Origin of the sequence: Pseudomonas sp. KU43P, from assembly GCF_033095865.1 — a bacterium.
Taxonomy (GTDB): domain Bacteria; phylum Pseudomonadota; class Gammaproteobacteria; order Pseudomonadales; family Pseudomonadaceae; genus Aquipseudomonas.
On record NZ_AP019365.1, the window covers coordinates 3,613,078 to 3,723,766 of the forward strand.

At 62.1% G+C, this 110,689-nt stretch carries 118 protein-coding genes, 1 tRNA gene, 3 pseudogenes and 2 riboswitches (2 of these 124 running past the window's edge); of the genes and pseudogenes, 59 read left to right on the top strand and 63 right to left on the bottom strand.

What is annotated here, in order from left to right:
* Both KU43P_RS16415 and KU43P_RS16420 read right to left on the bottom strand, forming a co-directional pair.
* Nucleotides 1-2,060 carry the 5' portion of an NEL-type E3 ubiquitin ligase domain-containing protein gene (locus tag KU43P_RS16415; RefSeq protein WP_317658420.1) on the bottom strand. The gene continues 2,377 nt to the left of window position 1, outside the view, so only the first 2,060 of its 4,437 coding nucleotides appear in the window; the start codon lies at nt 2,058-2,060; its stop codon lies beyond the left edge, outside the window.
* A gap of 77 nt (nt 2,061-2,137) precedes the next feature.
* Nucleotides 2,138-4,498: a DNA polymerase II gene (locus tag KU43P_RS16420; protein ID WP_317658421.1), complete on the bottom strand. Its 2,361-nt coding sequence runs from the start codon at nt 4,496-4,498 to the stop codon at nt 2,138-2,140.
* Between the two features lie 502 nt (nt 4,499-5,000).
* Here KU43P_RS16420 and KU43P_RS16425 point away from each other — a divergent pair.
* Nucleotides 5,001-6,434, top strand: a complete 1,434-nt coding sequence (locus KU43P_RS16425) for a PLP-dependent aminotransferase family protein (protein ID WP_317658422.1) — start codon at nt 5,001-5,003, stop codon at nt 6,432-6,434.
* On the opposite strand, the gene KU43P_RS16430 is transcribed toward KU43P_RS16425, so the two are convergent.
* Entirely contained in the window at nt 6,427-7,623 is a 1,197-nt protein-coding gene (locus tag KU43P_RS16430; protein WP_317658423.1) for a CynX/NimT family MFS transporter, read from the bottom strand. The two genes, KU43P_RS16425 and KU43P_RS16430, sit on opposite strands and share 8 nt — an antisense overlap.
* 274 nt (nt 7,624-7,897) lie before the next feature.
* On the opposite strand from KU43P_RS16430, the gene KU43P_RS16435 reads away from it, so the two are divergent.
* Nucleotides 7,898-8,335 (top strand): carboxymuconolactone decarboxylase family protein, encoded by a 438-nt coding sequence (locus tag KU43P_RS16435; protein ID WP_317663847.1) that lies wholly within the window; start codon nt 7,898-7,900, stop codon nt 8,333-8,335.
* Nucleotides 8,336-8,456: 121 nt separating this feature from the next.
* On the opposite strand, the gene KU43P_RS16440 is transcribed toward KU43P_RS16435, so the two are convergent.
* Nucleotides 8,457-9,467: an AraC family transcriptional regulator gene (locus KU43P_RS16440; protein ID WP_317658424.1), complete on the bottom strand. Its 1,011-nt coding sequence runs from the start codon at nt 9,465-9,467 to the stop codon at nt 8,457-8,459.
* Between the two features lie 168 nt (nt 9,468-9,635).
* On the opposite strand from KU43P_RS16440, the gene KU43P_RS16445 reads away from it, so the two are divergent.
* Genes KU43P_RS16445 through KU43P_RS16455 form a run of 3 tightly spaced genes read left to right on the top strand, consistent with a single transcriptional unit; the run spans nt 9,636 to nt 12,275 of the window.
* Entirely contained in the window at nt 9,636-10,820 is a 1,185-nt protein-coding gene (locus KU43P_RS16445; RefSeq protein WP_317658425.1) for an acetyl-CoA C-acyltransferase family protein, read from the top strand.
* Between the two features lie 12 nt (nt 10,821-10,832).
* The gene (locus tag KU43P_RS16450) at nt 10,833-11,681 is read left to right on the top strand and encodes a 3-hydroxybutyryl-CoA dehydrogenase (RefSeq protein WP_317658426.1); all 849 of its coding nucleotides are present in this window, start codon (nt 10,833-10,835) and stop codon (nt 11,679-11,681) included.
* A gap of 12 nt (nt 11,682-11,693) precedes the next feature.
* Complete coding sequence (locus tag KU43P_RS16455; RefSeq protein ID WP_317658427.1) at nt 11,694-12,275, top strand: TetR/AcrR family transcriptional regulator; 582 nt, start codon at nt 11,694-11,696, stop codon at nt 12,273-12,275.
* 78 nt (nt 12,276-12,353) lie between these two features.
* Here KU43P_RS16455 and KU43P_RS16460 read toward each other — a convergent pair whose 3' ends face one another.
* From KU43P_RS16460 to KU43P_RS16480, 5 genes are read right to left on the bottom strand one after another with little or no spacing between them, the layout of a single operon-like run.
* Nucleotides 12,354-12,731 carry a response regulator gene (locus KU43P_RS16460; RefSeq protein ID WP_317658428.1) on the bottom strand — a complete coding sequence of 126 codons (378 nt, stop codon included), beginning with the start codon at nt 12,729-12,731 and terminating at the stop codon, nt 12,354-12,356.
* Between the two features lie 47 nt (nt 12,732-12,778).
* A complete protein-coding gene (locus tag KU43P_RS16465; protein ID WP_317658429.1) occupies nt 12,779-14,005 on the bottom strand; it encodes a hybrid sensor histidine kinase/response regulator in 1,227 nt (408 codons plus the stop codon).
* Complete coding sequence (locus KU43P_RS16470) at nt 13,999-14,574, bottom strand: chemotaxis protein CheB (protein WP_317658430.1); 576 nt, start codon at nt 14,572-14,574, stop codon at nt 13,999-14,001. The genes KU43P_RS16465 and KU43P_RS16470 overlap by 7 nt, the downstream gene beginning before the upstream one ends.
* Complete coding sequence (locus tag KU43P_RS16475; RefSeq protein ID WP_317658431.1) at nt 14,571-15,392, bottom strand: CheR family methyltransferase; 822 nt, start codon at nt 15,390-15,392, stop codon at nt 14,571-14,573. The genes KU43P_RS16470 and KU43P_RS16475 overlap by 4 nt, the downstream gene beginning before the upstream one ends.
* On the bottom strand, nt 15,389-18,856 hold the full coding sequence (locus KU43P_RS16480) for a response regulator (protein ID WP_317658432.1): 3,468 nt from the start codon (nt 18,854-18,856) through the stop codon (nt 15,389-15,391). Before KU43P_RS16480 ends, KU43P_RS16475 begins: the two co-directional genes overlap by 4 nt.
* Nucleotides 18,857-19,108: 252 nt before the next feature.
* Between KU43P_RS16480 and KU43P_RS16485 the strand changes: the two genes are divergently transcribed.
* Nucleotides 19,109-19,459 (top strand): response regulator, encoded by a 351-nt coding sequence (locus KU43P_RS16485; protein ID WP_317658433.1) that lies wholly within the window; start codon nt 19,109-19,111, stop codon nt 19,457-19,459.
* A 112-nt stretch (nt 19,460-19,571) separates the two neighbouring features.
* Here KU43P_RS16485 and cobF read toward each other — a convergent pair whose 3' ends face one another.
* On the bottom strand, nt 19,572-20,321 hold the full coding sequence (gene cobF / locus KU43P_RS16490) for a precorrin-6A synthase (deacetylating) (protein ID WP_317658434.1): 750 nt from the start codon (nt 20,319-20,321) through the stop codon (nt 19,572-19,574).
* Nucleotides 20,322-20,386: 65 nt separating this feature from the next.
* Nucleotides 20,387-21,676 carry an OprD family porin gene (locus KU43P_RS16495; protein ID WP_317658435.1) on the bottom strand — a complete coding sequence of 430 codons (1,290 nt, stop codon included), beginning with the start codon at nt 21,674-21,676 and terminating at the stop codon, nt 20,387-20,389.
* Between the two features lie 358 nt (nt 21,677-22,034).
* On the opposite strand from KU43P_RS16495, the gene KU43P_RS16500 reads away from it, so the two are divergent.
* From KU43P_RS16500 to KU43P_RS16510, 3 genes are all read left to right on the top strand, one after another.
* Nucleotides 22,035-22,394: a histone-like nucleoid-structuring protein, MvaT/MvaU family gene (locus KU43P_RS16500; protein ID WP_317658436.1), complete on the top strand. Its 360-nt coding sequence runs from the start codon at nt 22,035-22,037 to the stop codon at nt 22,392-22,394.
* A 221-nt stretch (nt 22,395-22,615) separates the two neighbouring features.
* Nucleotides 22,616-23,143, top strand: a complete 528-nt coding sequence (gloA, locus tag KU43P_RS16505) for a lactoylglutathione lyase (protein ID WP_317658437.1) — start codon at nt 22,616-22,618, stop codon at nt 23,141-23,143.
* Between the two features lie 96 nt (nt 23,144-23,239).
* Nucleotides 23,240-23,482: a hypothetical protein gene (locus tag KU43P_RS16510; protein ID WP_317658438.1), complete on the top strand. Its 243-nt coding sequence runs from the start codon at nt 23,240-23,242 to the stop codon at nt 23,480-23,482.
* 74 nt (nt 23,483-23,556) lie between these two features.
* Here KU43P_RS16510 and KU43P_RS16515 read toward each other — a convergent pair whose 3' ends face one another.
* Nucleotides 23,557-24,378: a shikimate 5-dehydrogenase gene (locus KU43P_RS16515; RefSeq protein ID WP_317658439.1), complete on the bottom strand. Its 822-nt coding sequence runs from the start codon at nt 24,376-24,378 to the stop codon at nt 23,557-23,559.
* A 160-nt stretch (nt 24,379-24,538) separates the two neighbouring features.
* On the opposite strand from KU43P_RS16515, the gene KU43P_RS16520 reads away from it, so the two are divergent.
* The 3 genes from KU43P_RS16520 to pbpG all read left to right on the top strand — a co-directional run bounded on the left by KU43P_RS16520 (nt 24,539) and on the right by pbpG (nt 26,324).
* Nucleotides 24,539-24,877, top strand: coding sequence for a hypothetical protein (locus KU43P_RS16520; RefSeq protein ID WP_317658440.1), 339 nt, complete (start codon nt 24,539-24,541; stop codon nt 24,875-24,877).
* Nucleotides 24,878-24,971: 94 nt separating this feature from the next.
* The gene (locus KU43P_RS16525) at nt 24,972-25,154 is read left to right on the top strand and encodes a hypothetical protein (protein WP_317658441.1); all 183 of its coding nucleotides are present in this window, start codon (nt 24,972-24,974) and stop codon (nt 25,152-25,154) included.
* Between the two features lie 243 nt (nt 25,155-25,397).
* Complete coding sequence (pbpG, locus tag KU43P_RS16530) at nt 25,398-26,324, top strand: D-alanyl-D-alanine endopeptidase (RefSeq protein ID WP_317658442.1); 927 nt, start codon at nt 25,398-25,400, stop codon at nt 26,322-26,324.
* A gap of 119 nt (nt 26,325-26,443) precedes the next feature.
* On the opposite strand, the gene KU43P_RS16535 is transcribed toward pbpG, so the two are convergent.
* Nucleotides 26,444-26,869 (bottom strand): hypothetical protein, encoded by a 426-nt coding sequence (locus KU43P_RS16535; protein WP_317658443.1) that lies wholly within the window; start codon nt 26,867-26,869, stop codon nt 26,444-26,446.
* Between the two features lie 199 nt (nt 26,870-27,068).
* Between KU43P_RS16535 and KU43P_RS16540 the strand changes: the two genes are divergently transcribed.
* The 9 genes from KU43P_RS16540 to KU43P_RS16580 all read left to right on the top strand — a co-directional run bounded on the left by KU43P_RS16540 (nt 27,069) and on the right by KU43P_RS16580 (nt 34,625).
* Nucleotides 27,069-28,403, top strand: a complete 1,335-nt coding sequence (locus KU43P_RS16540) for a lysine N(6)-hydroxylase/L-ornithine N(5)-oxygenase family protein (protein ID WP_317658444.1) — start codon at nt 27,069-27,071, stop codon at nt 28,401-28,403.
* 166 nt (nt 28,404-28,569) lie between these two features.
* Nucleotides 28,570-29,763 (top strand): PepSY-associated TM helix domain-containing protein, encoded by a 1,194-nt coding sequence (locus KU43P_RS16545; RefSeq protein WP_317658445.1) that lies wholly within the window; start codon nt 28,570-28,572, stop codon nt 29,761-29,763.
* Nucleotides 29,760-30,299 carry a thiamine pyrophosphate-binding protein gene (locus KU43P_RS16550; protein WP_317658446.1) on the top strand — a complete coding sequence of 180 codons (540 nt, stop codon included), beginning with the start codon at nt 29,760-29,762 and terminating at the stop codon, nt 30,297-30,299. The genes KU43P_RS16545 and KU43P_RS16550 overlap by 4 nt, the downstream gene beginning before the upstream one ends.
* Entirely contained in the window at nt 30,296-30,616 is a 321-nt protein-coding gene (locus tag KU43P_RS16555) for a hypothetical protein (RefSeq protein WP_317658447.1), read from the top strand. The genes KU43P_RS16550 and KU43P_RS16555 overlap by 4 nt, the downstream gene beginning before the upstream one ends.
* A gap of 11 nt (nt 30,617-30,627) precedes the next feature.
* Nucleotides 30,628-31,197, top strand: coding sequence for a DUF6162 family protein (locus tag KU43P_RS16560; RefSeq protein ID WP_317663848.1), 570 nt, complete (start codon nt 30,628-30,630; stop codon nt 31,195-31,197).
* 17 nt (nt 31,198-31,214) lie between these two features.
* Complete coding sequence (locus KU43P_RS16565) at nt 31,215-32,117, top strand: metal ABC transporter substrate-binding protein (protein ID WP_317658448.1); 903 nt, start codon at nt 31,215-31,217, stop codon at nt 32,115-32,117.
* Nucleotides 32,114-32,860: a metal ABC transporter ATP-binding protein gene (locus KU43P_RS16570; RefSeq protein WP_317658449.1), complete on the top strand. Its 747-nt coding sequence runs from the start codon at nt 32,114-32,116 to the stop codon at nt 32,858-32,860. Before KU43P_RS16565 ends, KU43P_RS16570 begins: the two co-directional genes overlap by 4 nt.
* Nucleotides 32,860-33,759 (top strand): metal ABC transporter permease, encoded by a 900-nt coding sequence (locus tag KU43P_RS16575; RefSeq protein ID WP_317658451.1) that lies wholly within the window; start codon nt 32,860-32,862, stop codon nt 33,757-33,759. The genes KU43P_RS16570 and KU43P_RS16575 overlap by 1 nt, the downstream gene beginning before the upstream one ends.
* Nucleotides 33,756-34,625 (top strand): metal ABC transporter solute-binding protein, Zn/Mn family, encoded by an 870-nt coding sequence (locus tag KU43P_RS16580; protein ID WP_317658452.1) that lies wholly within the window; start codon nt 33,756-33,758, stop codon nt 34,623-34,625. The genes KU43P_RS16575 and KU43P_RS16580 overlap by 4 nt, the downstream gene beginning before the upstream one ends.
* Nucleotides 34,626-34,745: 120 nt before the next feature.
* Here the strand turns inward: KU43P_RS16580 and KU43P_RS16585 are convergent, their stop codons facing one another.
* The 9 genes from KU43P_RS16585 to KU43P_RS16625 form a co-directional block, all read right to left on the bottom strand.
* Nucleotides 34,746-35,798 (bottom strand): DUF1615 domain-containing protein, encoded by a 1,053-nt coding sequence (locus KU43P_RS16585; protein WP_317658453.1) that lies wholly within the window; start codon nt 35,796-35,798, stop codon nt 34,746-34,748.
* Nucleotides 35,799-35,824: 26 nt separating this feature from the next.
* A complete protein-coding gene (locus KU43P_RS16590; protein WP_317658454.1) occupies nt 35,825-36,376 on the bottom strand; it encodes a hydrolase in 552 nt (183 codons plus the stop codon).
* 53 nt (nt 36,377-36,429) lie between these two features.
* Nucleotides 36,430-37,722 (bottom strand): endonuclease/exonuclease/phosphatase family protein, encoded by a 1,293-nt coding sequence (locus KU43P_RS16595; RefSeq protein ID WP_317658456.1) that lies wholly within the window; start codon nt 37,720-37,722, stop codon nt 36,430-36,432.
* 71 nt (nt 37,723-37,793) lie between these two features.
* Nucleotides 37,794-38,723: a hypothetical protein gene (locus tag KU43P_RS16600; protein WP_317658457.1), complete on the bottom strand. Its 930-nt coding sequence runs from the start codon at nt 38,721-38,723 to the stop codon at nt 37,794-37,796.
* Between the two features lie 76 nt (nt 38,724-38,799).
* Complete coding sequence (locus KU43P_RS16605) at nt 38,800-39,537, bottom strand: thioesterase II family protein (protein WP_317658458.1); 738 nt, start codon at nt 39,535-39,537, stop codon at nt 38,800-38,802.
* Nucleotides 39,534-39,755 carry an MbtH family protein gene (locus KU43P_RS16610; RefSeq protein WP_003256222.1) on the bottom strand — a complete coding sequence of 74 codons (222 nt, stop codon included), beginning with the start codon at nt 39,753-39,755 and terminating at the stop codon, nt 39,534-39,536. The genes KU43P_RS16605 and KU43P_RS16610 overlap by 4 nt, the downstream gene beginning before the upstream one ends.
* A gap of 161 nt (nt 39,756-39,916) precedes the next feature.
* Complete coding sequence (locus KU43P_RS16615) at nt 39,917-40,318, bottom strand: hypothetical protein (RefSeq protein ID WP_317658459.1); 402 nt, start codon at nt 40,316-40,318, stop codon at nt 39,917-39,919.
* A 224-nt stretch (nt 40,319-40,542) separates the two neighbouring features.
* Nucleotides 40,543-40,812, bottom strand: a complete 270-nt coding sequence (locus KU43P_RS16620; RefSeq protein ID WP_317658460.1) for a hypothetical protein — start codon at nt 40,810-40,812, stop codon at nt 40,543-40,545.
* Between the two features lie 329 nt (nt 40,813-41,141).
* A complete protein-coding gene (locus KU43P_RS16625; protein ID WP_317658461.1) occupies nt 41,142-42,026 on the bottom strand; it encodes a LysR family transcriptional regulator in 885 nt (294 codons plus the stop codon).
* 145 nt (nt 42,027-42,171) lie between these two features.
* Between KU43P_RS16625 and KU43P_RS16630 the strand changes: the two genes are divergently transcribed.
* Nucleotides 42,172-43,191, top strand: coding sequence for an alpha/beta hydrolase (locus KU43P_RS16630; RefSeq protein ID WP_317658463.1), 1,020 nt, complete (start codon nt 42,172-42,174; stop codon nt 43,189-43,191).
* A 43-nt stretch (nt 43,192-43,234) separates the two neighbouring features.
* Here the strand turns inward: KU43P_RS16630 and KU43P_RS16635 are convergent, their stop codons facing one another.
* From KU43P_RS16635 to KU43P_RS16645, 3 genes and pseudogenes are all read right to left on the bottom strand, one after another.
* Complete coding sequence (locus tag KU43P_RS16635) at nt 43,235-43,624, bottom strand: hypothetical protein (protein ID WP_317658465.1); 390 nt, start codon at nt 43,622-43,624, stop codon at nt 43,235-43,237.
* Nucleotides 43,605-44,669 (bottom strand): polymorphic toxin type 44 domain-containing protein, encoded by a 1,065-nt coding sequence (locus KU43P_RS16640; RefSeq protein ID WP_317658466.1) that lies wholly within the window; start codon nt 44,667-44,669, stop codon nt 43,605-43,607. The genes KU43P_RS16635 and KU43P_RS16640 overlap by 20 nt, the downstream gene beginning before the upstream one ends.
* A gap of 271 nt (nt 44,670-44,940) precedes the next feature.
* Nucleotides 44,941-45,027 (bottom strand): annotated as a pseudogene (locus KU43P_RS16645) (DUF1330 domain-containing protein); the annotation flags it as partial.
* Here KU43P_RS16645 and KU43P_RS16650 point away from each other — a divergent pair.
* Nucleotides 45,010-45,437 (top strand): annotated as a pseudogene (locus tag KU43P_RS16650) (alpha/beta hydrolase); the annotation flags it as partial. The pseudogenes KU43P_RS16645 and KU43P_RS16650 sit on opposite strands and share 18 nt — an antisense overlap.
* Before the next feature lie 86 nt (nt 45,438-45,523).
* Here KU43P_RS16650 and KU43P_RS16655 read toward each other — a convergent pair.
* Complete coding sequence (locus tag KU43P_RS16655) at nt 45,524-45,817, bottom strand: DUF1330 domain-containing protein (RefSeq protein ID WP_317658467.1); 294 nt, start codon at nt 45,815-45,817, stop codon at nt 45,524-45,526.
* Nucleotides 45,818-45,894: 77 nt separating this feature from the next.
* Here KU43P_RS16655 and ribBA point away from each other — a divergent pair, with 77 nt between their 5' ends.
* From ribBA to KU43P_RS16705, 10 genes are all read left to right on the top strand, one after another.
* Nucleotides 45,895-47,016 carry a bifunctional 3,4-dihydroxy-2-butanone-4-phosphate synthase/GTP cyclohydrolase II gene (gene ribBA / locus KU43P_RS16660; RefSeq protein ID WP_317658468.1) on the top strand — a complete coding sequence of 374 codons (1,122 nt, stop codon included), beginning with the start codon at nt 45,895-45,897 and terminating at the stop codon, nt 47,014-47,016.
* A 345-nt stretch (nt 47,017-47,361) separates the two neighbouring features.
* A complete protein-coding gene (locus tag KU43P_RS16665; protein WP_317658469.1) occupies nt 47,362-48,387 on the top strand; it encodes a polyamine ABC transporter substrate-binding protein in 1,026 nt (341 codons plus the stop codon).
* Entirely contained in the window at nt 48,384-49,301 is a 918-nt protein-coding gene (locus KU43P_RS16670; RefSeq protein WP_317658470.1) for an ABC transporter permease, read from the top strand. Before KU43P_RS16665 ends, KU43P_RS16670 begins: the two co-directional genes overlap by 4 nt.
* 6 nt (nt 49,302-49,307) lie before the next feature.
* Nucleotides 49,308-50,117: an ABC transporter permease gene (locus tag KU43P_RS16675; RefSeq protein WP_317658471.1), complete on the top strand. Its 810-nt coding sequence runs from the start codon at nt 49,308-49,310 to the stop codon at nt 50,115-50,117.
* A gap of 19 nt (nt 50,118-50,136) precedes the next feature.
* Entirely contained in the window at nt 50,137-51,285 is a 1,149-nt protein-coding gene (locus KU43P_RS16680) for an ABC transporter ATP-binding protein (RefSeq protein WP_317658472.1), read from the top strand.
* A gap of 46 nt (nt 51,286-51,331) precedes the next feature.
* Nucleotides 51,332-51,539: riboswitch (cobalamin riboswitch) on the top strand.
* 108 nt (nt 51,540-51,647) lie between these two features.
* Nucleotides 51,648-53,774 (top strand): TonB-dependent receptor, encoded by a 2,127-nt coding sequence (locus KU43P_RS16685; RefSeq protein WP_317658473.1) that lies wholly within the window; start codon nt 51,648-51,650, stop codon nt 53,772-53,774.
* A gap of 187 nt (nt 53,775-53,961) precedes the next feature.
* Nucleotides 53,962-55,128 carry a DUF1624 domain-containing protein gene (locus tag KU43P_RS16690; RefSeq protein WP_317658474.1) on the top strand — a complete coding sequence of 389 codons (1,167 nt, stop codon included), beginning with the start codon at nt 53,962-53,964 and terminating at the stop codon, nt 55,126-55,128.
* 28 nt (nt 55,129-55,156) lie between these two features.
* A riboswitch (cobalamin riboswitch) is annotated at nt 55,157-55,356 on the top strand.
* 109 nt (nt 55,357-55,465) lie between these two features.
* On the top strand, nt 55,466-56,488 hold the full coding sequence (locus KU43P_RS16695) for a FecCD family ABC transporter permease (RefSeq protein WP_317658475.1): 1,023 nt from the start codon (nt 55,466-55,468) through the stop codon (nt 56,486-56,488).
* The gene (locus tag KU43P_RS16700) at nt 56,485-57,273 is read left to right on the top strand and encodes an ABC transporter ATP-binding protein (protein WP_317658476.1); all 789 of its coding nucleotides are present in this window, start codon (nt 56,485-56,487) and stop codon (nt 57,271-57,273) included. Before KU43P_RS16695 ends, KU43P_RS16700 begins: the two co-directional genes overlap by 4 nt.
* A gap of 16 nt (nt 57,274-57,289) precedes the next feature.
* Entirely contained in the window at nt 57,290-58,633 is a 1,344-nt protein-coding gene (locus KU43P_RS16705) for an OprD family porin (protein ID WP_317658477.1), read from the top strand.
* Between the two features lie 173 nt (nt 58,634-58,806).
* On the opposite strand, the gene adhP is transcribed toward KU43P_RS16705, so the two are convergent.
* From adhP to KU43P_RS16720, 3 genes are all read right to left on the bottom strand, one after another.
* Nucleotides 58,807-59,817, bottom strand: a complete 1,011-nt coding sequence (gene adhP, locus KU43P_RS16710; protein ID WP_317658478.1) for an alcohol dehydrogenase AdhP — start codon at nt 59,815-59,817, stop codon at nt 58,807-58,809.
* Nucleotides 59,818-59,913: 96 nt separating this feature from the next.
* Complete coding sequence (locus tag KU43P_RS16715; protein WP_317658479.1) at nt 59,914-60,792, bottom strand: WYL domain-containing protein; 879 nt, start codon at nt 60,790-60,792, stop codon at nt 59,914-59,916.
* A gap of 54 nt (nt 60,793-60,846) precedes the next feature.
* A complete protein-coding gene (locus KU43P_RS16720) occupies nt 60,847-61,035 on the bottom strand; it encodes a hypothetical protein (RefSeq protein WP_317658480.1) in 189 nt (62 codons plus the stop codon).
* Between the two features lie 97 nt (nt 61,036-61,132).
* On the opposite strand from KU43P_RS16720, the gene KU43P_RS16725 reads away from it, so the two are divergent.
* The 4 genes and pseudogenes from KU43P_RS16725 to KU43P_RS16740 all read left to right on the top strand — a co-directional run bounded on the left by KU43P_RS16725 (nt 61,133) and on the right by KU43P_RS16740 (nt 64,414).
* Nucleotides 61,133-61,378 (top strand): hypothetical protein, encoded by a 246-nt coding sequence (locus KU43P_RS16725; RefSeq protein ID WP_317658481.1) that lies wholly within the window; start codon nt 61,133-61,135, stop codon nt 61,376-61,378.
* A gap of 78 nt (nt 61,379-61,456) precedes the next feature.
* Nucleotides 61,457-62,445 (top strand): annotated as a pseudogene (locus tag KU43P_RS16730) (5'-nucleotidase).
* 83 nt (nt 62,446-62,528) lie between these two features.
* Nucleotides 62,529-63,059: a hypothetical protein gene (locus tag KU43P_RS16735; protein ID WP_317658482.1), complete on the top strand. Its 531-nt coding sequence runs from the start codon at nt 62,529-62,531 to the stop codon at nt 63,057-63,059.
* On the top strand, nt 63,056-64,414 hold the full coding sequence (locus KU43P_RS16740) for a hypothetical protein (protein ID WP_317658483.1): 1,359 nt from the start codon (nt 63,056-63,058) through the stop codon (nt 64,412-64,414). Before KU43P_RS16735 ends, KU43P_RS16740 begins: the two co-directional genes overlap by 4 nt.
* Before the next feature lie 64 nt (nt 64,415-64,478).
* Here KU43P_RS16740 and KU43P_RS16745 read toward each other — a convergent pair whose 3' ends face one another.
* Together KU43P_RS16745 and KU43P_RS16750 are read right to left on the bottom strand one after the other, a co-directional pair.
* The gene (locus tag KU43P_RS16745; protein ID WP_317658485.1) at nt 64,479-65,234 is read right to left on the bottom strand and encodes a DUF3944 domain-containing protein; all 756 of its coding nucleotides are present in this window, start codon (nt 65,232-65,234) and stop codon (nt 64,479-64,481) included.
* 115 nt (nt 65,235-65,349) lie between these two features.
* Entirely contained in the window at nt 65,350-66,066 is a 717-nt protein-coding gene (locus tag KU43P_RS16750) for a hypothetical protein (protein ID WP_317658486.1), read from the bottom strand.
* Nucleotides 66,067-66,148: 82 nt separating this feature from the next.
* Here KU43P_RS16750 and KU43P_RS16755 point away from each other — a divergent pair, with 82 nt between their 5' ends.
* From KU43P_RS16755 to KU43P_RS16775, 5 genes are all read left to right on the top strand, one after another.
* Nucleotides 66,149-66,682: an AAA family ATPase gene (locus tag KU43P_RS16755; protein WP_317658487.1), complete on the top strand. Its 534-nt coding sequence runs from the start codon at nt 66,149-66,151 to the stop codon at nt 66,680-66,682.
* Nucleotides 66,683-66,741: 59 nt separating this feature from the next.
* Entirely contained in the window at nt 66,742-67,512 is a 771-nt protein-coding gene (locus tag KU43P_RS16760) for an SDR family NAD(P)-dependent oxidoreductase (RefSeq protein ID WP_317658489.1), read from the top strand.
* 378 nt (nt 67,513-67,890) lie between these two features.
* The gene (locus tag KU43P_RS16765) at nt 67,891-69,132 is read left to right on the top strand and encodes a molybdopterin-dependent oxidoreductase (protein WP_317658491.1); all 1,242 of its coding nucleotides are present in this window, start codon (nt 67,891-67,893) and stop codon (nt 69,130-69,132) included.
* 10 nt (nt 69,133-69,142) lie between these two features.
* On the top strand, nt 69,143-69,784 hold the full coding sequence (locus KU43P_RS16770) for a c-type cytochrome (protein WP_317658492.1): 642 nt from the start codon (nt 69,143-69,145) through the stop codon (nt 69,782-69,784).
* Between the two features lie 52 nt (nt 69,785-69,836).
* A complete protein-coding gene (locus tag KU43P_RS16775; RefSeq protein WP_317658494.1) occupies nt 69,837-69,968 on the top strand; it encodes a DUF6434 domain-containing protein in 132 nt (43 codons plus the stop codon).
* Nucleotides 69,969-70,069: 101 nt separating this feature from the next.
* Here KU43P_RS16775 and KU43P_RS16780 read toward each other — a convergent pair whose 3' ends face one another.
* Nucleotides 70,070-70,822 carry a TerC family protein gene (locus tag KU43P_RS16780; RefSeq protein ID WP_054903585.1) on the bottom strand — a complete coding sequence of 251 codons (753 nt, stop codon included), beginning with the start codon at nt 70,820-70,822 and terminating at the stop codon, nt 70,070-70,072.
* A gap of 26 nt (nt 70,823-70,848) precedes the next feature.
* A complete protein-coding gene (locus tag KU43P_RS16785; RefSeq protein ID WP_317658496.1) occupies nt 70,849-71,088 on the bottom strand; it encodes a hypothetical protein in 240 nt (79 codons plus the stop codon).
* A gap of 131 nt (nt 71,089-71,219) precedes the next feature.
* On the opposite strand from KU43P_RS16785, the gene nhaR reads away from it, so the two are divergent.
* From nhaR to KU43P_RS16800, 3 genes are all read left to right on the top strand, one after another.
* Nucleotides 71,220-72,113: a transcriptional activator NhaR gene (nhaR, locus tag KU43P_RS16790; protein ID WP_317658497.1), complete on the top strand. Its 894-nt coding sequence runs from the start codon at nt 71,220-71,222 to the stop codon at nt 72,111-72,113.
* Between the two features lie 105 nt (nt 72,114-72,218).
* Entirely contained in the window at nt 72,219-73,430 is a 1,212-nt protein-coding gene (gene sstT / locus KU43P_RS16795) for a serine/threonine transporter SstT (RefSeq protein ID WP_317658498.1), read from the top strand.
* Nucleotides 73,431-73,547: 117 nt separating this feature from the next.
* Complete coding sequence (locus KU43P_RS16800; protein ID WP_317658499.1) at nt 73,548-74,195, top strand: YceH family protein; 648 nt, start codon at nt 73,548-73,550, stop codon at nt 74,193-74,195.
* A 5-nt stretch (nt 74,196-74,200) separates the two neighbouring features.
* On the opposite strand, the gene KU43P_RS16805 is transcribed toward KU43P_RS16800, so the two are convergent.
* The 11 genes from KU43P_RS16805 to KU43P_RS16855 all read right to left on the bottom strand — a co-directional run bounded on the left by KU43P_RS16805 (nt 74,201) and on the right by KU43P_RS16855 (nt 85,522).
* A complete protein-coding gene (locus KU43P_RS16805) occupies nt 74,201-74,389 on the bottom strand; it encodes a hypothetical protein (protein WP_317658500.1) in 189 nt (62 codons plus the stop codon).
* Nucleotides 74,390-74,545: 156 nt separating this feature from the next.
* A complete protein-coding gene (ahpF, locus tag KU43P_RS16810; protein WP_317658501.1) occupies nt 74,546-76,108 on the bottom strand; it encodes an alkyl hydroperoxide reductase subunit F in 1,563 nt (520 codons plus the stop codon).
* Between the two features lie 124 nt (nt 76,109-76,232).
* Nucleotides 76,233-76,796, bottom strand: coding sequence for an alkyl hydroperoxide reductase subunit C (gene ahpC / locus KU43P_RS16815; RefSeq protein ID WP_008090543.1), 564 nt, complete (start codon nt 76,794-76,796; stop codon nt 76,233-76,235).
* 140 nt (nt 76,797-76,936) lie between these two features.
* Nucleotides 76,937-79,357, bottom strand: a complete 2,421-nt coding sequence (locus KU43P_RS16820) for a fimbria/pilus outer membrane usher protein (RefSeq protein WP_317658502.1) — start codon at nt 79,355-79,357, stop codon at nt 76,937-76,939.
* Between the two features lie 58 nt (nt 79,358-79,415).
* On the bottom strand, nt 79,416-80,153 hold the full coding sequence (locus tag KU43P_RS16825) for a molecular chaperone (protein WP_317658503.1): 738 nt from the start codon (nt 80,151-80,153) through the stop codon (nt 79,416-79,418).
* Nucleotides 80,154-80,215: 62 nt separating this feature from the next.
* Complete coding sequence (locus KU43P_RS16830; RefSeq protein ID WP_317658504.1) at nt 80,216-80,746, bottom strand: fimbrial protein; 531 nt, start codon at nt 80,744-80,746, stop codon at nt 80,216-80,218.
* Nucleotides 80,747-80,941: 195 nt separating this feature from the next.
* The gene (gene gorA, locus KU43P_RS16835) at nt 80,942-82,297 is read right to left on the bottom strand and encodes a glutathione-disulfide reductase (protein ID WP_317658505.1); all 1,356 of its coding nucleotides are present in this window, start codon (nt 82,295-82,297) and stop codon (nt 80,942-80,944) included.
* Nucleotides 82,298-82,396: 99 nt separating this feature from the next.
* Entirely contained in the window at nt 82,397-83,236 is an 840-nt protein-coding gene (gene galU / locus KU43P_RS16840) for a UTP--glucose-1-phosphate uridylyltransferase GalU (RefSeq protein ID WP_317658507.1), read from the bottom strand.
* Nucleotides 83,237-83,455: 219 nt separating this feature from the next.
* Nucleotides 83,456-84,370 carry a c-type cytochrome gene (locus KU43P_RS16845; protein ID WP_317658508.1) on the bottom strand — a complete coding sequence of 305 codons (915 nt, stop codon included), beginning with the start codon at nt 84,368-84,370 and terminating at the stop codon, nt 83,456-83,458.
* Entirely contained in the window at nt 84,367-85,017 is a 651-nt protein-coding gene (locus KU43P_RS16850) for a c-type cytochrome (protein ID WP_317658509.1), read from the bottom strand. The genes KU43P_RS16845 and KU43P_RS16850 overlap by 4 nt, the downstream gene beginning before the upstream one ends.
* A gap of 145 nt (nt 85,018-85,162) precedes the next feature.
* Nucleotides 85,163-85,522 (bottom strand): hypothetical protein, encoded by a 360-nt coding sequence (locus KU43P_RS16855; RefSeq protein ID WP_317658511.1) that lies wholly within the window; start codon nt 85,520-85,522, stop codon nt 85,163-85,165.
* Nucleotides 85,523-85,683: 161 nt separating this feature from the next.
* Here KU43P_RS16855 and KU43P_RS16860 point away from each other — a divergent pair, with 161 nt between their 5' ends.
* The 8 genes from KU43P_RS16860 to csrA all read left to right on the top strand — a co-directional run bounded on the left by KU43P_RS16860 (nt 85,684) and on the right by csrA (nt 91,465).
* Nucleotides 85,684-85,986, top strand: a complete 303-nt coding sequence (locus KU43P_RS16860) for a DUF1883 domain-containing protein (RefSeq protein ID WP_008090281.1) — start codon at nt 85,684-85,686, stop codon at nt 85,984-85,986.
* A gap of 8 nt (nt 85,987-85,994) precedes the next feature.
* Nucleotides 85,995-86,162, top strand: a complete 168-nt coding sequence (locus KU43P_RS16865; protein ID WP_317658513.1) for a hypothetical protein — start codon at nt 85,995-85,997, stop codon at nt 86,160-86,162.
* A 28-nt stretch (nt 86,163-86,190) separates the two neighbouring features.
* On the top strand, nt 86,191-87,267 hold the full coding sequence (locus KU43P_RS16870) for an NAD(P)H-dependent flavin oxidoreductase (RefSeq protein ID WP_317658514.1): 1,077 nt from the start codon (nt 86,191-86,193) through the stop codon (nt 87,265-87,267).
* 136 nt (nt 87,268-87,403) lie between these two features.
* A complete protein-coding gene (modA, locus tag KU43P_RS16875; RefSeq protein WP_317658516.1) occupies nt 87,404-88,162 on the top strand; it encodes a molybdate ABC transporter substrate-binding protein in 759 nt (252 codons plus the stop codon).
* On the top strand, nt 88,162-88,842 hold the full coding sequence (gene modB / locus KU43P_RS16880) for a molybdate ABC transporter permease subunit (protein WP_317658517.1): 681 nt from the start codon (nt 88,162-88,164) through the stop codon (nt 88,840-88,842). The genes modA and modB overlap by 1 nt, the downstream gene beginning before the upstream one ends.
* Before the next feature lies 1 nt (nt 88,843).
* On the top strand, nt 88,844-89,935 hold the full coding sequence (modC, locus tag KU43P_RS16885) for a molybdenum ABC transporter ATP-binding protein (protein ID WP_317658519.1): 1,092 nt from the start codon (nt 88,844-88,846) through the stop codon (nt 89,933-89,935).
* A gap of 57 nt (nt 89,936-89,992) precedes the next feature.
* Nucleotides 89,993-91,015, top strand: coding sequence for a DNA topoisomerase IB (locus tag KU43P_RS16890; RefSeq protein WP_317658521.1), 1,023 nt, complete (start codon nt 89,993-89,995; stop codon nt 91,013-91,015).
* Nucleotides 91,016-91,267: 252 nt separating this feature from the next.
* Complete coding sequence (csrA, locus tag KU43P_RS16895; protein WP_008089330.1) at nt 91,268-91,465, top strand: carbon storage regulator CsrA; 198 nt, start codon at nt 91,268-91,270, stop codon at nt 91,463-91,465.
* Nucleotides 91,466-91,535: 70 nt separating this feature from the next.
* Here csrA and KU43P_RS16900 read toward each other — a convergent pair whose 3' ends face one another.
* From KU43P_RS16900 to KU43P_RS16915, 4 genes are all read right to left on the bottom strand, one after another.
* Nucleotides 91,536-91,889, bottom strand: coding sequence for a response regulator (locus KU43P_RS16900; RefSeq protein ID WP_317658524.1), 354 nt, complete (start codon nt 91,887-91,889; stop codon nt 91,536-91,538).
* Between the two features lie 12 nt (nt 91,890-91,901).
* Nucleotides 91,902-93,347 carry an ATPase domain-containing protein gene (locus KU43P_RS16905; protein WP_317658525.1) on the bottom strand — a complete coding sequence of 482 codons (1,446 nt, stop codon included), beginning with the start codon at nt 93,345-93,347 and terminating at the stop codon, nt 91,902-91,904.
* A 5-nt stretch (nt 93,348-93,352) separates the two neighbouring features.
* On the bottom strand, nt 93,353-94,513 hold the full coding sequence (locus KU43P_RS16910) for a two-component system sensor histidine kinase NtrB (protein WP_317658526.1): 1,161 nt from the start codon (nt 94,511-94,513) through the stop codon (nt 93,353-93,355).
* A gap of 82 nt (nt 94,514-94,595) precedes the next feature.
* A complete protein-coding gene (locus KU43P_RS16915) occupies nt 94,596-94,883 on the bottom strand; it encodes a hypothetical protein (protein ID WP_317658528.1) in 288 nt (95 codons plus the stop codon).
* 204 nt (nt 94,884-95,087) lie between these two features.
* Here KU43P_RS16915 and KU43P_RS16920 point away from each other — a divergent pair.
* Together KU43P_RS16920 and KU43P_RS16925 are read left to right on the top strand one after the other, a co-directional pair.
* A tRNA-Leu gene (locus KU43P_RS16920) sits at nt 95,088-95,172 on the top strand.
* Between the two features lie 102 nt (nt 95,173-95,274).
* The gene (locus tag KU43P_RS16925) at nt 95,275-95,688 is read left to right on the top strand and encodes a DoxX family protein (RefSeq protein WP_317658530.1); all 414 of its coding nucleotides are present in this window, start codon (nt 95,275-95,277) and stop codon (nt 95,686-95,688) included.
* A gap of 1 nt (nt 95,689) precedes the next feature.
* Here the strand turns inward: KU43P_RS16925 and KU43P_RS16930 are convergent, their stop codons facing one another.
* From KU43P_RS16930 to KU43P_RS16950, 4 genes are all read right to left on the bottom strand, one after another.
* Complete coding sequence (locus KU43P_RS16930; protein ID WP_317658531.1) at nt 95,690-95,881, bottom strand: hypothetical protein; 192 nt, start codon at nt 95,879-95,881, stop codon at nt 95,690-95,692.
* Between the two features lie 473 nt (nt 95,882-96,354).
* Nucleotides 96,355-96,561: a hypothetical protein gene (locus tag KU43P_RS16940; RefSeq protein ID WP_411567221.1), complete on the bottom strand. Its 207-nt coding sequence runs from the start codon at nt 96,559-96,561 to the stop codon at nt 96,355-96,357.
* Between the two features lie 176 nt (nt 96,562-96,737).
* Nucleotides 96,738-97,109 carry a Rho termination factor N-terminal domain-containing protein gene (locus KU43P_RS16945; protein ID WP_317658533.1) on the bottom strand — a complete coding sequence of 124 codons (372 nt, stop codon included), beginning with the start codon at nt 97,107-97,109 and terminating at the stop codon, nt 96,738-96,740.
* Nucleotides 97,110-97,186: 77 nt separating this feature from the next.
* Nucleotides 97,187-97,534 (bottom strand): hypothetical protein, encoded by a 348-nt coding sequence (locus KU43P_RS16950; RefSeq protein WP_317658535.1) that lies wholly within the window; start codon nt 97,532-97,534, stop codon nt 97,187-97,189.
* Nucleotides 97,535-97,806: 272 nt separating this feature from the next.
* Here KU43P_RS16950 and KU43P_RS16955 point away from each other — a divergent pair, with 272 nt between their 5' ends.
* The 4 genes from KU43P_RS16955 to KU43P_RS16970 all read left to right on the top strand — a co-directional run bounded on the left by KU43P_RS16955 (nt 97,807) and on the right by KU43P_RS16970 (nt 101,736).
* Nucleotides 97,807-98,013 carry a hypothetical protein gene (locus tag KU43P_RS16955; RefSeq protein ID WP_317658537.1) on the top strand — a complete coding sequence of 69 codons (207 nt, stop codon included), beginning with the start codon at nt 97,807-97,809 and terminating at the stop codon, nt 98,011-98,013.
* Between the two features lie 50 nt (nt 98,014-98,063).
* On the top strand, nt 98,064-98,738 hold the full coding sequence (locus tag KU43P_RS16960; RefSeq protein WP_317658539.1) for a polysaccharide lyase family 7 protein: 675 nt from the start codon (nt 98,064-98,066) through the stop codon (nt 98,736-98,738).
* 983 nt (nt 98,739-99,721) lie between these two features.
* A complete protein-coding gene (locus KU43P_RS16965; protein WP_317658541.1) occupies nt 99,722-100,999 on the top strand; it encodes a hypothetical protein in 1,278 nt (425 codons plus the stop codon).
* A 266-nt stretch (nt 101,000-101,265) separates the two neighbouring features.
* Nucleotides 101,266-101,736, top strand: a complete 471-nt coding sequence (locus KU43P_RS16970) for a hypothetical protein (protein ID WP_317658543.1) — start codon at nt 101,266-101,268, stop codon at nt 101,734-101,736.
* Between the two features lie 185 nt (nt 101,737-101,921).
* Here the strand turns inward: KU43P_RS16970 and KU43P_RS16975 are convergent, their stop codons facing one another.
* From KU43P_RS16975 to KU43P_RS17025, 11 genes are all read right to left on the bottom strand, one after another.
* On the bottom strand, nt 101,922-102,224 hold the full coding sequence (locus KU43P_RS16975) for a hypothetical protein (protein WP_317658545.1): 303 nt from the start codon (nt 102,222-102,224) through the stop codon (nt 101,922-101,924).
* Nucleotides 102,221-102,514 (bottom strand): hypothetical protein, encoded by a 294-nt coding sequence (locus KU43P_RS16980; protein WP_317658547.1) that lies wholly within the window; start codon nt 102,512-102,514, stop codon nt 102,221-102,223. The genes KU43P_RS16975 and KU43P_RS16980 overlap by 4 nt, the downstream gene beginning before the upstream one ends.
* 74 nt (nt 102,515-102,588) lie before the next feature.
* Entirely contained in the window at nt 102,589-102,813 is a 225-nt protein-coding gene (locus KU43P_RS16985) for a hypothetical protein (RefSeq protein ID WP_317658549.1), read from the bottom strand.
* Between the two features lie 13 nt (nt 102,814-102,826).
* Nucleotides 102,827-103,342 (bottom strand): DUF2514 domain-containing protein, encoded by a 516-nt coding sequence (locus tag KU43P_RS16990; RefSeq protein ID WP_317658551.1) that lies wholly within the window; start codon nt 103,340-103,342, stop codon nt 102,827-102,829.
* Complete coding sequence (locus KU43P_RS16995; RefSeq protein WP_317658553.1) at nt 103,327-103,644, bottom strand: DUF6527 family protein; 318 nt, start codon at nt 103,642-103,644, stop codon at nt 103,327-103,329. Before KU43P_RS16995 ends, KU43P_RS16990 begins: the two co-directional genes overlap by 16 nt.
* On the bottom strand, nt 103,641-104,084 hold the full coding sequence (locus KU43P_RS17000) for a structural protein P5 (protein WP_317658554.1): 444 nt from the start codon (nt 104,082-104,084) through the stop codon (nt 103,641-103,643). Before KU43P_RS17000 ends, KU43P_RS16995 begins: the two co-directional genes overlap by 4 nt.
* A gap of 57 nt (nt 104,085-104,141) precedes the next feature.
* Nucleotides 104,142-104,735, bottom strand: a complete 594-nt coding sequence (locus KU43P_RS17005) for a tail fiber assembly protein (RefSeq protein ID WP_317658555.1) — start codon at nt 104,733-104,735, stop codon at nt 104,142-104,144.
* Nucleotides 104,735-105,523, bottom strand: a complete 789-nt coding sequence (locus KU43P_RS17010; RefSeq protein ID WP_317658556.1) for a phage tail protein — start codon at nt 105,521-105,523, stop codon at nt 104,735-104,737. Before KU43P_RS17010 ends, KU43P_RS17005 begins: the two co-directional genes overlap by 1 nt.
* Nucleotides 105,524-105,535: 12 nt before the next feature.
* Nucleotides 105,536-106,408, bottom strand: coding sequence for a hypothetical protein (locus tag KU43P_RS17015; RefSeq protein WP_317658558.1), 873 nt, complete (start codon nt 106,406-106,408; stop codon nt 105,536-105,538).
* A complete protein-coding gene (locus KU43P_RS17020) occupies nt 106,408-106,722 on the bottom strand; it encodes a hypothetical protein (RefSeq protein ID WP_317658559.1) in 315 nt (104 codons plus the stop codon). Before KU43P_RS17020 ends, KU43P_RS17015 begins: the two co-directional genes overlap by 1 nt.
* Nucleotides 106,719-110,689, bottom strand: partial view of a phage tail protein gene (locus tag KU43P_RS17025; RefSeq protein WP_317658560.1) — the 3' portion only. The gene runs 34 nt beyond the window's last position; the window shows 3,971 of its 4,005 coding nt (coding positions 35-4,005); its start codon lies beyond the right edge, outside the window; its stop codon occupies nt 106,719-106,721. The genes KU43P_RS17020 and KU43P_RS17025 overlap by 4 nt, the downstream gene beginning before the upstream one ends.

A 110,689-nucleotide genomic window follows, 5' to 3' on the forward strand; every position in this document is an offset into this window, starting at 1 on the left:
TCGTCATAGAGCTGTTGCAACAGGGCCCGACGCTGGGCCCAAACCACCTCGGCCAGCGCCTGCCCCTCCTTGCCGGCGGCGCCGGTCAGCCCCCTGGCCTGTGCCAACAGCGCCGTGTCGGCAACGGCCTGGCTGCTGCGCAACTGCCGGCCCAGGGTCTGGATGCGAGCTGCCAGCAACGTACGGTTCACCGTGTCGGCGACCCCGGCTTCGGCACGCCGGCCATACACGTGCCAGGCCCGCAGGTGATCGGCCTCCAGGCCATGAATGGCCATGACCTGCTCGATCTGCTGGTCATCGAGTTCACTGTAGGGCCTGCCCAGGCGGCGGAACATCGTGTAGGTGTCGGCCCACTGCGCAGGTTGCTCGTGCCACAGCCGCCATGCACCGGCACCGTTATGGCGCAGCTGTGGCCCGTGCCCCCGGTAGGGGATCAATTGCCAGGGCTCATCGATGGCTGATTGGCGAACCGGATACCAGGCGCCTTGCATCTCGATCCAGCAACGCTCGCCGAGGCGGTGCACGCCCTGTTCGTCTCTCACGGCAGCGCCGGGCGGGGCCTCGCTGCTATAGGGTTGCAGGTCGCCGTTCCACAACTTTTCACTGCCGTCTTCAAGACGCGCCGCGATCAGGCTGTCCACCTGGCTCCAGGCGCGACGCGCCACGGTAACCGTGGCGGCGGTGGCGCCGAGCATGGCCAGTGACTTGCCAACGTTGAGCAAATGCTCGAAGGCTGCATCGCGCTCGTCGTTACGCCAATCGGCGATCGCCTGATAGCATTCCTCAAGAAGCTCGTAGGCCATTACCGCGGCTAGCACCGCGCCTATCGCCGGCACGTACAGCCCGGCCACCATCAGCAGCGTCCAGCCCTCGGCGCGCAGGCGCTTGTCGTGTTCCTGCTGGGTCTGGCGATCCAGTTCAGCCACGGGCGGAGCAATCATTGCGGCATCGTCCTTGATCTGTGCGACCCAATTGGCAGCCAGGTGGTCGAACAAAGCGCGCGAATAGCCCGAGGTCTGTTCATCAAGGTTACGGGTTGCCCAGTCGGCCACACCATCGAGGCGCTCGCCGATGGCGGCGAACAGCCGCTGGCTGTCGCGACGGCGCACAAAACCGCTGAAAAATCGCCGGTAGCTCGGCTCCCGCAGGCGCTTACCAAGCACATGGCGCACGTAATCGTCCAGATCGTCGCAGGCGCTCCAGGCGCCCAGCGGATCGCCCGGGACATACACCAGTACCCGCTGGGTGCCGTTGTACAGCACGCCCACATCGACCGCTTCCAGCACCACGATGCGCTGCAATGCGCAACCGAATAGCTTGAGTTGCTGGGCGTATACCGGCGCCCCATGGAGCCAGCCCAGCCGGTTGTCGCGGCAGAGCTGCGTCACCACCTGCAACTCTGCGCTGCTCAGCTCCCCTTCTGCCCTGGCCTTCACGGCGTCTGCCAGCATGCCGTAGCGCTGGAACTGGGCGAGTAACGCCTTGACGCCCTGCTCACTGTTGTCTTCATCCAGTACAGCGTCCAGGTGACGCTGGTACTGCTGCCCCAGGTCCAGGTCCCGGCACAACCCGGCGAATGCCAGCGCGCTAAGGCCAGCCTGGCTTACACCGCCGGTATCGACCAGCGTGTTGCGCCGGGGCTGCTCATGGCGCTCCTGCTCTGGGAAGTTGTACAGCGCCGCCTCCAGTGACGGCAGCTCGAAGTAGTCGCTGTCCTGAACTGGCACGCGCCCGGCCACGTAAGTGACAGTGGGAGAGATGAAGGTATACCAGCGGCGAAAATACAACTGATCGACCTGAAGACCGCCATGGCGGTCAAGCGCCTCCTGCAGCAGGGGTCTGGCAAAATCATCAAGCCGGCGGACACGTGCGAAGGCGACAGCCAGGCCGCGGTGGGTTTGCATCAGCTTGCGTAACGCCTCGCGCAGCACTTTGAATTCGCCTTCGTCTAGCGAGGCCATCCAGTTCGGCAGGCGATTGGCAATCAACTGGTCCTGATACGCTTGGGCGACAGCAAGGGTGTCGACTTCAGCCAACGGTTCAAGGGTACTGTCCTGCATGGCTACCTCCTGGAGTGCGGATCGGCCCGAGGCTAAGCAATGCAGGGAAACGCTGGGGCTAGGTATCTAGCACCCGGTCAGAACAGCAAAAGCTGGCGGTCGATCAGACGCCCGAAGTCATCGTTGACGAAGGGCAGGATCGCATCCGCCACCGGTTGCAATTGGCGGCTGAGGTAGTGCTGGTAATCGATCTGCGCCTGCAGGTTCTCCAGCGGCTGCGGACCGGCCGTGGTGATCAGGTAGCTGATCCAGCCGCCACGCTGGTATTGCAGCGGGCGTCCCAGGCGCCGGTTGAACTCATCGGCCAGGCGCGCGGCACGCACATGGGGCGGCACGTTGCGCTGATAGTCGGCCAGCGGCCGACGCAGGCGCTTGCGGTACACCATCAGTTCGTCCTGCTCGCCGGCCAGGGTACGCCGCACGTACTCGCGCACGTAGTCGCGGTAGGGTTCGCCACGAAATACCCGGCCATATAGCTCCTGCTGAAACTGACGGGCCAGTGGCGACCAGTCGGTGCGCACCGATTCCAGGCCTTTGTAGACCATTTCTTCGGTACCATCGGCCCGCTGTACCAGGCCCGCGTAACGTTTCTTGCTGCCCTCTTCGGTACCGCGGATGGTCGGCATCAGAAACCGCCGGTAGTGCACCTCGTACTGCAGCTCCAGGGCACTGTCCAGGCCCATGCTGTCGCGCAGGTGCTGGCGCCACCACTGATTGACCTCGGCCACCAGCGAACGCCCGATGACGGCAGCGGCCTTTTCATCATGGGCGCCCTTGAGCCAGACGAAGGTGGAGTCGGTATCGCCGTAGATCACATCGAAGCCACGCGCTTCGATCAGGGCGCGGGTCTGGCGCATGATCTGGTGCCCGCGCATGGTGATCGACGACGCCAGGCGCGGGTCAAAGAAGCGGCAACCACTGGAACCCAGTACGCCATAGAAGGCGTTCATGATGATCTTCAGCGCTTGTGACAACGCCGCATTGCCGTCGCGCTTGGCGGCTTCCCTGCCCTGCCACACGCGCTCGACGATGGCCGGCAGGCAATGTTGGCTGCGCGAGAAGCGCCCGCCTCTGAAGCCATCGACCGAATGTTCGTCATCGGGCTGGCGCAGGCCTTCGACCAGGCCCACCGGATCGATCAGGAAGGTACGGATGATCGACGGGTACAGGCTCTTGTAGTCCAGCACCAGTACCGAGTCATACAACCCTGGGCGCGAGTCCATGACAAAACCACCGGGGCTGGCTTCGTCGGGGCGGCTGCCCAGGTTGGGAGCGACGAAGCCCATCCGGTGCATGTGCGGGATGTACAGGTGACAGAACGCCGCCACCGAACCGCCGCTGCGGTCCACCGCCAGCCCGGTGACGGCGGCGCGTTCGAGCAGGAACTCCAACAGGCGGGTGTGGGCGAAGATGCGGGTGACCAGCTCGCAGTCCTTGAGGTTGTAGCGGGCCAGCGCCGGCTTGTCCTCGGCGAACAGGCGGTTGATCTCGTCCATGCGCTGGTAAGGCGTATCGATGGCCTTGCCCTCGCCAAGCAGGGTCTGCGCGACGCTTTCGAGGCTGAACGAGGGGAAGCTCCAGGTGGCCGAGCGCAGTGCTTCGATGCCGTCGATCAGCAGGCGGCCTGGAGCATCGGCGAACACGTGGCCGCCGTTGGCATGGGTGCGCAGGGTCATGGCCTCGCCGGCACGCCCCAGGGCCAACGGTACCTGCAACTGGCGGGCGTGTTCGTGCAGCAGGCGCAGGTCGAACTGCACCAGGTTCCAGCCGATGATTGCATCCGGGTCGTGCTGGGCCAGCCACTGGTTGAGGCAGGTCAGCAGTGCGGCGCGGTCATCGCAATAGTGCAGGTCGAAATCGAGGTCGTCGGCGGTGCCATTGGCCGGGCCGAGCATGTACACCTGGCGTTGGCCGCAGCCTTCGAGGGCGATGCTGTACAGCTCGCCACGTTCGCTGGTTTCGATGTCGAGCGAGACCAGGCGCAGGGGTGGGCGGTAGTCGTTGGCGGGCTTGAGCTGGGCATCGCAGAGTACGCCGTGGGCGTCGGGCTTGCCGGTGAACTGCACGCCGGCGGTGATGAAGCGCTCCATGAGGTAGCGCTCGGGGGGGCGAATGTCGGCTTCGAAGACGTCGATGCCGGCGTTGCGCAGGCGTTGTTCGAGTTGCATTAGCTGGCGGTGCTGGCGGGTGTAGAGGCCGAGCATCGGGCGTTGCTCGAAGTCGCGCAGGCGCAGGGGTTTGAGCTGGGTGCCGGGTTCGCTGGCGAGCAGCAGACGCGCGTGGTCGGCCTGGGCCTGGGGGAGGAAGGCAACGGACTCCTGGGGGGCCAGGCGTATGCGTTGGGGGCCGTGGTCGGTGGCCAGCCAGAACTCCACGCGGGTGCCTTCGGGCGTGTCATGCCAGTGACGGGTCAGGACAAAGCCCTGCTGCAATTCCACGGTTACCTCAAATCATCATTTCGCAATTAAAAAGGATTCTACCGCCCAGGCCTGCTTTTAGCTTCGCCTTTCCCAACCCCACCGACCTTTGATCGGGCTTTGGCTCTTGCTCTTGCTCTTGCTTTGGCTTTGGCTTTGGCTTTTGCTTTTGCTTCTTGTGCGCGCAAGTTCAGACGCAGCAGATTGCGACTTCAGGAGGCCGAGCGAAGGCCTTGCGGAGGGAGGCGACGGGCATGGATGCCCGTCGAGCGCTGAGGCCCCATGGATGGGGCCTGCAGCGCGTACTCCCGGGAGCAAGACCTCCGTTCGGCCTCCTGAAGTCGCAATCTGCTGCGTCTGAACTTGCGCGCACTAGAAGCAAGAGCAAAAGCCAACACAAGAGCAAGAGCAAGAGCAAGAGCAAGAGCAAGAGCGCAGAGTGAAGAAAGAGACGGGCTTGAGGGGCGTGATGGAATTCAACAGAATTCCGCTATCCTCTGCTCTTCTGCGCCCGGACCCGATCATGGAACTGCACATTCGCCTGGAAGGCCGCAAAGGCCTGGCCGACCAGCTCTACCAGCAACTGCGCGCCGGCATCGACAGCGGCCACCTGGCCGCCGGCACCCAGCTTCCCCCCACCCGCCTGCTGGCCGAGCAACTGGGCGTGTCACGCAAGACCGTCGCCGAAGCCTATTCCCGCCTCACCTACGACAACCTCCTCAGCGGCGTGGTAGGCCGCGGCACCTTCATCACCCCACGCCAATCCACCCGCACCAGCGACGCCCAGACCGTCCCCCTGGCTGCAGCTGCCTCGCTGGACCGCTGGCAACAACGCGCCACCGTCCTCGCAAGACGCACCCACGAAGCCCCATCACGCTACGACTTCGTCGGCGGTGCCTCGATCAAGTCGCAGTTCCCCTTCGACCACTGGCGCAGTTGCCTCAACTATGCCTTGCGCCGCAGCCAGCGCCACCCCGAACGCCAGTTCACCGCCCAAGGCCTGCCCGAACTGCGCGAAGCCATCGCCCACCACGTCGCCTACACCCGAGGCGTGCATTGCAGCGCAACCGACATACTGGTGTGCAATGGCGCCCAGCAGGCCCTGGACCTCATCGCCCGCGTGCTGATCGAACCCGGGTGCAAAGTCGCCATGGAAGACCCCGGCTACCCACCCGCCCGCCAGCTTTTCCTGGCACTGGGCGCAAACCTGCAATCGGTGCCCGTGGATGACCAGGGCCTGTGCGTCGAGCAGATCGCCGACGGCACCCAACTGATCTACGTGACCCCTTCCCACCAGTTCCCCCTCGGCATGCCCATGCCACTGCAGCGTCGCCAGGCCCTGCTGGCCAGGGCCGCCGAGCTCGGCGCGCTGATCATCGAAGACGATTACGACTGCGAGTTCCGCTACCAGGGCCCGGCCGCGGATGCCCTGCAACGCCTCGATAGCCAGGGGCTGGTGGCCTACGTCGGCACATTCTCGAAAACCCTGCTGGCGGAACTGCGCCTGGGTTATGCCGTACTGCCAGCGCAGGTGCTCGAAGCGGCCTGCGTGGCCAAGCACCTGAGCGACTGGCACAGCCCCACCCTGTTGCAATGGGCACTCGCACGCTTCATCGGCGAAGGCCATCTGAACAAGCACATCCGCCGCTGCCATGACATCTACAGCGCCAGGCGCGAGCGCATCCTCAGCCGGCTGGAGGGTGACCTGGCCCCCTGGCTCACCGCCATACCTGCAAGCGCCGGCTTCCACCTCAGCGCGCTGGCGCAACCTGGGGTGGATGTCGAGCTGCTGGCCAACCTTGCACGCAAGGTGGAGGTCGGCCTTTATTCGCTGGCGCCATTCTTCGATGAAGCGCCCGTACGCCCGGGGTTGCTCATGGGCTTTGGCGCCATCGAACTGTTGGACATCGACCCAGCGCTGGACCGGGTCCGCGATACCCTGCAGCGCCTCAGCTGACGGCAGCCACCTGGCCGCCGTGACCGCGCCGGGCAATGGCGGCGGCGTAACCACGTGGGGCGAAGCAGGTGGTGACCAGCAGCATGGCCAGCACCGTGACGGTCAACAGCGTCCACGAGGCTTGGAAATCACCGCTCACATCCCGCAGCCAACCGGTGATGTACGGCACGATACCGGTGATGATGAAACCTACCCCCTGCACGAACGCCGCAAGGCTTCCCGCCTCTGCTGGCGTCTTCAGATGCTCCAGGGTCAAGGTCAGGCTCAGGCTGAAGCAGGCACCCAGGCCAAAGCCGATCATCGCCACCCACACGCCCATGGCCCAACCCGGCGCGAGCAGCAAGCCAAGAAAGCCCGCCAACTGGATCGACAGCGCCAGCCACAGCCCTGGCCGGCGATCCACCCAACCGCGCAACAACAACGGCAGGCCCAAGGCACCGGCCACCTGGAAAATGGTCATCAGGCCAACCAGGTCACCCCCGCCCTGGGCGGTGCCGCCGTGCTCCAGGTGATAGGCCGGCAACCAGGCGACCATGCTGGTGTAGCCACCGTTGATCAAGCCGAAGTACAACGCCAGCAGCCACGCCCTGCGCGTGCCGAACCAGTGCCCACCGCCAGCGCCCGCCAGCTTCGGCGCAGCGTGACGCGGGCGCAGCACGGCCCAGGCCAGTATCGCCAGCAGCGCCGGAATCGCCCACAGACCAAGGCCTGCCTGCCAATGTCCGAAATGGCCGCTGATATGCGGCCCCAGTACGGCCGCCATCCCGCCACCACTCATCAGCGCCGCCGAATACAGGCCCATGGCGGCGGCCAGGCGGTTGGGGAACCAGCGATTGACCAACCCCGGCATCATGCCCTGCACCACCGCTACACCCAGGCCGGCCAGTACCGCGCTGGCCAGAAGCGCCCAGGCGCTGTCCAGTTGCAAGCGCCACAGGCAAGCCAGGGCAATGGCGCCAAGCCCGCCGAGCATGCCGCCGTGTTCGCTGATCCAGCGCCGCAACCAGGGTTGCAGCAACGGCACCAGGCCCATGCACAGCACCGGTAGTGCGGTCAGCAATGCGGCTTGTTGATAACCGAGGCCGGTGCTCACGCGCATCGGCTCGAGCAGCGGGCCGATGCTGGTCAGGATCGGCCGCAGGTTCAGTGCCAGCAGTACCACCAGCAGCAGGTTCAATCCCCCCCTCATTGTGCGTTCGCCTTGATCTCGTTGAGAGCGAGGGCCAGTTCGGCGGCTTCGCCCATGTAGCGTTCTGCAGACATAAATCGGTGCTCCTGAAGCAAGAGCCGGTCATTATCCTGCCTCTCCGGTCAAGGCTGAAATGAAGAGATTGGATGCCTGTCAGTGGCCACCTTAATGGGCCCAATTGGCCTCCTGGCAAAGGGCACGATTGGCTATCGGGCGGGCGGCCAGGCGGCGGTAAGGTAGCGCCATGTCCACCCCGAATCCCTTGGAGATCACCATGCACAACCGTATCGAATGGCCCAAACACTCGCCGGAAGCGTACAAGGCCATGGTCGGCCTGGAGCAGGCACTGGCCAAGAGTGGCCTGGAAAACTCGCTGTTGGAACTGGTGCGTCTGCGCGCTTCGCAGATCAACGGCTGCGCCTACTGCGTGAACATGCACGCCAATGACGCGCGCAAGGCCGGTGAAACCGAAGCGCGCCTGCAGACGCTGACCGTGTGGCAGGAAACCAACTACTTCACTCCTCGTGAGCGTGCGGCGCTGGCTTGGGTCGAGTGCCTTACCCGCCTGCCCGAGCGCGGTGCGCCGCAGCCGGAGTATGAAGCGCTGCAGGCGCATTTCGAGCCGGCCGAGGTGGTCAACCTGACCTTGGCCATTGCCACCATCAATGCCTGGAACCGCTTTGGTGTGGGCTTTGCGATGGTGCCGGCCTGATAGGTTGCATCGGCCCTGATCGCCGGCCAACCGGCGCCCACAAGTACGCCACTGTACTCAGGCCCAGCGCGGTACCTGTGGGAGCCGGCTGGCCGGCGATAGGGCCACTGCAGGCACCACACTACCGAGCCGTCAACCTGGCCCGATAACTCCCCGGGCTCTGCCCCGTCCACTTCTTGAACGCCCGGTGAAACGCGCTGGGCTCCTGGAACCCGGTCTGCTCAGCGATCTCGGCAATGCTCAGCACCCCTTCACGCAGGCGCTCGAAGGCCATGGCACGACGCACTTCGTCCTTGATCTGCTGATACGACCGCCCTTCACGCTCCAACTGCCGCCGAAACGTACTCGGGCTGATGCCCTGCACCCTGGCCAAGGCCTCCAGCGTCGGCCACTGGCCATAACGCCGGGCCCGCAAATGCCGGTACACCTCGGCCACCACGCCATTCTGGTTGCGAAAACGGATCACCAGCCCCTGCGGCGCGCTGCGCAAGAAGCTCTTCAGCCCCGCCAGGTCTTGCACCACCGGCAGCCGCAGGTAGGCACTGTCGAACTCCACTTCGGTGCGCCCGCTGCCCAGGCGCAGGTCCGGCCCCCACAGCAGCAGGTCGTCATCCTGGGCCGGGCGCGCCACCGCAAGCTCCGTACGGTCGATGGCGATGCGCCGCCCGGCGAGCCAGCACAGCAGCCCCATCATCAGCACCAGGTAGGTCTCTTCGGCGTAGACTCGGGTCAAGGGGTCGGCGATCTGCGATTGCACGCTGATCACCGCGCGCCCGCCACGCACCGTCAAGTTGCCACGCAGGTCACGCAGGAACAGGCCGAAATTGCCCATGCACTGGCGCAGGGCCTTTTCCAGGTTCGGCTCCTGGATAAGCCCGCGGCAGATCAGGGCAAAGCTGCCCAACGGCATGCCATGGCTGTCGAGGCGGAAGAACTCATCGCCAAACTGGTGAATCAGCGCCAGCCACAACTGGGCGAATGCCTTGGCTGGCACCCGAGCCTGCGGCTGGTCGAGCAGGCTCGGCGCGATACCCACCGCGTGCAGGTGGGCATCACGCGCCTCGGGCTGCTCGCGCAAGCCGTGCAGCATGGCATTGAGAAAATACACGGCGACCGTATCGCTATCGCGCATGGCGGAATTCGCTGTCTATGCTGAGTGGCAAAAAGTGCCAGGTTGACTGAACAGAATCGGCATAGGCTGCAACAGAGCCTTTGCCTAGACTCGGACCCCATCCGGGATCGCCGGCCATTCTCGCAGAGCCTGGCCCGCTCCCGCCATGCCTAAGCTAACGGAGCCTCTATGAGCAGCCCAGAAATCTACGTCGTCAGTGCCGTGCGTTCCGCCATCGGCGGTTTCGGTGGTTCCCTCAAGGACCTGCCCCTGGCCGACCTGGCCACCACCATCACCCGTGCCGCCATCGAGCGTTCGGGTGTGGCCGCCGAGCAGATCGGCCACATGGTCATGGGCACCGTGATCCCTACCGAACCGCGTGACGCCTACCTTTCGCGGGTCGCCGCGATGAACGCCGGCATCCCCAAGGAAACCCCGGCCTTCAACGTCAACCGCCTGTGCGGTTCGGGCCTGCAGGCCATCGTTTCGGCCACCCAGTGCCTGCTGCTCGGTGATGCCGACGTGGCCGTGGCTGCCGGCGCCGAGTCCATGAGCCGTGGCCCGTACCTGCTGCCGCAAGCCCGCTGGGGCGCTCGCATGGGCGACCTGCAAGGCATCGACTACACCGTCGGCGTGCTGCAGGACCCCTTCGAACACTTCCACATGGGCATCACCGCAGAGAACGTCGCGGCCAAGCACGGCATCACCCGCCAGATGCAGGATGAGCTGGCCCTGACCAGCCAGCGCCGCGCCGCCCGCGCCATCGCCGAAGGCCGCTTCGACAGCCAGATCGTGCCGGTGGAGCTGAAAACCCGCAAAGGCACCGTGCAGTTCGCCGTGGACGAACACGTGCGTGGCGATGTGACCGCCGAGCAACTGGCCGGCATGAAGACCGTGTTCAAGAAAGACGGCACCGTGACCGCCGGCAACGCCAGCGGCATCAACGATGGCGCTGCCGGCCTGGTGCTGGCCAGCGGTGACGCCGTGCGCCGCCTGGGCCTCAAGCCGCTGGCGCGCCTGGTGGCCTATGCCCACGCCGGCGTCGAGCCGGAGCTGATGGGCCTGGGCCCGATCCCGGCCACCCGCAAGGTGCTGGAAAAGGCCGGCCTGAACATCAGCGACCTGGACGTGATCGAGTCCAACGAAGCCTTCGCCGCCCAGGCCTGCGCCGTCGCCCGCGCCCTGGACTTCGACCCGGAGAAGGTCAACCCGAACGGTTCGGGCATCTCGCTCGGCCACCCGGTCGGCGCCACCGGCGCGATCATCGCCACCAAGGCCATCCATGAGCTGCAGCGCATCCAGGGCCGCTACGCGCTGGCCACCATGTGCATCGGTGGCGGCCAGGGCATCGCCGTGCTGTTCGAGCGCGTTTGAGGGAGTTGAAGCATGAGCATTGAACAGATCGCCGTGATCGGCGCCGGCACCATGGGCAATGGCATTGCCCAGGTGTGCGCGGTCGCCGGCTACTCGGTACTGCTGGTGGACGTTTCCGATGCCGCGCTGGAGCGCGGTGTGGCCACCTTGAGCAAGAACCTGGAGCGCCAGGTCAACAAGGGCACCCTCGACGCCGAGCGCGCCGAGGCGGCCAAATCGCGCATCCGTACCAGCACCGACTATGCCCAGCTCAAGACTGCGCAACTGGTAATCGAGGCGGCTACCGAGAACCTGCAGCTCAAGCAGCGCATCCTCCAGCAGGTGGCCGAAAACGTGACAACCGACTGCCTGATCGCCACCAACACTTCATCGCTGTCGGTTACCCAGCTGGCCGCCAGCATCGAGCACCCCGAGCGCTTCATCGGCGTGCATTTCTTCAACCCGGTGCCGATGATGGCGCTGGTGGAGATCATCCGCGGTCTGCAGACCAGCGACAGCACCTACGCGCAAGCCCTGGTGGTCACCGAGAAGCTGGGCAAGACGCCGATCACCGCCGGCAACCGCCCAGGCTTTGTGGTCAACCGCATCCTGGTGCCGATGATCAACGAAGCGATCCTGGTGCGCCAGGAAGGCCTGGCCAGCGCCGAAGACATCGACACCGGCATGCGCCTGGGCTGCAACCAGCCGATTGGCCCGCTGGCCCTGGCCGACCTGATCGGCCTGGACACCTTGCTGGCGATCATGGAGGCCTTCCACGAGGGCTTCTGCGACAGCAAGTACCGCCCTGCCCCGCTGCTCAAGGAAATGGTCGCGGCCGGCTGGCTGGGACGCAAGACCGGCCGCGGCTTCTACAGCTACTGAGGAGCGAGCCCCATGGCCCCGGTCAATGCCGCAATGCGCTGCACCAGCTTCGAAGAGCGACGAGACCGGGCCATGGCGCTGTTTGCCGAGAAAGGCTTCGGCCAGGTGAGCATGCGCGAACTGGCTGCGCACGTGGGGTTGACGCCGGGTTCGCTGTATCACCACTTTCCCAGCAAGCAGGACCTGCTGTTCGACCTGATCGAGGAGCTGTACGAAGAGCTGCAAGCGACCTTGGAGCTTGGCCGGCGGGCCATGGCCAGGGGTGGTTCTGCACTTTCCTGCCTGATTGCGGCACATTGGCAACTGCATGCCGAGCGGCCCTTGCAGTTTCGCTTGGCCGAGCGGGATTTCTGCTGCTTGAGCGAGGCGCAGCAGGAGCGCCTGGCAGCGTTGCGCAAACGCTATGAGACGGGTTTGCTGCGCTTGATCGCGCCTCAGGCGAAATTGCCGGGGGATGCGCTGGCGGCTACCGCCCAGGTGGTGGCGACCTTGCTCAACCAGTTGCCGGGGATGCTCAAGGCATTGCCCGAGGCGCAAGGGCTGGGGCTGATGGAGAACCTGCTGGTCGGGGGGATCGAGCGCACGCTGGGTTGATCGGTTCCGGCCCTATTGCCGGCAAGCCGGCTCCCACAGCCTGTGAGAACCGGCTTGCCGGCAATAGGGCCGGTGAATTCAGCGCAGCAGGGCCTGGATCTGTTGGTGCAAGGTATCCAGATCAAACGGCTTGGCCAGGATCGGTGCCTTACGCGCGATCGCACTGCCGGACTCGAGGATCTCCGCCGGGTAGCCGCTGATGAAGATCACCTTCAAATCCGGCCTCAGCTTCACCGCAGGCTCTGCAATCTCGACCCCGGAAATCCCACCCGGCAAGCGAAAATCGGTCACCATCAGGTCCAGGTGCGGCTTGCTGGCCAGGATCGCGAACGCCTGCTCACCGTCTTCGGCCACCAGCACGTGGTAGCCCTCGCCGGCCAGGTAGTCGCGCAGGATCATGCGGATCGCCGGCTCATCCTCGACCACCAATACCACGTCTTGTGCATCTTCACTCATGACTACAACGCCTTGAAATTCATACAGTTGGCCATCTGACCCCAGGCTTACGCAGAGGTTGCCCGCGCCTGGTCGTTTTGTGCTGCTGATGTCGACAGCGGCAAGATGAGGCTGAAGGTGGCACCCTTGCCCTCCTCGCTCTCGACCAGAATGCGCCCGCCATGGGCTTGGACGATCTGCTCGGAGATATACAGCCCCAAGCCCAGACCGCAGCTGGCCTGGTGTGCGGCGACCCGCTCGAACTGCTGGAAGATCCGCTGCTGGTTGGCAGCACTGATGCCGATGCCCTGGTCCTGTACCTGCACCCAGGCCATGCCTTCCTGAGCGAACACCCTTACATGAACCGGGCGCCGGTCGCCGTAGCGCAACGCATTGGACAACAGGTTGGCCAGTACTTGTTCAATACGAAACTCGTCCCACTCACCCTGCAACGGCTCGCAGCGCTGCAACTCGATGTAGGTTTCCAGCGCCGTCGCCTGGGCCGTGAAATTCTCCACCAGGCCACGGGCCAGATGGCCGAGGTCGAACAGCTTGGGCCGCAGCGACAGCTTGCCAGTGCGAATGCGCGACACATCGAGCATGTCTTCGATCAAACGGATCAGGCTGTTGATCTGCCGTTCGTCGCGCTCGACCATCGCCTGCAGCTTGTCGGCGCTGAACGCGTCGAGGTTGCCACGCGCCAGGTGCATCTTGCGCAACTGGGTTTCCAGAATCAGGCCGTTCAGCGGAGTGCGCACCTCATGGGAGACGATCGACATGAAGTCGTCGCGCATGCGCACCGCGCGCTCCAGCTCACCCTGCGCCACCTGCAACTGGGCCAGCAGCTGCTCCTGCTGCTCGCGGCTGTGCTCCAGGGCCTGCAACTGGCGATCGAGCACCTTGCGCTGGCGGTACAGGTCGACGAACACCGACACCTTGCTCTTCACTGCCATGGTGTCGAGCGGCTTGTACAGAAAATCCACCGCGCCGCTCTCGTAGCCCTTGAAGGCGTAGTTCATCTCGCGGCCGGCCGCGGTAACGAAGACGATCGGGATATTGCGAGTCTTTTCCGTGCCGCGCATCAGCTCGGCCAGCTCGAAACCGTTCATGCCCGGCATCTGCACGTCGAGAATGGCCAGGGCAAACTCGTGCTCGAGCAGCAGCGACAACGCCGCTTCGGCCGAATGGGCCTGGTGCACCTCGCAGCCTTCCCCTTGGATCAGGGCGTCAAGGGCCAGCAGGTTTTCCGGCAGGTCGTCGACGATCAGCAGTTTGGCAGTGATGGGGCTTAGCATGCGCTGGATTCCAGGTTTGCGAGCAACTGCTCGATGCCGCTCAGAGAAAGTATATGGTCTGGCTGATGCAGGGCCAGTGCGGCCTCCGGCATCAACGCCACCTGAGCATCGCGGGGGTCCTGGACCACGGTCCGGCCGCCGCTGTTCTTGATGTAGGCAAGGCCGGCGGCGCCGTCCTCATTGGCCCCGGTGAGGAGGATGCCAAGCAGGCCGTCGCCGAATGCATCGGCCGCCGACATGAACAGGTAATCGATCGCTGGGCGCGAGAAATGCACCGGCTCTTCCTGGCTCAGCGACAGGCTGAAGTCGCGCTCGACCGACAAGTGGTAGCCGGGCGTGGCCACGTAGATCTGGCCGGGGGCGATCACCTGCTTGTCATGCGCCTCGCACACCGGCCGATGCACCCGCCGCTGCAGCACTTCGGCAAGCTGACTGTGGCGATCATCGGGCAGGTGCAGCACGCACAGCACCGGCGTGGTGAACCCCACCGGCAGGCCGCCGAGCACTTGCAACAGGGCCGCCACGCCGCCCGCCGAGGCGCCGATCACTACCGCGTTTACGCCGTTCATGATTTGCGGTAGATCCGTTCAGGCTTGACCAACGGCTCGAAGCGCTCTGCGTAGGCGGAGAAGTCCACCGACTCCTTGCTGCCCAGCACCAGGAAACCGCGGTGGCACAAGGACTCGTGGAACAGCCCCAGGGCCCTGTCCTGCAGCGCCTTGTTGAAGTAGATCAGCACATTGCGGCACGACACCAGCTGGGTTTCCGAGAACACACTGTCGGTGGCCAGGCTGTGGTCGGCGAAGGTCACGTTATCGCGCAGGCTGCTGTCCATGATGGCGTTACCGTAGGCTGCGGTGTAGTACTCGGAAAAGTCCCGACGGCCACCGGCCCTGCGGTAGTTCTCTTCGTACTCGCGCATGCTCTGCATCGAATAGATGCCCTGCTTGGCCTTCTCCAGCGAACGAGGGTTGATGTCGGTGGCGTAGATGATGGTGCGATCGAGCAGACCCTCTTCGCGCAGCAGGATGGCCATCGAATACACCTCCTCCCCCGTGCTGCACCCGGCGATCCAGATCTTGATCGACGGCCAGGTGCGCAGCAGCGGCACCACCTCGTTGCGCAGCGCCAGGAAGTGGCTGGGGTCGCGGAACATCTCGCTGACCGGGATCGTCAGGAACTGCAGCAGCTGCATGAACATCCCCGGGTCGTGCAGCACCCGTTCCTGCAGGGCCGACACGGTAAGGCAGTCGAACTGGCGCAGGGCATGGAGAATCCGGCGCTTGATCGAAGCGCCGGAGTAATCGCGGAAATCGTAGCTGTACTTGAGGTAGATCGCCTCGATCAGCAAGCGGATCTCGATGTCGGTGTTGCGTTCGCTAGTCAAATTCGCTCCAGTTGCGGCAGCCAGACACGGATCAACGAGAACAGGCGGTCCAGGTCGATCGGTTTGGCCAGGTAATCATTGGCGCCAGCCTGCAGGCATCGCTGCTGGTCGTCCTTCATCGCCTTGGCGGTCACGGCGATGATCGGCAGCTTGCGCCAACGTGGTTGCTGGCGGATCAGCCGGGTGGCCTCGAAACCGTCCATCTCCGGCATCATCACGTCCATCAGCACCAGGTCGATGTCGTCGTGCTGCTCCAGGCGCTCGATGGCTTCACGCCCGTTGCGGCCGATCTCGACGATCGCGCCCTTGTGCTCCAAGGCGCTGGTGAGGGCAAAGATGTTACGCACATCGTCATCCACCAGCAGTATCTTGCGGCCCTCGAACACCTTGTCGCGGCTGCGCGCGGTCTTGAGCATGCGTTGGCGTTCATGGGACAACTGCGATTCGACTTTGTGCAGGAACAATGTCACTTCGTCGAGCAGACGCTCCGGCGAGCGGGCGCCCTTGATGATGATCGAGCGCGAATACTTGAGCAGGTCGGTTTCTTCTTCACGGGTCAGGTTGCGCCCGGTGTAGACGATCACCGGCGGGAAGGCCCGGATGTCCTCGGCGGTCATGCGCTTGAGCAGCTCGTTGCCGAGCATGTCCGGCAGCTTGAGGTCGATGATCATGCAGTCGTAGACGTTCTCGCGCAACAGCGCCAGGGCGTCCTGGGCCATGGCCACGGCGGTGATCTCGACATCGTCGTCGCCGATCAGCCGGGCGATGCTCTCACGCTGCAGGTCGTCGTCTTCCACCAGCAGGATGTGCTTGAGCTTCTGGGTGAGCTTGGCCTCCAGGCGGGCGAACACCTCTTTGAGCTGTTCACGGCTGGTCGGCTTGACTGCGTAGCCCACCGCGCCCATGTGCATGGCCGCTTCTACGCGGTCCTCCACGGAAATGATGTGCACCGGAATGTGCCGGGTGCCTGCCAGCTCCTTCAGGCGCTGCAGCACGGTGAGGCCGGAATGGTCGGGCAGGCGCATGTCGAGCAGGATCGCATCGGGAATGTACTGGGCCGCCAGGGCAAAGCCTTCATCGGCGCCCTGGGCCACCAGGCAGCTGTAGCCGAGCTCGTGGGCCAGGTCGAAGAGGATACGAGCGAAGTTCGGCTCGTCCTCGATCACCAGGATGCAGCGGTTGTCGAACGGCGCCCGTTCACGGTCGTCGGCGAAGGCCAGTGCCGGCAGCTTCTGTGCCGCCGGTGCGGCAACCTTGGGTGCAGGCGGCAAGGTGTCGACCGCCGGGCGCAGGCTCAGGGCTTCGACCTCATCGGTATCGACCTCATAGCGCTCAGGCAGGATCAGGCTGAACACGCTGCCCTGGCCAGGGCTGCTGTCGACGCTGATCTGCCCGCCCAGCAGATGCGCCAGGTCGCGGGAAATCGACAGGCCCAGGCCGGTGCCGCCGTAACGGCGGTTGCTGCTGCCGTCGACCTGGTGGAAAGCACCGAAGATCGCCTGCTGCTGGTCGGCGGCGATGCCGATGCCCGAATCGCGCACGGCAAAGACGATGCCGGTGCCGGCCTGGTGGCTGATGGCCATGCTGACCTGGCCATGGTCGGTGAACTTGATGGCGTTGGACAGCAGGTTCTTGAGAATCTGCTCCAGGCGCTGGCGGTCGGTGAACAACGTGGCCGGCACCTGCCCTTCGATCTTCACCTCGAAACCCAGGCCCTTGTGCTCGGCCAGTGGCAGGAACATGCCGCGCAGGCCTTCGACCAGGCGCTCCAGCTGGGTGGTCTCGGGGCGCACTTCGAGCTTGCCGGCCTCGACCTTGGCGATGTCGAGAATGTCGTTGATCAGGTTCAGCAGGTCGTTGCCGGCCGAGTAGATGGATTCGGCGAACTTGACCTGCTCGCCGCTGAGGTTGCCTTCGCCGTTCTCGGCCAGCAGCTTGGCCAGGATCAGCGAGCTGTTGAGCGGCGTGCGCAGCTCGTGGGACATGTTGGCAAGGAACTCGGACTTGTACTTGCTGGAGCGCTGCAGGTCATCGGCGCGGGCCTGCAGCTCTTGCTGGGCCTGGCTCAATTCGTCGTTCTTGCGGTCCAGGGCATCGGTGCGTTCGGACAACTGCTCGTTGGTCTGCTCGAGCTCGGCCTGCTGGGTTTCCAGGTGCGCCTGGGACTCCTTGAGCACCCGGGATTGCTCTTCGAGCTCTTCGTTGGCGGTCTTGAGTTCTTCCTGCTGCACCTGCAGTTCTTCGTTGAGCTGCTGGGTCTCGGCCAGCACTTCCTGCAGGCGCTGGCGGTAGCGGGCACTTTCGATGGACATGCCGAGGTTGCCGGCAACCCGCTCCATCAGCTCGTCGTCGCGCACCTGCAAAGGGCGCAGGAAGCCCAGTTCGATCACACCATTGATCTGACCGTCGTCGCTGGCCGGCATCAGCAGGGCGCTGCGCGGCAGGCCACTGCCCAGGCCGGAGCTCAGGCGGTAGTAATCCTCCGGCAAGTCTTCCAGGCGCAGCAGGCGGCCTTCGCGCACCGCCTGAGCCAACAGCCCATCGTGGCTGGCCAGCACCTGTTCGCGGGCTTGCTGTTCGGCATCCAGGCCATAGCTGGCCACGCGCACCAGGCGGCCGTGGCCGTCGCGCACGTAGAGCGCACCGACCACGCTGCCCAGGTAACTGGCGAAGAAGCGCAGGATGTTGTCGCCAAGCATGGGCAGGGTCAGTTGCCCCAGCACCTGCTCGGCGAGCTGGGTCTGGCCGTTGCGCAGCCAGGCTTGGTGTTCCAGGCGTTCGGCCGAGCGCTGCTGGGCCTTGAGGTTGTCATCGTAACTGCTCGACAGCGCCAGTAGGTCACGCCGCCCCAGGTAGGCCAGCAAACCACTGAGGCCGACGATGAACAGCACGAACGCGGTAATGGCGGTGATCGTGACGCTGCTGACCGTTTCGTGGCGGCTCATGCGCAACTGCTGTTCGGTGCCCACCAGGTCGTCGAATTCCTTGCGGATTTCGTCGGTGATGCGCTTACCGCGGCCATTGCCGATCGCCTCGCGGAAGTCGCCGCCGCTGCGGCGCTGGGTGATCATCTCGCCGCCGAAGTCGTTCCAGGCCTTCTGCAAGGCGATCAGGCGGTCGATGCGGTCGACTTGCTGCGGGTTGTCCTCGACCATGCTGCGCAGGCTCTGCAAACTGCCGAGAATTTTCGGCTTGGCCACCTCGTAGGGGTCGAGGAAGCGCTCATCGCCAGTGATCAGGAAGCCGCGCATGCCGGTTTCCATGTCGATCGACAGCTTGACCGTCTCGTTGGCATTGCCGATGACCCGGTCGGTGTGTTCGACCCATTGCATGGCCGACAGCAAGTAATTGATGACCGCGACGAAGGCCACGGCGCCGAGCAGGCCCAAGCCTAACGGCAGGCCAATGTTGCGGCTCAACAGCTTGCGGAAGCTTCGTTGGTCCATCGAGGCTGCTTGAATCATGTGAAAACGCCCGAGCGAAATAAAGTCCATTGATCAGTGTGGCGGCCGAAGCCTTGCTTGGCTGCCGCTGCGCTCACCGGTTAACAAGCGAGTTTAACCAGCTTTGACCGCTTCGGCAGGGCATTTAGCCAGTATTTGAAGGCTGTGCGCGCGAATCGTTCCATCGAAGTGTGATGGCCGGTATCCTCGGGAACTTCTGTCACCGCGTGGCGAACAGAATAGAGACATGCCTTTTTCAACAGGAAACGAACCATGCAACTTCTGGTAGTCGAAGACGACGACATCGTACGCATGCTGATGGTCGAAGTGCTCGACGAGTTGGGCTACAAGGCCATCGAAGCGGAAAACGCCACGAGTGCCCTGCGCATTCTCGAAGACCCGGATCAGCCCTTGGCCCTGCTGATGACCGACGTGGGCCTGCCCGACATGCGCGGCGAAGAGCTGGCAGCCAAGGCCCGTGCGCTGCGCCCACTGCTGCCGGTGCTATTTGCCAGCGGCTATGCCGAGAGCCTGAACGTGCCTGAAGGGATGCACATGATCGGCAAGCCGTTCAGCATCGAACAGTTACGCGAAAAAGTGGTGGGGATTCTGGGTACGCCGTGAGAGCGGTGTGGGCTTTATCGCCGGCAAGCCGGCTGCCACAGGGGCCCCACTGTATTCGGGCCCAGTGGAATACCTGTGGGAGCCGGCTTGCCGGCGATAAGGCCAGCCCTGCCTAAAGCTCCCGCCGCAACAGGTAGGTATCCATGACCCACCCCTTGCGCGCCCTCGCCTCCTCCCGCACCTCCAGAATGCGCGCCTTGACCGCCTGCAAAGGCCCGGCAATCAGCACCTCGTCCTCGGTGCCCAGGTAAGCGCCCCAGTAGATCACCAGCCCGGGGTCGTCGAGCGCAGCGAACGCACACTGCCCATCGAGCATCACCACCACATTGTCCATCACCCCTTGCTCGATCAGGCGCCGCCCTGGCAGCACGGTCAGCGGCTCGCCGATACGGTTGAGCGGGACCAGATGCCGCGCTGCCAACGCCTGCACGCTGCTGATACCCGGAATTACCTGCAGGCGCAGGGCAACGCCCCGTTCGCGAACAAGATCCAGCACGCGCAAGGTGCTGTCATACAAACTCGGCTCGCCCCACAGCAAGAAGGCACCGATATCCTCGGCGCCCATTTCCTCGCTGATCAGGCGGGCGTACAGGGCAGCGCGCTGGCGATGCCAGTCCTGCACGGCCTCCACATAGTCCACGGCCTCGGCATCGCGTCGCGGGTCGGCGACCTGCACCAGGCGGTAGCCACCTTCGGGGCAGTAACGTTCGAGGATGGCCTTGCGCAGCCCTACCAGCGCGTCCTTGTCAGCGCCCTTGTCGAGCACGAAGAACACCGTGGCACGGCGCATCGCCTCCACGGCCTCGTAGGTGACCTGGCGTGGGTCGCCGGGGCCGATGCCGATCAGCAGCAGCTCTTTCATTGCCTTGCCCGCAAAGAGGAACCAGCGGCCATTGTCGGCCGGCCGCCGGGGTTTGGCAAAGCGCCCTAGAAGATCGAGAAGGTGTAACTGACGATGACCCGGGTTTCGTCCATGTCCCGCGCCCACTTCACGTAGTTGCTGCGATAGGTGGAGTTACGCAGGCGGACGCTGACATCCTTGAAGGTGCCGCTCTGGACCTGGTACTTGAACTCGGTGTCGCGTTCCCATTCCTTGCCCTCGTCGTTACTGCCCGGGACCTTGATATGGTCGCCGTTGATGTAACGGGTGAAGAAGGTCAGGCCAGGCACGCCGAGCGCCTTGAAGTCGTAGTCGTAGCGCAGTTGCCAGGAGCGCTCCTGGGCGGCGGCGAAGTCATTGACCTGCGCATAGTTGACCAGGTACGGGTTGGTGCCATCGAGGTACGGCATGGCGCTTTCGCCATACATGCGCTGCCAGCCGGCGCTGATCTTGTGACCGCCCAGGCTGTAGCCGAGCATGCCGCTGAAGGCGCGGTGATCGATCTCGCCGGCATGGGCGTTGCCGATGTCATCACTCTTGATCAGGCGCAGGTCGGCCGACAGGCTGCCGACCGCAAGGGGCTGGCTGGCGACGAAACCGAGGAAGTGCTGGCGGTAGATGTTTTCCAGCCTGGACACCTGGTACTGGGCACTGAAGCGGTCGTTGAAGCGATAGTCCAGGCCCGCCAGGTCAACGTGATCCGCTTCGATATCGCAGGCATAACGCTTGTTCTTGCAGTGCACGCGAACATCCTGGCGGTCGGTGGAGTCACGCGCCGTGTATTGGTTGAACCGGGCCAGGGTGAACTTGAGGTCCTTCACCTCTTCGGACGTCAGCATGGCGCCATGGAACAGGGTCGGCAGCAGACGGCCATCGTTGTATTTCAACAATGGCACATCCGGCATCATCGAGCCGTACTTGAACACCGTATTGGAAACCTTGGCCTTGGCCGCCAGGCCCATCTTCGCGTACTGGTTCTCGGAGTGCCGCGGATCGTGACCGGAAGAAGGCAACAAGCCGCTGTTACTGTCGGCCGGGCTAGAGTCGAGTTTGAAACCGAACATGCCCAAGGCGTCGACGCCGAAACCGATCGGGCCCTGGGTATAACCCGACTGGAAATTCAGAATGAAACCTTGCGCCGCTTCTTCGCGCTTGGACGCGCCCTGACTGGCGCTGCTGTGGCCGTCACGAAAATCCCGGTTGAAATAGACAGTGCGCGCTTCGACCTTGGCAGTACTGTCTTCAAGGAAACCGGCAGCCTGGGCCTGAGCACCGGCACACAACAGCAACAGGCCGGCAACACGGCGCCCGGGGGCGAGAGGAAAAGGGGCAAACATGCGAGGGAACATCCAGAACAAAAGGCAGAAAAACAAATCCGATGCGCACTCGGTGGCACGGATGCGAGACGACCAAACAATCCTTGGCCATCATCTGAAATGATCGCGCAAGTGCTCTATCGCAGGCCATTGGACCATGGTCTACTGCCTCGCCCCAGCACCTGGAAATGACAGCGAATTTACCGTTCGAAAAACTAGCAAAGTTCCCGCATTACTTGAAAAAGTTTGCAGTTTACCGACCGGTCGCAAGTGTCTACACTCGATATCAGCGAACAGTATGACCCACCCGCGTGGCCGGCGTTATTTCTCTTCAATGTTCGTCACGCCCTGCCACGGAAGACGTACAGGAGTGATTACAGTGTCCAGACTTGCAGAGTTTCGTGCTGCCGAAAAAGCGCTCCAGGAACAAATGGCGCAACTGGAGGCGCTGAAAAAGGATGCCGGCCTCAAACGCGAAATCGAATTCGAGCAGAAACTAGTCGGCCTGATGAAAAGCTATGACAAAAGTCTGCGCGATATCATCGCCATCCTTGATCCAAAGGCTGTGACCCGCAGCACGGCCAGTGCGCCAAAACAGACACGCCGACCGCGCGTGGTGAAAGTGTACGAAAACCCTCATACGGGCGAGCTGATCGAGACCAAAGGCGGCAACCACCGCGGCCTCAAGGCCTGGAAAGAACAGTACGGTGCGGCGACGGTGGAAAGCTGGGTTCGCTGATGAAATGTCAACACCCACTTCACACTTTTTTCACAACGGCTGGATCAGTATCGAAACAGCTAAAGGACTAGCGACCCCATCACGCGCCCGCACATGCGGGCCTCTATTCCAGCGCCCTGCCTCGTGCAGGGCGCTTTCATTTGCGCAATCGCTTCACTGCCGTATCATGGCCCCCTGTCTGTTTCGCTGGCCACGCAGCCAGCCCCGTCTCTGGAGTACCCATGAGCCTGCACGATCTGCACTCCCTGCCGGGCGTTACTGCCCAACCTGACGCCGCCACCGCCCAGTTCGTCTTCAACCACACCATGCTGCGGGTCAAGGACATCGAGAAATCGCTGGACTTCTACACCCGTGTGCTGGGCTTTTGCCTGGTCGACAAGCGTGACTTCCCCGAAGCGGCCTTCAGCCTGTACTTCCTGGCCCTGGTCGACCCGGCGCAGATCCCGGCTGACGACGCCGCACGCCACCAGTGGATGAAGTCGATCCCGGGCGTTCTGGAGCTGACCCACAACCACGGCACCGAAAACGACCCCGAGTTCGCCTACCACAACGGCAACACCGACCCACGCGGCTTTGGCCACATCTGCATCTCGGTGCCGGACGTGCGCGCCGCCTGTGCCCGCTTCGAAGCGCTGGATGTGCCGTTCCAGAAGCGCCTGGCCGATGGCCGCATGAACCACCTGGCCTTCATCAAGGACCCGGACGGCTACTGGGTCGAAGTGATCCAGCCAGCCGAGCTCAAAGGCTGACGCCTATCGGGTCGCGCTCGTCGGGCCGGGAACTCCCGGCCACTCGCTGTGGTATATGAAGGTAACCGCTTCATATGCCACAGCGAGGTAAGGACGATGCAATCTCTTCACTGTGAATACCGCGACCACACCATCACCGCCAGCGTGATGCCCCATCCCGACTCCCCCCTGCCCTATGCCGCCGGCTGCCTGATCACCGACCCTGAAGGGCATACCAGCAAGCGCATTTCGATGCCGATGAAGTTTTTCTCCGACCTTGAGAATGCCCAGCATGTGTCGCTGGCCCATGGGCGTGCCTTGGTGGATCAGCAGCTGGACAAGGGGCATCGAGCCTTCTGATCGCCCTCAAGGGCCCTATCGTCGGCACGCCGGCTCCTACCGCGGGGTGTCAGCGATAGGGCTCCTACAGGCAACTAGACATCCCGTGCATACGCCACTGCCGCATCAACCTGCTCCGCGGTCGGCCGCACTCCGGTGTACAGCACGAACTGCTCCAGCGCCTGCAGGGCAATTACTTCCAACCCGGTAATCACCGGCTTGCCCAGCGCCTGTGCACGCCGAATCAGTGGTGTCTGCGCCGGCATCGCCACCACATCGAACACGCGCTCGGCCGCGGCTATGGCGTTCTCGCTGAACGCCAGCCGGTCAGCCTCCGGCCCGCCCGCCATGCCGATGGGCGTCACGTTCACCAGCATCGGCGGGCACAGGTCGCCCAGTTCGGCCACCCAGCGGTAACCGCACACATCCGCCAGCTGCCGCCCCGCCTGCTCGTTGCGCGCCACGATCACGCCTTCGTCAAACCCCGCGTCACGCAGGGCACTGGCCACTGCCTTGGCCATGCCGCCACTACCACGCAAGGCAAACGCCGTGGCCGGGTCGACCTGATGCTGTTCGAGCAGTTGCCGCACGGCCAGGTAGTCGGTGTTGTAGGCCTTCAGATAGCCAGCGGTGTTGACCAGCGTGTTCACCGACTCGATAGCGGCCGCGGACGGGTCGATCTCGTCGACCAGGGCCATGCAGGCCTCCTTGTACGGCATCGACACGCCGCAGCCACGAATGCCCAGGGCACGGATGCCCGCCACGGCGGCCGGCAGGTCGTCGGTGGTCATCGCCTTGTAGTAGTAGTTCAGCCCAAGCTGTTGGTAGAGGTGGTTATGAAAACGTACGCCAAAGGTACCGGGCCGCCCGGCCAGGGAAATGCACAGCACGGTGTCTCTGCTGGGAGTTGTCGCCATAACCTGCTCCTTTTTCATAACTGAAACGTTTGTTCAGCGTAACAGAGACAACCGCTGGTCGTCCCTTACACAACCTTTACCGTTCCCCTGTGCTCACCTGACAGAAGCCAGAGTCATAGTAATAGGGCCCCAAGCGTGGGGTTACTTGCGAGGACGTCACATGAACCGCCTTATCCCCGGAATCGCCCTGCTGGTCGGTGCCCTGGCCACCAGCGGGCAAGCCTCCGCCCACGGTGGCGGTGGGGGCTGGTATGGCCCAGGCCCGCTGCTCGGTGCTGCGGTTGTCGGGGCGGTGGTCGGAGCGACGGTGTACGGCGGCCGCGACCGTACGGTTTATGTACAACAGCAGCCAGCCTATTACGGGCCGCCACCGGTGTATGTACAGGCACCCCCGCCGCAGCCGGTGTACTACCAGCCCTACTACGTCCCGGCGCCACCGCCACCGGTGTACCGCACCTACGGCCCGCCGCCGGTGTATTACGGCCCACCGCGCTGGTGAACGTAGAAAATCCTGATGAGCACTATTGAGCAAGTTGATTTCAAACCGCGAAGGCTGCTGCGTAAGGTAGGGCCATGTTTTACAGGAGGTCCCCATGGCCACTATTCAGATCATGTCCGTTATCGGCAGCGCCGTCCCGACTACACTGCGTGAGCAAGGCCTGCTGGCTTGCTGGTACCTGGTTCTTAACGGCGAACCCGTGAGCGGCCCGCTGGCCACCCGGGCCTCGGCCCAGGCGTTGGCCGAACAGCTGCAAGCCGATTGCCTGCTGGCTTGAACGAATTTGTTGTGCGTTGCTCCCTACGCCTCTTCTGACCCGCTCCTGGCGGGTCTTTTTTTTGCCCCGCACAAACCGACGAACGGAGGCGGGATAACCGTTACAGCATGAAGCTTTTTTCATTTCCATGGGCTGGCTCAACGAGCAATCGACAGCCGCTGAGCCATACTCCAGAATGCGAGCGTTTTTTGGGGGAAAACCCTTGCACAGCCAACGACATACCAACTTTTAGTGAGCCTCAACGTGAAAACATCCCTGTCCATCCTCAGCCTGCTGCTGTTGCTCACAGGTACCGCGACCCTTCCGTCGACCGCTGCTGCACAACCCCCAGCCCAGGTTCAACGCGACCCCAGCAAACTGCACCTGGCTTCCGGCAGCGCCCTGCTGATCGACCTGAATACCAACCAGGAACTGTATTCGAGCCACGCCGACCGCGTGGTACCCATTGCCTCGGTCACCAAGCTGATGACGGCGATGGTGGTGCTGGATGCCAAGCAGCCCATGGATGAGATGCTCACCATGACCATCGCCAACAACCCGGACATGAAAGGCGTCTACTCACGGGTTCGCCTGGGCAGCGAGCTGAACCGCCGCGAAACACTGCTCATTACCCTGATGTCGTCGGAAAACCGTGCCGCCACAACCCTGGCCAACCACTACCCAGGGGGCTACCCGGCCTTCATCAAGGCCATGAATGCCAAGGCCCGCAGCCTGGGCATGAGCCACACCCGCTACATCGAACCAACCGGCCTGTCGACGCAGAACGTGTCCACCGCACGTGACCTCGGCAAACTGCTGATGGCGTCGCGCAAGTATCCGTTGTTGAGTGAGCTGTCGACCACCCGTGAAAAGACCGTGGCCTTCCGCAAGCCCAACTACACGCTGGGCTTTCGCAATACCGACCACTTGGTGAACAAGAGCAACTGGGACATCAAGCTGACCAAGACCGGCTTCACCAATGAAGCGGGCCATTGCCTGGTACTGTTGACCCGCATGGACGACCGCCCGGTGGCCATGGTGATCCTCGACGCTTTCGGCAAGTACACCCACTTCGCCGATGCCAGCCGGATGCGTCAGTGGCTGGAAACCGGCGCGACCAAGCCAGCACCGGCGGTGGCGATGCAGTACAAGTCGGACCGGCAGAACAAGACCCGGTTGGCCACCGAGTAAGACGGGGTTGCGCTGTGGGAGTGCCAGGGCGCCCCATCGCCGGCAAGCCGGCTCCCACAGGTACACCACAGTTTTCGCTGGGAGCCGGCTTGCCGGCGATAGGGCCTCGCGCCCGAGGCCTAGGCCTGTGTGCTGACCATCCCGCCGGCACTGCTGCCGCCGGTCTTTTGCAAGGCTTCGAGCAATTGCGCGGTGGCCTGCAGAATCTCGCCATTGAGCGTAGCGATGCTCGCTTGCTTGGCAGTTACGGCTGTCATCTTGGATGTTTCATCCATTTTCTGCGCCATCAGCACAGCCAGTTGCTTCTGCTCCTCGGCCAGCTGCTTCTGCAGTTTCTTGATCATCTCGCGCAACTGCTTGATGTGCGCGGGCTCGCTGCTCTCTTCGCTGCCCTGTGCACCTTGCGCCTGGCCGCTGCCGCGCAGTTTCGAGGTGTCGGCCTGAACGGAGCTGCCCTGGCTTTCTTCGGCCTTGTCCACTTCGCTGCTCACCGCTGCGGTGGCTGCGGCTGCGTTGCTGATGGTTACCGCTGCGATACCTACCATGTGTTTGTCCCTGCGTTGAAATGGGTCCTTGCGTCGACTTCCCTATCGGCCGCCTAACGCAGACCTTTAGCACTCGCGGCCAGGCGGTACACGGCCGGCCAGTAAATTCCCCTCCCCCTGGCTCGTATCAACCCATGTACCTACGCAGGAGCCGGAGCCCCGGCGAGCGTCCACATTCGACCATTATGGAATCGCAGCCATGAGCCAGTCCTCGAACCCGGAAACCATCAAAGATCTGATCGGCGTGGGCTTCGGCCCTTCCAACTTGGCCCTGGCCATCGCCCTGGAAGAACTTGCGCAAACCCAGGGCCATGCCCTCGACGCGCTGTTCATCGACAAGCAGCAGGAATACCGCTGGCACGGTGAAACCCTGGCCACCCAGAGCGAGTTGCAGATTTCCTTCCTCAAGGACCTGGTCTCGCTGCGCAACCCCACCAGCCCCTACAGCTTCGTCAACTACCTGCACCAGAAGCAGCGCCTGGCCGACTTCATCAACCTCGGCACCTTCTACCCCTGCCGCCTGGAGTACAACGACTACCTGCGCTGGGCCGCCGAGCACTTCGCCACCCAGGCCGTATACGGCGAGCAGGTGCTGCGCATCGAGCCTGAAGTGAAAGCTGGCCGGGTGGAGCACCTGCGCCTGGTGTCGCGCGATTGCCAGGGCCGCGAATTCAGCCGCCGCACCCGCTCGGTGGTGGTCGGCACCGGCGGCACGCCGAAAATCCCGGAAAAATTCGGCGCCTTCAAGGACGACCCGCGGGTGTTCCACCACTCCCAGTACCTGAGCAGCCTGAACAAGCTGCCCTGCACCGAGGGCAAGCCGATGCGCATCGCCGTGATCGGCTCTGGCCAGAGCGCCGCCGAAGCCTTCATCGACCTCAACGACAGCTACCCGTCGGTGAAAGTCGACATGGTGCTGCGTGGTTCGGCGCTCAAGCCGGCCGACGACAGCCCGTTCGTCAACGAGATCTTTTCGCCCGACTACACCGATCTGGTCTACAACGAGCCCGCCGACCAGCGCGCCAAACTGCTGGGCGAATACCACAACACCAACTATTCGGTGGTCGACCTCGACCTGATCGAGCGCATCTACGGCATCCTCTACCGCCAGAAGGTCGCCCACCAGTTCCGCCACAACGTGCTCTGCCGCCGCCAGGTGGAGGCCGTGGTGGCGACCCGCGAAGGCATCGAGCTGACCTTGCGCGACCTGGCCACCGGCCAGCAGCAGACTCACCGTTACGACGCCGTGATTCTGGCCACCGGCTACGAGCGTCGCTCGCACCGCGACCTGCTGGCGCCGCTGGAAGGCTACCTGAAAGACTTCACCGTCGACCGCAACTACCGGGTACTGGCCAGCCCCGAGCTGCAAGCCTCGGTGTACCTGCAAGGGTTCTGCGAGAACAGCCATGGCCTGAGCGATACCTTGCTGTCGGTGCTGCCCTCCCGTGCAGCCGAGATCGGCCAGGCGCTCTATCACGACCTGGCGCACAAGCACGGTTCCCTGCCCGCGGCGGTCGCCCTGACCAGCGCCTGAGCCGCCTTCGAAAAACCGGCAAGGTGCCCTGCGCCTTGCCGGCTTTCTGCCCTCTGAAACATTTGCTTGCACTTGAATTGGCGGGTTTTTGATTCTCATTCGTCCTTTAGATATGCAGCCCCACTGGTTGGGCCTGTGCTCGACCCCATTTTCCAGAAGACGACTGATGGCCAAATCTCCGAAAAAATCCAAGTCCAGGCTATGGTTCCTGGTGCACAGCTGGCTCGCCCTGCCGATCTGGTTCTTCGTCCTGATCGTCTGCTTCACCGGCATGCTCGCGGTGGTCAGCCAGGAAATCGTCTGGCTGGCCAACCCCGATGTGCGGGCCAGCAAGCCTGACGACAACGCCGAGCGCCTGAGCTTCCAGCAAGTGCTCGACGCCCTGCACAAGGCCGAACCGGACATGGTGGTGCGCACGTTGCGCCAGCCCGACGGTTCGCATTTCGCCATCAATGCCGGTGTTACCTACCCGGACGGCAGCAGCCCCACGCTCTATGTGAACCCCTACAACGGTGCGATCCAGGGCAAGGTCCCGGACTTCAACTTCGAAGCGTTCACCCGCGCCTTGCACGGTTGGTGGCTGGTGCCGTTCACCAATGGCTTCAGCTGGGGTTGGTATCTGGTGTCGTTGCTCGGCCTGCCGATGCTGGCGTCGTTGGTGACCGGCCTGGTGGTGTACAAGAAGTTTTGGAAGGGCTTCTTCAAACCGGTACGCACCCACCATGGCTCACGCATCTTCTGGGGCGACCTGCACCGCCTGGCCGGGGTGTGGTCGATCTGGTTCATCGCGGTGATTTCCATCACCGGCACCTGGTTCCTGATCCAGGCCATCCTGTTCGACAACCAGATTTCCATCTCCAGCGAGCCGGTGGTACCGGTCATCGCCCGCGAGGACGTCCCGCAAACCGCGGACGGCAGCCCGGCACCGCGCATCGACGTTGATGAAGCCGCGCGCCTGGCCGGCCTGGCGGTGCCGGGGCTGGACATCAACGCCGTCATGCTGCCGGCCACTGCCTACAGCCATATCACCCTGAGCGGGCCCGGCTGGTATCCGCTGATGTTCCAAAGCGCCAACGTCAACCCCTATACCCGCAAGGTCGACAGCCAGTTCGTGATCAGCGACCGCTCTGCTCTGGAGTTCGTCACCGAGTCCATGCGCCCGCTGCACACCGGCGACTTCGGTGGCCTGCCGGTCAAGCTGATCTGGTTCTTCTTCGGCCTGGTGCTGACCTTGATGGTGTTCAGCGGCTTGCTGATCTGGACCAAACGCACCGCCCAGGCCACCGCCGCCGCCCTCAAGCGCAGCGAGCGCGCACCGCGCCAGGCCCGCAACGAAACTACCGTGGAGATCCACCCATGAGCCAGGCCCAGACCCTGCCCGCCAGCTCGGTGAAACAGTGGTGGCTGAAATGGCGCTTTCACCTCAACATCCTGCTGATCCTCATCCCTCTGGGCTTCATGCCCAAATATTTCGCCGACGCCAAGCTGTTTCGCGGTGACGCCGGCCTGGGCGTGAACGTGATCAGCGACATCCAAGTCGGCCCCTACCGCCTCGACCTCGCCGAACTGCGTAACGAAGCCCCCCGCGCCGACGGCCCGGCAGGCCACTTCAAGGCCTTCAACGCCGCCCTGTGCAAGGCCTGCGTCAACGATGTGAAGGCCGTCTACCTGCGCATCGGCAAGCCGCGCAGCCTGCGCGCCGCCGGCACCATCTTCTTCGGCGCCCCGTACCGCATGGGCACCAACCTGCCGATACCGCCGCGCACCCGGGCCGATGCCGAGGTGTGGATCACCGTTGAAGGCTGGGACGGCAGCCTGCACCAGGCGTCGGTGCCGCTGGCCAAGGCATCGCCCGCCACCGTGGCCTGGCTTGAACAACAAGGAGGCAAGAAATGAAGTACCTGATGCGCACCCTCGCCCTGTCACTGCTGGCCCTGGCCGCAGGCCCGGCCCTGGCCCACAACCCGATGTGCGAGTGCGAAGAAGTCGCGGGCGGCCAGGTCAAGTGCACCGGTGGCTTTTCCGATGGCAGCGGCGCGCCTGGGGTGACCCTGGACGTGATCGGCTACGACGAGCAAGTGCTGGTCGGCGGCAAACTAGGCCAGGACTCGACCCTGACCTTCAAGCGCCCCGACGGTGAGTTCTACGTGCTGTTCGATGCCGGCCCTGGGCACGTGGTGGAAGTCGACTACGCCGACATCGCGCAACCATGAGCAATCCAACCTTGAGCCGTACCCAGGTGGTACGCCCCGCCGGTGCCGGGCACGAAACCCTCTATGTGCTGCTGGCCAGCCTGCTGATCCTCGCCGTTGCCGCCACGGTGGTCTTGCTGCGGGGTGAACGCGAAGACCAGCAGTCCATCGCCAGCCACCAGATCGACGCCCGCCGCGACCTGACGCCCGCCGAACAGGGCATCTACACCGACCTGCGGGTGGCGTTCGACGAAATCCAGCTGGTGCGTGAAGAAACGGCCGCCGTGCCCGATGTGCAGATGCTGGCCGAGGAAGGCCTGCCGCCCTTCGTGGTGGATGCCGGCAGCCAGAGCCGCGGTGGCCATGAATGGTCATGGTTGCCGATCGGCGCCTACCTGGGCCGTAGCCAGGCGCCGCAGGTGGCCGGCAGCTTCCTGCTGATCCTCCCCAGCGAGAGCAGCGGCGAGGCGGATGTCTGGCTGCGTCGCGACAGCGCCGCGGTGGCCCCGGACGACCTCGGCCAAACCGCACTGATCGCCGCGGGCTGGCAACAGGTGGTCAGCCATTACGACGCCGGGGTCACCCGCGAACACCGTCACTGAACCCAAGGATTCCCACCATGCTCCGCTCCGCCCTCGCCCTGCTGCTGGCCTGCGCCTTCCCCGTGCTGGCCCTGGCCGACACCGGCAAACCGCTGCGAATCGGCATCACCCTGCACCCTTACTACAGCTACGTGAGCAACATCGTCGGCGACAAGGCCGAGGTGGTGCCGCTGATTCCCGCAGGCTTCAACCCCCATGCCTACGAACCCCGCGCCGAAGACATCAAGCGCATCGGCACCCTGGACGTGGTGGTGCTCAACGGCGTCGGCCATGACGACTTCGCCGACCGCATGATCGCCGCCAGCGAAAAACCTGGCATCGCCACCATCGAAGCCAACCAGAACGTGCCGCTGCTGGCGGCCACCGGCATCGCCGCCCGGGGTGCGGGCAAGGTGGTCAACCCGCACACGTTCTTGTCGATCAGCACCACCATCGCCCAGGTCAACAACATCGCCCGCGAGCTGGGCAAGCTCGACCCGGCCAACGCCAAGTTCTATACGCAAAACGCCCGCGCCTACGCCAAGCGCCTGCGCACCCTGCGCGCCGAGGCTCTGGCCAAGGTCACCGAAGCCCCCGATGCCACCTTCCGCGTGGCCACCATCCACGCCGCCTATGACTACCTGGTACGCGACTTCGGCCTGGAGGTGACCGCCGTGGTGGAGCCGGCCCACGGCATCGAGCCGAGCCCGGCGCAACTGAAGAAAACCATCGACCAGCTCAAGGCACTGGACGTCAAGGTGATCTTCTCGGAGATGGACTTCCCGTCGGCCTATGTCGAAACCATCCAGCGCGAATCCGGCGTGCGCTTGTACCCGCTGACGCACATTTCCTACGGCGAATACACCAAGGACAAGTACGAAGTGGAGATGAAGCGCAACCTCGACACGGTCGTGCGCGCCATCCAGGAGAACCGCGCATGACTGCCGCCGCCCACCTCGCCACGGCCGGCGGCCCGCGCATCGCATTTGCCGACATCGGCCTGACCCTGGGCCGCACGCGTATCCTCGATCAGGTGAGCTTTAGCGTCGCGCCGGGCAGCGTGCACGCCATCGTCGGGCCCAATGGCGGCGGCAAGAGTTCGCTGATCAAGACCCTGCTCGGGCAGATGCCCCATCAGGGCCAACTGACCCTGCACTGGCCCGCTGAACACCAGGTCGTCGGCTACGTGCCCCAGGCACTGGAATTCGACCGGGGCCTGCCGATGACCGTGGACGACTTCATGGCCGCCATGTGCCAACGGCGCCCGGCCTTCCTTGGCCTGTCACGCCGCGTGAAGCCGGCGATCGACGCGGCATTGGCGCGGGTAGGCATGCTCGACAAGCGCAAGCGGCGCATGGGCGCCCTGTCCGGCGGCGAGCGCCAGCGTGTGCTGCTGGCCCAGGGGTTGATTCCCGAGCCGCAACTGCTGGTGCTCGATGAGCCCATGTCGGCGCTCGACGAGGCCGGCATCCAGGTGTTCGAACAACTGCTGCACGGCTGGCGCCAGGCCGGCACCACCGTGCTGTGGATCGAGCATGACCTGGAGGCCGTGCTGCGCCTGGCCGACCGGGTTACCGGGCTGAACCGCCAGGTGCTGTTCGACGCCCCGCCCGCCCAGGCCCTCACCCCCGAGCGCCTGCTCGGCCTGTTCTCCGTCAACCCGCGCAGCGAGAGCCTCGCCTGATGAGTTATGAAGCATTCCGCCAACTGGTCCAGGCATGGGCCGGCGCTGGCTACCTGCCGGGGGCGCTGGCCTACGGTTTCGTGATCAACGCACTGCTCGCCGGGCTGATGATCGGCCCGGTGCTGGGCGGCCTCGGCACCCTGGTGGTGGTCAAACGCTTTGCCTTCTTCTCCGAAGCCGTGGGCCATGCCGCGCTCACCGGCGTTGCCATCGGCATCCTACTCGGCGAACCCTACACCGGCCCCTACGGCAGCCTGTTCGGCTACTGCCTGCTGTTCGGCATCCTGCTCAACTTCCTGCGCAACCGCACCGGGCTGTCGCCGGACACGCTGATCGGCGTGTTCCTTTCGGTGTCGCTGGCGCTGGGTGCCAGCCTGCTGCTGATGCTGGCCGGCAAGATCAACGTGCATATCCTGGAGAACGTACTGTTCGGCTCGGTGCTGACCGTCAGCGGCCAGGATCTGGTGGTGCTGGGCATCGTCGCGGTGCTGGTGCTGGCGCTGGCCTTGCCGCTGTACAACCGCATCATGCTGGCCAGCTTCAACCCGCAACTGGCGGCGGTACGTGGCGTGGCGGTGAAAACCCTGGATTATCTGTTCGTGGTGCTGGTGACATTGGTCACCGTGGCCTCGGTGAAAGTGATCGGCGCCATCCTGGTGGGGGCCCTGCTGGTGATTCCGGCGGCAGCCGCGCGCCTGGTCAGCCAGTCGCTCAAGGGGTTTTTCTTCATCTCGGTACTGATCGCCACCCTGAGCACATTGCTGGGCATCCTGCTGCCTATCATGTTCGACCTGCCGGTGCCGTCCGGCGCCGCAATCATCCTGGTGGCGGGCATCTGCTTCGCCCTCGCCGCCCTGGCCCGCGCCCTCGTTCCCCGCCTGCAAGGAAACCCGGCATGAACCTGAAACGACTGACCCTGGCCCTGGCCTTGGCCGGCCTGCCCTCGTTGGCCGCTGCCACGCAAGTGCTGACCACCCTACCTGTCACCCACAGCCTGGCCACGGCCTTGCTCGCCGGCACGTCGATAGCGCTCACCCGCGCCGCCCCGGCCAACCTGCCGGCCAGCCGCCAGCCTGCGTATTTCAGCAGCCGTGGTGGCGCCAGCCTGGCCAAGGCCGCGCAGCAGGCCGACGCGGTGATCGGCGTGCGTTCGATCTGGCGCGATGACCCGCTGTACCCGATGGCCAGGCGCAGCAACATCCGCATCGTCGAAATCGACGCCGCGCGCCCGGTGGACGGTGCGTTGCCGGGCATCGCGGTGACCGGCGACGATGCCTACAGTGCGTACCCCTGGTTGAACCCGACCAACTTGGGGCGCATGGCCGATGTGCTGGCCAATGATCTGGAGCGCCTGGCGCCGGCCGAAAAGGTCAAAATTCAGGGCAACCTGGCGGGGCTCAAGCGTCAGTTGCTGGCGCTGACGGCCGACAGCCAGACGCAGCTGGCACAGGTCGACAACCTGTCTGTGGTGAGCTTGTCCGAGCGTCTGGGATATCTGGCCAGCGGGCTGAACCTGGATGTGGTGGAACAGCCGTTGCCGGCCGATGGCAAGTGGGATGAGGCCGCGCTCAAGGCGTTGGGCGACAACCTGAAGGAGCAGGATGTTGCGCTGGTGCTGGACCATCGGCAGCCGGAGGCGGCGGTGGCCGAGGTGATCAAGGCCAGCGGGGCGAAGCTGCTGGTGGTGGAGAGTGATCCGGAGGATGCCGTGACCGGGCTCAAGGCCAGTGTCGATCAAGTGGTTGGAGCATTGAGCGAGGGTTGATGCTGGCTACACTGGCCCAATCGCCAACAAGCCGGTTCCCACAAGCACACCGCCGCTTTCAAGGATTGCGCAGTACCTGTGGGAGTCGGCTTGCCGGCGATTGGGCCGCTACAGACATACCTAGCGCTTCATGCACCGCTGATAACGCTCATCCACCCGCCCGGCAAACCAGGCGGTAGTGAGCTTGCGAGTAATCTTCGGGCTCTTCAGCTCGATCCCCGGCAACACCGCCCGCGGCACCGCCTTGCCCGCCGCCGCATCGGCCAGGGCGAACACCCCGCTGTACAGCTTGCTGTCCTCGAACGCCAGGCGGTCACCCAGTTCCAGCTGGTTGCGGATCTGCGTATTGCGCAGCCCCAGCTTCACCCCCAGCTTGCGCGCCGCCTGCTCGGTGCTGCCGGGCATGATCGAGCCCGGCGCGATCAGGTCGCCATCGAGCGCCAGCTTGATCCCCGTCACCTTGCTCAACGCCGCCTGAAACGCGGCGTTGCGGCTGGCGTACCAGCCAGCGTTGAAATCGGCGAAACGGTAGAGCTGACGCTCATAGGAGGCGGGATAACCCAACAAGTGAGCGATGCCGAAGTACATGCCACCTCGGCGAGTGAACACTTCCTGGCGAATCGTGCCTTCATAGGTGTAGGGATAGTCGTTGGCATGTTGCTCGGCGAACTCGACGCTGACTTGCATCGGCCCACCCGTATGCACCGGGTTGAGCCCACCGAGCAGGATCTTGCCCAGCGGCAAGCGGGCGGTGACTTCGTCATACAGCGCGCTCAGCTGTTTCTCGCTGCGTACCGCGAGCAAGCGCTGCTGGTAGGTCTGGCCGTTGCCTGAAGTAGTGTTCAGCGCGCCGTCGACCAACAGCCGCGGCACATGCATCCCAGCGGCGCGGCGGTCGATTTCCGCGCGGGCGATGCGGCCCAGGTTGGGCACCTGCGGGTCGGCGTTGAAGGTCGACTCCTGCTCCGTGACCGCCAGCACCGCGCACAGGTTGCTTTTGCTCGGTGCGATGCGCTGGGCCTCGAACGCCTGCTGGATATCCCTGGCCCAGCCTTCGCGGTCCTTGGACTGGGCCGGCAGCAGTCGCAACAGCTGGGCATGCACTTTCGCAGGGTCGGCTTCCACTTCTTCTTCGCGCCGCCCTACGCACCCTTGCAGCAGCGCCAGGGCCATCAGGCCAGCGGTGAGGAGACGAGCGTTCAGGGCTGCTCACCGACCATGTAGGTCTTGCTGATGTGGCGGAACTGGGGATGGCTGGCATTGCCCAGCAGTTCGAACAGGACCATTTCACGGGTCACCAACTGCGCGCCCGCCTGGGCCATGCGCGCCAGTCCTGCGGCCTTGTTGGCCGGGGTACGGCTGTCGCAAGCGTCCTCGACCACGAACACCTGCTTGCCCAGGCCCAGCAGGCCGAGCACGGTTTGCAGTACACACACATGGGTTTCCATGCCGCAGACGATCACCTGTTCGCGCGCCAGCAGGCTGTCGGGCAGGCACTGGGCCGCCACGCAGGAAAAATGGGTTTTCTCCACCACCTCGGCGCTCGGTACGACCGCGAGCAGTTCAGGCAGCGTGTGCCCCAGGCCTTTGGGGTACTGCTCGGAAATCACCGTCGGCAATTCCAGGTCGGCGCAAGCCGCCAGCAACCAGCGTGCGCGTGCACGGGTACCTTCGGGGTCGCTCATGGCGCCGATGAGTTTTTCCTGAATGTCGACGGCCAGCAGCGTGGCCTTTTGGTGATCGATCAACATGCTCTACCCTGCCTGAAAAGCCTAAGGCTCTCGCAGGCAGGGCACGCCGTCAATCAGTCAGAGAGCATGAAGTTGAATGACACCATGCGATGGTCCGAGTCCATCAGATCCAGCACTTGTCCCGGCTCAGGCGGCTGCGCCAGGTCAGAGGTGAGCGAATAGTTGAGCATGTACACCGGTCGATTGCTCGGGTGGGTTGGGCCCTGGGCCAACACTAGCTGGGCAATACCCTGTGGCGTAATCCAGTTCCTGCTGTCGGGATGGTCAGGTGTTGGCTCACGAGGGTCACGGTTGAAGTCGCCCAGCAAGATGAACGGTGTAGCCGTGTGCCAGACCAATTCACGCAGCACTCTCGGGCTGTTCGGGCCTCCGCCTGAAATGGCATGAAAACTGTAAACGGTCATATCGGTACGCAGCCCTGGCAAGCGAATGCGCAGCCCCAGCACCGGCCTTGGCGACAGCAGCCCCGAGGGTGACTGGGCACCGTCGGCGACTACCGTCACGCCCGTCACGCTCACATCGCTGTTCACCATCATCGCCACGCGCACGCGTTGCCTGCCGACCTCCACGTAATACAGCATGTAGTTCTCCGGGCGACCGGACGTCCCGACCTCCCAGCGCCAGCGATTGACTTCATGAGCACCACCAAACTGGTCACTCACGCTGAGCTGTGCCTCATGCCGGGCAGAGGTTGGCGGCTCGCCCGCTTCCTGCAGCGCGATCACATGGTGCTGGCGAATTCGATGTAGCAAATGAACGCGGAACTTGTCGGTCTGCGTTGCCGAGGTACCTTGCATGTTGAAGGTTGCCGCCCGTAATTGAACAGGCGGGTTTCTTCCGCGCTGCCAGCCGATTATCGCTTGTACACCGGTGCCTGGGTCGTGCAGCCGTGCCCGGTGGTAACGGGTAATGCTTCCCCGCAGTTCGATGCTCGCACGCCAAGGCCCCCAGGCAGCGGTGACTGCAATTCGCAACAGGCGCAATGCATCGCTGGGATCAAGCCTCTGCGGCCCATGGTCGCTGCGCAGCCCGGACATGATCAATGCGTGATGGATGTTGTACACCCGCAGCAACACCGCCAGGCTCTGCTCACGACTTGCCGACTGAAGGCCGGCAATGATGCCCGGCTCGTTGTACAGACGCTGCAACAGTGTCGTCAGGCCATGTGCTGCATCTGCCTGTTCACCCCAGTTGCTGCTGCGCATGAACTCGCTGGAGATGTGATAGCTGACATAGGCCGCCGAATGAGGCGCATCGGTTGGGGCTGTGGTCAGCAGTTGAAACAACTCACGAAAAAGGCGCTCAAGTTCGGCATTGAATTCGGTGTCGCTGAGCGAGCGCAGCAAAAGCCCGGCGCCCCATCGAATGCGAAAATTGACTGGCATGACCCACTCCTGCTTTCAAAGGCCTGATCGACTCAGACCGATGGGAAGATGAGGTTCAGTTCGCCATCCACCACTGCCGCGGCGGGGACGCCTTTGACCACCATGCCAATGCTCCGGTCGACCCGACCCAACACATTGCCGTCATAACGATAGAGGTCTAGCGTGCCCTCGACGTCTCCGTCGTGCAGATCGCCCATGCTTTGCTCGGTTGGCGCGGTCACCGACAAGGTTGGATCAGCGGATTCCAAGTTGGCGTATGCCAGCGTCAGCAGGCCATCATGCACAAACACGGCAGGCATGCAGTGGTAGGGTTTGTCGAGCAGTAGTTGCCCACGGCTCCAGCCGCTGTCACCGTCGAACCTGATCAACGACAAGCCCTGTGCACTCTGGTAGAAAACATGCAGGAGCCGCTGGTAGGTACAAACGACTGGGTCCCAGAGCGAGCGTGCCAGTCGGTTCTGCCCCTCCGGATGGACATGCCCCTGACGGAGCCAGTCAATTCCTGTCGTCGAGTTGCCCCACCGTATCCCGCCGTTCCCAGGTTCTCGCCAGAATAGATACAATTTGCCATTGAGCTCGGCTACGGATGGGGAGCCAAAGACAGTCATGCTCATGTCCAAATGAATCCGAATGTCCTCGCCAGATTGCCAGTGCAGTACTTTCGACCCGTTGGTACTGGTGATCGGGTTTATGGCTTCGGCACTGGTGAATACATGAATGCGTCCGTTGTAGCCATAGACTGCTGGCAAACCCGAAAGGCTCGGGAACTTCAGATCGACAGGGACGCTCCAGTTTCCCGTCGCGAGCCTTGAGGTCATCATCACCTCATTGCCGTCACCCAAGTAGAAGCAATACAGCACGTTACCCATGGCCAATAGTCGACAGCCTTTTGGGGAACAAACAGGCAGGGGCAAGGAAGCATTCAACAAGCCAAGGTGGGAAACAGCGCGATGCAGCGTCATGAAGGTACCTCGCCATGATCAAGTGAGGTGCCATTAAGTCGGTGTGGCGCGCACGCGTATGTCGCTGCAATCCTGGTCAGATGACAGAAACCCGAGGTGCTGCTTGAAGGGCGGATTGCAAGCGCAAGGTCAATGTCTCAAGGATTGCGTCTTCCTGTTCATGAATGAAGAAATGGCCACCGGGGAACATTTCCAACGAGAAATGGCCGCAGCTTTCCTGCCTCCAGGCCAACAGTTGCGCCTCACTGGCGCGGTCAGCATCTGCGCCCATCACATACAGCGGGCAGGACAACGCGGGCCGCTTACGATAGGCATAACGGCCACAGAGCAGGAAGTCGGCGCGCAGGATGGGCAGGGTCAGGCTCATCAGTTCGTCGTTGGCCAGCACTTCTTCCGGCGTGCCATTGAGCGCGCGCAGCTCGCTTTTCAGCGCCTCATCGCTCTTCGGCTCGCGCCAGTCTTTGCCGTCATAGCCCTCACGCCGGGTTGGCGCCGCCGTGCCGCAGGCGAACAGCGCCACCGGTGGCGGACAACCCAACGCGCGCAGCTCGTGGGCCAGCTCGAAAGCCAGCAGCGCGCCCAGGCTGTGGCCGAGCAGCGCATAGGGCGCGGCCGTGGCCAGGCGTTGTTCGGCGGCCAGTTGCCGGGCCAGGGCCTGCAGGTCGGTGTGCAACGGCTCGGCCATGCGCGCACCGCGCCCGGGCAGCTCGACCGGGCGCACCTGCAGCCAGGCCGGTAGCTTGCGCCGCCAGCGGCTGTAGACCATCGCGCTGGCACCGGAATACGGCAGGCACAGCAGGTTGAGGGGGGTCACTGGGCGGCGGCTTCGGCCATTTTCTGGCGCAGGCTCAAGGGGCGCATGTCGGTCCAGACTTCATCGATGTAGGCCAGGCAGTCCTTCTTCAGACCGCTCTTGCCCACGGCGCGCCAGCCGTTAGGGATCGCCTTGTAGTCGGGCCAGATGGAATATTGCTCTTCGTGGTTGACCACTACCTGAAACTGGATATCGTCGCGGTCGAAAACGGAAGTCATTGCCTGTCTCCTTGAGTGAGGGATGCCGGTACACGCTTGTCGTGGGAAGGCTCTCAGGTAGACGTAGGAAGATTCGGAAAAATTAGGGGCTCAATTTGAGTCTTGCGGTGGGGTTGAGATCGAGCGCCACCCAAAAAAGCCCGCCGAACCCCCGCCAGCCCTCACGCATCCCGCAGCAAGTCATGCGCATCCAGCAACCGAAACGCGACCTCAGGATTGCGCTCCAACCCTCGCCGAATCGCCGCCGGAATCGATTGACGGGTCTTGCGGCACAACCCAGGCTGAGCATCAAGCTCGATGACAATCCCGCGCATGGTCCGTACTTCGTTGAACCCCGGTTGTATGCGCACGCGAATGCCAAGGTTCTCGAACATCCGCACCTGCAGGCGCTGCAGGTCTTCCAGATCCTTCAAATTCTCAAGGCGTTCGACCAGGCGTTTTTCTTCCTGCCGGGTAAGCAGCAGGATGCGTTGGGCCGCTGGCGGGCTCTCGGCCAGGTTTTCTCGGCCGCAGTCGCAGGCGCCAGGGGGGCACGGTTGGCGTAGAGGTGAAGGTGTGCTCATGGGGCAAGCATAGCCTGAACTGGCCCTATCGCCGGCTCCCACAGGTACAGCACCGGATTCAAGAACGGTGGGTTACCTGTGGGAGCTGGCTTGCCAGCGATAGGGCCCCGAGATCAATGCACCCAGTTCTTGGCCATCTCGATATCTCCATGGGCGGGAAGCCGACATCGAGGAACGTCTCCACACCGACGGTAGTAAGGATCTTGGGTTCGTCATCCATACCGTCATCCTCCCACCTGTTGGCCATAAAGCCGAGCATGTACATGCTCCACCAAGGCAAACGCGATCTCACCGGCATGCGTGGCATTGCCCAGCATGTTCAGGCCAGGTTCACCAGCACGGGCTCGACAATGTTCGTCGATGGTTTCGATGACGCCACACAACAACTCACTGACGTGAGCCAAGGCGTCGGGTGGGTACATGTCGTATTGGACGGTGAAGAAAGGTGTGTTGGGGGTTCTCGGGCGGGGCGGGTCAGGAACAATCTTCTTCATAGCAATCTCCCGGATTTAAATGTCAGGAAACTGCCTCTTCTATCTTTCTCACGGATAGTGGGTGACAGCGGTACGCGGGGTGAGAAACCGAGCGAATCCAGGAAAACTCGGCCAGGCAAAAGCCTGCCCGCGCACAGCTGCCATAGCGCTGCTGAAGACTGGAATCGGGATCGGGTTCTCACACCCGGCCACCCGGTTAAAGGCGACCCGGAAACGTTATCCCTGTGAGATTTCCCGTACAACAGCGAAACTTCAGCAGCGCGCGTAGAATAATTCCCAAGCAAGCGAATTTTGAAGCATTTAGTTTCAAGTTCAGACATGTCTTACAGCTAAAGCACCGCCAACCGCTCGCGCAAAAAACCCACAAACCCTTGCACCGGCCTCGCCACCTGCCGATGTTGCGGATACACCGCCGACAACTGCAACGCCGCCGGTGCCCAGTCATCCAGCACCGTCACCAGACGCCCATCGGCCAATGCCTGGCCAACGATGAAGGTCGGCAGATAGGTCACCCCCATCCCGGCTATCGCCGCGTCCCTGAGCAGCTCGCCATTGTTGGCACGCATCCGCCCAGTCACGGCAATGGCCTGCGCCTTTCCAGCGCGAACGAACTGCCACTGCACCTGCCGTGAATGCCCGTAAGGCAGGCAGTCATGCCCGGCCAGTTGCTCGGGCCGCTTCGGCACACCGCGCGTTTGAAGATATCCAGGGCTCGCACAATACACCCGCTCGACACTGGCGATGCGCCGCGCAATCAGGCTCGAATCCTCCAGCGCCCCGATGCGCAAGGCCAGGTCATGCCCCTCCCCGATCAGGTCCACGGTGCGGTCACTGAGGTCCACCTCCACATCCACCTGCGGGTGCAATTGCAGAAACTCGGTCAGCAGGCAGCCCAGGTGCGCCATGGCGAACGACAGCGGCGCACTCAGGCGCAAGGTGCCACGCAACGCCTGGGCCTGGCCGCTGATGTCGTGCTCCACCTGCTGCACTTCGCCCAGCAGGCGCAAAGCCGACTGGTAGTAGTGCTGGCCCAGCGGCGTGGCGTCCAGGCGCCGGGTGGAGCGGTTGAGCAGGCGCACGCCCAGCCGCTCCTCTAGTTGCATCAGGCGCCGGCTGACCGACTGCTTGGACATGCCCAGGCGGTCGGCGGCGGCGGTGAAACTGCCCGCCTCCATCACCTGGGCAAAGATGCGCATGTCTTCGTAAGGGTTCATTGTCTCGCTCTTGGTGACAGTCAAACGCTTTATAGCGGCTTTTTCTCATCAGTGCAGCTCCCTACTCTACGCACAGGTCGCAACGATGGCCCTGAAGGCCAGGCAAGACGCCCACCTCAACCCCTGCATAGAAAAGGATTCGCTCATGAACATTGTCCACAAGACCCTCACCGCCAGCCTCCTCGCCCTGTCCGTCTCCAATGCCTTCGCTGCCGGCAGCCCTGGCGTCGAGCAGCATACCCAGGCCTTCCTCGAAGCCCTGGAACACGGTGGCGGCAAGCCGCTGGAACAGCTCAGCCCGAAAGACGCCCGCGCCGTGCTGACCGGTGCCCAACGCTCGGTCAAGGTCGACCTCTCCGGCATCGAAGTCCAAGCGCGCTCCATTCAAGCCAACGGCGAGTCGATCAAGCTGCAGATCGTGCGTCCGGCCAATGTCAAAGGTGAGCTGCCGGTGTTCATGTTCTTCCACGGCGGTGGCTGGGTACTGGGCGATTTCCCGACCCACCAGCGGCTCATCCGCGACCTGGTGGTCGGCTCCGGTGCGGTGGCCGTCTATGTGGACTACACCCCTTCGCCGGAGGCCCAGTACCCCACCGCGATCAACCAAGCCTACGCCGCCACCCGCTGGGTAGCCGAGCACGGCAAGGAAATCGGCGTGGACGGCAAGCGCCTGGCCGTGGCCGGCAACAGCGTCGGCGGCAACATGGCGGCGGTGGTCGCCCTCAAAGCCAAGCAAGCCGGTACGCCAAAGCTGAAGTTCCAGTTACTGCTGTGGCCGGTGACCGATGCCAGTTTCGAGACCGAGTCGTACAAGCAGTTTGCCGAAGGGCACTTCCTGACCACCGGGATGATGAAGTGGTTCTGGGACAACTACACCCTGGATACCAAGGCACGCGAACAGATCTACGCCTCGCCACTGCGGGCCAGCAGCGAGCAGCTTGAGGGGTTGCCGCCAGCGCTGGTGCAAACGGCGGAGTTCGATGTGTTGCGGGATGAAGGTGAGGCGTATGCGCGCAAGTTGGATGCAGCTGGTGTGACCGTGACCTCGGTGCGGTACAACGGGATGATTCATGACTATGGGTTGCTCAACCCGTTGAGTCAGGTGCCGGCGGTAAAGGCAGCGATGAGGCAAGCGGGCACCGAACTTAAAGTACATCTGCACTGAGTCGATGACCAGAAGGCCCGCCTAGGCGGGTCTTTGGCTTCTACTACGGCAAAGGTCCACAGGCTTCAATGAATCTGTCATCGGTGCGGCTATCTATGGCACCGTCTGCCCCGATGTAGATATCGATACTTGGCCACTTGGGTTTAACCCGGATGCAGTGCGATTTTCCACGGTTGTTCCAATACAACTCCATGAAAAATTGGTCGTTCGGGAAGATATGCCCGGCGCCCCCGGTGGCTTCACCTGGGTAGATCTCACCTTTTGATAGGTCGTCTTGAACATTCAAGATGTAGCCAAGACGCCCCTGCCCCTTGTCAGAAAAATGAAAACTCACCTGGGGTGTAGCGACATACCAAAAGACGATGGGGGTAAACATTATCGCCACCACCCATCGCCAGAAATGCCGTTTCGGTTTAGTTGCAGAGGTGATCACGTGTGCCATCCCCCCAGCTTGACTGTGGCAATGCTAACACCTCATCCACGATCATCCTTGCAGTAATCCCGCCGTTTGGATACTGCTTGTACAGTTTGACGCCAATGATGATAGCGACACGATCACCTATGTCATCCCAGGCCCTCAGCCCTTTGATATCAGCGGAGCGGTGAGGCCCTTTTCGCTCCTCCCAATTTTGAACTTTCCGAATGGAGTCTGATGCAATCTGCTCAAGCCCTGCGCCGTCCAGAAGAGCGCTTTCAGAAAGGCCACCCGCCCGCCCTACATAGCCGTAGTGGATGTTCGACCTGATGTCGTAGAAGTAGTCAACTTCACCTTGCTTTTGCCAAACCCCACCGAATTGTTGCCTGATGGTTTTCTTATGATCCCATGGCCTGTCTTGACCAACCCGCTCCGCCCAAAGCGCCATCGCAGCAGCAGTGTTACCCAACTTCATTGTCTGGAAATGAAGGGAGAAAAGGCGTGCGTACCAAGGGAGATTTTGAAACTTTTCAATTTCCTCGGCCTCGTCAAAGCTGATTAGCTTCTTCATCTTCAGTACGGATGGATGTGTGATGTTGCGGTTCATTTCCCCGGCGATATAGTCGGCCGCCTGTTCCATCATGTCAGGGTCTTTGCAAGTGACAGGCTTCGGCGTCTTTTCTGCCAGCGTAGGTTTGATCGGGGCCGTGAGGCTGGATTGACCTGATGTTGCCGCTTGGCTCGCATGCTGTGTCGCCGAGGGGCTTGCCGCTTCGCCAGGCCCGCCCATGGCCAGCACCCGGTTCCTGCCCGCCGGGCAATGACACGCTACCATTGCCCCGTCGACCACCGCCGGCTGGCCCTGAATGACGAAGTTTTGTACGCCCTCCACGATCGTGCCGACTTCACCACAGACAGGGCACGGCGTGGTCTTGTCATAAAGCCTCAACGCTTCACGCCCGTGCCCTTTGAACCCGGTACCGCTGGCCAGGCACTGGGCTCCCGTGGTCGTGGTGTCTCCGTGCAGCGCCTGGTTCTTGCCCTGGATCCTGAAGCGTGCCATGTGCCGACTCCTCAAGTGAAAGACGGGAAGCTAGCACTCACAACATCCGAGAAAGTCGGGCAAATGCAGAACAGAGTCAGTCCTACACAATTCGTCGAAATGCCCTACGCGAAGCTTCTCAGACTGTCATTTTCAAAGAGACAGTAATTCACCACTAGTCATACTTTTTCCCCTAAAACTGACAGTCAACATCTCCCATCAACAGCGAAGAAGCGCTGGTGGCCTACCCTGTAGGAGCCGGCTTGCCGGCGATGAGGCCTTCAGCACCAACTCAAGCCTCAAACCCTTCCACGATGATCACCTCAGCCTGCGCCACCCCTTGCCGGTGGCTGCAGGCGTGCTGATACAACTCAGCCCGAAGGACGCCCGTGCGGTGCTGACCGGCGCCCAGGCATCAGTGAAGGTCGACCTCTCCGGCATCGACGTCCAAGCGCGCACCCTCGAGGCCAACGGCGAGTCGATCAACCTGCAGATCGTGCGCCCGGCCAATGCCAAAGGTGAGCTGCCGGTGTTCATGTTCTTCCATGGCGGCTGGGTACTGGGCGATTTCCCCACCCACCAGCGGCTGATCCGGCTGAATTCGATGTGTTGCGCGATGAAGGCGAGGCTTATGCACGCAAGCTGGATGCGGCAGGCGTGATGGTGACGTCGGTGCGGTACAACGGGATGATTCATGACTATGGGTTGCTCAACCCGTTGAGTCAGGTGCCGGCGGTGAAGGCAGCGATGCGCCAGGCCGCTGGCGAATTGAAGGTACATCTTCACTGACCCATCGCTGGCAAGCCAGCTCCCACAGGTGCGGTGGCCTACCCTGTGGGAGCCGGCTTGCCGGCGATGAGGCCTTCAGCAACAGTTCAAGCCTCGAACCCTTCCACGATGATCACCTCAGCCTTCGCCACCCCTTGCCGGTGGCTACAGGCGTCCTGATACAGCTCGGACCGATAGCAGGCCACTGCCTGCTCATACGAATCGAACTCGATCACCACACTGCGCTGCGGCGTCGGCCGCCCTTCCATCGCCTCGCTACGCCCGCCCCTGGCCAGAAACCGCCCGCCAAACGCCGCGAACGCCGCCGGCGCGCGCTGGGTGTACTGCTGATACTGCTCCGGGTCGGTCACATCCACATGGGCGATCCAATAGGCTTTCATCCGCTGCTCTCCTGTTGCAAAACTATTTGTGTATGATGGTATACCATAAAACCACCCAAAACCGTGAGCGTGCAGCAATGGCATTCAACAGCATCGAAGAACTCCTCGAGGACTACCGGCAAGGCAAGATGGTGTTGCTGGTGGACGACGAAGACCGGGAAAACGAAGGCGACCTGTTGATCGCCGCCGAGCGCTGCGACGCCCAGGCCATCAACTTCATGGCCCGCGAAGCACGCGGCCTGATCTGCCTGACCCTGACCGACGAACACTGCCAGCGCCTGGGCCTGGAGCAGATGGTACCGGCCAATGGCAGCGTGTTCAGCACCGCCTTCACCGTCTCCATCGAAGCCGCCACGGGCGTCACCACCGGCATATCCGCCGCCGACCGGGCGCGGACCGTCGCTGCGGCCATGGCACCGAACGCCCGCCCCGAAGACCTGGTTCAGCCCGGCCACATCTTCCCACTGCGCGCCCGCGAAGGCGGCGTGCTGACTCGCGCCGGGCACACCGAGGCCGGTTGCGACCTGGCGCGCCTGGCCGGTTTCAGCCCGGCGTCGGTGATCGTCGAAGTGCTCAACGACGACGGCACCATGGCCCGGCGGCCGGACCTTGAAGTGTTCGCCGCCGAGCATGGCATCAAGATCGGCACCATCGCCGACCTCATCCACTACCGCCTGAGCACCGAGCAGACCATCAAGCGCATCGGCGAGCGCGAGCTGCCCACCGTGCATGGCACCTTCCGCCTGGTCACCTACGAAGACCGCATCGAAGGGGGCGTGCACATGGCCATGGTCATGGGCGATATCCGCCGCGAGCAGCCGACCCTGGTGCGCGTGCACGTGATCGACCCGCTGCGCGACCTGGTCGGGGCCGAGTATGCAGGGCCGGCCAACTGGACGTTGTGGGCGGCGCTGCAGAAGGTGGCCGAGGAAGGTGCCGGGGTGGTGGTGATCCTTGCCAACCATGAATCCTCGCAGGCACTGCTGGAGCGAGTACCGCAGCTTACCCAGCCGCTGCGGCCTTATCAGCGTGGGCAGTCGAAGGTGTATTCGGAGGTCGGCACTGGCGCGCAGATTCTGCAGGACCTGGGCGTGGGCAAGCTGCGCCACCTGGGCCCGCCGCTCAAATACGCGGGTTTGGCGGGGTATGAGCTGGAAGTGGTGCAGAGCATTCCGTTCGAGCCGGGGATGGTGGGCTAATCGTCCGGCATTGAACCCAGGGGTTTCCCGGTGGGAGCCGGCTTGCCGGCGATAGGGCCCGAACAGGCAGCCCATGGTGGTTGTCTGCACCGGCCTCATCGCCGGCAAGCCGGCTCCCACAAGCGAGGGCGCGCTGGCTTCTGGAACTGAGTGATGGCCGGTAGCCTCCCCCCTCTTGCCAAAAGTTTGGAATACCATAATATGATATCCCGTAGACCTTAAATTCACGGGCCGCCTAAACTGAAAAACGGCCACCCACACATTGTCAAAGCTGCTCCCCGAATACTGTTGGCGGGCGCACACCCAGCCCCGCCTCGAATAACAAAAAGCAACGAGGGCGTAACCATGCTGTTGAGCAAACGTGTAACCGCAGTGCTGTCTGCCAGCCTGCTGACCCTGGCATGTCAGGCCGTCCAGGCCGCCGACAGCCTCAACTTCGTCAGCTGGGGCGGGACCACCCAGGACGCCCAGAAAGAAGCGTGGGCCGTACCCTTCACCAAATCGACCGACATCAAGGTCGTCCAGGACGGCCCTACCGACTACGGCAAGCTCAAAGCCATGGTCGAAAGCGGCAACGTGCAGTGGGACGTGGTCGACGTCGAAGCCGACTTCGCCCTGCGCGCCGCCAGCGAAGGCCTGCTCGAACCCCTCGATTTCAACACCATCCAACGCGACAAGATCGACCCGCGTTTCGTATCCGACCACGGCGTCGGTTCGTTCTTCTTCTCCTTCGTGCTCGGCTACAACGAAGGCAAGCTTGGCGCCAACAAGCCGGTCGACTGGACTGCGCTGTTCGACACCAAGACCTACCCAGGCAAGCGCGCCCTGTACAAATGGCCAAGCCCCGGTGTGCTGGAACTGGCCCTGCTGGCCGACGGCGTAGCCCCCGACAAGCTCTACCCGCTGGACCTGGACCGCGCCTTCAAGAAGCTCGACACCATCAAGAAAGACATCGTCTGGTGGGGCGGCGGCGCCCAGTCGCAGCAACTGCTGGCTTCCGGTGAAGCGTCGCTCGGCCAGTTCTGGAACGGCCGCGTCTACGCGCTGCAGCAAGACGGCGCGCCCGTCGGCGTGAGCTGGAAGCAGAATTTGGTCATGGCCGATTTCCTGGTCATCCCCAAAGGTGCCAAGAACAAGGACGCGGCCATGAAGTTCCTGGCCAACGCCAGCAGTGCCGAAGGCCAGGCCGAGTTCGCCAACAAGACCGCCTACGCTCCGGTGAACGTCGACAGCGTGGCCAAGCTGGACAAGGACCTTGCGCAGAACCTGCCGACGGCCTATGCCCAGGACCAGGTCACCCTGGACTTCGCCTACTGGGCGAAGAATGGCCAGGCCATCGCGGCACGCTGGAATGAGTGGCTGGTGAAATGAAAGTCGCCATCAACGCCCTGCACAACGCGCAAGGTGCCCCCACGGGCGCCGGCGCCCCGGGAGCGGCCCCTCGCCGCGAACCGATGAGCCGCCGCTGGAAAGGCAGCCGCAACCTGCTGCCGGCCCTGTTGTTCCTCGGCCTGTTCTTCTTCGCGCCGCTGATCGGCCTGCTGCTGCGCGGCGTGCTGGAGCCGGTGCCGGGGCTGGGCAACTACGAGCAACTGTTCGCCAACTCGGCCTATGCACGGGTGCTGTTCAACACCTTCTCGGTGGCCGGCGTGGTCACCCTGATCAGCGTGCTGCTGGGCTTCCCGCTGGCCTGGGCGATCACCCTGGTGCCCAAGGGCTGGGGCCGCTGGCTGCTGAACATCGTGCTGCTGTCGATGTGGACCAGCCTGCTGGCGCGCACCTACTCGTGGCTGGTGCTGCTGCAGAGCTCGGGGGTGATCAACAAGGTGCTGATGGCCCTGGGCATCATCGATGCCCCGCTGGAGATGGTGCACAACCTCACCGGCGTGGTGATCGGCATGAGCTACATCATGATCCCGTTCATCGTGCTGCCGCTGCAGGCGACCATGCACGCCATCGACCCGATGGTGCTGCAGGCCGGTTCCATCTGCGGCGCCAGCCCCTGGACCAACTTCTGGAAGGTGTTCCTGCCGCTGTGCCGCTCGGGGCTGTTCTCCGGGGCGCTGATGGTGTTCGTGATGTCGCTCGGTTACTACGTGACCCCGGCCCTGCTCGGCGGTGCGCAGAACATGATGCTGCCCGAATTCATCATCCAGCAGGTGCAGTCGTTCCTCAACTGGGGCCTGGCCAGCGCCGCCGCCGCACTGCTGGTGGTCATCACCCTGGTGCTCTTCTACCTGTACCTGAAGCTGCAGCCGGAATCCCCGGTCGGCAACGCGAGGTAATCCGCCATGCTGCTTTCACCCAATGCCATGGGCCGCCCGCTGCGCACGGGCCTGTACCTGACCACCGGGGTCATCGCCGCCTTCCTGCTGCTGCCGGTGGTGTTCATCGTGCTGCTGTCGTTCGGCTCGTCCCAGTGGCTGGTGTTCCCGCCACCGGGCTGGACCCTCAAGTGGTACGCACAGTTCTTCGCCAACCCGGAGTGGATGGACGCCGCCCTGGCCAGCCTCAAGGTGGCCTTGCTGACCACCCTGTTCGCCGTGCTGCTGGGCCTGCCCACCGCCTTCGCCCTGGTGCGAGGCCGCTTCCCCGGCCGCGAGATGCTCTACGGCCTGTTCACCATGCCGATGATCGTGCCGCTGGTGATCATCGCGGTGGCGGTGTACGCGCTGTTTCTCAAGCTGGGCTATACCGGCACGCTGTTCGCCTTCGTGGTCAGCCACGTGATCGTCGCCCTGCCCTTCACCATCATCTCGATCATCAACTCGCTGAAGCTGTTCGACCAGTCGATCGAGGATGCCGCAGTGATCTGCGGCGCATCGCGCCTGCAGGCGATCTTCAAGGTGACCTTCCCGGCCATTCGCCCGGGGATGATCGCTGGCGGCCTGTTCGCCTTCCTGGTGTCGTGGGACGAGGTGGTGCTGAGCGTGATGATGGCCAGCCCCGACCTGCAGACCCTGCCGGTAAAAATGTGGACCACCCTGCGCCAGGACCTGAGCCCGGTGATCGCCGTCGCCTCGACGCTGCTGATCGGCCTTTCGCTACTGGTCATGGTCATTGCCGCCGCCTTGCGCCGGCGCACCGAAGTCAACGCTTGAGCGCCCGGAGACAACAACAATGAGTGCAGTGATCAAAGACAACGCGCACAACAAGACCCTGGTCAGCCTGCGCGGCCTGAACAAGCACTACGGCGACTTCACCGCCGTGGACAACTTGGACCTGGAGATCCAAGACGGCGAGTTCCTCACCTTTCTCGGCTCCAGCGGCTCGGGCAAATCCACGACCCTGTCGATGCTGGCCGGCTTCGAAACCCCGAGCAGCGGCGAGATTCTGGTCGAGGGCCAGTCGCTGGTGAACGTGCCGCCGCACAAGCGTGACATTGGCATGGTGTTCCAGCGCTACTCGCTGTTCCCGCACCTGAACGTGCGCGACAACATCGCCTTCCCGCTGGCCATCCGCAAGCTCGGCAGCGCCGAGATCAACAAGCGCGTCGACGCCATGCTCAAGCTGGTGCAGCTTGAGCAGTTCGCCCACCGCAAGCCGTCGCAGATGTCCGGCGGCCAGCAACAGCGCGTGGCGATCGCCCGGGCGCTGGTGTACGAGCCCCGCATCCTGCTGATGGACGAACCCCTCGGCGCGCTCGACAAGAAGCTGCGCGAAGACCTGCAGGATGAACTGCGCCAGCTGCACCGGCGCCTGGGCATCACCATCGTCTACGTCACCCACGACCAGGAAGAAGCCATGCGCCTGTCCCAGCGCATCGCCATCTTCAGCCACGGCAAGATCGTCGGCCTGGGCAGCGGCTACGACCTCTACCAGAACCCGCCGAACGCCTTCGTCGCCTCGTTCCTGGGCAACTCGAACTTCCTGCGGATCAAGGCCACCAGCCATGGCGCTGGCAGTTTCGAAGGCCAGCCAGTGGCGATCCGCCTGACCCCTGGCCTGGCCGTCGGGCAGGAAGCACTGATCATGGTGCGCCCGGAAAAAGCCCTGGCCCTGACCCTCGACCAGGCCACGCGCGAACCCCTGCCGGCGGGCTGGAACGAAGTCGTTGCCAAGGTCGGCGAGGTGCTGTTCCTCGGCGAGAGCCAGACCTGCCACGTGATGACTCCAGGCGGTACCGAACTGACCGTTAAAGCGTTGTCTGCCGCCGGCATGCCGATGCAGCCGGGGGACACCGTGAAAGTGCGCTGGGCAGTGGCCGATGCCTGCATCTACACCGAGTGGGCGCAAAGCGACCTGAGCAAGGCGGCGGGCGCGCACTGAACTTGAGCAAGCGGTAAATGATTGACGCGCGCTCCGACCAGTGGTCAGATGCGCGCCAGTTTCAGGTGTCCTGCGCCGCCGCGCGCAGGGTGAAACGGGAAGCCGGTGCGTCGTGGTTCACGACAAGTCCGGCGCTGCCCCCGCAACGGTAAGCGAGCGAAGCCTTCGACACACCACTGTGCACCTGCATGGGAAGGTGAAGGCCTTCATGACCCTCGCAAGCCCGGAGACCGGCCTGAAGCTTCACTTGGCAACCCGCGGTGGGCGGGCGCAGGCCGGTATCCGCGTGCGCGCCTGCGTCCGCGGTGCGCCGTTGCGTGTTTTCCACCGGGATCCATTCATTCCTGCAGTAGTGGAAAGACATGTCCCGTATCTTCAAGCTTCACCCCCTGGCGGCCTGCCTGGCCGTGACCTTCCCAGCCTTGGCCGACGAACAGCACAGCACGGTGCTGGCACTGCCCTCCACGGCCGTTACCGATACCCGAGATGAACAGCACATCGACCTGACCACGCCGACCCCGGCCGGTTCGCGGCTGAACCTCAGCGCCCTGGAAACCCCTGCCAGCACCAGCAGCCTCAGCGCCGCAGAAATCGAGCAGCGCAACAACCTCACCGTGCAGGACGCTGTCACCCGCTCGCCCGGCATCACCTTCATCGGCAGCCCAGGCGATGGCGGCACCGGCCTGTCGGCGCGGGGGTTCACCGGGCATGGCTCGGTGATGACGCTGTTCGACGGCGCGCGCCTGTACACCGGCGCCGGCACCCAGACCTTCCCGGTCGACCCGTGGATGGTCGAGCGCATCGATGTCATTCGTGGCCCGGCCTCGGTGCTGTATGGCGAAGGCGCCACCGGCGCGGTGATCAACGTGGTCCCGAAAAAGCCCTTCGCCGGTGACATCCACAACCACCTGCGCCTGGGTTACGGCTCGTGGGACCGCCAGCAACTGGGCCTGGACAGCGGCGGCAGCCTTAGCGAGCGCCTGAGCTACCGCCTCACCCTCAACCAGCAGGCCGGCAACGGCTGGGTCGACCGCACCGATTCACGCAGCCTGGCCCTGAGCGCCGCGCTGCGCTTCGACGCCAGCGACGACCTGAGCTTCACCCTGGCCCACGAGCGCGGCGATGCCGAGCCTGCCAACTACTACGGCACCCCGCTGATCGACGGCCACTACCGCAGCAGCCTGCGCAACAAGAACTACAACATCCAGAACGACGTGCAGCGCTACCACGACGAATGGACCCGCTTCACCACCGACTGGGCCATCAACGACCAGGTCAGTGCCAGCAACCAGCTCTACTACATCAAGAGCCGCCGGCACTGGCGCAATGCCGAGGACTACAGCTGGGACGCAGACCGCGAGCAACTGCTGCGCCAGAGCTACCTGGAGATCAAGCACAACCAGGAGCAGATCGGCGACCGCCAGACCTTCACCTTCGATCACTCGCTGTTCGGCCTGGCGAGCAAGACGATGGTCGGCGCCGAGTACAACAAGGTGCGCTTCAACGTCGACAGCAACGCACCATACAACGACGTCGGCGGCGACTACATCGACCCCTGGCAGCCGACACCGGGCGGGTTCCACAGCAACTCGCCCACGCGCCCGCAAACCCTGTCCACCACCCACACCTTCGCCCTGTTCGCCGAAAACCGCCTGCAGCTGACCGAGCGTCTGTCGCTGGTGACCGGCGTGCGCCGTGACCAGAACCACATCGACCGCGACAACCTCATCGACGACACCCGCAGCGACCGCAGCCTGGCTGGCGGCAACTGGCGTGCGGGGTTGGTGTATGCGGTCAGTGACGACCTGTCGCTGTATGGCCAGTACTCCACCAGCGAGGACGGAGTGAACAACCTGGTCAGCCTCAGCCCAACGCAGATGAACTACGACCTGACCGAGGCGAAGCAGACCGAGCTGGGGCTCAAGCAGCGGTTCTGGGAGGGCCGTGGCGAGTGGACGTTGGCGGCCTTCCACATCGTCAAGAAGAAGCTGCTGGTGGATGACCCGATCACCCATGAAAAACAGCAGGCGGGGCAACAGACCTCCGATGGCCTCGAAGCGACGCTGGAGCTGTCCTTGCCACGGCAGTGGCAGGTGTCGGCCAATGCCGCCGTGGTGCGTGCGAAGTATGACGCGTTCGATGAGAGGGTCGGCGGTGTGCCGCAGGACCGTGCTGGTAATCGGCCGACTAACGTGCCACGGCGTACGGCCAACCTGTGGCTGAGCAAGGGGTTCGGCCAGCAGGTGGAGGCCGGGCTTGGGGCGCGTTATGTGGATGAGCGTTATGCCAACACCGCCAACACCCAAAGCGCGCCGGGGTACACCGTGGTCGATGCCAATATCGGGTGGCAGGTGTTGCCAGATGTGCGGTTGGGGTTGCAGGTGAACAACCTGTTCGACCGCGAGTATGTGGCCTCGGCGTTCAGTGGTACGCAATGGATCATGGGGGCGCCGCGGTCTTATTTTGCGACGGTGGATTACAGCTTCTGATTTGATTTGGCTGTACTGGCCCTATCGCCGGCAAGCCGGCTCCCACAGGTGCTCCCACTGCATTCGAAATCAGTGGTGCCGGCGATAGGGCCAGGCCTCACAGCACAAAAACAACTTTCACGCCCACGCAAATTAGTTATAAGATAACGTTTCAGTTGGCAATCATTCTTACCTGCGACCCTCTCCCATGACAAGCGCCGCCGCCACCCCCACCCTGCTCACCCAGCGCCTGCAGAGCATCGACGCCCTGCGCGGCCTGGTGATCCTGTTCATGCTGCTCGACCACGTACGCGAAACCTTCTTCCTGCACCGCCAGGTCAGCGACCCGATGGCCATCGACGCCACCGACCCCTCGCTGTTCGTCAGCCGTACCCTGGCCCACCTCTGCGCCCCCGTGTTCGTCCTGCTCACCGGCCTGTCGGCCTGGCTGTATGGCGAGAAATACCAGGGCCGCAGCGATGTCTCGGCCTTCCTGTTCAAACGCGGCCTGTTCCTGGTGGCACTGGAATTCACCCTGGTGAACTTTGCCTGGACATTCCAACTCCCGCCCAGCGTGATCTACCTGCAAGTGATCTGGGCGATTGGCATCAGCATGATCGCGCTGTCGTTGCTGGTGTGGCTGCCACGCCCCGCGCTGGTGGCGCTGGGCGCCCTGATCGTCGCCGGCCACAACCTGCTCGATGGCGTGCACTTCGGCGTGGCGTCGGCGATGCATGTGCCGTGGGCGATCCTGCATGACCGTGGCTGGCTGGAGGCCTCCGAGCACCTGCGCCTGCGCACCTCGTACCCGGTGTTGCCGTGGATCGGCGTGATTGCCTTGGGCTACGGCCTCGGCCCCTGGTTCGCCCGTGGCAGCGCTGCGCAACAGCGCCAGCATCAACTGCTGCTGGCCGGCGTCATCGCCCTGCTCGGCTTCATGGTGCTGCGCATCCAGAACGGCTACGGCGAAGCCCCGTGGAGCGGCTACCCGACCCTGACGCAAACCCTGATGAGTTTCTTCAACATCACCAAATACCCGCCGTCGCTGCTGTTCCTGGCCCTGACCCTGGGCTGCGGCCTGCTGTTGCTGCGCGCCTTCGAACGCGCAGGGCAAGCGCGCTGGATCAACGCCCTGGCCGTGTTCGGCGCGGCGCCGATGTTCTTCTACCTGCTGCACCTGTACGTGCTGAAGCTGCTGTACCTGGCCAGCGTCGCGCTGCTGGGCCACAACCACGGCGACTACTTTGGCTTCGACAGCATCGCCGCAGTGTGGCTGACCGCCGCACTGCTGGCCGTGGCGCTGTACCTGCCGGTGCGCGGGTTCGCCCGGCTCAAGGCGCGCCGGCGCGACATCGCCTGGCTCAAGTACCTGTGATTTAGCGTTTCACCCGGCGGCCCGATGGTCTACCATGCCGCCCGCCGGTTTCCACCACGGAACTAACAGGGAATCCCAGGCCCGCCCAGGCGTGCCAAACGGAACTGCCCCCGCAACTGTAGGTGCCGAGCCCGCTCCATCGATGCCACTGGGTCAGCCGACCCGGGAAGGCCGGGGCCGGGCGACGACGCACCAGTCAGGAGACCTGCCGGCCCACATTCACCAACCGGCGGGGTGTCCGGGATTGGCCATTGGTGCTGCCCTGCTGTATGCCAGGGCTCGGCGATGCCTGTCCGTGGGTTCCTTGCGAGAACTGCCCGATAGGAGATCGCCCTGCATGCAGCCCCGTTTCGCCACACTGCTCACCGGGCTGGCCCTGGTCACCCTGCTGGCGGCCGTGCTGGCCGGTACGGCCATTGGCGAAACCGCGCTGTCGCCGCGGCTGGTCTGCCAGGTGCTGGCCAACCACCTGTGGCAAGCCGGCTACCCGATCGACCCGATCGACGCCGGCATCGTCTGGAACTATCGCTTGCCCCGCACCCTCGTCGCCGCTGCCTGCGGGGCCGGGCTTGCGACGTGCGGGGTGATACTCCAGGCCCTGCTGCGCAATCCACTGGCCGAGCCCTACCTGCTCGGCTTGTCGGCGGGCGCCTCGACCGGTGCGGTGCTGGTCGGCCTGCTCGGTGTGGGCAGTGCGGCCCTGAGCCTGTCCGCCGGCGCCTTCATCGGCGCCGTGGCGGCTTTCGCCCTGGTGCTGCTGTTGGCCCGTGCGGCCGGCCCGAACAGCCACAACGCCCAAGTGATTCTCGCGGGCATCGCCGGCTCGCAACTGTTCAACGCCATCACCGCGTTCCTCATCACCAAGTCCGCCACTGCCGAACAGGCGCGGGGCATTCTCTTCTGGCTGCTGGGCAACCTCAGCGGTGTGCGCTGGCCGTCGGTGTGGCTGGCACTGCCCGCGGCGCTGTTCGGCTTGCTGGTGTGCCTGTGGCAGCGCCGTGCACTGGATGCCTTCACCTTCGGCGCCGACTCGGCGGCGTCGCTGGGCGTTGCCGTGCGCCGCACGCAATTGCTGCTGGTGAGCTGCGCCGCGCTGGTGACGGCGGTGATGGTGTCCATCGTCGGTGCCATCGGCTTTGTCGGGCTGGTGATTCCCCATGCCTTGCGCCTGCTGCTCGGCCCCGGCCACAACCGCCTGTTGCCAGCCAGTGCGCTGGGAGGGGCATTGTTCCTGATGGCTGCTGATGTGCTGTCGCGCACGTTGATTGCAGGGCAGGTGATCCCGGTGGGCGTGGTCACCGCGCTGATCGGCGCACCGGTCTTTGCCCTGATCCTGGTCAGCCGCCGGGGGCAGCCATGACCGCCATGACCGCGCCGCAGCTTGCGCCCCTCGCCTGCCAGGGCCTGAACTTTCAGTTGGCGGGCAATTCGGTGCTGCGGGGGGTCGAGCTGAGCGTGAGGCCGGGTGAAACCCTCGGCATCGTCGGCCCCAACGGCTCTGGCAAATCGTCCTTGCTCAAGCTTCTGGCCGGGCTGCGCACCCCGCACAGCGGCAGCGTGCAGCTGCTCGGCGAGCCCATCGCACGCCTGCCCCGGCGGCGTATCGCCCAGGCCCTGGCGCTGGTCGAGCAGCAGGCCGACACCCTCGATGCCATTCGCGTATTCGACGCCGTGGCCCTGGGCCGCACGCCGTGGCTGTCGGCGTTGGCACCGTTCTCCAGCAATGACCGCGCGATCGTCGACCAGGCCCTGGCCGATGTCGATGCCACGCACCTGCGCACACGCCTCTGGGGGTCGTTGTCCGGCGGTGAACGCCAACGCGTGCACATCGCCCGCGCCCTGGCCCAGCGGCCCCAGGTGCTGCTGCTCGATGAGCCGACCAATCACCTGGATATCCAGCACCAGCTCAGCCTGCTGCAGCAGGTCCAGGCACTGCCGGTGACTACCCTGGTCGCCCTGCACGACCTCAACCAGGCACTGACCTGCGACCGTGTGGCAGTGCTCGATCAGGGCCAGCTGGTCGCCCTCGGCAAACCGCTCCAGGTGCTCACCCCCGAGCGCCTGCTGAGCACCTTCGGCGTGCACGCCCATTACCTCATCGACCCCTTCGACGGCGCGCACATTCTGCGTTTGCGCGCCCCCTGACCTGGAAGTTGCCACCATGCCGTTGCGCCCCTGCGCCCTGCTGCTCGCCAGCACCGTACTACCCGCTACCGCGCTGGCCGACTCCGCGCAATCGCAAAGCCGCGGGTTGGTCGAAGACAGCAGCTGGAGCCTGCTCAACCGCACCGTATACGACCAGCGTGACTACAAGCACGGCGGGCGCAACAGCGCCGCCCGCAATGCCTACAAGCCGCGCAGCGAACGCAATGGCATGGCCGAGGAATGGGCCTACGGTTTGATGGGCACGTTCCAGTCCGGTTTTACCCAGGGCCTGATTGGGGTGGGTGTGGATGCCCATGCCTACCTGGGCGTGCAGCTCGACAGCGGCGGCGGCCGGGCCGGCAAGGCGCGGTTGCTGGGCGTGGACAATGATGGCCACTCGAAGAATGCATACAGCCGTGGCGGTGCGGCAGTGAAATTGCGCGCGTCCAATACGGTGTTGTCCTACGGCGAGCAACGGGTGAAGACGCCAGTGTTCAGCTCTTCCGACAGCCGCCTGCTGCCCGAAACGGCGACCGGGCTCTTCCTCAGCAGCAACGAGATCGACACGCTGAAACTGGTCGCGGGCCACTTCAACGAAAGCACCGACCGTAACGCCTCGAGCCATGACCAGGGCTTCGTGGTGAACTACTCGAACGGCCCCCAAGGCAATAGCTTCGAGCTTGCCGGCCTGGTATGGAACCCCGGTGCCGCATTCAGCGCCAGCCTGTATACCTCGCGCTATGAAGACACCTGGAACCAGCACTACCTCGGCAGCACACTGACCCGTGCACTGGACGACCGCCGCAGCCTGAGCCTGGACCTGAACCTGTACCGCACCACCGATACCGGCAAGGCCCTTTCCGGGCGCATCGACAACACCACCTGGAGCCTGGTCTCGCGCTACAGCCAGGGGGCGCATACCTTCAGCCTCGGCTGGCAGCAGGTCGACGGCAACACCCCATTCGACTACGTGACCCGCGGGGCGATCTACCTGACCAACGCGGTGCAGATGTCCGATTTCAACGCACCGAACGAGAAGTCATGGCAGGCGCGTTATGACCTGAACATGGGCGCTTACGGGGTACCGGGCCTGAACCTGACGGCGCTGTACGTGCGCGGCTTCGAGATCGATGGCAGCCATGTCGACCCCAACGGCGGCTATGCCTACCTGGGTTATAGCAAGGGTGGCAAACACTGGGAACGGGATTTGGAGGCGCGCTATGTGGTGCAGAGCGGCAAGGCCAAGGGCACGACCTTTTCGTTGCGGCATAATTTGCATCGGGGTAATACGGCGCAGGCGGAGCTGGATGGTGACCAGATCCGCCTGGCAGTGGAGTGGCCGTTGAGCGGCGGGTTCTGAATGACCTGGCGTTGCGCACGCCTTGCTCTGTGGGAGCCAGCTTGCCGGCGATAAGGTCGCGCCAGACAAAGCCGTTTTGATGCGGCTGTTCGGGCCCTATCGCCGGCAAGCCGGCTCTCACAGGGACATCATGGCAATCAACCCCTGTTGCATTCAAAGCATGTGGGGGTGGCTCAACCCTCGAAGTTGATCACCATGCGGCCCTTGATCTTGCCTTCCAGCATCTCGTCGAAAATGTCGTTGATGTCTTCGATCGGGCGCAGCGTCACCTTGGGCACCACCTTACCTTGCGCGGCAAATTCGAAGGCTTCGACCAAGTCTTGACGCGTACCGACCAGCGACCCCACCACTTCGATGCCATCGAGCACCAGCCGTGGAATATCCAGGCTCATGGCCTCGGACGGCAGCCCCACGGCCACCAGCCGCCCACCTGCGCGCAGCGCATCCACCGCCGAGTTGAAGGCGCTTTTCGAAACCGCCGTGACCACCGCCGCATGGGCACCGCCGGTCTTTTCCTGAACGATCTTCGCCACATCCTCGCTGCGCGGGTTGAGCACCAGGTCGGCGCCCATCTCGCGGGCGAACGCGAGCTGCTCGTCATTCACATCGATCGCGATAACCCGGGCATTGAAGACGTTCTTCGCGTATTGCAGGGCCAGGTTGCCCAGGCCACCCAACCCATAGATGGCAACCCACTGCCCCGGGCGGATGTTGGAGGATTTGACGGCCTTGTACGTGGTCACCCCGGCACAGGTGATGCTGCTGGCCGCTGCCGAGTCGAGGCCATCCGGTACTTTCACCGCGTAGTCGGCCACCACGATGCACGATTCGGCCATGCCGCCGTCCACGGTGTAACCGGAGTTCTTCACCTCGCGGCACAGCGTCTCGTTTCCGCTGTTGCAGTACTCGCAGTGCCCGCAACCCTGATAGAACCACGCCACGCTGGCCCGGTCGCCCGGCTTTAGCGACGTCACCCCTGGCCCGACCTCGACCACGACACCAATCCCCTCGTGGCCGAGCACCACGCCGGTCTTGTCGCCGAAATCGCCATTTTTCACATGCAAGTCGGTGTGACAGACACCGCAGCACTGCATCCTCAGCAACGCTTCACCGTGCCCCAGCGGCCGAAGTGTCTTTTCCACCACCTCGACGCGGCGCCCTTTGGCAACAACTGCAGCTTTCATGAATGCCTCCTTGTTTACCTGAGTGAGCTTGAGTTGAAGGCTTCAGCATAGAGGCGATTCGTGCGAACGGATTGCTTCAGGTCAAAAAGCGGCTTCTCAGTCGAGGCTCAACCATGGTTTCAGCGCTGCCCGGTTGGCCAGCACCAACTGCTGGGCCTCTGGCCTTGCATCATGCATGCTCGGGTTCACATGGAAGCGCCGCACAACATACTTGGCCAACGCCAATGAGCTAGGCACCACCAGGTGGCCATCGACCATGCCGTAATCCACTTCGATGATCGCCTGCTGGGCATCCGTCAGCCGCTCGTCGGGCTTGAAGATCACATCGATCGGCGTATTCCATTCCACATCGAGGTCCATGCCGTTTTCGGTTTCTTCATCACGCAGCTCCGGCACGCCACGGAAACGGCTGAGCACAAAGTCGCGGTACTTGCCGTTCTTCTCGCAATACGCCCGCACATGCCAGCGCATGCCGGTGTACACCAGCGTGTGGGGAGCGATGGTGCGCCCTTCCAGCGCCGGGCTGTTGAACGACACGTAGTCGATATCCAGGCGCCGCTTCTCCCGGCAGGCCTTGAGCAGCGGGCGCAGCACCTCGGGCTTCACCGAGCGGTCTGGCACCTTGAGCACTTCGGTGTGCCCGTAGGCCAAGGCCAGGCCCTCGATATGCGGCGCACGCTCGTTGTTCTGGTTGAGCAGGTCCAGGTAGGCGCTGGCGCTGTCATCGATGAACAGCGGTTTGAACTGGCGGGTTGGCACATAACCCTTTATCTGCTTGTCGTAGACCAGGTTCTTCGACGCGTAGTCGTTGATGTAGGTGTTGATGTCCTTGGACGCCTGCTGCCGGCTGATACCGAAGCTTTGCATCAAGTGATTGGTCGTCAGCCGCCCCTCCCACCAGACCACCGTTTCGATCAGGCGGTAGCGCAAGGCCAGGTCCCAGCGGGTCTGTTCCATTCGTTGCGTGCGTTTCATCCAGGCTCCTGCACTGTGTGCAAAGCAGATTGATGTGTCGCCAAATCCTACGTGTCAGGCAACACGCGAATCAAGGTGCAACGCATATGTAAAGAAAATAGGCACATGCGCCGCACGATTGCCGTTTAGAAATGCCAGCGCCTTGATCAGCCACAAGCCACGGTACTCGGTAGCTGCACCGCCTATCGCGATATCAAAATGCCTTCTCCATTGATTACGACCTGCCCCCAGGACCTGTACCATTCCTTTACCTGTACAAGTCACCATTATCGACATGTAATTTTAATGGACATATCTTCCTACTTACCGGCACTAAGCCACTAGTCAAGGAAGCCTTACCATGGAAGCGCTCGAAATCACCCTGCTGGGCGTCACCGGCACCACCCTACTGCTGCAAGGCCTGCAGCATGCCCGCCTGGGCGATATCTGGAACCTATTGAAAAGCGACCGCGACCTGGAGCGCACCGCACGCATCCATGAACAGGAAAACACCGAGCTGCGCTCCGCCCTTCGTGCCGAACGCGAGCACGTGAGCCAGCTGCAGCGCCAGGTTCACCTGTTGATGGGGCTTATCCCCGAAGCCTGAGGGCATGCCGGCCAGCCCTCATCGCTTTTGCCATGACACTGTGTTTACCTATCCACGCACTCACCCGGGAAGCCACCCATGCCCTACCCCATCGAACAGAAACTCGTCGTCGGCGTCGCCTCCAGCGCCCTGTTCGACCTGACCGACTCTGACGCCATCTACCAGTCCGAAGGCGTCGACGCCTACCGCCTGCACCACGAAGAGCACCTCGACGTGCCCTTCCCCAAGGGCGTGGCCTTCCCCTTCATCCGCCGCTTCCTCAGCATCAACAAAGCCTTTCCCGAGCAATTGCCAGTGGAAGTGGTGTTGCTCTCGCGCAACTCCCCGGAAACCGGCCTGCGGGTGTTCCGCTCGATCGACCACTACGGCCTGGACATCACCCGCGCCGCCTTCATGTCGGGCCGCTCGCCTTACGAGTACATCCCCGCCTTCAACGCCTCGCTGTTCCTCAGCGCCCACGAAGGCGATGTGCAGCGCGCGATCGATGCCAACTACCCGGCAGGCCTGGTGCTGCCGACCCGCATCTACGACGACGAGATCGATACCGAGCTGCGCGTCGCCTTCGACTTCGATGGCGTGATTGCCGATGACGAGGCCGAGAGCGTGTACAAGCAACGGCTGGACCTGACCGAGTTCCAGGCTCACGAGCAAGCGCACAAGGCCATCCCCCACCAGCCGGGGCCGTTGGCCGACCTGTACCGCAAGCTCTCGCTGATCCGCCAACTCGAAGATCGCAAGCTGGTGCAGGATCCAGCGTACAAACGCATCCTGCGCATCGCCATCGTCACCGCGCGCAATGCGCCGTCCCATGAGCGGGTGGTGACGACGCTGAAGAACTGGGGCGTTTCGCCGGACGAATCGTTCTTTCTGGGGGGATGGAGAAGGAACGGGTGCTGCGGATTCTCAAGCCGCACATGTTCTTTGATGACCAGCGCAGTCACTTGAAGTCGGCGGCGGGGGATTTGCCGATGGTGCATGTGCCGTTTGGGGTGGCGAATAGAGGCTCGGAGATGCAGATGAACGAACAGCCAGAAACACTTCAAACCCCCAATCAAACCGTCGATTGAGTCGATAGCTACAGCTCACGCACCGCATGGATGGCTATGTGCCATAATCCCTGAGCTCAGGCCTGTCCGGCCAGAAAGACTGAATGCAGCCTTCAAGCAAACCAGAACAATTTGCATCGCTCATCTCACCCAAGGAAAGAGAAGTAATGGATAGCGTCGAGATCAACCGCATCAGGAACGAAGCAACTAAGCAGGTGAGAGCAATTCTCGATCAGCTTGAGAATGACTACCCGGGCGTTACTGAAGGGTTAGCAGCAGCGCTGGGCTCGACTGCCGGTGCTGCGGGCTCGTTTGGGGCACTCTATATGCTTGGCGTGACGGGGCTTTCCGCACCAGGCATCACCTCTGGTTTGGCGACAGCTGGCGCGTTGGTCGGCGGCGGTATGGTTGCAGGCATTGGAGTATTGGCTGCGCCAATCGCAATACTTGGCGTAGGCGGCTATGCATTGATGAAAAGCCGCAAGAATGCAAAGTTGGCCGCTGCACTGGGCGAGGCCATCAGTAAGCTTTACAACATTCAAGAACGGCTGATGAAAAATGCCGAGACCTTCAAAGCTGAAATTGCAGCCATCAAACAGACCATCGACATGCTCACGAGGAAAAAGCCATCGTGAGCCACGGTCCCTACAAGGATGAAGTCAGCGCCCTGGGGCTGCTGAATGATCGATCACAAGCCATCAGCGCCTCGCATGATCAAATTGCCTCGGACATTCAACTTATCCGGGAACAGTTGTTAACCCTTGCGGGCGGGCTGGATATGCCCGCTGAAGAAATAACTCCCGGCGCCGCTGCTGAGGTTGGCGAGCAGCAGAGCATCGATGTTCCTATCGCAGACATTTATGCTCAAGCGCGAATGAGACATCCCGATGCCCGCCTCAGTGATGTGCTGAATGACGACGATTACAGCACAATCGATCAACGACTGAACGCTCAATTGCAGGCATTTAATGCTCGCTACAACCTGGACGGATGGGACTATGCGATCGCTGGCTGCAGCGGTTTGTTTTCCGGTGTGCTCGATCTTCTCTTCGTTCGAGGGCCCGCCAAACCAGGCACAAAATGGAACACTCCCGTAGACGGGACTTTCAACAGCTGGGTTCAACAGCTACTGAACACGTGGCTCCCTCCGGAACTTTCCAAAAAGTTGGGAGATGCCTGCAAGATCGGCGCACCGGACAGTTCGGTATGGACTGACCTTATCGGGGCCCCCGATAAGGTCTTGAACCCTATCAATCATCGGCTTCGTTCCTTGGCGCATGACCCGATCCTGGGCTTCTTCTATGGCGTCTATGACATGATCCACGGCACATGCACAGTGGTGGTCAATGGGCAAGTCATGCAGCTACCCAGCAAAAAAGGCCCAACAGAAGGAAACCTCTTCCAATTGCTCGGCAAAATGTTCGGTCACTTGCTGTCAGACCTGAATGCTCCGTCAGCGAAAGGTAACAGAGGCATGGGGTTACCTGCGCCGTTCATGGGACTGCTGCGCATGTTTGAAAACCTTGAAATCGACGGCGTTTCATTCGGTAAGCAAATCGAATGGATGTATACCCAGGGCTACGATTTCAGGCAGTTTCTGGTGACGAGCGTGCCCGCCGTCATCATGGAAGTCATCATGCGGGTGTTCTATGTGGTGAAACAGGTCGCGATCAACGGCGCGACATTCTCCCAAGCCTTCATAGAGACTCTGCCGGGTCAAATGAGCCCCCGCTTCAGAATCATGCTCGCCATAGCCTATGGCGCGAGCAGTGCAGTCAATGCGGGGAAAATGTATGTGAGCCGAAACCTGCTGGACCTGAACTACGCAGCCTGGATGGGCCTTGTGTGGAACGGCAGCTTTGCGTTGAAGTGGTCACTCTACGATCGTCATGTGCAGTTTTGGGAAGAAGTGGAACTCTACGAACTGAAACACATAGGGCAACACATAGAGAAGCTCGACGATTTATTGGAGCGCTCCCGGATGCTATGACGGGTAGCACCCCATTAGCCTCGCTATGCGTGCTGGCCAGCCATCAGCTGACCAGCACGTTCATTTAACTGAAACTGATCTCAGCGGCCTGCTTGGCGTAGAGATGCTTTTGGCGCAGTGCAGCAACCTGAATTACAGCAGGGATAGTTACGCGGTATGCACTGCCTGCGATATCCACAGCCGTCCACAGCCCCGTGATTGCCCAGCCAATAGGCCCAGTCAGCACAGCCATGGTTCTGGCTAATGCAGCATTCGCTGCCAACGAAAGACCACGGCCGATAAGCTGTTTGAGCACAGCGTTAACGATGATCAAGGTCAACTTGTAGGAACTGAACCCGCCTGCACGGAAAACAGCCTGGAAGATACCCGTCATCGCTTCGGCCGTAAGGCCACTGGTATTTTTCATACCTGTTGCCGTTGCAAGTTCGCGCAACTCCTCGGGGGTCATTTTTTCCAGCGCATCGGAAAGAATTTTCATCAGAAGGCAAGACTCAATTTTCTCAACGCTGGCGTCTTTGTTGTAGTTGACCTTCAGCTTGTCACACACATCCGTCAACACCTCCTTGTACTCCACGCCTTTACCGCCACGGAAAATCGTGGCGAAGGTGTTGGCCCCGAAGCATTGGATTTCGGCAGCGATGAGATCCCAGTATTCATGGTGGTCGGGATGATGAGCCTTGTAGCGGTCATTGACTGTCAGCTCTTCCGTAAAGCGAACGCTACCGTCTTTATCGTGCGTGAGGCAGTACACTAGATCATTCAGGTCGGACGATTCCATGCGACCCAAGAATGCCAAATCACTGTCTTCCCGATATGCCATTTGAAACGTCCTTTTCATCCAGTCTGCTTAGGTCAAGGCGGCAGCACGCCGCCATAAATCACGATTGCTCACAGGTGTGCGGCACACGACCACTGCAAGCATGATGGCGTGCACGCTACGCCGCACTGCGTCTCGTCGCCCGCAACCGCTGCTCAAGGAGCAGGACCACACCCGGGTAATGTCTACCCTTGTTGCAGTAGTCTGCATTTCCGATACGCGGAAAAATAAAGGCAAAGTCACGATCGGCGCTGCCATCGCCGATACAGCCGATAGATTCAAGCCAGGGCTCAAGGTAAGACTTCACCTTCGCTTCGCACACATCCCCTAACTTGCCACCCTCCGGGCAAACTTCTTTGAGGGGTATGGTCGGCACGACAAAGGTCGCTGCGAACCTGCAATTTGCTTCATGGGCTTGGAGATCACCGGCATCATGCCAGGCGGCCTGCTTTGCCAGAGCGATATAGGAGTAGCCATCGGCACGTGCCCCTATTGGCTGGTTGGCCTGCTTTGCCTCAAAAGCGAAACTGATTTCGGGGGACCTTACATACAGATCGCAGCGACCATTGCGCAACTTGTCACCATGGTCTACGCCCGGTGACAACGTTCTCATTCGTTTCGATGTTGTGAACTCTTCTAGTGCAACCCATCCATCAAGTGTCCATGCCGCGCCAGCCAACGTACTGAGAATGGCCCGCTCGTTATACCACCATGGATTGTCTTGAAAGCTGGTCGTATAACGCTCAATGGTGGCTAGCCAAGCGGTCAGCAATTTATGCAATTCAGCATTCGGCTCTTGGGTAGACACCGACGTCCATGTACTTTCTGCTACCACGATAGTCTCTTTAGTAACTTGAAAAAACGAATGATATCATGCAGCCACTATGCTGCAAGTACACCCACGACAGGAAGTCCCCATGCAACGAATCGTCATCCTAGGCAACGGCGGCAGCGGCAAGTCCACCCTCGCCCGCGCACTGGGCGAGCGTCTGAACCTCTGCGTGGTGCACCTGGACAAACTCTTCTGGGAACCCAACTGGACCGAGCCCGACGCCGAACAGTTTCGTGACCGCGTGCGCGAGGCCGTTGCCGGTGATGCTTGGGTGTGCGAAGGCAACTACGCCCGCCGCACGTTCGACCTTCGCCTGCCAAAAGCGGATTTGATCATCTGGCTCGACACACCTCGGCTCACCTGTTTCATGCGGGTACTGCTGCGCCTGCTTCGCAACCAACCACGCCCCGATCGTGCGGCAGGCTGTGAGGAAAGGTTCGAGCTGGCATTTCTCAAGTTCGTATGGACATTCGACCAGAGTTACCGACAAGGCATCGAAGCCGTTCGCGAGAAAGTCGGGCCGCAGGTGCCTACGCTTCACTTGCGTGGCAAGCGCGAAGTCAGGGCGTTTCTCGAAGGGCTACCAGCAAACCCTGCGGCGATGATCAACGGAGTTTAAGCCGCGAGAAAGGGTCTACCCGTTGAGGTGAGTGATCCACCGCTGCCCGAGGTGCTGAGATGCCCCTGATTCCCGAACTGAATGGCAAGGCCAATGTGCTGGTGTGCGGTGCAAGCCGGGGTATTGGGTTGGCTTTGTGCACGGCGTTGTCGAGCCGCGATGATGTCGCCCAGGTGTGGGCAGTCTCACGTAACGCCAGCCACGATGACGGGCTCGTGGCACTCGCCAAGCAACAAGGTGAGCGCATTGCGCTGATGGATTGCGATGCTTGTGACGAGTATGCACTCGCAGCGCTTGCGAGCGAGGTCGGCTGTTCCTGCCATCATCTTCACTTGGTCATCAGTACCTTGGGCATTCTTCATCAGGAAGGTGCCAGGGCGGAGAAGTCGTTAGCGCAACTCGACTTGGCCAGCCTGCAGGCGAGCTTCGCGACCAACGCATTCGCGCCGATACTGCTGCTCAAGCATCTGCTGCCGCTTTTGCGCAAAGGGCCCGCGACTTTTGCAGCGTTGTCGGCCAGGGTTGGCTCGATCAGCGACAATCGATCAGGCGGGTGGTACAGCTACCGGGCGAGCAAGGCGGCGCTGAATCAGTTGCTGCATACAGCGAGCATCGAACTGCGGCGACTGAACCCAGCGGCAACGGTGTTGGCGCTGCACCCTGGCACGACCGACACAGTGTTGTCGCGTCCGTTTCAAGCCAATGTTCCAGCAGGAAAGCTGTTCGAGCCCGCGTTTGCAGCCCAATGCATGCTCGAACAGATAGAACGGCTAGGCCCATCCGACAGCGGTGGCTTCTGGGCCTGGGACGGTCGCCCCATACAATGGTGATGCAGGAGCGGCCTGTGTCGCGATGGACCGCAAAGCGGCCCCCGCTGCCTGTCAGGCCCGCATGCACTTCGCTGCGCCAATGACCATGAAGGCCGCACCCGGTATCCAGATTCCTGGGTTCGAAGTGCCCAAACCCACCGCAAGCAAACCAATACCTACAGCCAACATCAGCGTTCTCCCTTCCTGGAAATATCCCTTTCACAAGCCGCTCATTTAAGCATAACGACTGCCATTGTCATCGATTGCCAAGTCAATGACGTCGAATGTAAAGCACCCTGGCGGCACATCTGGATACTGACGCCTTCAAGCCGGATGCGCGCCCCTGATCCCTGGCCGGAGGCAATCAAGCGCAGCCCAAGCAATCAAAGGGAATTCAGGATGAAACTCAGCTTTATCGATAGCGCTCACCTCAGCCGCCGGCGTGTGCTGCGCGATGGCTTCGCCCTCGCCGTGGCGACCAGCCCATTGATCAGCCTGGCCAAGGCCGCCGAGGAACCCACCGAGGACGTCAGTGTTGCCGCCGGCCCGCGGCCCTTGGTGCAATACCCGCAGAAGCGACCGCTGACGTTGGTAACCACTCGCCCTCCCCATCTCGAAACGCCGTTCCGAGTCTTCAACGAGGGCGCCATTACCCCGAATGACGCGTTCTTTGTCCGCTACCACCTGGCCAACTTTCCCACCAGCATTGACCCGGATACCTACCGCCTGACGATCAAAGGCGCGGTCGATACCCCCTTGTCACTCTCCCTCGCCGAACTCAAGGCACTTGGTGAGACGATAGAGGTAGTGGCCGTGAACCAATGCTCGGGCAACAGCCGAGCGTTCTCGATGCCACGCGTGTTCGGGGCCCAACTGGGCAATGGTTCCATGGGCAACGCCCGCTGGCTGGGCGTTCCGCTCAAGACGGTGCTGGCAAAGGCAGGCGTGAAAGCCGGCGCGAAACAGGTGACGTTCGACGGCCTCGACAAGCCGGTGCTTGCGAGCACGCCAGACTTCATCAAGGCCTTGGACATCGACCACGCCATGAACGGCGAGCCCTTGATTGCCTGGTCCATGAACGGCGAGGCATTGCCCTTCCTCAACGGCTACCCCATTCGCCTCGTGGTACCTGGCTATTTCGGCACCTATTGGGTCAAGCACCTGAGTGAGATCGAAGTGCTCGACCACACTTACGAAGGGTTCTTCATGGCGAAGGGCTACCGTCTACCCGACAACGACTGCCTGTGCGTCGCGCCCGGTACCACACCGGCGAAGACGCGACCGATCGCCAAGTTGCCTGTGCGCAGCTTCATCACCAGCGTCAGCCACAACGATGTGTTGCCGCTGAAGCACTCCGTTGTGCTCAAGGGCATCGCCTTTGATGGCGGCGCAGGGATCAGCAAAGTGGAAGTGTCGATCGACGGTGGCAAGCAGTGGCGCGAAGCCGCACTTGGGCAGGACCTCGGCCGCTTTTCCTTCCGTGAATGGACACTGCTGATCAACTTCGCCCACCGAGGCGCGACGCAACTGCTGGTGCGAGCTTCCAATAACGCAGGGGAAACCCAGCCACTTCGCGCCGACTGGAATCCCGGCGGCTACCGTCGCAACGTCGTGGAATGCACCCACGTCACCATTGCCTGAGGGAGGCAGCATGAATCGCATGAAGTTCGTGGCCGCCCTGCTCTTTGCAACGCCGGCTTGCTGGATTGCCATGGCGCAGGCAGCGCCCATGTCGATCACATTGCCGCCGGAAACGGCTGCACTCAAACCCAGTACACTGCCGGGTTATGCCTTGGCGCAACAGAAATGCTCGACCTGCCATTCTGCCGATTACATCAACTTCCAACCGCCAGGCATGAGCCTGGAACAGTGGACGGCAGAAGCGAGCAAGATGAAAAACACGTACGGCGCGCCGATCAGTGATGAAGATGTGAGCATCATCGGCGCCTACCTGGCGACCACCTACGGCACTGCCCAGGCAAGTGACGCTGCGGTGCAAACGGCCTCTCATCCAGCGAAGGCTGAGGCAGTGCCTGCTGCAAAAAGCGATGCCATGGCGTTGCTACAGAACAATGCCTGCCTGTCGTGCCACGCCCTTGATCACAAGGTGGTCGGCCCGTCTTATCACGAGGTGGCCGCCAAATATGCCGGCGATGCGCAGGCACTGGAGAAAGTGACGGCCAGTATTCAGCAAGGCGGCGCTGGCAAGTGGGGCAATGTGCCCATGCCGGCGTTTGCGCAGTTGAAAGCGGATGATCTGAAAGCGCTGGCGACGTTCATTCTTCAGCAATAACTAACCCGTCACACAAGCGTGCGGCCCATCAAGGCCGCACTTTGATTTTGCATTGCTTACCCGCAACACGCAGAAAGTGCGACAGTTTCTGGTGAGTGAGTGCGGGGATGCTTTCAAGTTTGATCGCGCCTTCATGGCCTGGCTCAAGAGCGGGGCACTGGATAATACGTCGAGTGCTTCATGATTCAGGCAGTACTTGCAAACTCAGCCCTCACAAAGACACTGGGGGCCTCAGTGGGAACCGACTGGTTGGCAAAAGGGGCGCAAAGCGCCCCCCGTATCACATCACCCCTCAGCCGCCTCACGCTTGAGCCGTGCCCGTCGCGCCAGGATGTTGAGGATCTCGATCACCGTCGAGAAGGCCATCGCGGCATACACGTACCCCTTCGGCACATGAGCACCGAAACCTTCGGCGATCAGGGTCATGCCGATCATGATCAGGAAGCCCAGGGCCAGCATCACCACGGTCGGGTTGTCGTTGATGAAGTTGGCCAGCGGGTCGGCGGCTACCATCATCACGATCACAGCGGTAATCACGGCGATGATCATGATCGGCAGGTGCTCGGTCATGCCCACGGCGGTGATGATGCTGTCGACCGAGAACACGATGTCCAGCAGCAGGATCTGGAAGATCGCCGCCGCAAAGCCCAGGGTGACCGTGGACGAGACCTTGGCCTCTTCCTTGGCCCCGTGCGGGTCGACGTTCTCGTGGATTTCCTTGGTGGCCTTCCACAGCAGGAACAGGCCACCGGCGATCAGGATCACGTCCTTCCAGGAGAAGGCGTTGCCGAACACTTCGAACACCGGGTCGGTCAACTGCACGATCCAGGCCACGGTGCTGAGCAGGGCCAGGCGCATCACCAGGGCCATGCTGATACCGATGCGCCGCGCTTTGGAGCGGTACTCCAGCGGCAGCTTGTTGGTCAGGATCGAGATGAAGATCAGGTTATCGATACCCAGTACCACTTCCATGGCCACGAGGGTAGCCAGGGCAACCCAGGCGGTGGGGCTTGCGGCGAGTTCCAGCAAATATTCCATGTTTCAATCCTGCAAACGGTTCTGGTTCAGATGTCCTGGGTCTTTTCTTGCGGCTCGGCTTGCTTGGGCTTCTGCCCTTCGCTGCCGATGGCATCGCTCAGGGCCTCCTGGGCGGCCTTGTTGGTGTCATCGATGGCCTGCTTGGCCGACTTGGCGGCCTGGTCGAGCATCTGCTGGGCAGACTTCTCGGCCTGATCGCAGCCCGCTAGGCTCACTAGCGCCAAGGCTAGCACCAGCGGAGTACCGATGGATTTGAGTTGCAACATGAGGTCCTCGCTTGTCGATATCCGTGCGGCGCGCAACGCGCCTGATGGGGTCGCATTCTAGATGCCCTAACACATCCGGAAAATTCGTTTTTTCAGCGTGTATACTTCGGTTTTTACGAATCGAGAATGGCATGCTCAATTACCGCCAGCTCCACTACTTCTGGGCCGTGGCCAAGACTGGCAGTATCGCCCGTGCCAGCGAGCAGCTGAATTTGACCCCGCAAACCATCAGCGGGCAAATCAGCCTGTTCGAGCAGACTTATGGCCTGGATCTGTTCCAGCGCGTCGGCCGGCAGCTTGAGCTGACCGAAACGGGTCGCCAGGCTCTGGTCTATGCCGAGCAGATGTTCCAGATCGGCGGCGAGCTGGAGGCCATGCTGCGGGCCGGCCCGCAGGAGCAGATTCTGTTTCGCGTCGGCGTCGCCGACGTGGTGCCCAAGTCGATCGTCTATCGCCTGCTGGCACCGACCATGGAGCTGGACGATGTGCTGCGCATCAACTGCCGCGAGGATAAGCTCGAGCGCCTGCTGGCAGACCTGGCGATCCAGCGCCTGGACTTGGTGATTTCCGACAGCCCGATGCCTACTCACCTGGATATCAAGGGTTACAGCCAGAAGCTCGGTGAATGCGGCCTGAGCTTTTTCGCCACCCCCACCCTGGCCCAGCGCCATGCCGGCGCCTTCCCCGCCTGCCTGCAGGATGCCCCATTGCTGATCCCCGGGCAGGAAACCGTGGTCCGCAGCCGTCTGCTGCGGTGGCTGGGCGAGCAACAGGTGCAGCCGCGAATCATTGGCGAGTTCGACGACAGTGCCTTGATGCAGGCATTCGGCCAGTCCGGCAGCGGCATTTTCGTGGCGCCGAGCGTGATTGCCGAGGAAGTGTGCCGGCAATACGGCGTCGAGCTGATTGGGCAGACGGATGCGGTGCTTGAGTCGTTCTATGCCATTTCGGTGGAACGCAAGGTGAAACATCCAGGGATCGTGGCAATTACGGAGGGTGCGCGACGGGAGCTGTTCCATTGGTGATGAGCCTGGCCATTTCGCGGGCATTCCTTGCACAAGGGTCGGAACTTACCTACTAAGGTCTATGGTAAAGTCGCGCCCTTTCACGCTATCGAGACAGCGCTGCACATGACCCCTGTTTTCCGCCTCCTCAACCGTACCAGCCTGGTGACCCAGATCGTCATCGGCTTGGTCGCCGGTATCGCCCTAGCCCTGCTGGCGCCGGCCATCGCCCGCGACCTGGGCTTCCTCGGCAAGGTGTTCGTCAGCGCCCTCAAGGCCGTCGCGCCGGTGCTGGTGTTCATCCTGGTCATGGCGTCGATCGCCAACCATCGCCACGGCCAGGAAACCCACATTCGCCCGATCCTTTGGCTGTACCTGCTGGGCACCTTCGCGGCAGCGGTGGTCGCCGTGGTGGCCAGCATGCTGTTCCCCTCGCAACTGGCCCTCAGCACCAGCGAGGCCACGCTCAGCGCACCAGGCGGCATCGCCGAGGTGCTGCAGAACTTGTTGCTCAGCGCCGTGGACAACCCGATCAACGCCCTGCTCAAGGCCAACTTCATCGGCATCCTGACCTGGGCCATCGGCCTGGGCGTGGCTTTGCGCCACGCCGGCGACACTACCCGTAAAGTGGTCGAAGACCTGTCCAACGGTGTAACGTTAATCGTGCGCGTGGTCATCCGCTTCGCGCCGCTGGGCATCTTCGGCCTGGTCAGCTCCACCCTCGCCCAGTCGGGCCTGGGCGCCCTGCTCGGCTACCTGCACCTGCTGGCGGTACTGATCGGCTGCATGCTGTTCGTGGCGCTGGTGATGAACCCGCTGATCGTATTCTGGAAGATTCGCCGCAACCCGTATCCGCTGACGCTGCTGTGCCTGCGCGAGAGCGGCATCACGGCGTTCTTCACCCGCAGCTCGGCGGCCAACATCCCGGTCAACCTGGCGCTTTCGGAGCGTCTGGGCCTGCACGAAGACACCTACTCGGTGTCGATCCCGCTGGGTGCGACCATCAACATGGCCGGCGCGGCGATCACCATCACCGTGCTGACCCTGGCGGCGGTGCATACCTTGGGTATTGCGGTCGACCTGCCAACCGCCGTGCTGCTCAGCTTGGTCGCGGCGGTTTGCGCCTGCGGTGCTTCGGGCGTTGCGGGTGGGTCGCTGTTGCTGATTCCGCTGGCGTGCAGCCTGTTCGGCATTCCTAGCGAGATCGCCATGCAAGTGGTGGCGGTGGGCTTCATCATCGGCGTGTTGCAAGACTCGGCGGAGACGGCGTTGAACTCTTCGACCGATGTGCTGTTTACTGCGGCGGCGTGCCAGGCTGAAGAGCGGCGCGGCGCTTGAGGATGCTGGGGCCGCTTTGCGGCCCTTTCGCCGGCAAGCGGGCAATGAGCCCAGTGATTGCTTAAGCCAGGCGCTTTACCTACGCTAGGGGCCTTTTCCTCGCAATGAGACTGGGCCATGTCAGAACACGAAACCGCAGGTGAAGGCCGCTTCAGCAGTATCGAGATCCGCATTCTCGGCTCGCTGATCGAAAAACAGGCCACCAGCCCGGAAAGCTATCCACTGACCCTCAATGCCCTGGTCCTGGCCTGCAACCAGAAAACCAGCCGCGAACCCGTCATGAACCTGAGCCAAGGCCAGGTCGGCCAGGCCCTGCGCACCCTCGAAGGCCAGCACATGACCCGCCTGCAGATGGGCAGCCGAGCCGACCGCTGGGAGCAACGGGTGGACAAGGCCCTGGAACTGGTGCCAGCACAGCTTGTGCTGATGGGCCTGATGTTCCTGCGCGGCCCGCAAACCCTCAACGAACTGCTGACCCGCAGCAACCGCCTGCACGACTTCGACGACACCGAACAGATCCAGCACCAGCTGGAGCGCCTGATCTCCCGCGGCCTGGCCTTGCACCTGCCGCGCCAGGCCGGCCAGCGCGAAGACCGCTACACCCATGCGCTGGGTGACCCGGCGGAGATCGAGGCAATCCTTGCTGCACGCCAGCAGGAAGGTGGCGCCCGCAGCAGCGGCGGTGGTGTATCGGAAGAGCGCATCGAAGCCCTGGAAGCGCGGATTGCAGCGCTGGAGGCGCGCCTGGCCGAACTCGAAGGCTGAGCCGTTCAAAGTTCCGGTTCGGGGAAGTTGCGGCAACTCTTGCGTTCGGCCAGCTCCTTGTCACTGGGGCGCTGGTCGACGAACACGGTACGGCCGTCGGCGTAGATCTCGAGGTAGCCCCAGTGCAGGTCCTGCTCCTTCTGCCCGGGCTTGGGTGGCACTAGCCACCAGGGTTCGCGGCTGATCAGGGTCATGAGGGGATTCCTGAGAGGGTCTGCTGTAATCATAGACACCCTCCGTCTGTAATGACCTCATCGCCGGCAAGCCGGCTCCCACAGGTACTCCACAACCCTTGAGGCCAGTGTTGTACCTGTGAAAGCCGGCTTGCCGGCGATGGGGCCAATGCAGGCTTACGCCGGAGCAGAGGTCCGAATCAGGTGGTCGAAGGCAGCCAGCGATGCCTTGGCCCCCTCACCCACCGCGATGACGATCTGCTTGTACGGCACCGTGGTCACGTCACCGGCAGCAAACACGCCAGGAATGTTGGTCGCGCCTTTGGCATCGACGATGATTTCGCCACGCGGCGACAGCTCGACCGTGCCCTTGAGCCAATCGGTGTTCGGCAGCAGGCCGATCTGTACGAAGATGCCTTCCAGCGCCAGGTCGTGCACTTCATCCGTGGCGCGGTCCTTGTAGCGCAGTCCTGTCACTTTTTCGCCATTGCCCACCACCTCGGTGGTCAGCGCGCGGGTGATGACCTTGACGTTGGGCAGGCTGTGCAACTTGCGCTGCAACACCGCGTCGGCGCGCAACTGGCTGTCGAACTCGATCAGCGTCACCTGGGCGACGATGCCGGCCAGGTCGATGGCCGCTTCCACGCCGGAGTTGCCGCCGCCGATCACCGCTACGCGCTTGCCCTTGAACAGCGGGCCGTCGCAGTGCGGGCAGTAGGCCACGCCACGGGCGCGGTATTCCTGCTCGCCCGGCACGTTCATCTCACGCCAGCGGGCACCGGTAGCCAGGATCACGGTCTTGGCCTTGAGCGAGGCACCGCCGGCCAGGCGCACTTCGTGCAGGCCGCCGTCAGTGGCCGGAATCAGCGCTTCGCCGCGCTGCAGGTTCATGATGTCGACGTCGTACTGCTTGACGTGCTCTTCCAGCGCCGTGGCCAGTTTCGGCCCTTCGGTTTCCTGCACCGAGATGAAGTTCTCGATGGCCAGAGTGTCGAGCACCTGGCCGCCGAAACGCTCGGCTGCGACACCGGTACGGATACCTTTGCGCGCTGCGTAGATCGCTGCCGCAGCACCCGCTGGGCCACCGCCGACCACCAGCACGTCAAAGGCGTCCTTGGCGTTGATCTTCTCGGCCTGGCGGCTGCCCGCACTGGTGTCGATCTTGCCGAGGATCTCTTCCAGGCCCATGCGGCCCTGGCCGAACACTTCGCCGTTCAGGTAGATGCTCGGCACCGCCATGATCTTGCGGCTTTCGACTTCGTCCTGGAACAGCGCGCCGTCGATGGCCACGTGGCGGACGTTGGGGTTGAGCACTGCCATCAAGTTCAGCGCCTGGACCACGTCCGGGCAGTTCTGGCACGACAGCGAGAAATAGGTCTCGAAGGTGAATTCGCCTTGCAGCCCCTGGATCTGCTCGATCACTTCGGCGCTGGCCTTGGACGGGTGGCCGCCGACTTGCAGCAGCGCCAGCACCAAGGAGGTGAATTCGTGGCCCATGGGGATACCGGCAAAGCGCAGGCTAATATCCGCCCCCGGGCGATTGAGCGAGAACGATGGACGACGGGCGTCATCACCGTCCGCGCGCAGGGTAATCAGGTTCGACAGGCCGGCAATTTCCACCAGCAGGTCGTGCAGTTCGCGAGACTTCGCGCCGTCGTCGAGGGAGGCTACGATCTCGATCGGCTGTGTGACCCGCTCCAGGTAGGTTTTCAGTTGCGATTTAAGCGTGGCGTCCAACATACGGGCGATTCCTTTTTCAAACTTCGGATACAAAAACGCCCAGGCGATAGCGCCCGGGCGTTTGACGGGGCAGTGAGTACTTCAGCTGTGGCGGCTGCTCACCGCCCGCGACGGGTGCATGGCCTCAGATCTTGCCGACCAGGTCCAGCGATGGCGCCAGGGTAGCTTCGCCTTCTTTCCACTTGGCTGGGCACACTTCGCCTGGGTGGGCAGCGACGTACTGGGCAGCCTTGACCTTGCGCAGCAGCTCGCTGGCGTCACGGCCTACACCGCCGTCGTTGATTTCGACGATCTTGATCTGGCCTTCCGGGTTGATCACGAAGGTACCGCGATCGGCCAGGCCGGCTTCTTCGATCAACACGTCGAAGTTGCGCGAGATGACGTGGGTCGGGTCACCGATCAGCGGGTACTTGATCTTGCCGATGGTGTCCGAGGTGTCGTGCCAGGCTTTGTGGGTGAAGTGGGTGTCGGTGGATACACCGTAGATCTCCACGCCCAGTTTCTGGAACTCGGCGTAGTTGTCAGCAAGGTCACCCAGTTCGGTCGGGCAGACGAAAGTGAAGTCGGCCGGGTAGAAGAACACGACAGACCACTTGCCCTTCAGGTCCGCTTCGCTTACCTGAACGAATTCGCCGTTGTGGAAGGCGGTGGCGTTGAACGGTTTGACCTGGCTGTTGATGATAGGCATGAGAGACGCTCCTTCATGGGGTTGAAATCAGTTGACGGAGAGAATCCTAACCGCTGGTCGCCATTAAGGCTCATTGGCAAACCTCATGCTCATGATTGGTTTTGGCTATAAGCATTTCTGTTCGATAGATTGTTTGATTCCTACGACTTTTCGCCCGTGCACAGATGGGCAGCCTGCACCTGATCAGCGGAGAGCTCATAGACGATCGAGCAGCGCTCATCGTCCTCATCCCCCCACTTCACCTCGAGCGTGCCCGCATCGGCATTCGAGCGTACATGCAGCCGGCTGCCCTGCCCGACCATGCCTAGCTCATTGCCCTGCGCATCGAGGACTTGCGCACCGAACGGCAAGGCTCCGCCATCGTCGAAACGGCCGTGCAAGGTGAATTGACGGCCACTGCGTGTCGGGAAATGCAGCAGCGACACTGCGCCGGCATGCGGCACCACCGACTGTGCGGCCAGCAGCAGTTCGGTATCGCGCGACATGCCTTTGGGGTCGAGCTCGATCGTATTGACGCTGTAAGGCGACAGCGAGGGGGCGACCGCGTAGCCACGGCGATCGAGCTTCACATGAGGGTGCTGGCGTATGTGCGCAGCATCGGCACCTGGAGCATGGACAATGGCAAAACTCTCGCCCAAGGGTGGGGCCGCGAGAACGCCGCCCTGGTGGGCGACCAAGGCACCTTGCGCCCCCAGCGTAGCCTGGCGATAACCACGGCGGCTCGACAATGAACCACTGAACTCACCTTTCGCCCCCCGGTGGAGCAAGTTGGCATCGAAGCCACTGCTGGCCCGCTCACCTTCCTGGTGCACCAGCGCCAGGCCATGCCCCCATTGCCCATGGTCCCCCGCCGTACCACTCCAGCGAACACTGGAGCTGCCCTTTCCTTGTGAATCCCTGTTGAGTGCGGTAGCAAGCGAAGACCGGCGCCGCTCGCCAAAGGGCATACTGGCATTGACCGTCAGGGTATTGATGGGCGCCCTTGCTGCACGCAGTTCGCGGTTCAGGTTGATGCCGTAGCTGAGCGAACCGAGGTTGTTGTTGTATCCGACCGAGTAACTGTCACTGCTGCGGCCAGCCCGACTCTGACGCAAACTGGCCCTGAGGTTGAAGCGCCCGCCCCGCTCACCCAGCTGCTGATCGAGCCCCAGGCCCGCCTGCCAATCGAGCGAGTCGAGGCGGGCACCGCCGCGTACACGCGCATAATCATTGAAGCTGTAATACCCTGGCCCCTCACTACGAGTCAGTGACGCGCTCAGGTCGGTTGAGGTCGTGCTCAAGCGCTGGCGCCAGCTCAAACGCCAGGCCTGGCCTCGCACCTGTTGATCTCGAGCCAGCGTGGCGCTTGCGTGATAGCCGGTCAGCCCCAGTGCACCAAATCCGGTGTTGATGGCCACGCCCATGGCGCTACCCAGGTAATCCTCGGCGACCCAGGTACCACCGTGCACGCTGAAGCGGTTGTCCAGCCCTTGCTGCCAGCTACCCTCTACGAAACCTGGGCCCGATCGCCCTTGCGCCTCGCGCCACACGCCGCTGGCCAGTTCGAAACGCTTGGCGCCCGGTCGCAGTGCAAGCGGTGCTGTCTGATAAGGCAGGAAGAAGGTTCTGACGCTGCCATCCGACTCGCGCAGTGTCACCTCCAGGTCATCATTCAGACCGCTGGCGTACAGGTCATCGATTTCAAACGGCCCCGGTGCCACCGTCGACTCATGCAACAGCATGCCGCGCTGGCGGATACTCAACAGCGCGGTGCTGTTGGCAACGCCCCTGACCACAGGTGCATAACCACGCTGCTCCTGCGCCAGCATGCGCTGGTCGCTGCCCAACAATACGCCACGCATGGCGCTGCCTTCAAACACCTCCGAGCCGCTGTAACCGTCGCCCAGCGTCAATTGAGCGGACCAGGCAGGAATATCCCGACGCACCGAAGTGGCTACCGGCTGGTAACGCGAAGGCATACCTGTGGACGCCTGCCAGCTCCCCTCATGGCGCCAGTACCATCGGCCGCTGTTGAACCCCGCGCGCACACCCAGGTAGGTCTGACGGGTGGTCTGGTCTTGTTCGAGGTCATGCTGCTCGTAAACATTGAGGCGATAGTCGAAGAAGGCAGCCGTTACGCCACTGTCCCAGTTTTCCGGTGGCAGGTATCCGCTGGGCAGACGCAACAGCGCCTGCTGCGGGATCTGCAGGTCCAGCTGCAGGTTGCCGAAATCCAGCGACTCGCTGGCAGCCGAAACACTTTCAACCAGCGCGATGCAGGCTTCCTTCTGCTGCAGTCGCTCGCGCACCTCGCGGCTCAGCCGTTGCGTGTCCACGCCCAACTTCAACAGCAGTGGCTCGCTGTAACAGGGCGTCGGCGCCTGGTGCTGCTCCTGCACGCTCAGGGGCATTCGGTGGCGCCCCATCCATTGCTGATTCACTGTCACATCGAGGGTGTAGATACCCTCGGGCACTGTCGCGCCCTGCTCGAAGCGACGCAGGTCGACCGATGTGCCGTCTCGCAGCAGCCCAGGGTCGAACTCGATCGCAGCGGCAGGGCCTGCGAGGTATCCGCTCAACACGCATGCGGCCATATGGCGCCTTCGCACAATGTTCGTGAAACACATGATGCAACGCGCCTCAGTCTGCCAAACGCACGTTCACCGCTTCCGGCGCCTCGCGCGCGGCACCGTAATCATCAATGAAGGCATAACGCAGTCGAGCGGCTGCCTGGCTGGGCATGCCCTCGACCTTGAAGCGCGCGCTGGCGAACGGCAGCACGTGATCAGGTTCCAGGGACACCGCAGCCCGTCCATCCTGGAGCAGCGTCAAACTGGCCAGGTTGACCACGAAGGGGCTGGCATTGCTGGCCTGCAACGTCCATTGCCCATCTTCCTGCAGCCACTGCCAGGAGACCCGATGGTGAGCATTCACGGATTTGCCCTGCAAGCCATCGGGCCGGTACAGCAACTTGATGCGCGAGCGCAATGCCACCTGCAGGGAATTGCCCGCTCCCTTTGGCGGCACTTCAAGCACGTTGAGCCAATAGAGACTTTCGCGGTCGGCGGGCATCCCATCACCTTCCTGGAACAGTCTCAGGCTCTGCCCCTTTCCGGCATCCAGGCGGAACATGGCCGGCATTACACTGAACGGAACCTGCAGATCCTGCACCTGGGCTTGCGGGCGACCATCGTCGACCCAGGCTTGAACCAACGATGGCGTGGTTCCCTCATGGCTGAGTTTGACCGTCACTTCGGACTGGGCAGCTGGAAAGACTACGCGGGTGTTGGCAATGACCACGTTGGCGGCGAGATGAGGCGATGCCAGGCAGGCAGCCAGCAGCACTCCCCGCCGCAAGGCGTTGAAGAACGGACGCATGATATTCGAACTCAGGAACATGAAGAAAAGGCAGCCCTTGCCGGGCTGCCTTCAAAAAGGTGTTACAGGTAGTCCAGCGAGTACTGCACGCGGGTTGAAACCAGGCCCTGCGTGGTCCCGCCGGTGGAGTAGTAACGGGCGGAGTAACGCAACGTTGCGCTGCCACCGACGATGGGAACCTGCTGAGAATTCTGGCTGCCCTTGGGCGCCGCCAGGTTCATGGGCGCCTGCGAGTCGTTGAGCAACTCCAGCTGGACATTCTCGCTACCGCCGTCGTCCACGATCAGGCGACCTTCCGGACTGATCGTCGCGCCCGGTTCGAAATAGGTTGACACCCGGGTGACGCCAGGTGCGCAGCTGGAAAGGTTCAACTGGAAAGGCGTCAGGCCAGCGGTTTGACCCGGGCGCGCCAGCAGCGACGCGTTCACCTCCGGCAGCGAAACCGGCAGGTCGCCACTACCTCCGTTGACCACGCAGGTGGGCGCCATTATACGGCCATCGAAACTGATTTGACCGAAATCGGCCTGTGCTGCCTGAGCCCAGAACAGCAGGGTACAACTGCTTGCAAGCAAGGACTTCGAGAAAGTGTTCATAGTCACCTTGTCATACTGATGGAAAAGCCCGGCAATGGCTGCCGGGCTGCAACCGCTCTGCGCGGCGGGATGCAGTATCAATAAGGTGACTAGGCAAAAATGTAGGATGACTCAACAGTCAGCCTAGCGAAACAGGTAAAGCCGCCGTAGGAAACATGACCCCATTTAACCGAGGCCATATTTCCTCCCCTCTCGTCAGCGGGTGACCGTGCGCAGGGTGACGAACTCTTCGGCTGCGGTCGGATGCACACCGATCGTCTCGTCGAACTGTTGCTTGGTAGCACCCGCTTTCAGCGCGATACCCAGGCCCTGGATGATCTCGCCGGCATCGGGGCCAACCATGTGGCAGCCCAGCACCTTGTCGGTCTCGGCATCCACCACCAGCTTCATCAGGGTCTTTTCCTGGATGTCGGTGAGGGTCAGCTTCATGGCACGGAAGCGGCTCTCGAAGATCTGCACCTTGTGCCCAGCTTGCAGCGCCTGCTCCTCGGTCAGACCGACGGTACCGATCGGCGGCTGGCTGAACACGGCGGTCGGGATGTTCTGATAGTCGACCGGGCGATACTGCTCGGGCTTGAACAACCGACGCGCCACTGCCATGCCTTCGGCCAGGGCAACCGGAGTGAGCTGCACACGGCCGATCACATCGCCAATGGCCAGGATCGACGGCGCGGTGGTCTGGTACTGCTCGTCAACCCGGATGAAGCCGCGCTCGTCCAGTTCGACGCCGGTGTTTTCCAGCCCCAGGTTGTCCAGCATCGGGCGCCGGCCCGTGGCATAGAACACGCAGTCGGCCTCCAGCTCACGGCCATCCTTGAGGGTGGCCTTGAGGCTGCCATCTTCGAGCTTGTCGATACGCTGGATGTCGGCGTTGAACTGCAGGTCCAGGCCGCGCTTCTCCAGCTCTTCCTTGAGGTGGGTGCGCACCGAACCGTCGAAACCGCGCAGGAACAGGTCACCGCGGTACAGCAAGGTGGTCGCAGCGCCAAGGCCCTGGAAGATGCCGGCAAACTCCACCGCGATGTAGCCACCGCCCACCACCAGTACCCGACGTGGCAGGTCCTTGAGGTAGAAGGCCTCGTTGGAGGTGATGGCCAATTCCTTGCCCGGAATGTCCGGCACCTGTGGCCAGCCACCGGTGGCAATGAGGATGTGTTCGGCGCTGTAGCGCTGGCCGTCCACCTCCACCTCGTTGGCGCCGGTCATGCGTGCATGGCCCTGCAGCAGGGTTACGCCGCTGTTGACCAGCAAGTTGCGATAGATGCCATTGAGGCGCTCGATCTCGCGGTTCTTGTTGGCGATCAGGGTGCCCCAGTCGAAATGCCCTTCTTCGAGGGTCCAGCCGAAACCGGCTGCCTGCTCCAGCTCATCGGCGACGTGGGCGCCGTACACCAGCAGTTTCTTGGGCACGCAACCGACGTTGACACAGGTGCCACCCAGGTAGCGGCTCTCGGCCACCGCCACTTTCGCACCGAAGCCCGCGGCGAAACGCGCCGCACGTACACCGCCGGAACCGGCACCAATCACGAACAGATCAAAATCGTAGGCCATGTATTCAGTCTCCTTGGCTGGCGCCCAGCATACCGCCGTTGGCAGCCGCAAACAAAAAAGCCACCCCGAAGGGTGGCTTTTTCAACCGGGCGTGGCGAATCAGTACGCCTTGCCGGTCTTGTAGTAGTTCTCGAAGCAGAAGTTGGTGGCGTCGATGTAGCCTTCGGCGCCGCCGCAGTCGAAACGCTGGCCCTTGAACTTGTAGGCAATCACGCAGCCGTTCTGCGCCTGCTGCATGAGCGCGTCGGTGATCTGGATCTCGCCACCTTTACCCGGTGGGGTGTTCTTGATGATGTCGAAGATATCAGGGGTCAGGATGTAACGACCGATGATCGCCAGGTTCGACGGCGCGTCTTCCGGAGCCGGCTTCTCGACCATGTTGGTCACACGGAAGATGTCGTCGCGGATCATGTCGCCGGCGATGACGCCGTACTTGTTGGTTTCCTGCGGGTCGACTTCCTGGATGGCAATGATCGAGCAGCGGAACTGGTTGTACAGCTTGACCATCTGGGTCAGCACGCCGTCACCTTCCGGGTTCACGCACAGGTCGTCAGCCAGGACCACGGCGAACGGCTCGTCGCCGATCAGCGGACGGCCGGTCAGGATGGCATGGCCAAGGCCTTTCATTTCGGTCTGGCGGGTGTAGGAGAAGGAGCATTCGTTGAGCAGGCGACGGATGCCGACCAGGTATTTTTCCTTGTCGGTGCCCTTGATCTGGTTTTCCAACTCGTAGCTGATGTCGAAGTGGTCTTCCAGGGCGCGCTTGCCGCGGCCGGTGACGATGGAGATCTCGTTCAGGCCGGCGTCCAGCGCCTCTTCAACGCCATACTGGATCAGTGGCTTGTTGACCACCGGCAGCATTTCCTTGGGCATGGCTTTGGTAGCAGGCAGGAAGCGGGTGCCGTAACCGGCTGCCGGGAACAAGCATTTTTTGATCATATACGTCCTTAAACAAAGGCTGGGCCTGTGGAATTCGGCGCAGTCTAATCAGGCGGCAGTCACCTTACAATGCCCCCGCCTGTGGCCGACCGGTGCCAACATAGAGATAACCCAGTGTAGATAGTTCCGGCGGATCGTAAATATTACCCGCAACAAAGACAGCCGGCAGGCACAGCCCCTCCGTCGGCAAGGGGCGGCGCCACGCCAGGGTGCAGGCCGTCAACTGCCGGTGCCACGCCCGATCAGCACACCCTCGAGCTGCTGGCCATACAGGTTGACGCCATCGTTGGCATGGAACTTCAACCGGGTTTTCTCGACCGAGCCTTCCACCAGGCGCGGGTCCTGCGGTCGCTCGTGGCGGTTGACCCAGGCGGCGACGTCCCAGGCCTGCTGATCGCTCAGGCTGCCGGGCTTGCCCAGGGGCATGTTGTACTTGATGAACGACGCCGCCGTGTTGATGCGGTGCATGCCGGCCCCCCAGTTGTAGGAGTCCTTGCCCCACAAGGGCGGCATCACGTAGTCACCGGCCACCTTCTGCCCTTCGCCATTGTCGCCATGGCAGATCGCGCATTGCTCGCGGTACACCTGCTCCCCACGCTTGAAGTCGTAGCCACCCTTAGGCTGTGGCACATCGGGATAACCGCGGCCGGCGATTTCCACACCGGTAGGCGCCTTGGTCGACAGCCAGTAGGCATACACCGACAACGCGGTCATCTGCGGGCTGTCTGCGGCCGGCGGCTTGCCGTTCATGCTGAACTGGAAACAGCCCTGAATGCGCTCGGCATAGGTATTGACCTTGTCATTCTTCTTGCGATAGGCCGGGTACATCGGGTAGGCGCCCCACATCGGCGCGGAGTGGGCCAGGCGACCCTGATCGAGGTGGCAGTTGCTGCAGTTGAGGCCATTACCAACCGCCTCGGGCATCAGCCGGCGGGTATCGACGAACAGCGCATGGCCTTCGCGGACCATCTTGCCGAAGGCGTTGTCCGGCAGCTCGCTCTCGGCCGGCGGCGTGAACTGCGGGGCGGCCTGCACGCCTGGCACCTGGAGCTGGGACTGGTCTTCCATGGCGATGGGCGCGGCCTGCGCATTCCCGATGGCGGCGAACAACAGGGTGGGCATCAGTGCTCTCATGGCTTGACCTCCGTGCCGGCGGGGTTGGCAAAGTACTCAGCGATCGCCTTGACCTCGGCATCGGTCATGGCCTTGGCCACACCGACCATCAACTGGTTGGGGTCGTTGCTGCGGCTGCCATCACGCCAGCCGTTGAGTTGCGCCATCAGGTAAGGCGCAGGCTGCCCTGCCAAGGGCGGAAAGTGCTCGCCGACGCCGCTGCCACCGGGGCCATGGCATTGCACGCAGCCGGGTATCTGTCGGTTCCAGTCGCCATAGAGGGCCAGGCGTGCGGTGGGGTTGTCGGCAATCTGTTGCCGGCGGTGATCCGGTGCGGGGGCGCTGGGCAGGCTGGCGAGGTAGGTGCTGACGGCGCTGATTTCAGCGTCGGTCAGGGCCTTGGCCAGCGGTTCCATCACCGGCTGCTTGCGCGTGCCGTTGCGCCAGTCCTGCAATTGCTTGCTCAGGTAGCCGGCCGGCAGGCCCGCCAGGCGCGGGAACCCGGCAGCAGCAATACCTTTGCCGTCCGGGCCGTGACAGCTCATGCAAGCCATGGCAGCGGGGTTGGCCCCGCCCTGGGTGAAGATCTTCTGGCCATCGGCGGCGTGCGCCGTGGGCCAGGCCAGGATCAGCAAGCTGCTGATCACGACTCGACTCATCGGGGTCATCACGAAACTCCATTTCTTTTGTTATAAGCTTAAGCTTAAAAAACATAAGCAAATGGATACTAGCCGCGTAACGGAATTCGCAACAACGCTCTCACCGGCCAAGGGCCGGTAAATGGCTCGTTAAGCGCGGATTACTTGCCCCAGATCAACTGCCCGAGATGCATTTGGTCGCCGCCGTGCGCACATCACCCAGGCGCAGCGGGAAGTTGTTCAACCGCTCGTGCAGCTTGATGCTGCTGCCGCTGCCCCGCTTGTCGATGTCCACCAGTGCTGCCGGGCCGCTGCCCGCCGTCAGCTTCTGCGGCACGATCAGGCGCAACCCGTCGCCGCGCTTCTCTTCCACCAGCGAGCCACGGGTATCGGCCAGGTGCTGCTTGATGCAGTCGGCATATTCACGCGGCGTCTTGCCAGAGATCACATCCAAGGTTTCGTGGGATTGCTCCAGCTCCGAAACACTGACACATCCCCCCAGCGCCAAGGCCAACGCCGCTAACATCCACTTCATTTGCCGCACCTCTGCTGTCAAGAATCCGATCTGACAACAGCCAGGCGGTTTTGCTCCCTGCTTTGGCAGATTTATCTGCGCCCGAGTCAACCGGTGCGCCAGCCGCTCGCGACATCGTGGTATCGTTCGGCTTTGCAGAACCAGACTTTGCGGAGCACCCCATGAAATTCGTACACCAGCGCGAGCACTTGAACGAGGATGACATTGTCGTCATCGAGTGTTCCCAGCGCTGCAACATCCGCCTGATGAACGACGCCAACTTCCGCAGTTTCAAGAATGGCGGCCGGCACACCTACCACGGCGGCCACTTTGAACGCTTCCCGGCCAAGATCACCGTGCCCAGCACCGGCTTCTGGAACATCACCATCGATACCGTGACCACCCGCCCGATCTCGGTAACGCGCAAGCCAACCTTGACCCACAAGATCAAGATCATCCGTCGCTCGTCGTCGAAACTCGGATAATGCCCGCCATGACCCAGACCAAATACGTCATCAAGTACAAGCTCGACGGCCAGCGCCGCTGGGATTTCGCGGTAATGCCCGATGCATCGCAGGATCAGGCGCTTGAAGCGCTGCGCAAGATCCACGGCGAGGACGCCGAGAAAATCAGCGACATCCAGGTCAGCAAGGCACTGTAAAACCCGAACTGCGCGCAAGGAGAACCGCATGAGCAACTGGCCCGACCGTCGTATTCTCGATCTGCTGGGCATCGAGTTGCCCGTGCTGCAGGCGCCCATGGCCGGGGCCAGCGGTTCGGCCATGGCCATCGCCGTGGCCAGGGCCGGCGGGCTTGGCGCCCTGCCCTGCGCCATGCTCACCAGCGAGCAGATTCACGGCGAGATCGAAACCTTTCGCGCAGCCTGCCCTGGGCGGCCGCTGAACCTCAACTTCTTCTGCCACCAGCCCCCGGCGCCAGACGCAGAACGTGCCGCGCACTGGAAGCAGGCGCTCAAGCCCTACTACCTGGAAGTGGGTGCCGATTTCGACGCGCCTACGCCTGTCTCCAACCGCGCCCCGTTCGATGAGGGGAGCTGCCAGCGGGTCGAACAGATGCGCCCGGAAGTGGTGAGTTTTCACTTCGGCCTGCCTGAGGCCGCGCTGCTGCAGCGGGTCAAGGCGGTGGGCGCCAAGGTGCTGTCCAGCGCCACCACGGTGGAAGAAGCGGTCTGGCTCGAAGCCCACGGCTGCGATGCGATCATCGCCATGGGCTATGAAGCCGGCGGCCATCGCGGCATGTTCCTCAGCGACGACATCACCAGCCAGGTCGGCACTTTCGCGCTGGTGCCGCAAATTGTCGACGCCGTGCGCTTGCCGGTGATCGCTGCAGGCGGCATCGGCGACCACCGTGGCCTGCTCGCGGCGCTGGCGCTGGGCGCCAGTGCGGTGCAGCTCGGCACCGCCTACCTGTTCTGCCCGGAAGCCAAGGTTAGCGCAGCTCATCGCCACGCACTGGACAGCGCGCCTGCCAGCGACACCGCCCTGACCAACCTGTTCACCGGGCGGCCGGCGCGGGGCATCAACAACCGTATCATGCGCGAGCTGGGGCCGATGAGTGACCTGGCGCCACGCTTTCCACTTGCCGGTGGCGCGCTGATGCCGCTGCGGGCGATTACCGACCCTCAAGGTATTAGCGATTTCACCAACCTGTGGTCAGGGCAGGCATTGCGCCTGGGTAAGGCGATGCCTGCCGAACAACTGACCCGTGAAATTGCCGAACGCGCACTGGCGCAGCTCAAACGGTAAAGCGCCCGGCCTGTGGCGGTGCGCTGTCTGGCATGCCGCTGCCACCGGCAAATCCTTCCTGTTCAGCCCCTTCCCGGCAAATGGCCTATCGCTATATAGTTCACGCCATAACGATAACCACCCCAAGGAGTTGTTCATGCGTATCCGCTTGCCCTACCTGGCCACCACTGCCCTCGCCAGCCTGATTACCCTTAACAGCGCTTGGGCCGACGAGGTCCAGGTCGCGGTCGCTGCGAACTTCACCGCGCCGATCCAGGCCATTGCCAAAGACTTCGAAAATGACACCGGCCACAAGCTGGTTGCCGCTTATGGCGCCACCGGGCAGTTCTACGCCCAGATCAAGAACGGCGCACCGTTCGAAGTGTTCCTGGCCGCCGACGACAGCACCCCGAAAAAGCTGGAAGAGGAAAAAGAGATCGTCCCCGGCTCGCGCTTCACCTACGCCATCGGCACCCTGGCGCTGTGGTCGGCCAAGGAAGGCTACGTGGACGCCAAGGGTGAGGTGCTGAAGAAGAACGAGTACAAACACCTGTCCATCGCCAACCCGAAAGCCGCGCCTTACGGCCTGGCCGCCACCCAGGTGCTGGAAAAGCTGAAGCTCACCGAAGCCACCAAGGGCAAGATCGTCGAAGGCCAGAACATCACCCAGGCCTTCCAGTTCGTATCCACCGGCAATGCCGAGCTGGGCTTCGTCGCCCTGTCGCAGATCTACAAGGACGGCAAAGTCACCAGTGGCTCGGCCTGGATCGTGCCGGCCAACCTGCACGACCCGATCCGCCAGGACGCCGTGATTCTCAACAAGGGCAAAGACAGCGCCGCTGCCAAGGCGCTGGTGGAATACCTGAAAGGCCCGAAAGCCGCTGCGGTGATCAAGTCCTACGGTTATGAACTCTGATGCCACTGGACCCCAGTGACCTGGGTGCGATCTGGCTGACCCTCAAACTGGCCAGCCTGACCACCCTGATCCTGCTGGTCGTCGGCACACCCATCGCCTGGTGGCTGGCGCGTACGCGCTCCTGGCTACGCGGGCCGGTGGGCGCGGTGGTGGCCCTGCCGCTGGTGTTGCCCCCGACCGTGATCGGCTTCTACCTGCTGATCGCCCTCGGCCCGCACGGCTGGATTGGCCAAGCCACCCAAGCCCTGGGGCTGGGGACGGTGGTGTTCAGTTTCACGGGCCTGGTGATCGGTTCGACGGTGTATTCCATGCCGTTCGTGGTGCAGCCGTTGCAGAACGCCTTCACCGCCATCGGCCAGCGCCCGCTGGAGGTGGCCGCGACCCTGCGCGCCAGCCCCTGGGACACCTTCGTCCATGTGGTGCTGCCGCTGGCCCGCCCCGGTTTCGTCACCGCCAGCATCCTCGGCTTCGCCCACACCGTGGGCGAGTTCGGTGTGGTGCTGATGATTGGTGGCAATATCCCCGACAAGACCCGTGTGGTTTCGGTGCAGATCTTCGATCACGTCGAGGCCATGGAGTATTCGCAAGCCCACTGGCTGGCCGGTGCCATGCTGGTGTTCTCGTTCCTGGTGCTGCTTCTGCTGTACGCGGGGCGCCGCGGCAAGACCGGCTGGAGCTGAAATGAGCGGATCGATTGTGGCGCGCCTGCAACTGGCGCGCGACGACTTCACCCTGGATGTCGACCTGCAACTGCCCGGTCGCGGCATCAGCGCGCTGTTCGGCCACTCAGGCTCGGGCAAGACCTCGGTGTTGCGCTGCCTGGCCGGGCTGGAGCGGGCGGCCAAGGCCTACATTGAAATCAACGGCGAAGTCTGGGAAGACAGCTCCCAGGGCTATTTCCAGGCCCCTCACCTGCGCCCCGTGGGCTACGTGTTCCAGGAGGCCAGCCTGTTTGCGCACCTGTCGGTGCGCGGCAACCTGGAGTTCGGCTGGCGCCGCATTGCCGCCGGCGAGCGCAAGGTAGGCCTCGACCAGGCCTGCCAGTTGCTGGGCATCGGCCACCTGCTCGAACGCCGACCAGCGACTTTGTCCGGCGGCGAGGCGCAGCGGGTGGGTATCGCCCGCGCGCTGCTCAGCAGCCCGCGCCTGCTTTTGATGGACGAGCCTCTGGCCGCACTCGATGGGCCACGCAAACGCGAGATCCTGCCTTACCTGGAACGCCTGCACGACGAGCTGGACATCCCGCTGGTGTATGTCAGCCATGCCCAGGACGAAGTGGCGCGACTGGCCGATCACCTGGTGTTGCTGGAGCAGGGCCGGGCGATGGCCAGTGGGCCGATCGGCGAAACCCTCGCCCGCCTCGACCTGCCGCTGGCCCAGGGCGAGGATGCGGGCGTGGTGTTCGAGGGCATGGTGGTCGGCCACGACCCGCACTACGACCTGCTCGACCTGCGCCTGCCCGGCAGTGCCGGGCCGGTACTGCGCATTGCCCACCCGGCGCACAGCATGGGCACCACCCTGCGGGTCAAGATCCAGGCCCGTGACGTGAGCCTGGCGTTGGCGGCAGACGCGACCTCAAGCATCCTCAACCGCTTGCCGGTGCGGGTGCGTGAAGCGTGCTCGGCAGACAACCCCGCGCACGTGCTGGTGAGCCTGGACGCCGGTGGCAACGCGTTGCTCGCACGCATCACCCGCTTCTCCGCCGACCAGCTTGGCCTGCATCCGGGCCAGGCGCTGTATGCGCAGATCAAGTCGGTGGCACTACTGGGCTGAGCATCGGCCGCGCGGCTGTTGTCCATTGATCAGTGACCTGATCGAGGTGTGCCGCCGATGCTCGACTGCAGCTTGCCGCCCAGCCTGCACTATGTTGACGACAGCCAGCCCGGCCTCAGCCGCCGGCTCTGGCGCGGGCGCTTCATCTACCTCGACGCGCAAGGCCAGCGCGTGCGCGACAGCGAGACGTTGGCACGCATCGCAGCGCTGGTGATCCCGCCCGCCTATACCGACGTGTGGATCTGCGCCGACCCGCAGGGCCACCTGCAGGCCACCGGCCGCGATGCCCGAGGGCGCAAGCAGTACCGCTATCACACCCAGTGGCGAGAGCTGCGCGACGAACACAAGTACGGGCGCATGCTGGCCTTCGCCCAGGCCTTGCCGAAGCTTCGTGCGCAATTGGAACAGCACCTGGCCCGCCCGGGCCTGGACCGGGAAAAAGTCATGGCTTTGGTGGTCAGCCTGCTGGACCACACCCTGATCCGCATCGGCAACCAGCGCTATCTGCGCGACAACAAGTCGTACGGGCTAACCACCCTGCGCAACCGCCACGTCAAGGTCGAGGGCAGCACCATCCGCTTCCAGTTCCGTGGCAAGCGCGGCGTGGAGCATGACGTGACCCTGCGCGACCGGCGCCTGGCCAACCTGCTCAAACGCTGCATGGAGCTGCCCGGGCAGGCGCTTTTCCAGTACCTGGACGAGGAAGGCCAGCGCCATAGCGTGGGCTCCAGCGAGATCAACCAGTTCCTGCAGCAACTGACCGGTGCCGACTTCACCGCCAAGGACTACCGCACCTGGGCCGGCAGCAGCCTGGCGCTGAGCCTGCTCAGGCCGTTGGCCTGGGAGCCGGAAACCGAGGCCAAGCGCCAGGTCAGCAGCATCGTCAAGCAGGTTGCCTCACGGCTGGGCAACACGCCCGCGGTGTGCCGACGCTGCTACATCCACCCGGCGGTGCTGGAGCATTACACCCTGGGCCGACTGGCCAACTTGCCTAGCCGGCGAGTGCGCAAGGGCCTGGACCCCGAAGAGGTCGCCCTGCTGTTGTTTCTGCAGGCTCTGGAAGAACCGGCTGATGATTGAATGGGCCTATTCAACCGATGATGCAGAGAAATTTCCCATACGCCTCGAACCCCCCTATCCTTGCCATCGAGCACCTTCGTCGACACACCAGTGGCGCACTGAATCGGCACCTGCAACTAAAGACACACGACAGATTTTATATTTCGGGGAATTACTATCCGCCGAAAGCGTCTTTAATGAGAAGGAAGAGGGACAGGCTCCCACCGCCACGGCACTGGCCAGGCGGATTTCTATATCACCAAGGAGAACTACATGCTGATACTCACCCGTAAGGTTGGCGAAAGCATCGTCATCAACGATGACATCAAAGTCACCATTCTGGGCGTCAAAGGGATGCAGGTGAGGATTGGCATCGATGCACCGAAGGATGTCCAGGTGCACCGTGAGGAAATCTTCAAGCGCATCCAGGCCGGCAACCCGGCACCGGAGAAGCACGACGACCAGCACTGACCGGCTTGCAACCAGTCGCACGGACGCGCCTGCTCGAAACCCATGGAAGACCCGGCTCGCTGGCTGAGCCTCAGGTGTCCAGCAGTTCGCGCACCTTGGCGATCATCCTGTCCATGTCGAACGGTTTGTCGAACACGGCGGCGAACAGCTCCGGGCGTCCTTGGCTGGCCTGGGCACCGCTCATGAGGATCACTGGCAGGTCGGGCAGTGCCAGTTCCTCGCGAATCGCCACCACCAACTCCTCACCGTTGAGCACGGGCATCATGTAATCGGTGATGACCAGCTCCACGCGTTTTTCCTTGAGTGCATCCAGGGCCTTGCGCCCGTTGCTCGCCTTTTCTACCAGAAAGCCCTCGTCCTCCAGGGCAAAGCCGAGGATATCGGCGATCAGGTATTCGTCATCGACGATCAGGATGGTATTCATTACCGGGCTCCGTCACCCACCTCCTTGCGGCACGGGTGTACCCGACAGTACGCCGCAGGCACCCTCGAATGCCTTGCTCAGGCTGATGCCCTGCGAGCTGAAATGCAGTGCATGCAGTGCAGGGTCATGGTGGCTGTCGCGCACCTTGAGGATCGACAACAGCCGGCGCAGTTGTGAATCCAGCTCGACGAAGCGCATGAGCATGAGGTTGTCGACGATGCTCGACAAGTCCGGTGCTGGCGCGGTGATTTCCGAGCCGAAGATGTCGCGCATTTCCCAGGTGAGCATGACGCTGACATCCCGTGCCCGCAGCTCGCCGGTCAATGCCCGGAAGAACGCATTGAGCCGTGCCGGGTCCACTGCCAGGCGGCTGAAGGCACCAAGGCTGTCGATCAGCACACGCTTGCTGCCCCTTTCCTCAACCTGCGCCAGCAAGCGCGCACCGACCTGATCGAGCAGGCCTTCGGTGGTTGGCTGCCAGCACAGTTGCAAGGCGCCTTGTCGCTCCATGGCCGCAAAATCGTAGCCCAGGGAGGCCGCCTTCAACCGTAGCCGGTCGGGCGTTTCGTAGAAGCCGAAATGCAGGCCCGGCGCCTCGACACGGGAGGCGCCCAGGAAAGCCAGGCCCAAGGAGGTCTTGCCGATACCCGAGGGCCCCATCAACAGGCTGACCGAACCCTGGGCCAGCCCGCCGCCAAGCATCTGGTCCAGTGTATCGATGCCTGTCGTCACCCGGCTCAGGGTGGCACCACCCAATTGGCTGGGGTGGCTGTACAGCGCTTCCAGACGCGGAAACACATGCATCCCCGCCTCGTCGATCAGGCATTCGTGGCGGCCCGACAACGACCCGCTGCCACGCGTCTTGCGCAGTTGCACATGGCGCACGGCGCGGCTACCGATCAGCTGTTCGCCCAGCTCGATCACGCCATCGACCATGGTGTGCTCGGGGCTGCCCTCATCCAGCCGCGCGCTGGTCAGCAGCAACAAGGTGCACCCGGCAAAGGCGGCATGCCCCTGCAGCTCCGAGACGAACTTCTTGGTGTCCAGCGACGTTTCCGCACGCACGCGGGCATTGAGCACACCGTCGACAATCAGCAGGCTGGCCTGCTGCCGGCCGATTTCCTGGCGCAACAACTTGACCACCGCGTCCAGCCCCTCCTGTTCGAGGGTATCGAAGGCGCTGACGAACTGGATGTGGTCGCCGACCAGCGCCGGGTCAAAGAAATCCAGGGTCGACAGATACTGGAACAACCGCTCGTGGGATTCGCTGAGCAAGGTCGCCACCAGCACACGGCCGCCATGGCGTACGTGGCAACAGGCGAGCTGGTTGGCAAGGATGGTCTTGCCGGCGCCAGGTGGCCCTTGAATGATGTAGGAAGCCCCTGCCACCAGGCCGCCCTTGAGCAGCGCATCGAGCCCCGCTATTCCCGTCACCAGCCGCTTGAGTGCTTGAGCCATGGTGGCTACCTTTCCAGTTGACCATCCGTATCGCGCCGGCTGGCCGGCAGGTAAAGGCGCATGCACGTCCCCTTGCCGATCTCGCTCTGCACGGTGATTGCGCCATCGCTTTGCTTGGCAAAACCGTAGGCCTGGCTGAGGCCCAGGCCAGTGCCCTTGCCGAATGGTTTGGTGGTGAAAAACGGCTCGAAGATCCGTGGCAGCACGTGTGGGTCGATGCCCGGGCCACTGTCGCTGACTTCGAAATACACAAAATGCCCACTCAACCCTTCGACTTCGCCCGCAAGCTCCACAGCACTGATCCCCATGCGAATCGTGCCTTGGCCCTCAATGGCATCCCGGGCATTGAACAACAGGTTGAGCAAGACCATCTGCAACTGCCCGACATCCACTTCGATCAGCGGCAGGTCGGGCTGAAGGTGCTCCTCGAGCGCGATCTCCCGGGGTAAGGCATGCTCCAGCAAACCCCGGGTTGCCGCCAGCAACTCGGTCGGCGCGATCGGGGTGACTTCGAGTTGCCGGTGGCGGGCGAAGGTCAGCAACTGCTTGGTCAGCTCGGTACCCCGCTGACCTGCATCGAGGATGTGCTCCATCAGGCGACGCTGGCGTACTGGGTCTCGGCTCTCCTGCGCCATCCGGGCCGAGTTGATGATGATCGTCAGCAGGTTGTTGAAGTCGTGGGCCAACCCGCCCGTCAACTGGCCCAGGGCTTCAAGCTTCTGCGCCTGGAAAAGCTGGGCGCGAACCGCATCGAGTTGCATGGCCGATTCACGCCGGTCGGTGATATCACGGGTGACCTTGGCCAGGCCGATGACCCGCCCTTGCTCATCGCGAATCACGTCCAGCGCGGCCAAGGCCCAGAACTGCGTGCCATCCTTGCGTACCCGCCAGCCCTCGTCCTGTGCAACACCCTGCTCCAGGGCCTGCTTGAGCAACCTTTCGGGGCGGCCATCCTGGCAATCCTGGGGCGTGAAGAACAACGAGAAATGCCGGCCGATCACTTCCTCGGCGCGGTAGCCCTTGATGCGCTCGGCACCGGGGTTCCAGGAGACCACACGGCCCCTGGTGTCGAGCATGTAGATGGCGTAGTCCACCACTGACTGCACCAAGCGCTCGTAGCTGTTAGCAGGCATGACAGGGTGGTCGGTGCAGTCGGCTGAAACCATGCAAACTCCACAGGCACAGCAGGAGGGGAAATAGTGAGCTTAGCCAAAGATGCTCGCCTGGGTCAGCGCGGCATACTCAACTTCAACCAGGCTCACGTTCGACCAGCACCGGGCTGACCCGCCGTGGCAGCGCCACTTTGAGCAACCACAGGCACACCAGCACAATAACGGCGCCACCGGCCAAGGCCATCATTCGCTGGGGTTGCGGGTGCTCGTCGGCGAACCCGAGCATCAACAGGTAGCCCCCCAGTGAAGCCAGGCTGACATAGAGGAATGCCCCTAGCAACAAGATGTGGGCGAACAGTACACGCCAGTACCAGCGGGGGCGAACAAGACGCCCGGTATCAGTGGGACGGGTAGCCGTGGACATGGCCATTCACTCATTGGATCCAATAGAACGCGCAACAGTGGCCTAATGACACTTCAGTGTCAATCAACCCTCTGATCAACGCCCTCACTCCTATGATCATAGGTGCTGTGGTTGACTCAACTATAACAATGGGTTATAAAGCGCGCTTGATTGTCAGGCCCTTCTGCCTAGAAGCGCGCCGGTCTTCACGACCCTTTCAAGCGTGCGAGTGTGGTGGAATTGGTATACACAGCAGACTTAAAATCTGTCGGCGTGAGCCTTGCGGGTTCGAGTCCCGCCACTCGCACCATATTTAGATGAAGGCGCCCTCGTGGCGCCTTTTTCGTGCCCGCCTGAAATTCGCCGCATGCCTGCTAGAGTGGAACCTGACTACGTCCACTGGAACGCCACCATGCGCTACTCCCTGTTCAATGGCCAACGCGACATCATCATCCTCATCGCCCGCGTGCTGCTGATGATCCTGTTCATCCTGTCTGGCTGGGCCAAACTCACCGGCTTCGAAGGCACGGTCGGCTACATGGCCTCGCTGGGCGCTCCCGCCCCCACCGTTGCTGCAGCGGTTGCAGTGGTCATGGAGTTCTTCGTCGGGATCGTGCTGATCCTGGGTTTCTACACGCGCCCACTGGCCTTCCTGTTCGCGCTGTTCGTGCTGGGCACGGCGCTGCTGGGGCATCCGTTCTGGAACATGGTCGACCCCGAGCGCGCCGCCAACATGACCCAGTTCCTGAAAAACCTGAGCATCGTCGGCGGCCTGCTGTTGCTGGCGGTCAGCGGCCCTGGGCGCTTCTCGCTGGACGGGCGCTGAATCAGTCGTCCGGGTCGTCGTGCCAGGCTGGGTGATCGTCTTCGTCATCGAGGTCATCCAGCAGTTCTTCGTCTTCCTCGACCTCATCCTCGGCGCCCTGGGCATCCGCCTCGGGCTCCAGGCCGTCATAGAGAAATTCGTGATCGAGCAAATGATCGTGCTCGGGCTCGTGCAGGTCGTCTTCGTCGTGCATGGTGGCTCCTGGAAATTGGCCACGCCTGTATAGGCGCATCGCTGGCCAGGGTCAATGGCTTACGGTTAATGCAGAGTTAACCCATTGCCCTCAGGCTGAAACCTCTCCCTTCAAACGTTCCTTGCCCGCCTTCTGGCGGGCTTTTTTTGGCCGGCCCTTCGTCCGAATACGTCGTTCTGGGCTGCGTGCACGCTGAATTGTCATACTGGGGTCTACAACCAAGTGGACTGCACCGATGGCATGCCAGCCGAGGATGCCTCTCTCAGCGTGATCAGCGCACTGACGCTCAGTCACGCGTGAAGGATGTTTCGAGCCTGAAACATACCTTTCACGATTTTATGACACCCGACTGGGCACTCTGAATCTGCTCCGACGTTCTTTAGGCCCGCCACTTGTTGGCGGGCTTTTTCTTTGGTCGAACGATTTGCTTGGCGAGCTTTACCACGAGGACAGATTCTCGCTACGCGACCCTTCTAGTTTGTCTGAATGCCTTTGATCAGCTGAAGACGCATTGGGTAGCCTTGAGCGGGCTGAACGACAGTTTCGGTTTCCACCGTTTGCAGCACTTTGCCATCAGCATCCTTGGTAACAGCGATCGTCTTGCTGTAGGTGCTTTGAACGACACAGCCACTCATGGCAGCACTGGCGGCCATCAGCGACAGAAAAAGCAGGTGTTTCATGTTGACCTCTATCCATGTGAGTTGCGGCGCGCAATGTAGCAATATGCCACCACTTAGAAAAGTCGTTTTTGGCCATCGCAGACATACACTCACACGGACTTGATTCCCCGCCAGGGAAGGCAGATAGGTTCAGCATTTTCCTGCCAGATAGAACATCGCCATTCAGTCGCTCGACACTACCGGCGTAGCGCACTGATCAACTCTGCCTTACGCATCGTTGAACGCCCAGCGATATTCTGCTGACGCGCCCGGTCTATCAGCTCAGCCTTGGTCATCTCTTCAAACGAGTGTCCGGACCGCCCTCCTTCTTCCCGGGTCTTTGCTGCGCGTTGAGCTGAAGATCGCCGTGCCTTGGCCTTTTCCGCACTACTGGTTTTCTGCCCAGAACCACCCTTGCGCTCACCACCTCCGGATTGCTTGTTCACGGTGGCCCACGCCCTGCGCTCGGCCACTTCCGCGGACACGCCTTGACTCTCATAGCTTTCTTCGATGTGCTCGGCTTTACGCTTTTGCTTTTCGGTGTACTTGTCTTTATCTCCACGTGGCATGGCCCTGCCTCCTGGTGAACTGCCTTGATAAGTAGAAAGGCGTTCACCAGGTAATGTTCACCCAGGTCGATAAATGGCTAGACATTGTCAGATCTCACGGATGCCAACTTTCTACCGGACGACTCGAAAGAGGGATCACAGCGGCACTTAGGATAGGAAACACCTTCAAACGCTAACTGACGAGCCCGGCCTACACCCCACGCCAACGCCCTGGCCATCGACTCGCCTGGCCGGGCGCTGAATGCCTCCTCGTACAACGTCATCCCTGACCAGGCATAAACCCCTATGAACAACTGCGTCGAGCCCGTTCGGGAAAGTCTTGCCTGCACATCGATGCAAGTACCCTCGCCCAGGGTTTCTTCATGACGTTGGTGATGCAGTGACGGGTCAACCCAAGTCCAGTACACGTTGCTTCGCATACGCATGCTGCTCTCCTGAAATCGTCGGTTGTTGATCGGTGCAACCAGAACGGAGAGCCCCTCTCAATTGGTATTAGGCCCATCCAACTAGCTTGACCACCGGCCACGGCAAAAAGCTCCATTTTTAAGCCGCAACGCATTTTCAGGCGGTAAAAACACTTTTTTAAGGCGTTCTGCCAACCAAAAATCCCCACCGACACTCCACTCCGTCACATGGGGCTTGGGCGATCTCACTTGACGATATACTGTATGCGTATACAGTATTTAATAGGAGCCCAATGGACATCGACTCAACCGACTTCGAGTTTGGCGTGCCGATGCAGGCAGAACTGCTCGAACACCAATCCCGCATCCTGACTGCCAAGAATGACGAACTATCCGACGGGCAAGCACCGCGGCTGGAAGAACAAGAAACCAGAAGCCCCCGGCTTTTCGCCAGTAGCGAGGCCGGGAGAACGATGCAGATAAGGCTCCCATCCAGGTAGCAAAGGCGATCCCGCCGCACCGATGAGCTTTAGAGACAGGAGATGTACCAATGACCGTAAACATCAACAACCTCACGATCACGACCCCCGTGGCCACTTCATCCACCAACCCCGTTGCGCTTGAGCTCAGCGGGTCTGAGGCGATCGAGAAATTGCCCGGTGTCGTGAACGTCCTGCCCGACGGATCAGTTCAGTTTTCGGCCCCTACCAAGGGTGCTTCGAGCAAGAGCACGCACCGCACGCGGTGTGAATGGAAAGAGCCGGTGTACTGGGCGCTGGACAGCGCCGATGAGCACATCAACTTGCAGGAGATGACGCTCACCAAGGTCAACTCCGCACAGAAAGTCGTCATCTCGCAACTGCATGTGAAAGACGACGACAGCCCCCCGGTGAAAGTCCTTTGGAGCAAAGGGAATATCACCCTGGGCTTCCGCAAGACCTTCAACCAGGCGGAGCCGGTGAACACCACGCTGCTCAAAGGTGTGCCGCTCGGCACGAAGTTCAAGGTCACTATCCGTGCACTTGCCTCGGGCGCCTTGACCGTGACCGCCGAGTGCAACGGCCATGCCGGGTCATCCGGCAGACTTGAAATGGATAGCTCTTGGGATTCTTCCCTGCTGAATTTCCACGGCGGTGTGTACAACCAGATCGATTACACCGCGTCCACTCCGACTGACGATGGCTCTGTCTGCATCATCAGCCGACTCTCGCGAACTCACAGCTAGATCCTGACAGCCGGAAAGCCGGAAAGCCGGCCCGATCACCTGGTTCCCCATCACCAGGTTGCATCGGTCGTGACGCTCGCCCTCCCCTGGTCCGGGAGATTCACGGCAACGAGCGTTACGACCAATGCAGCCCACCCCCCGAGATCACATCATGAACACGATTACCATCGGCGCATGGATAGGCCATCTCGGCCGAGGCCTGGCCCCTTGCGAACTGACTCGAAAGAGGGAATCACCGAGCGCGTTTATCGCCGAGTTGGCGAAGTGGTCAGCCCGACCCAATAACGGCCTGATGCGGAAACGATGCTTTGTAATGCGGGAACGATTGGGTTTCTAGCGCGCAAAGAAAAACCCCGCAGACGTTAATCTGCGGGGCTTTCGAATGTGGAGGCCGAGGTCGGAATCGAACCGGCGTAGACGGATTTGCAATCCGAGGCTTATTTTCTTTGATTTCAGACACTTACAAAAAAATCAATTCCGCATCCATTCATTATCGGATGCCTTGCAGCCCTTTAAAATCAAGGGGGTAGCATTTGATTGCGGAACTGATTTTCACCCTCCTTCGGCTCCCACCGACCTCGCTTGGCAGCCTGCCAGCAAGCAAGCATCATTGCTCTCAGATTCGCCTCAGAGCTCCCCATAGCCCTGCCGATTCCGCCCTCTCCAAGATGTCCGCCAAATCCCCGATGTGGACTTCATCCAGGAGGCGAGTGGCATAGGTATCTCGCGCAGAACAGATTGAGCCCGTCGGGATCCGCAACCAGTGCGAATTGGTCGTTGAGATCGGCCAGCCAGGCAGGAGGCAGACCGTCCATCATTCCTGCTGATTGCATTGCACTCGAAGGCCGTTACAGATCCTTCAGCACCGGCGGTGGGCACCTTGCCATCAAACAGTATCCACACTAGTCTGCGGGCATGACACATGCTTGCCGCACCATAAGACCAATTTATTTTTGCAATTAGTCAAGCTAGTAAGGATGACAATGCTGAACGATCTGGATGAGTTAATTCTAAGCTGCGAAGATCCTAGATCACGCCAATATATAGAGGAAGCAGTAACATGCTATAAGGCAGGCGCTTATCGATCTTCGGTCGTAGCTTGTTGGATTGCAGTAGCTTTCGACCTAGTCGACAAAATAAGAGAATTGTCGGCAACTGGCGATAAGCAAGCCCAAAATGAGATTTCGCGATTCGAAGCCATTCAAAAAGCTCACAACCTCCCTGGCGCCTTAGCTTTTGAAAAAGAGCTACCATTAATGGCGAAAGACAAATTCGAGCTCATCTCACACATTGAATACTTAGACATTGCCAGACTGGTAGAAGACCGCAACAGGTGCGCACACCCTTCACATGTGGCTGACAACCAGGTATTTTCCGCCTCGGCGGAACTAGCGAGGCTGCACATAGTAAACTCCGTTAACTCAATACTTTCAAAGCCTGCTTCTCAAGGTAAAGCCGCGCTGGAGAGAGTTCTAAGCGACATAAATTCAAAATTCTTCCCAAATAATTTTGAAGATGTAGTAACTCTATTTGAGGCGGGACCATTAAAGCGGCCTAGGGGGGCTCTTTACAACAACTTATTGACGGTCCTTTTAAAAACCGCTTTCAGCGGGACAGACCATGCGAAATTCAGCAAATGTGTGCTTGCCCTGTCAGCCATCAAAGCGATGCACCCTAATCTCTGGGACCAATTTTTCCCCGCAACCGCCAATAAAATCATAGAGCACGTGCGTGCAGAAGATGAACTTTGCCAAGGCGTCATAAGTATTGTTCGCCTTGCCAAGCTGGGTCTATGGAATGCCATGCCAAGCCCGGAAAAAATGAGAATTTTAACCTTCATCAAAAATGCACCACCAAAGCTATTCTCTGATTTAGATTGGTTCTACATAGTAGACAAGCTTGCTATAGAGCTTATTGCAGCAGCCAATGAAAGAATCAAAATCGCTACATTTGATGAATTGAGCAAGGTGGATTGGTTTGCCATCCCCCCAACACTAATTGATCGACTCATAATTATTTACTCAAGCTCAGGAAACTTTGCTCAAGCGAACACGCATGGCCGCTACCTTAGACAAGTTATGCAAGAATGCAGCCCCACCTACAAACAAGCCAATGAGATTATAAGAATCGCCGCGCGCAATGACCAACTCAAGCATAGCAACGAGCTTCCTAGCGTACTGCGACAGTTGGAATCTATTGACGGAGGAAAGGAAGCAGTAGCTCAATTAATGCTTGATCATGATCTAAATATTGATTTTTAAGAATTTCTCGGGCGATACGGTTTAAGCGGTAAATACGTGCTATCTAGGTCGCGGAACCGCAATGATCTGAAGGTGCTCAACGGATTTCAAGACCGTGGTACAAGTGCCCAATCCGTGCGGCCCGACCTGGGAAATCGATTCCAAAACAAACACGAAACGGCGGCTACAGGCCGCATACCGCAAGGGTCGCCCTTTCAGTTTTGGAACCGATTTTAGGCTCATCCGTCCTGCTAGAATGCGATCGACAAACCATGGATTTTCTCGCGATGAGCCAGGAAGACACAACGGAACTCAACAATCACATTCAGCAGCATAACGTGTCGCAGGCCGCCGTTGTTGCCAGAGGCCAAGACTTGCTGAAAACACTGCTGCTGCTGAGCGGTGGTGCGCTTGCGGTCTGTGCGAGCTTCTTCTCCGCGAAGGTTGATCTGCCGCCCTCCACGATATTGCCAGTCCAGCTCGCATGGGTGTTCCTTACAGGAGCCATCATTTTTTTCGGCATGTCTCTTACCCTGCTTCTTGGACGGGACTATCTGTTCGGAGAAATCGTGTCGCGGCAGTTGGAAGAATGGAAACAGGGTCGGCCCGATCCGAACGAGCCGGAGCTTTCAAAAAAATGGGACTGTGGCATTTGGGGAACCGGGCTGCTGGGCCTTCTGTGCTTTGTTCTGGGAATGGCGTGCTTCACATTCGCAGCTTGGCGCTTCCTGAGCGAGCAAATTCCCCTTATTGGCTGAGAACTCTGGTACTGCAGCAGTAGTGTGGAAATTCGACTCAAGGCCGCGTCGTTCGCGGCCTATGCACTGGATTTGTCTAATATGCATTGGCGAGTTTGGTTGAGTTTCGACCAGTAAAACCGAGAAGAAACAGCGCAGTTTTAGACAGAAAATCACCCTTCCCCGGCGTTCTGCCGACAGCCCGCTTACCCTTCAGCAGGCGGCACTTTCCCCACACCTTTGATCATCTGGTTACCCCATTCGGGCAGCGGCTCGTGATGACGGAACAGCCCCGTTGCATACATATCCTCGTGCTCGTTCAGTCCATACAGCCGCGCAGACTCCGCGAACTCAAGCATTTCGCATAGCTGATCGGAATCAACTTCCCGGCGCAGGTGTGCGGCCTTAGCCATCTCGCTGAGGACAGCAGCGCGCCCGTCCGGATCTGTGACCAGGGCACACTCGTCATTGAGCTCATCCAGCCAGGCTCTAGGCAGTTGGCTCATCATTCAGTCCTGCACCACCACGACTGCGCATAAATCACGCCGTCGATCTCTTCCACTCCATTGATGTTCATGCCGAGCTGGGCCATGCCATTGACCTTGGCGTCGTGCAGCCGCGGGATGATGTCGCCGCTGGGCGTTGGGTTGAACACCCAGGCCTGAGTCGACACCCGGCCAAGCGGCTCACTGTGGTGGTCGCCGATATGGATGTCGGCGCGCAGGGGTTTGACCTTCCTGAGCTGATCAGTGGGAATGGCCACACCATTCACGCGGCGGCGCACGAGGAGAAAGTACATGGGGCACCAATACTGTATATGGATACAGTATCGTATAGTGCGAGGGGTGTAAGGGGCAATCACCGATCAGCGGACTAGTGGAGTGGGGGAAAATCTTTACCGCGGGCCTTGGCGACCGATCGAAGCTGGTAGTCCGAAACGGCCTGGAACAGCGATTCCGCCAGAAGGTGCAGTCGCTCAACCTCTGCAGCAGGCAGGCCTGCGGCCTCGGCCTCGTGGTATGCCCGCATCGCTTCGATGGCCTGCTTGATGAGTGGCTCGCCAGCCTCAATTAGCCCAATGAAAGTACGCTTCTCCACCGCTAGGCTCCGATCAGTTGATCAGCGCATTATAGGATGCCTCGCACGTCAAACCAGCTAACCTGGCGCGGTCATAAGCTTTCGCCAGCTCTCCCGCTCGTTCATCAGCCCGTGCGAGCAGTTCGGAGAGCACCATAGCGGCGCGGGTGGCTGCTTGGCCTCGGGTAATAGCGCCGGTATCCGAGCCGGGGCAACTGACGGTGGCGGCGAGATTGGCACCTTCGTCGCGCAGCCGCTGGCCAGCAGCATCGGCACCAGCAGCGCCAGCATCAGCAATCGTTCGTTCTTCCTGGGCATGGGCTCTCGCGTCCTCCTGCGCTTGCGCGCGTCGTTGTTCTTCCTTTCTTGCATCGCGCTCGCCAATCACTTCCGCCAAGCGATCGCCGCTGTCCCGCTGAGCTGCCACTTGGCCGGCGCTCGCCTGCTCCACAGATCGACCGTGCTGGTAGGCAACCCAGTGCGACGCCAGCAATAAAGCGAGAGACAGGATCAACAGCGGCACCTTAAGTTTCGCTACCAGTTGTTCCATGAAGCCTCCCAATCAGGAAGGTCTACCGTTTCACCGGCCAGGGAGTGGGTGCAGTCGCCTAGGTACTGGATACGTCCGTCGGTGACGAATGAATGGCAGACCGTTTCTTTGCTGACCATGCGGTACCGGGCCAGTACGGACGGCGTGAACGTCGGCGCCTCGGCATTTCCGTTGTAGCCCCAGCGAGGGCCTGGCCCTGCCCCAACGTTGAGGCTATGCGGCAAATTGCATCCATTGCAGAAGAACCAGAGCGAACCATCCCCGCCCCGGCCCAGGCATCGGCCAATCGTCTTGATCGTCATGCCAGCGCCCTCCGCACGCCCTCATCGATGATCCCCGCCGGATACGGGTTGCCGCCGTTCTCATGAATGATGATGCTGACCACCATCCCGCGCAGTGTGACCGCGTCCTTGATATTGATAGGGTCTGTGGTGCGCACGCCCAGACGCTTTGCCACGGCGCCGGCGTAGGCCTGGGTGTCGTTCTCGTTGCTTGGCGCCCAGCGGTTGATGGTTTCGAGCACCGTATCAATGCCCTTCCCGCCCACGCCCGGCATACCGTCCTTGCCCCGGTAGTTGATGAGCAGCTTGCCCAGGGCGCGGATGCCATTCTCGGGCGTGTCGAAGATTGCGAAGCGGCCACCAGGTTCCTTGCCGATCTGGCCCTGCCAGTTGTTGCGAGGGTTGAAATCGATATTGCCGGGGTTGCGGTTGCGCACGCCCCGGGGCTGGGATTGGGTCATGGGTTTTCTCCAGGCAAAAAAATACCGCCAGGCGGCGGTCGGTGGTCTTGGTGCGGATCAGGCCGGAGGCGCGGGCCAGTCGATTTCGTTGGGGTAACCATCCTGCTCAGGCAGGCGGCTAAGCGCGACACGGTATTTCTTCCAGAGCTTGAGGCGCGCCTCTTCGTCTGTCGTCGCTTCGTCGATATCGACGGCATCCTGCAACGGGGCGATGGCAGCATCGGCGACGGCACGACGCTGGCCGAGATCGGCGGTCACGGTGGCAAACAGTTGCTCGGCGGCGGCCTGGGCCTTCGCTTCAGCGGTGACTACCTGCGACCAGTCGATCACGCCTGAAGTCGCGGCGAGGCGATCACCGAGCTCAAGGCCAGGGAGTTGCACCTGCCCATCGGCCGGGTAGATATCTACCGGGAACCGAGCAGCCTGCGGAGCATCAGCCGCGTGCGGCAACATCAGGGTAAGCACCAGGTCACCGTTTACGCGCTCGACCGGCGCGATAACGAACTCACATCCGACTGCCTCAGATGGCAAGGTGGCGCCGTCGGCCAAACGGGAGAAGTCCAGCGCCACGCCGTTGATTTCCATAACTTCGCCAGCCTTGAACACGGCAAGCTGCAGGTCAGACCGAACTGGAGAAAGCTTGATAATCATTAGAACCACCTCCCGATGGCCTTCCAAGAAAAGATAACGTCCGCTGTCGAGGAAAGGTACAGCTGGAATGTCATCGTTCCGCTCGAACCGTTGGCGCGATACGGCACACAAATAACCCGGTAGGCCCCCTCTGTTACACCGCCACCCAACTCAACTGGGGCGGCGCCCGCGAACGCCACTGGCCAGGTAATCGTTTGGCCCACTGGCGAAATGTATTGCCCGCCAGCTGCGGAGGTAATTCCTCCGGTGTATGTCGCCGTCCCCCAGCAAACCATCGCCCCGCTGGCATATTTTATGTAATGCCCGTTTGCGTTGCTGCCCTGCTCAAGGATTGCGCCGGTGGGCGTGCCGCCGCTCTGGCTCACCGTGCCCGCGATGTCGGCAACGGCTGCCGCTTTCAGGCCGAGCCCACTACGGGCCAATGCCGCCGTAGTGCCTCCGGTGCCGCCTTTGGTCACCGGCACCACGTTCTCGGTGGATACTGCGCCCAGACCGGCCAGCGTCGAACCCCAGGTGTTCGCGATGTCGTTGAACTTGTCGGCCAGGGTCTTGGTGTACCCCTGCACCGGCGTGATGGCGTAGGAGCCTCCGCTCACTGTGGCACCTTGATAAGCCGGCAGGATGCTCAGCACCGCGCCACTGGCGATGTTGGTCACCTCATACCAGCGCCCATCCGGGCCGAGGAACGCATCGCCCACCCTGCCGTTTGCTGAAAAGTTGGTGCCGGTACCGGTCACCGTTGTTTGGCCGGCCGTGATCGCGACCGTGCCTGTCCTGTACCAGGGCATGGGATGCTCCGATTAGTTGAATGGGAATGGCAGGTTGTCCGTCTTAATGACGAGAGCCTGTGGATAACGGTCGGTGGGAATATCAAAGTAATTTCGCGACCCGGTCGTGCTGATCACCATTGTGGTTCTGGCGGCATCGCAGGCCATGAAATAAATCCCGCCTACCGCGCCATAAGCCCCATCCATGTGCGCCTGCATATACCCATAAGATGGGCACGGCGAGCCAGGCGCGGACATGTCGTCCATGATTCCCTGGCCAAACGATCTAGAGAATGTCGTGCTCGCTGCGTATTCGCCTGAACCTATCGAGACAAATACACGGGTCACACAGTAATAGGGTCCACTGTTGATAAAACGGGTGGCCTGCCTGGTAGCCCCCAAGAAAGGCACCCCGTACAGCTTTATTCCGTTCCACACTGTGGGCGTAGGCGGCGGTGGAGCTTGAATCACCGTCACAATGTCGAGCGGGCGTTGCAGCGAGTTGAAGGTCAAAGCCCCGGACTCGTCGTAGCACTTCAATCCGGCGCCATTCAGGTTGTTCCGCATGGTGTCGAAGTAGTAGAACTTCGTGGATGGGCTGGCTCCTATAAAGTAAAAGATGGTGGTATCCCCCGACTTGGAAGAACCACAGGAAATCCCAGAGCCCGTGATGAAGACGATCGGCGCAACAGCTCCAGTAACGCTAAATCCGTGAATAGGATCTGCGATAGAGGACTCGGCAAAGCTGCTGCCTTCATTGGGTGGCAGTTGCGCGGACCGGTGGTCAAGCCGGGGCCAGTTGAGTTGAAACGACAGATACCCACTCTTCAACAGTCCATAGGTGATCTTTTCGGTGTCGAACAAGAGGGTACCGTTGTCCTTAAATACCTTCAGGCCTGCTGACATCAGTAATATCCGTAGTGAATGCGGCAGTTGAGCGAGTAGAAGCCCCAGCCGCCAGGGTATGAGTACTGCCAAGACAAGGTGGCGGCCGAGGCTCCCACAGTTAGGGTTATCCCCGGCCGCTTCCCGAGGTACTTGTTCTGCGCAGATATTTCGGTGACTGCGTAGAACAGCGTTTTTCCCGCCGGCGCGAGGGGAATCGAGCGCGAGCCATTGGCCGCCCCCGTGTCCACATACCCCATCATCTGGCTGATCGAGCTAGTCATATCCAGCAGTGCCAGGCCGCTTGAGTCGTAGACCTTCAAGCCTGCCGTCATACGTTCACTCCCAGGTCGATCGCCAGGTTGCCGTTCGCGTGATAGATGCGCAGGCGCTGGTTGTTAATCAGCAGGCGCCCCTGCCCCGCCACAGTGCCGTTGATCTCAAACGTTCCGCTTTTGTTCAGGATCCAGCCCTGCTGGCCGGCTACGTAGTTGGTCGAGCTGATGTAGCTGCCGATCTTGGCGTTGGTGATCGTGCCGTCTTGGATGAAGGCATCGTTCATGAAGACCTGGCCACCCTGCACCGCAAAGGGCGACGAGAGCGTGCCGTTGATGCCGTTGACCACAGCAAACCTGTCTGCCGACACCAGAAACTGGCTTTGCAGGCCGGCCGGGCCGTTCTCGATGCCCAGGCCGATGCCGGCGGCCACGTACTGACCTTGGGTATTGACCTGCATCTTCACCGACCACATGGTGCTGGCCTTGTTGTCTAGCGCTGCCAGGGCTTGACTGGTGACCTGCACGGACGCGCTGGTCTTTTGCACCTCACCGTTGGTTTTATCCAGCGCCGAGTTGAACGACACCTCCAGCGTCTCGGTTCGGCGTGCCTGGACTTCGATCTCTGAAGCCCGCACCTTCGATTCGTCGGCAATCTTGGCGGTGTTCTCCCAGCCCTTCAGCGCTCCAGCCAGCTCTCCCTCGCCGCTGTCGTCGCGATCGCCTTGCGGCGGACTGAATGAAGCCTCCATGTAACCAATTCGTTGCCCCAAAGCCTCGTCACCAGATACACGGGCCAATTCCTCGTTGCTGATCGACGTTTCCGCATTATCGACACGGGCGTTGACCGTCTGCAGGCGGGATGCCGTTGACGACTCGTTGTCGGTAACCGTTTTCTCCAACTGCGAGATGTTGGCCGTGTTGCTGCCAACTTTGGTATTCACGTCCGTGAACCTGCTGGCCGTAGCCTGCTCGTTGGTGACGACGGTTTGCTCCAGGCTGCGGATGCTGCCCGTGTTGTCATCTACGCGAGCTTCAACGGTGGTCACCCGGCTGGCCATAGCCTCGTTCTGGGTCGCCCTGGTGCGCGACTCTTCGGAGACCTTCGCCAGCGTGTCCCAGCCCCGTAGCGCATCATTGAGGTCGCCCTCGCCGTTATCGTCCCGGTAAGCTGACTGCACGGCCTGGAGCATGGCCGCGGTAACTTCGATCTTGCCGTCGACTGTGGCGATGTCCGTAGTGTTCTTGGCCACCGCCTGTGCCAACCCGTTCGCCGTCGAGGCAATGCTGCCGATGTCTACCCAGTAGGTCGGATTCGGCGGGGCATTGCTGCCATCGGCAGCCGCCGGCACCGGCGCAATGGCCATGTACAGCCGGCGGCCGAAGCGCACAGCATCATCCTGGGCGTACGCGTTGGTGGCCACGTATTCAAGCGGGTCGGTCAGTTCGGTGATCAGATCCTCCAGTTCCTGTTTCGCCTCGTTGATCCGGTCGCTGACAGAGCCCGGGAAGTCGCCCGAGATTTTCTCGATTTCGCGCAGAAGCTCCTGGCCGAGTTCACTCTCGGTGATCTGGCCACTGATCAGCTCCAAAATAGGGCCCGCATCCGACCCTGACTGCCCCAGCACTCCACCCCCGACCGGATACCACGGGCCGATATTGCCGGTTCGATCCACCAGGCGTGCCCAGAAGAAGAACGACACGCCTGCAGCCAGGCCCTGCATGACGTATTCGGTCTGCGGGTAGGCCAGGTCGGCCAGCTTGGTCGCTGACTCCAGGTCGTTGCCCGGCCCGTACCAGATTTCCGTCCGCTGGGTGTCCTCGGCGCCTGGCGGGATCCCCCACTTCAGCGAAATGCCGAAAATGAGCGATTCAGTGGTCAGTAAGCTAACCGAGGGCGGCAAACCTTCCTTGCCCTTCAGCTCGGTCAGGATCGAATCGCGCCAGATCGACGTGATGTCGAACGAACTGACGGCGCGCACTCTGGCCAGGTAGGCGCCAGCGTAGATACCCACCACGTCGACCGAGGTGGTGCCAGTACGCTGCAGGCGTATCCAGTTGCCATTGTCCTTGCGCCATTCCACGTCGTAAGCCACCGCACCCTGCACTGCCGGCCAGGCGATGGTCATGGTGCTGACGGCGATGCCTTGATCGACGGCATAGGCCGAGGTCAGCGAGACGCTGGCCGGTGGCTGCACCGTCGTGATCGGGATGACGCTGATCGGGCGCTCATCCAACTTGGCACCGGTGTCGATCGCCGCGAACTTGCTCGGGTTGAACTCAAGTGCGGTGATCTCGTACTCGCCCTCCTGGGTGCGAGTGGTCTTCAGCACGCGGAAGAGCTGCACGGCCAGGTCGTCGTAATCAATCGCCCATTGCAGCTCAGGCTCAGGCTGTACGCTGTACGCCGTGGTTACCGTCACCGCGCGCCCCGCGACCGATTGCACTGTGCGCGCCTGGGCTGTGCCGTTAGGCAGGTTCAGGATCAGGCGGTCACCGGCTTTGATCGGCGTGTCACGGTCCAGTGTCACGACGCGGCCGGCAGCCGCAGAAATCCGTCCGCCATTCGGACGGCCCGACACCAGCTCGTCAGCCACGGGGATGACGAACCCTGGCAGCGGGATACGGCCCTCCATGCCGGTCTTGAAGGTGACGGTCCGATCCTGGTTGTTGCTCAGCAGAGCCCATTTCCCGCGGCGCTGAGCCTCGGATGCACGGGTGCAACCGATGGCCGAGATCTCCACCGGGCGGTCCCGGTACCGGCGCTGGAGCGCGTTGTCGGTAACCGGGATGACGTCGGTGTCGTAGTTGTTGGCCGGGTTGTCGTAGCTGACCAGAGCGCGGCTGTAGTGCGTATTGCGCTCTGCACCGCCATACACGAAGTCGCCATCAATGACGTTGACACGGGTGAAGACGTAGTCGATGTCTTGGGCGCGCGGCATGTCTGCCTGCATGAACAGAGAACCGTGGGCCCAGTACACCATGCCTCGGTAGATGGCGGCCAAGTCACGTAGCAGCGTCCAAGCTTCGGCGCGGCCCTGCAGGTTCATGTCGCACAGATAGCGCGGCTCCTGCCCGCCCACCCCGTCCGGTACCAGCTGGTCGCAGTACTGCGCGATTCGGTACATCTCCCACTTGTCGACCATCCACGACTTGATGCGTTTTCCCAGGCCAAAACGGTCCTCAACGCACAGGCCGTAGGTGACGAACGCCGGGTTGTTGGTCCAGGCCTGTTTGAAGGTGCCGTCCCATACGCCGGTGTAGGTACGGGTCGCCGGGTCGTAGTTGCTCGGCACGGGCCACAGCTTGGCCCTGCAGTCCACGGTTACCGCTGGGATGTTCTGAAACTGTTGGGCGTCGAACTCGAGGTAGAGGAGCGCGGTGTTCGGATAACTGAGCTTCTGATCGATGATTTCCGTGTAGCCGGCAATGGTCATCGTGTCGCCAACGGTGCCGCTATTGGCGTTCGGGGTGATCCGGCGGACGCGCATCATCCAGCCGGTCGTTGCTTTAGGCAGATTGACCCGCACAGAGCGCTGGTAGCCGTTCGTGGTTTTGCCGTCGACGGCGCCCAGGTGCGCTTCAACATACGCCCCGCCATCAGTGGCGATATCGATGGCGTACTCGATGCGGTAGCCGTTGGCGTTGCCACTGCTGTCCCGGCTCACCAAGCGTGGCCAGGACATGCGCACGCGCACCGCAGACAGCTGCGTGTTGCTCAGTGAGCGCGTGAACGGGCTGTCACTGCGCAGCTCAACGTTGACGGTGTTCTCGCTCTCGATTGAGGGAATGCCATGGATGTAATCCTGCTCAACGCTCCCGCGGCGCCACTCCCACTTCACACCCGGGAAGTTCACATTGCCGCTGGCGTCCATGATCGGCGTGTTGTCGAGGTAAATGTCGCGATCGGTCGGCGTGCCGTCGAACTCGCCCTCGCCCACGGCCAACAGGATCTTGGCGATGTTCGTCGACTGCAGGCTGTCCGGCGCCTCGACGGGAGTTTTCGGCTTGCTCTCGCCGCCCTTGG

Bases quoted from the DNA above. Each gene is read 5' to 3' on its own strand.
- KU43P_RS16600 (WP_317658457.1), bottom strand. From the start codon at position 38,723: ATGACGCTGCATCGCGCTGTTTCCCACCTTGGCTTGTTGAATGCTTCC.
- adhP (WP_317658478.1), bottom strand. From the start codon at position 59,817: ATGAAAGCTGCAGTTGTTGCCAAAGGGCGCCGCGTCGAGGTGGTGGAA.
- KU43P_RS16430 (WP_317658423.1), bottom strand. From the start codon at position 7,623: ATGAGGGGGGGATTGAACCTGCTGCTGGTGGTACTGCTGGCACTGAAC.
- KU43P_RS16685 (WP_317658473.1), top strand. From the start codon at position 51,648: ATGTCCCGTATCTTCAAGCTTCACCCCCTGGCGGCCTGCCTGGCCGTG.
- KU43P_RS16955 (WP_317658537.1), top strand. From the start codon at position 97,807: ATGGACATCGACTCAACCGACTTCGAGTTTGGCGTGCCGATGCAGGCA.
- KU43P_RS16865 (WP_317658513.1), top strand. From the start codon at position 85,995: ATGACCCAGACCAAATACGTCATCAAGTACAAGCTCGACGGCCAGCGC.
- KU43P_RS16515 (WP_317658439.1), bottom strand. From the start codon at position 24,378: ATGGCGACAACTCCCAGCAGAGACACCGTGCTGTGCATTTCCCTGGCC.
- KU43P_RS16445 (WP_317658425.1), top strand. From the start codon at position 9,636: ATGAGCAGCCCAGAAATCTACGTCGTCAGTGCCGTGCGTTCCGCCATC.
- KU43P_RS16510 (WP_317658438.1), top strand. From the start codon at position 23,240: ATGCAATCTCTTCACTGTGAATACCGCGACCACACCATCACCGCCAGC.
- modA (WP_317658516.1), top strand. From the start codon at position 87,404: ATGCGTATCCGCTTGCCCTACCTGGCCACCACTGCCCTCGCCAGCCTG.
- KU43P_RS16455 (WP_317658427.1), top strand. From the start codon at position 11,694: ATGGCCCCGGTCAATGCCGCAATGCGCTGCACCAGCTTCGAAGAGCGA.
- KU43P_RS16580 (WP_317658452.1), top strand. From the start codon at position 33,756: ATGAACCTGAAACGACTGACCCTGGCCCTGGCCTTGGCCGGCCTGCCC.
- modC (WP_317658519.1), top strand. From the start codon at position 88,844: ATGAGCGGATCGATTGTGGCGCGCCTGCAACTGGCGCGCGACGACTTC.
- KU43P_RS16585 (WP_317658453.1), bottom strand. From the start codon at position 35,798: ATGGCCCTGGCGCTGCTGCAAGGGTGCGTAGGGCGGCGCGAAGAAGAA.
- nhaR (WP_317658497.1), top strand. From the start codon at position 71,220: ATGCTCAATTACCGCCAGCTCCACTACTTCTGGGCCGTGGCCAAGACT.
- KU43P_RS16780 (WP_054903585.1), bottom strand. From the start codon at position 70,822: ATGGAATATTTGCTGGAACTCGCCGCAAGCCCCACCGCCTGGGTTGCC.
- KU43P_RS16725 (WP_317658481.1), top strand. From the start codon at position 61,133: ATGGAAGCGCTCGAAATCACCCTGCTGGGCGTCACCGGCACCACCCTA.
- KU43P_RS16760 (WP_317658489.1), top strand. From the start codon at position 66,742: ATGCCCCTGATTCCCGAACTGAATGGCAAGGCCAATGTGCTGGTGTGC.
- modB (WP_317658517.1), top strand. From the start codon at position 88,162: ATGCCACTGGACCCCAGTGACCTGGGTGCGATCTGGCTGACCCTCAAA.
- KU43P_RS16550 (WP_317658446.1), top strand. From the start codon at position 29,760: ATGAGCCAGGCCCAGACCCTGCCCGCCAGCTCGGTGAAACAGTGGTGG.
- KU43P_RS16905 (WP_317658525.1), bottom strand. From the start codon at position 93,347: ATGGCTCAAGCACTCAAGCGGCTGGTGACGGGAATAGCGGGGCTCGAT.
- KU43P_RS16665 (WP_317658469.1), top strand. From the start codon at position 47,362: ATGCTGTTGAGCAAACGTGTAACCGCAGTGCTGTCTGCCAGCCTGCTG.
- KU43P_RS16900 (WP_317658524.1), bottom strand. From the start codon at position 91,889: ATGAATACCATCCTGATCGTCGATGACGAATACCTGATCGCCGATATC.
- KU43P_RS16565 (WP_317658448.1), top strand. From the start codon at position 31,215: ATGCTCCGCTCCGCCCTCGCCCTGCTGCTGGCCTGCGCCTTCCCCGTG.
- KU43P_RS16425 (WP_317658422.1), top strand. From the start codon at position 5,001: ATGGAACTGCACATTCGCCTGGAAGGCCGCAAAGGCCTGGCCGACCAG.
- KU43P_RS16925 (WP_317658530.1), top strand. From the start codon at position 95,275: ATGCGCTACTCCCTGTTCAATGGCCAACGCGACATCATCATCCTCATC.
- KU43P_RS16830 (WP_317658504.1), bottom strand. From the start codon at position 80,746: ATGAACACTTTCTCGAAGTCCTTGCTTGCAAGCAGTTGTACCCTGCTG.
- KU43P_RS17020 (WP_317658559.1), bottom strand. From the start codon at position 106,722: ATGACGGCAGGCTTGAAGGTCTACGACTCAAGCGGCCTGGCACTGCTG.
- KU43P_RS16540 (WP_317658444.1), top strand. From the start codon at position 27,069: ATGAGCCAGTCCTCGAACCCGGAAACCATCAAAGATCTGATCGGCGTG.
- KU43P_RS16755 (WP_317658487.1), top strand. From the start codon at position 66,149: ATGCAACGAATCGTCATCCTAGGCAACGGCGGCAGCGGCAAGTCCACC.
- sstT (WP_317658498.1), top strand. From the start codon at position 72,219: ATGACCCCTGTTTTCCGCCTCCTCAACCGTACCAGCCTGGTGACCCAG.
- csrA (WP_008089330.1), top strand. From the start codon at position 91,268: ATGCTGATACTCACCCGTAAGGTTGGCGAAAGCATCGTCATCAACGAT.
- cobF (WP_317658434.1), bottom strand. From the start codon at position 20,321: ATGAAAGAGCTGCTGCTGATCGGCATCGGCCCCGGCGACCCACGCCAG.
- KU43P_RS16535 (WP_317658443.1), bottom strand. From the start codon at position 26,869: ATGGTAGGTATCGCAGCGGTAACCATCAGCAACGCAGCCGCAGCCACC.
- KU43P_RS16470 (WP_317658430.1), bottom strand. From the start codon at position 14,574: ATGAACGGCGTAAACGCGGTAGTGATCGGCGCCTCGGCGGGCGGCGTG.
- KU43P_RS16495 (WP_317658435.1), bottom strand. From the start codon at position 21,676: ATGTTTGCCCCTTTTCCTCTCGCCCCCGGGCGCCGTGTTGCCGGCCTG.
- KU43P_RS17010 (WP_317658556.1), bottom strand. From the start codon at position 105,523: ATGCCCTGGTACAGGACAGGCACGGTCGCGATCACGGCCGGCCAAACA.
- KU43P_RS16700 (WP_317658476.1), top strand. From the start codon at position 56,485: ATGACCGCCATGACCGCGCCGCAGCTTGCGCCCCTCGCCTGCCAGGGC.
- KU43P_RS16800 (WP_317658499.1), top strand. From the start codon at position 73,548: ATGTCAGAACACGAAACCGCAGGTGAAGGCCGCTTCAGCAGTATCGAG.
- KU43P_RS16980 (WP_317658547.1), bottom strand. From the start codon at position 102,514: ATGTACTTTCTCCTCGTGCGCCGCCGCGTGAATGGTGTGGCCATTCCC.
- KU43P_RS16805 (WP_317658500.1), bottom strand. From the start codon at position 74,389: ATGACCCTGATCAGCCGCGAACCCTGGTGGCTAGTGCCACCCAAGCCC.
- KU43P_RS16630 (WP_317658463.1), top strand. From the start codon at position 42,172: ATGAACATTGTCCACAAGACCCTCACCGCCAGCCTCCTCGCCCTGTCC.
- KU43P_RS16545 (WP_317658445.1), top strand. From the start codon at position 28,570: ATGGCCAAATCTCCGAAAAAATCCAAGTCCAGGCTATGGTTCCTGGTG.
- KU43P_RS16465 (WP_317658429.1), bottom strand. From the start codon at position 14,005: ATGCTAAGCCCCATCACTGCCAAACTGCTGATCGTCGACGACCTGCCG.
- KU43P_RS16520 (WP_317658440.1), top strand. From the start codon at position 24,539: ATGAACCGCCTTATCCCCGGAATCGCCCTGCTGGTCGGTGCCCTGGCC.
- KU43P_RS16720 (WP_317658480.1), bottom strand. From the start codon at position 61,035: ATGGTACAGGTCCTGGGGGCAGGTCGTAATCAATGGAGAAGGCATTTT.
- KU43P_RS16450 (WP_317658426.1), top strand. From the start codon at position 10,833: ATGAGCATTGAACAGATCGCCGTGATCGGCGCCGGCACCATGGGCAAT.
- KU43P_RS16620 (WP_317658460.1), bottom strand. From the start codon at position 40,812: ATGAAGAAGATTGTTCCTGACCCGCCCCGCCCGAGAACCCCCAACACA.
- KU43P_RS16610 (WP_003256222.1), bottom strand. From the start codon at position 39,755: ATGACTTCCGTTTTCGACCGCGACGATATCCAGTTTCAGGTAGTGGTC.
- KU43P_RS16695 (WP_317658475.1), top strand. From the start codon at position 55,466: ATGCAGCCCCGTTTCGCCACACTGCTCACCGGGCTGGCCCTGGTCACC.
- KU43P_RS16910 (WP_317658526.1), bottom strand. From the start codon at position 94,513: ATGGTTTCAGCCGACTGCACCGACCACCCTGTCATGCCTGCTAACAGC.
- KU43P_RS16435 (WP_317663847.1), top strand. From the start codon at position 7,898: ATGCACAACCGTATCGAATGGCCCAAACACTCGCCGGAAGCGTACAAG.
- ribBA (WP_317658468.1), top strand. From the start codon at position 45,895: ATGGCATTCAACAGCATCGAAGAACTCCTCGAGGACTACCGGCAAGGC.
- KU43P_RS16930 (WP_317658531.1), bottom strand. From the start codon at position 95,881: ATGCACGACGAAGACGACCTGCACGAGCCCGAGCACGATCATTTGCTC.
- KU43P_RS16680 (WP_317658472.1), top strand. From the start codon at position 50,137: ATGAGTGCAGTGATCAAAGACAACGCGCACAACAAGACCCTGGTCAGC.
- gorA (WP_317658505.1), bottom strand. From the start codon at position 82,297: ATGGCCTACGATTTTGATCTGTTCGTGATTGGTGCCGGTTCCGGCGGT.
- KU43P_RS16555 (WP_317658447.1), top strand. From the start codon at position 30,296: ATGAAGTACCTGATGCGCACCCTCGCCCTGTCACTGCTGGCCCTGGCC.
- KU43P_RS16765 (WP_317658491.1), top strand. From the start codon at position 67,891: ATGAAACTCAGCTTTATCGATAGCGCTCACCTCAGCCGCCGGCGTGTG.
- KU43P_RS16485 (WP_317658433.1), top strand. From the start codon at position 19,109: ATGCAACTTCTGGTAGTCGAAGACGACGACATCGTACGCATGCTGATG.
- KU43P_RS16440 (WP_317658424.1), bottom strand. From the start codon at position 9,467: ATGCGCGATAGCGATACGGTCGCCGTGTATTTTCTCAATGCCATGCTG.
- KU43P_RS16590 (WP_317658454.1), bottom strand. From the start codon at position 36,376: ATGTTGATCGATCACCAAAAGGCCACGCTGCTGGCCGTCGACATTCAG.
- KU43P_RS16675 (WP_317658471.1), top strand. From the start codon at position 49,308: ATGCTGCTTTCACCCAATGCCATGGGCCGCCCGCTGCGCACGGGCCTG.
- KU43P_RS16960 (WP_317658539.1), top strand. From the start codon at position 98,064: ATGACCGTAAACATCAACAACCTCACGATCACGACCCCCGTGGCCACT.
- KU43P_RS16940 (WP_411567221.1), bottom strand. From the start codon at position 96,561: ATGAAACACCTGCTTTTTCTGTCGCTGATGGCCGCCAGTGCTGCCATG.
- KU43P_RS17015 (WP_317658558.1), bottom strand. From the start codon at position 106,408: ATGTCAGCAGGCCTGAAGGTATTTAAGGACAACGGTACCCTCTTGTTC.
- gloA (WP_317658437.1), top strand. From the start codon at position 22,616: ATGAGCCTGCACGATCTGCACTCCCTGCCGGGCGTTACTGCCCAACCT.
- KU43P_RS16785 (WP_317658496.1), bottom strand. From the start codon at position 71,088: ATGTTGCAACTCAAATCCATCGGTACTCCGCTGGTGCTAGCCTTGGCG.
- KU43P_RS16735 (WP_317658482.1), top strand. From the start codon at position 62,529: ATGCAGCCTTCAAGCAAACCAGAACAATTTGCATCGCTCATCTCACCC.
- KU43P_RS16655 (WP_317658467.1), bottom strand. From the start codon at position 45,817: ATGAAAGCCTATTGGATCGCCCATGTGGATGTGACCGACCCGGAGCAG.
- KU43P_RS17000 (WP_317658554.1), bottom strand. From the start codon at position 104,084: ATGACCCAATCCCAGCCCCGGGGCGTGCGCAACCGCAACCCCGGCAAT.
- KU43P_RS17005 (WP_317658555.1), bottom strand. From the start codon at position 104,735: ATGATTATCAAGCTTTCTCCAGTTCGGTCTGACCTGCAGCTTGCCGTG.
- KU43P_RS16965 (WP_317658541.1), top strand. From the start codon at position 99,722: ATGCTGAACGATCTGGATGAGTTAATTCTAAGCTGCGAAGATCCTAGA.
- KU43P_RS16640 (WP_317658466.1), bottom strand. From the start codon at position 44,669: ATGGCACGCTTCAGGATCCAGGGCAAGAACCAGGCGCTGCACGGAGAC.
- KU43P_RS16745 (WP_317658485.1), bottom strand. From the start codon at position 65,234: ATGGCATATCGGGAAGACAGTGATTTGGCATTCTTGGGTCGCATGGAA.
- KU43P_RS16825 (WP_317658503.1), bottom strand. From the start codon at position 80,153: ATGCGTCCGTTCTTCAACGCCTTGCGGCGGGGAGTGCTGCTGGCTGCC.
- KU43P_RS16690 (WP_317658474.1), top strand. From the start codon at position 53,962: ATGACAAGCGCCGCCGCCACCCCCACCCTGCTCACCCAGCGCCTGCAG.
- KU43P_RS16615 (WP_317658459.1), bottom strand. From the start codon at position 40,318: ATGAGCACACCTTCACCTCTACGCCAACCGTGCCCCCCTGGCGCCTGC.
- KU43P_RS16995 (WP_317658553.1), bottom strand. From the start codon at position 103,644: ATGACGATCAAGACGATTGGCCGATGCCTGGGCCGGGGCGGGGATGGT.
- KU43P_RS16480 (WP_317658432.1), bottom strand. From the start codon at position 18,856: ATGATTCAAGCAGCCTCGATGGACCAACGAAGCTTCCGCAAGCTGTTG.
- KU43P_RS16945 (WP_317658533.1), bottom strand. From the start codon at position 97,109: ATGCCACGTGGAGATAAAGACAAGTACACCGAAAAGCAAAAGCGTAAA.
- KU43P_RS16950 (WP_317658535.1), bottom strand. From the start codon at position 97,534: ATGCGTATGCGAAGCAACGTGTACTGGACTTGGGTTGACCCGTCACTG.
- KU43P_RS16525 (WP_317658441.1), top strand. From the start codon at position 24,972: ATGGCCACTATTCAGATCATGTCCGTTATCGGCAGCGCCGTCCCGACT.
- KU43P_RS16705 (WP_317658477.1), top strand. From the start codon at position 57,290: ATGCCGTTGCGCCCCTGCGCCCTGCTGCTCGCCAGCACCGTACTACCC.
- ahpF (WP_317658501.1), bottom strand. From the start codon at position 76,108: ATGTTGGACGCCACGCTTAAATCGCAACTGAAAACCTACCTGGAGCGG.
- ahpC (WP_008090543.1), bottom strand. From the start codon at position 76,796: ATGCCTATCATCAACAGCCAGGTCAAACCGTTCAACGCCACCGCCTTC.
- KU43P_RS16770 (WP_317658492.1), top strand. From the start codon at position 69,143: ATGAATCGCATGAAGTTCGTGGCCGCCCTGCTCTTTGCAACGCCGGCT.
- KU43P_RS16670 (WP_317658470.1), top strand. From the start codon at position 48,384: ATGAAAGTCGCCATCAACGCCCTGCACAACGCGCAAGGTGCCCCCACG.
- KU43P_RS16890 (WP_317658521.1), top strand. From the start codon at position 89,993: ATGCTCGACTGCAGCTTGCCGCCCAGCCTGCACTATGTTGACGACAGC.
- KU43P_RS16855 (WP_317658511.1), bottom strand. From the start codon at position 85,522: ATGAAGTGGATGTTAGCGGCGTTGGCCTTGGCGCTGGGGGGATGTGTC.
- KU43P_RS16850 (WP_317658509.1), bottom strand. From the start codon at position 85,017: ATGACCCCGATGAGTCGAGTCGTGATCAGCAGCTTGCTGATCCTGGCC.
- KU43P_RS16870 (WP_317658514.1), top strand. From the start codon at position 86,191: ATGAGCAACTGGCCCGACCGTCGTATTCTCGATCTGCTGGGCATCGAG.
- KU43P_RS16990 (WP_317658551.1), bottom strand. From the start codon at position 103,342: ATGGAACAACTGGTAGCGAAACTTAAGGTGCCGCTGTTGATCCTGTCT.
- KU43P_RS16625 (WP_317658461.1), bottom strand. From the start codon at position 42,026: ATGAACCCTTACGAAGACATGCGCATCTTTGCCCAGGTGATGGAGGCG.
- KU43P_RS16915 (WP_317658528.1), bottom strand. From the start codon at position 94,883: ATGTCCACGGCTACCCGTCCCACTGATACCGGGCGTCTTGTTCGCCCC.
- galU (WP_317658507.1), bottom strand. From the start codon at position 83,236: ATGATCAAAAAATGCTTGTTCCCGGCAGCCGGTTACGGCACCCGCTTC.
- KU43P_RS16970 (WP_317658543.1), top strand. From the start codon at position 101,266: ATGAGCCAGGAAGACACAACGGAACTCAACAATCACATTCAGCAGCAT.
- KU43P_RS16460 (WP_317658428.1), bottom strand. From the start codon at position 12,731: ATGAGTGAAGATGCACAAGACGTGGTATTGGTGGTCGAGGATGAGCCG.
- KU43P_RS16570 (WP_317658449.1), top strand. From the start codon at position 32,114: ATGACTGCCGCCGCCCACCTCGCCACGGCCGGCGGCCCGCGCATCGCA.
- KU43P_RS16975 (WP_317658545.1), bottom strand. From the start codon at position 102,224: ATGATGAGCCAACTGCCTAGAGCCTGGCTGGATGAGCTCAATGACGAG.
- KU43P_RS16575 (WP_317658451.1), top strand. From the start codon at position 32,860: ATGAGTTATGAAGCATTCCGCCAACTGGTCCAGGCATGGGCCGGCGCT.
- KU43P_RS16715 (WP_317658479.1), bottom strand. From the start codon at position 60,792: ATGAAACGCACGCAACGAATGGAACAGACCCGCTGGGACCTGGCCTTG.
- KU43P_RS16860 (WP_008090281.1), top strand. From the start codon at position 85,684: ATGAAATTCGTACACCAGCGCGAGCACTTGAACGAGGATGACATTGTC.
- KU43P_RS16845 (WP_317658508.1), bottom strand. From the start codon at position 84,370: ATGAGAGCACTGATGCCCACCCTGTTGTTCGCCGCCATCGGGAATGCG.